The organism is Rhodococcoides kyotonense (assembly GCF_900188125.1).
In the GTDB taxonomy this organism is placed as follows: Bacteria; Actinomycetota; Actinomycetes; order Mycobacteriales; family Mycobacteriaceae; genus Rhodococcoides; species Rhodococcoides kyotonense.
Genome location: NZ_FZOW01000008.1, coordinates 55,151 through 170,493, shown reverse-complemented (window position 1 = coordinate 170,493; position 115,343 = coordinate 55,151). Strand labels below are relative to the sequence as shown.

At 64.8% G+C, this 115,343-nt stretch carries 101 protein-coding genes, 1 tRNA gene and 1 pseudogene (2 of these 103 running past the window's edge); 54 read left to right on the top strand and 49 right to left on the bottom strand.

Annotated elements, in window-relative coordinates; translation table 11 throughout:
* Nucleotides 1–509, top strand: partial view of a glycosyltransferase gene (locus CHB96_RS15180; RefSeq protein ID WP_089247614.1) — the 3' portion only. The gene continues 607 nt to the left of window position 1, outside the view; 509 of the gene's 1,116 nt are visible here — the last part of the coding sequence; the start codon falls outside the window, past its left edge; its stop codon occupies nucleotides 507–509.
* A gap of 17 nt (nucleotides 510–526) precedes the next feature.
* Nucleotides 527–1,159, top strand: coding sequence for a DUF1707 SHOCT-like domain-containing protein (locus tag CHB96_RS15175; RefSeq protein ID WP_089247612.1), 633 nt, complete (start codon nucleotides 527–529; stop codon nucleotides 1,157–1,159).
* Nucleotides 1,160–1,164: 5 nt separating this feature from the next.
* Here CHB96_RS15175 and CHB96_RS15170 read toward each other — a convergent pair whose 3' ends face one another.
* Nucleotides 1,165–2,229: an LLM class flavin-dependent oxidoreductase gene (locus CHB96_RS15170; RefSeq protein ID WP_089247610.1), complete on the bottom strand. Its 1,065-nt coding sequence runs from the start codon at nucleotides 2,227–2,229 to the stop codon at nucleotides 1,165–1,167.
* A 2-nt stretch (nucleotides 2,230–2,231) separates the two neighbouring features.
* On the bottom strand, nucleotides 2,232–3,554 hold the full coding sequence (locus tag CHB96_RS15165; protein ID WP_089247608.1) for an O-acetylhomoserine aminocarboxypropyltransferase/cysteine synthase family protein: 1,323 nt from the start codon (nucleotides 3,552–3,554) through the stop codon (nucleotides 2,232–2,234).
* Nucleotides 3,555–3,748: 194 nt separating this feature from the next.
* On the opposite strand from CHB96_RS15165, the gene CHB96_RS15160 reads away from it, so the two are divergent.
* The 10 genes and pseudogenes from CHB96_RS15160 (at nucleotide 3,749) to CHB96_RS15115 (ending at nucleotide 15,685) form a co-directional block, all read left to right on the top strand.
* Nucleotides 3,749–4,432 (top strand): alpha/beta hydrolase, encoded by a 684-nt coding sequence (locus tag CHB96_RS15160; RefSeq protein ID WP_089247606.1) that lies wholly within the window; start codon nucleotides 3,749–3,751, stop codon nucleotides 4,430–4,432.
* Nucleotides 4,433–4,440: 8 nt separating this feature from the next.
* Complete coding sequence (locus tag CHB96_RS15155; protein ID WP_089247604.1) at nucleotides 4,441–5,805, top strand: aminotransferase class I/II-fold pyridoxal phosphate-dependent enzyme; 1,365 nt, start codon at nucleotides 4,441–4,443, stop codon at nucleotides 5,803–5,805.
* 148 nt (nucleotides 5,806–5,953) lie between these two features.
* Nucleotides 5,954–7,336 (top strand): LLM class flavin-dependent oxidoreductase, encoded by a 1,383-nt coding sequence (locus tag CHB96_RS15150; RefSeq protein ID WP_089247602.1) that lies wholly within the window; start codon nucleotides 5,954–5,956, stop codon nucleotides 7,334–7,336.
* A gap of 31 nt (nucleotides 7,337–7,367) precedes the next feature.
* Nucleotides 7,368–8,891, top strand: coding sequence for an ABC transporter substrate-binding protein (locus CHB96_RS15145; RefSeq protein ID WP_089247600.1), 1,524 nt, complete (start codon nucleotides 7,368–7,370; stop codon nucleotides 8,889–8,891).
* The gene (locus CHB96_RS15140; protein WP_089247598.1) at nucleotides 8,888–9,916 is read left to right on the top strand and encodes an ABC transporter permease; all 1,029 of its coding nucleotides are present in this window, start codon (nucleotides 8,888–8,890) and stop codon (nucleotides 9,914–9,916) included. The genes CHB96_RS15145 and CHB96_RS15140 overlap by 4 nt, the downstream gene beginning before the upstream one ends.
* Before the next feature lie 8 nt (nucleotides 9,917–9,924).
* Nucleotides 9,925–10,785, top strand: a complete 861-nt coding sequence (locus tag CHB96_RS15135; RefSeq protein ID WP_089247596.1) for an ABC transporter permease — start codon at nucleotides 9,925–9,927, stop codon at nucleotides 10,783–10,785.
* Nucleotides 10,775–11,638 carry an ABC transporter ATP-binding protein gene (locus CHB96_RS15130; RefSeq protein WP_089247594.1) on the top strand — a complete coding sequence of 288 codons (864 nt, stop codon included), beginning with the start codon at nucleotides 10,775–10,777 and terminating at the stop codon, nucleotides 11,636–11,638. Before CHB96_RS15135 ends, CHB96_RS15130 begins: the two co-directional genes overlap by 11 nt.
* Complete coding sequence (locus tag CHB96_RS15125) at nucleotides 11,628–12,476, top strand: ABC transporter ATP-binding protein (RefSeq protein WP_089247592.1); 849 nt, start codon at nucleotides 11,628–11,630, stop codon at nucleotides 12,474–12,476. Before CHB96_RS15130 ends, CHB96_RS15125 begins: the two co-directional genes overlap by 11 nt.
* Nucleotides 12,473–13,801 (top strand): annotated as a pseudogene (locus tag CHB96_RS15120) (NtaA/DmoA family FMN-dependent monooxygenase). Before CHB96_RS15125 ends, CHB96_RS15120 begins: the two are co-directional and overlap by 4 nt.
* 45 nt (nucleotides 13,802–13,846) lie before the next feature.
* A complete protein-coding gene (locus tag CHB96_RS15115; protein WP_089247590.1) occupies nucleotides 13,847–15,685 on the top strand; it encodes a DUF2339 domain-containing protein in 1,839 nt (612 codons plus the stop codon).
* A gap of 93 nt (nucleotides 15,686–15,778) precedes the next feature.
* Here CHB96_RS15115 and CHB96_RS15110 read toward each other — a convergent pair whose 3' ends face one another.
* The 4 genes from CHB96_RS15110 to trmB all read right to left on the bottom strand — a co-directional run bounded on the left by CHB96_RS15110 (nucleotide 15,779) and on the right by trmB (nucleotide 22,588).
* Nucleotides 15,779–17,923 (bottom strand): MMPL family transporter, encoded by a 2,145-nt coding sequence (locus CHB96_RS15110; RefSeq protein ID WP_089247588.1) that lies wholly within the window; start codon nucleotides 17,921–17,923, stop codon nucleotides 15,779–15,781.
* 101 nt (nucleotides 17,924–18,024) lie between these two features.
* Nucleotides 18,025–21,129, bottom strand: coding sequence for an MMPL family transporter (locus CHB96_RS15105; protein ID WP_089247586.1), 3,105 nt, complete (start codon nucleotides 21,127–21,129; stop codon nucleotides 18,025–18,027).
* Complete coding sequence (locus CHB96_RS15100; protein WP_089247585.1) at nucleotides 21,129–21,836, bottom strand: NYN domain-containing protein; 708 nt, start codon at nucleotides 21,834–21,836, stop codon at nucleotides 21,129–21,131. Before CHB96_RS15100 ends, CHB96_RS15105 begins: the two co-directional genes overlap by 1 nt.
* Nucleotides 21,833–22,588 (bottom strand): tRNA (guanosine(46)-N7)-methyltransferase TrmB, encoded by a 756-nt coding sequence (gene trmB, locus CHB96_RS15095; protein WP_089247583.1) that lies wholly within the window; start codon nucleotides 22,586–22,588, stop codon nucleotides 21,833–21,835. Before trmB ends, CHB96_RS15100 begins: the two co-directional genes overlap by 4 nt.
* Before the next feature lie 154 nt (nucleotides 22,589–22,742).
* Here trmB and CHB96_RS15090 point away from each other — a divergent pair, with 154 nt between their 5' ends.
* The 4 genes from CHB96_RS15090 to CHB96_RS15075 all read left to right on the top strand — a co-directional run bounded on the left by CHB96_RS15090 (nucleotide 22,743) and on the right by CHB96_RS15075 (nucleotide 27,704).
* Complete coding sequence (locus CHB96_RS15090; protein ID WP_089247581.1) at nucleotides 22,743–23,759, top strand: hypothetical protein; 1,017 nt, start codon at nucleotides 22,743–22,745, stop codon at nucleotides 23,757–23,759.
* On the top strand, nucleotides 23,756–25,237 hold the full coding sequence (locus tag CHB96_RS15085) for a P-loop NTPase family protein (RefSeq protein WP_089247579.1): 1,482 nt from the start codon (nucleotides 23,756–23,758) through the stop codon (nucleotides 25,235–25,237). The genes CHB96_RS15090 and CHB96_RS15085 overlap by 4 nt, the downstream gene beginning before the upstream one ends.
* Before the next feature lie 25 nt (nucleotides 25,238–25,262).
* Nucleotides 25,263–25,547: a DUF6802 family protein gene (locus CHB96_RS15080; protein WP_089247577.1), complete on the top strand. Its 285-nt coding sequence runs from the start codon at nucleotides 25,263–25,265 to the stop codon at nucleotides 25,545–25,547.
* A 324-nt stretch (nucleotides 25,548–25,871) separates the two neighbouring features.
* Nucleotides 25,872–27,704 (top strand): phosphoenolpyruvate carboxykinase (GTP), encoded by a 1,833-nt coding sequence (locus CHB96_RS15075; protein WP_089247575.1) that lies wholly within the window; start codon nucleotides 25,872–25,874, stop codon nucleotides 27,702–27,704.
* Between the two features lie 76 nt (nucleotides 27,705–27,780).
* Here CHB96_RS15075 and CHB96_RS15070 read toward each other — a convergent pair whose 3' ends face one another.
* The 3 genes from CHB96_RS15070 to CHB96_RS15060 form a co-directional block, all read right to left on the bottom strand.
* Nucleotides 27,781–29,229, bottom strand: a complete 1,449-nt coding sequence (locus tag CHB96_RS15070; protein ID WP_089247574.1) for an aldehyde dehydrogenase — start codon at nucleotides 29,227–29,229, stop codon at nucleotides 27,781–27,783.
* Nucleotides 29,230–29,305: 76 nt separating this feature from the next.
* Nucleotides 29,306–30,205, bottom strand: coding sequence for an ROK family protein (locus CHB96_RS15065; RefSeq protein ID WP_089247573.1), 900 nt, complete (start codon nucleotides 30,203–30,205; stop codon nucleotides 29,306–29,308).
* Nucleotides 30,202–31,002 carry a class I SAM-dependent methyltransferase gene (locus CHB96_RS15060; RefSeq protein ID WP_089247572.1) on the bottom strand — a complete coding sequence of 267 codons (801 nt, stop codon included), beginning with the start codon at nucleotides 31,000–31,002 and terminating at the stop codon, nucleotides 30,202–30,204. The genes CHB96_RS15065 and CHB96_RS15060 overlap by 4 nt, the downstream gene beginning before the upstream one ends.
* 107 nt (nucleotides 31,003–31,109) lie before the next feature.
* Here CHB96_RS15060 and CHB96_RS15055 point away from each other — a divergent pair, with 107 nt between their 5' ends.
* The gene (locus tag CHB96_RS15055; RefSeq protein WP_089247571.1) at nucleotides 31,110–32,303 is read left to right on the top strand and encodes a glycosyltransferase family 4 protein; all 1,194 of its coding nucleotides are present in this window, start codon (nucleotides 31,110–31,112) and stop codon (nucleotides 32,301–32,303) included.
* On the opposite strand, the gene CHB96_RS15050 is transcribed toward CHB96_RS15055, so the two are convergent.
* Nucleotides 32,285–33,955 (bottom strand): MmpA family trehalose lipid delivery protein, encoded by a 1,671-nt coding sequence (locus CHB96_RS15050; protein ID WP_089247847.1) that lies wholly within the window; start codon nucleotides 33,953–33,955, stop codon nucleotides 32,285–32,287. The genes CHB96_RS15055 and CHB96_RS15050 overlap by 19 nt on opposite strands.
* A 26-nt stretch (nucleotides 33,956–33,981) precedes the next feature.
* Here CHB96_RS15050 and CHB96_RS15045 point away from each other — a divergent pair, with 26 nt between their 5' ends.
* Entirely contained in the window at nucleotides 33,982–35,175 is a 1,194-nt protein-coding gene (locus CHB96_RS15045) for a polysaccharide biosynthesis protein (protein ID WP_176444303.1), read from the top strand.
* A gap of 37 nt (nucleotides 35,176–35,212) precedes the next feature.
* On the opposite strand, the gene pgfA is transcribed toward CHB96_RS15045, so the two are convergent.
* Nucleotides 35,213–36,346: a cell envelope lipid trafficking protein PgfA gene (gene pgfA / locus CHB96_RS15040; RefSeq protein WP_089247570.1), complete on the bottom strand. Its 1,134-nt coding sequence runs from the start codon at nucleotides 36,344–36,346 to the stop codon at nucleotides 35,213–35,215.
* A gap of 199 nt (nucleotides 36,347–36,545) precedes the next feature.
* Between pgfA and CHB96_RS15035 the strand changes: the two genes are divergently transcribed.
* A complete protein-coding gene (locus tag CHB96_RS15035) occupies nucleotides 36,546–37,679 on the top strand; it encodes an acyltransferase family protein (RefSeq protein WP_176444316.1) in 1,134 nt (377 codons plus the stop codon).
* Here CHB96_RS15035 and CHB96_RS15030 read toward each other — a convergent pair.
* The 3 genes from CHB96_RS15030 to CHB96_RS15020 form a co-directional block, all read right to left on the bottom strand.
* Entirely contained in the window at nucleotides 37,649–41,929 is a 4,281-nt protein-coding gene (locus CHB96_RS15030) for an alpha-(1->3)-arabinofuranosyltransferase (RefSeq protein ID WP_217899955.1), read from the bottom strand. The two genes, CHB96_RS15035 and CHB96_RS15030, sit on opposite strands and share 31 nt — an antisense overlap.
* Complete coding sequence (locus CHB96_RS15025; RefSeq protein WP_084423591.1) at nucleotides 41,910–42,080, bottom strand: DUF2613 domain-containing protein; 171 nt, start codon at nucleotides 42,078–42,080, stop codon at nucleotides 41,910–41,912. Before CHB96_RS15025 ends, CHB96_RS15030 begins: the two co-directional genes overlap by 20 nt.
* 96 nt (nucleotides 42,081–42,176) lie before the next feature.
* Entirely contained in the window at nucleotides 42,177–42,644 is a 468-nt protein-coding gene (locus CHB96_RS15020) for a universal stress protein (protein ID WP_089247568.1), read from the bottom strand.
* A gap of 92 nt (nucleotides 42,645–42,736) precedes the next feature.
* Here CHB96_RS15020 and CHB96_RS15015 point away from each other — a divergent pair, with 92 nt between their 5' ends.
* Nucleotides 42,737–43,906 (top strand): glycoside hydrolase family 3 N-terminal domain-containing protein, encoded by a 1,170-nt coding sequence (locus tag CHB96_RS15015; protein WP_089247566.1) that lies wholly within the window; start codon nucleotides 42,737–42,739, stop codon nucleotides 43,904–43,906.
* 70 nt (nucleotides 43,907–43,976) lie between these two features.
* The gene (locus CHB96_RS15010; RefSeq protein ID WP_089247564.1) at nucleotides 43,977–44,582 is read left to right on the top strand and encodes a TetR/AcrR family transcriptional regulator; all 606 of its coding nucleotides are present in this window, start codon (nucleotides 43,977–43,979) and stop codon (nucleotides 44,580–44,582) included.
* A gap of 283 nt (nucleotides 44,583–44,865) precedes the next feature.
* Here the strand turns inward: CHB96_RS15010 and CHB96_RS15005 are convergent, their stop codons facing one another.
* Together CHB96_RS15005 and CHB96_RS15000 are read right to left on the bottom strand one after the other, a co-directional pair.
* Nucleotides 44,866–45,723, bottom strand: a complete 858-nt coding sequence (locus CHB96_RS15005) for a MaoC/PaaZ C-terminal domain-containing protein (RefSeq protein ID WP_089247562.1) — start codon at nucleotides 45,721–45,723, stop codon at nucleotides 44,866–44,868.
* Nucleotides 45,720–47,066 carry a 3-oxoacyl-ACP reductase gene (locus tag CHB96_RS15000; RefSeq protein WP_089247560.1) on the bottom strand — a complete coding sequence of 449 codons (1,347 nt, stop codon included), beginning with the start codon at nucleotides 47,064–47,066 and terminating at the stop codon, nucleotides 45,720–45,722. The genes CHB96_RS15005 and CHB96_RS15000 overlap by 4 nt, the downstream gene beginning before the upstream one ends.
* A 125-nt stretch (nucleotides 47,067–47,191) precedes the next feature.
* On the opposite strand from CHB96_RS15000, the gene CHB96_RS14995 reads away from it, so the two are divergent.
* Both CHB96_RS14995 and CHB96_RS14990 read left to right on the top strand, forming a co-directional pair.
* Nucleotides 47,192–48,532 (top strand): acetyl-CoA C-acetyltransferase, encoded by a 1,341-nt coding sequence (locus CHB96_RS14995; RefSeq protein ID WP_371829015.1) that lies wholly within the window; start codon nucleotides 47,192–47,194, stop codon nucleotides 48,530–48,532.
* 320 nt (nucleotides 48,533–48,852) lie between these two features.
* On the top strand, nucleotides 48,853–51,027 hold the full coding sequence (locus CHB96_RS14990; RefSeq protein ID WP_089247558.1) for a VanW family protein: 2,175 nt from the start codon (nucleotides 48,853–48,855) through the stop codon (nucleotides 51,025–51,027).
* On the opposite strand, the gene CHB96_RS14985 is transcribed toward CHB96_RS14990, so the two are convergent.
* Nucleotides 51,028–51,789, bottom strand: a complete 762-nt coding sequence (locus tag CHB96_RS14985; protein ID WP_089247556.1) for an SGNH/GDSL hydrolase family protein — start codon at nucleotides 51,787–51,789, stop codon at nucleotides 51,028–51,030. It lies immediately after the preceding gene.
* Nucleotides 51,790–51,960: 171 nt separating this feature from the next.
* Between CHB96_RS14985 and CHB96_RS14980 the strand changes: the two genes are divergently transcribed.
* From CHB96_RS14980 to CHB96_RS14955, 6 genes are all read left to right on the top strand, one after another.
* A complete protein-coding gene (locus CHB96_RS14980; RefSeq protein ID WP_089247554.1) occupies nucleotides 51,961–52,473 on the top strand; it encodes an NADPH-dependent FMN reductase in 513 nt (170 codons plus the stop codon).
* Nucleotides 52,470–52,961: a flavin reductase family protein gene (locus tag CHB96_RS14975; protein WP_089247552.1), complete on the top strand. Its 492-nt coding sequence runs from the start codon at nucleotides 52,470–52,472 to the stop codon at nucleotides 52,959–52,961. Before CHB96_RS14980 ends, CHB96_RS14975 begins: the two co-directional genes overlap by 4 nt.
* Nucleotides 52,962–53,143: 182 nt before the next feature.
* Nucleotides 53,144–53,653, top strand: coding sequence for an NADPH-dependent FMN reductase (locus CHB96_RS14970; RefSeq protein WP_089247550.1), 510 nt, complete (start codon nucleotides 53,144–53,146; stop codon nucleotides 53,651–53,653).
* Nucleotides 53,650–54,147: a flavin reductase family protein gene (locus tag CHB96_RS14965; protein WP_089247548.1), complete on the top strand. Its 498-nt coding sequence runs from the start codon at nucleotides 53,650–53,652 to the stop codon at nucleotides 54,145–54,147. The genes CHB96_RS14970 and CHB96_RS14965 overlap by 4 nt, the downstream gene beginning before the upstream one ends.
* Nucleotides 54,148–55,368, top strand: coding sequence for a GTP cyclohydrolase II (gene ribA, locus CHB96_RS14960; RefSeq protein WP_089247546.1), 1,221 nt, complete (start codon nucleotides 54,148–54,150; stop codon nucleotides 55,366–55,368).
* 202 nt (nucleotides 55,369–55,570) lie between these two features.
* A complete protein-coding gene (locus tag CHB96_RS14955; RefSeq protein ID WP_089247544.1) occupies nucleotides 55,571–56,527 on the top strand; it encodes a hypothetical protein in 957 nt (318 codons plus the stop codon).
* 143 nt (nucleotides 56,528–56,670) lie between these two features.
* On the opposite strand, the gene CHB96_RS14950 is transcribed toward CHB96_RS14955, so the two are convergent.
* From CHB96_RS14950 to CHB96_RS14940, 3 genes are all read right to left on the bottom strand, one after another.
* Nucleotides 56,671–58,506: an acyl-CoA dehydrogenase gene (locus CHB96_RS14950; protein ID WP_089247542.1), complete on the bottom strand. Its 1,836-nt coding sequence runs from the start codon at nucleotides 58,504–58,506 to the stop codon at nucleotides 56,671–56,673.
* Between the two features lie 77 nt (nucleotides 58,507–58,583).
* Nucleotides 58,584–59,207 (bottom strand): class I SAM-dependent methyltransferase, encoded by a 624-nt coding sequence (locus tag CHB96_RS14945; RefSeq protein ID WP_089247540.1) that lies wholly within the window; start codon nucleotides 59,205–59,207, stop codon nucleotides 58,584–58,586.
* A gap of 68 nt (nucleotides 59,208–59,275) precedes the next feature.
* Nucleotides 59,276–60,391: a glycoside hydrolase family 183 protein gene (locus CHB96_RS14940; protein ID WP_371829014.1), complete on the bottom strand. Its 1,116-nt coding sequence runs from the start codon at nucleotides 60,389–60,391 to the stop codon at nucleotides 59,276–59,278.
* 97 nt (nucleotides 60,392–60,488) lie between these two features.
* Here CHB96_RS14940 and CHB96_RS14935 point away from each other — a divergent pair, with 97 nt between their 5' ends.
* A complete protein-coding gene (locus CHB96_RS14935) occupies nucleotides 60,489–60,917 on the top strand; it encodes a MarR family winged helix-turn-helix transcriptional regulator (protein ID WP_245865729.1) in 429 nt (142 codons plus the stop codon).
* Nucleotides 60,918–60,944: 27 nt separating this feature from the next.
* On the opposite strand, the gene CHB96_RS29700 is transcribed toward CHB96_RS14935, so the two are convergent.
* From CHB96_RS29700 to CHB96_RS14905, 7 genes are read right to left on the bottom strand one after another with little or no spacing between them, the layout of a single operon-like run.
* On the bottom strand, nucleotides 60,945–61,103 hold the full coding sequence (locus CHB96_RS29700) for a hypothetical protein (RefSeq protein ID WP_176444302.1): 159 nt from the start codon (nucleotides 61,101–61,103) through the stop codon (nucleotides 60,945–60,947).
* A 45-nt stretch (nucleotides 61,104–61,148) separates the two neighbouring features.
* Nucleotides 61,149–61,490 carry a DUF4180 domain-containing protein gene (locus CHB96_RS14930; protein WP_089247536.1) on the bottom strand — a complete coding sequence of 114 codons (342 nt, stop codon included), beginning with the start codon at nucleotides 61,488–61,490 and terminating at the stop codon, nucleotides 61,149–61,151.
* Nucleotides 61,487–61,900 carry a helix-turn-helix domain-containing protein gene (locus CHB96_RS14925; RefSeq protein ID WP_089247534.1) on the bottom strand — a complete coding sequence of 138 codons (414 nt, stop codon included), beginning with the start codon at nucleotides 61,898–61,900 and terminating at the stop codon, nucleotides 61,487–61,489. Before CHB96_RS14925 ends, CHB96_RS14930 begins: the two co-directional genes overlap by 4 nt.
* A gap of 42 nt (nucleotides 61,901–61,942) precedes the next feature.
* The gene (locus CHB96_RS14920) at nucleotides 61,943–62,593 is read right to left on the bottom strand and encodes a TIGR04282 family arsenosugar biosynthesis glycosyltransferase (protein ID WP_089247532.1); all 651 of its coding nucleotides are present in this window, start codon (nucleotides 62,591–62,593) and stop codon (nucleotides 61,943–61,945) included.
* Nucleotides 62,590–63,255, bottom strand: coding sequence for a glycosyltransferase family 2 protein (locus CHB96_RS14915; protein ID WP_089247530.1), 666 nt, complete (start codon nucleotides 63,253–63,255; stop codon nucleotides 62,590–62,592). The genes CHB96_RS14920 and CHB96_RS14915 overlap by 4 nt, the downstream gene beginning before the upstream one ends.
* Nucleotides 63,224–64,279, bottom strand: coding sequence for an NAD-dependent epimerase/dehydratase family protein (locus CHB96_RS14910; protein ID WP_089247528.1), 1,056 nt, complete (start codon nucleotides 64,277–64,279; stop codon nucleotides 63,224–63,226). Before CHB96_RS14910 ends, CHB96_RS14915 begins: the two co-directional genes overlap by 32 nt.
* Nucleotides 64,276–65,067 carry an S-methyl-5'-thioadenosine phosphorylase gene (locus CHB96_RS14905; RefSeq protein WP_089247835.1) on the bottom strand — a complete coding sequence of 264 codons (792 nt, stop codon included), beginning with the start codon at nucleotides 65,065–65,067 and terminating at the stop codon, nucleotides 64,276–64,278. Before CHB96_RS14905 ends, CHB96_RS14910 begins: the two co-directional genes overlap by 4 nt.
* A 59-nt stretch (nucleotides 65,068–65,126) precedes the next feature.
* Between CHB96_RS14905 and CHB96_RS14900 the strand changes: the two genes are divergently transcribed.
* Nucleotides 65,127–66,452, top strand: a complete 1,326-nt coding sequence (locus CHB96_RS14900; RefSeq protein ID WP_245865724.1) for a hypothetical protein — start codon at nucleotides 65,127–65,129, stop codon at nucleotides 66,450–66,452.
* A gap of 42 nt (nucleotides 66,453–66,494) precedes the next feature.
* Here CHB96_RS14900 and CHB96_RS14895 read toward each other — a convergent pair whose 3' ends face one another.
* Genes CHB96_RS14895 through CHB96_RS14880 form a run of 4 tightly spaced genes read right to left on the bottom strand, consistent with a single transcriptional unit; the run spans nucleotide 66,495 to nucleotide 69,558 of the window.
* On the bottom strand, nucleotides 66,495–67,157 hold the full coding sequence (locus tag CHB96_RS14895) for a class I SAM-dependent DNA methyltransferase (protein ID WP_089247526.1): 663 nt from the start codon (nucleotides 67,155–67,157) through the stop codon (nucleotides 66,495–66,497).
* The gene (locus tag CHB96_RS14890) at nucleotides 67,154–67,630 is read right to left on the bottom strand and encodes a hypothetical protein (RefSeq protein ID WP_089247524.1); all 477 of its coding nucleotides are present in this window, start codon (nucleotides 67,628–67,630) and stop codon (nucleotides 67,154–67,156) included. Before CHB96_RS14890 ends, CHB96_RS14895 begins: the two co-directional genes overlap by 4 nt.
* Complete coding sequence (locus CHB96_RS14885) at nucleotides 67,630–68,874, bottom strand: molybdopterin-dependent oxidoreductase (RefSeq protein ID WP_089247522.1); 1,245 nt, start codon at nucleotides 68,872–68,874, stop codon at nucleotides 67,630–67,632. The genes CHB96_RS14890 and CHB96_RS14885 overlap by 1 nt, the downstream gene beginning before the upstream one ends.
* Entirely contained in the window at nucleotides 68,875–69,558 is a 684-nt protein-coding gene (locus CHB96_RS14880; RefSeq protein ID WP_089247520.1) for a hypothetical protein, read from the bottom strand.
* Between the two features lie 140 nt (nucleotides 69,559–69,698).
* Here CHB96_RS14880 and CHB96_RS14875 point away from each other — a divergent pair, with 140 nt between their 5' ends.
* Complete coding sequence (locus CHB96_RS14875) at nucleotides 69,699–70,523, top strand: sulfurtransferase (protein ID WP_089247518.1); 825 nt, start codon at nucleotides 69,699–69,701, stop codon at nucleotides 70,521–70,523.
* Here CHB96_RS14875 and CHB96_RS14870 read toward each other — a convergent pair.
* Nucleotides 70,520–72,109: a GMC family oxidoreductase gene (locus tag CHB96_RS14870; protein ID WP_089247516.1), complete on the bottom strand. Its 1,590-nt coding sequence runs from the start codon at nucleotides 72,107–72,109 to the stop codon at nucleotides 70,520–70,522. The two genes, CHB96_RS14875 and CHB96_RS14870, sit on opposite strands and share 4 nt — an antisense overlap.
* Before the next feature lie 9 nt (nucleotides 72,110–72,118).
* A complete protein-coding gene (locus tag CHB96_RS14865; protein ID WP_089247514.1) occupies nucleotides 72,119–73,861 on the bottom strand; it encodes an aldehyde dehydrogenase family protein in 1,743 nt (580 codons plus the stop codon).
* A gap of 144 nt (nucleotides 73,862–74,005) precedes the next feature.
* Here CHB96_RS14865 and CHB96_RS14860 point away from each other — a divergent pair, with 144 nt between their 5' ends.
* Nucleotides 74,006–75,172: a PucR family transcriptional regulator gene (locus CHB96_RS14860; protein WP_089247832.1), complete on the top strand. Its 1,167-nt coding sequence runs from the start codon at nucleotides 74,006–74,008 to the stop codon at nucleotides 75,170–75,172.
* Entirely contained in the window at nucleotides 75,169–75,960 is a 792-nt protein-coding gene (gene aac(3) / locus CHB96_RS14855) for an aminoglycoside 3-N-acetyltransferase (RefSeq protein WP_089247512.1), read from the top strand. Before CHB96_RS14860 ends, aac(3) begins: the two co-directional genes overlap by 4 nt.
* Here aac(3) and CHB96_RS14850 read toward each other — a convergent pair.
* From CHB96_RS14850 to CHB96_RS14825, 6 genes are all read right to left on the bottom strand, one after another.
* The gene (locus CHB96_RS14850; RefSeq protein WP_089247510.1) at nucleotides 75,957–76,904 is read right to left on the bottom strand and encodes an esterase/lipase family protein; all 948 of its coding nucleotides are present in this window, start codon (nucleotides 76,902–76,904) and stop codon (nucleotides 75,957–75,959) included. The two genes, aac(3) and CHB96_RS14850, sit on opposite strands and share 4 nt — an antisense overlap.
* Nucleotides 76,905–77,052: 148 nt before the next feature.
* Nucleotides 77,053–77,123, bottom strand: a tRNA-Gly gene (locus CHB96_RS14845).
* A 69-nt stretch (nucleotides 77,124–77,192) separates the two neighbouring features.
* Complete coding sequence (locus tag CHB96_RS14840; protein ID WP_245865721.1) at nucleotides 77,193–78,992, bottom strand: putative bifunctional diguanylate cyclase/phosphodiesterase; 1,800 nt, start codon at nucleotides 78,990–78,992, stop codon at nucleotides 77,193–77,195.
* Between the two features lie 26 nt (nucleotides 78,993–79,018).
* Nucleotides 79,019–80,842, bottom strand: coding sequence for a putative bifunctional diguanylate cyclase/phosphodiesterase (locus tag CHB96_RS14835; RefSeq protein WP_089247828.1), 1,824 nt, complete (start codon nucleotides 80,840–80,842; stop codon nucleotides 79,019–79,021).
* A 97-nt stretch (nucleotides 80,843–80,939) separates the two neighbouring features.
* The gene (locus CHB96_RS14830; protein ID WP_089247508.1) at nucleotides 80,940–83,090 is read right to left on the bottom strand and encodes an Rv1355c family protein; all 2,151 of its coding nucleotides are present in this window, start codon (nucleotides 83,088–83,090) and stop codon (nucleotides 80,940–80,942) included.
* The gene (locus tag CHB96_RS14825) at nucleotides 83,087–83,839 is read right to left on the bottom strand and encodes a hypothetical protein (RefSeq protein WP_141136491.1); all 753 of its coding nucleotides are present in this window, start codon (nucleotides 83,837–83,839) and stop codon (nucleotides 83,087–83,089) included. Before CHB96_RS14825 ends, CHB96_RS14830 begins: the two co-directional genes overlap by 4 nt.
* A 215-nt stretch (nucleotides 83,840–84,054) precedes the next feature.
* On the opposite strand from CHB96_RS14825, the gene dcd reads away from it, so the two are divergent.
* The 14 genes from dcd (at nucleotide 84,055) to CHB96_RS14755 (ending at nucleotide 97,336) form a co-directional block, all read left to right on the top strand.
* Nucleotides 84,055–84,633, top strand: a complete 579-nt coding sequence (gene dcd / locus CHB96_RS14820; protein WP_089247504.1) for a dCTP deaminase — start codon at nucleotides 84,055–84,057, stop codon at nucleotides 84,631–84,633.
* Between the two features lie 109 nt (nucleotides 84,634–84,742).
* Nucleotides 84,743–86,071 carry an Hsp70 family protein gene (locus tag CHB96_RS14815; protein ID WP_089247502.1) on the top strand — a complete coding sequence of 443 codons (1,329 nt, stop codon included), beginning with the start codon at nucleotides 84,743–84,745 and terminating at the stop codon, nucleotides 86,069–86,071.
* 62 nt (nucleotides 86,072–86,133) lie between these two features.
* Complete coding sequence (locus CHB96_RS14810) at nucleotides 86,134–87,582, top strand: CYTH and CHAD domain-containing protein (protein ID WP_089247498.1); 1,449 nt, start codon at nucleotides 86,134–86,136, stop codon at nucleotides 87,580–87,582.
* A gap of 118 nt (nucleotides 87,583–87,700) precedes the next feature.
* The gene (locus CHB96_RS14805; protein WP_245865716.1) at nucleotides 87,701–88,525 is read left to right on the top strand and encodes a hypothetical protein; all 825 of its coding nucleotides are present in this window, start codon (nucleotides 87,701–87,703) and stop codon (nucleotides 88,523–88,525) included.
* 214 nt (nucleotides 88,526–88,739) lie between these two features.
* Nucleotides 88,740–88,982 (top strand): ANTAR domain-containing protein, encoded by a 243-nt coding sequence (locus CHB96_RS14800; RefSeq protein WP_089247494.1) that lies wholly within the window; start codon nucleotides 88,740–88,742, stop codon nucleotides 88,980–88,982.
* Between the two features lie 102 nt (nucleotides 88,983–89,084).
* A complete protein-coding gene (locus CHB96_RS14795; RefSeq protein WP_245865713.1) occupies nucleotides 89,085–89,885 on the top strand; it encodes a class I SAM-dependent methyltransferase in 801 nt (266 codons plus the stop codon).
* A gap of 115 nt (nucleotides 89,886–90,000) precedes the next feature.
* Entirely contained in the window at nucleotides 90,001–90,939 is a 939-nt protein-coding gene (locus tag CHB96_RS14790; protein WP_141136490.1) for an Hsp70 family protein, read from the top strand.
* A gap of 104 nt (nucleotides 90,940–91,043) precedes the next feature.
* Nucleotides 91,044–92,084 (top strand): fused (3R)-hydroxyacyl-ACP dehydratase subunits HadA/HadB, encoded by a 1,041-nt coding sequence (locus tag CHB96_RS14785; protein ID WP_089247490.1) that lies wholly within the window; start codon nucleotides 91,044–91,046, stop codon nucleotides 92,082–92,084.
* A 580-nt stretch (nucleotides 92,085–92,664) separates the two neighbouring features.
* Nucleotides 92,665–93,210, top strand: coding sequence for an alternate-type signal peptide domain-containing protein (locus CHB96_RS14780; protein WP_089247488.1), 546 nt, complete (start codon nucleotides 92,665–92,667; stop codon nucleotides 93,208–93,210).
* A 26-nt stretch (nucleotides 93,211–93,236) separates the two neighbouring features.
* Nucleotides 93,237–93,818 carry a hypothetical protein gene (locus CHB96_RS14775; RefSeq protein ID WP_089247486.1) on the top strand — a complete coding sequence of 194 codons (582 nt, stop codon included), beginning with the start codon at nucleotides 93,237–93,239 and terminating at the stop codon, nucleotides 93,816–93,818.
* Entirely contained in the window at nucleotides 93,815–94,378 is a 564-nt protein-coding gene (locus CHB96_RS14770) for a signal peptidase I (protein ID WP_089247484.1), read from the top strand. The genes CHB96_RS14775 and CHB96_RS14770 overlap by 4 nt, the downstream gene beginning before the upstream one ends.
* A complete protein-coding gene (locus CHB96_RS14765; protein WP_089247482.1) occupies nucleotides 94,375–94,935 on the top strand; it encodes a SipW-dependent-type signal peptide-containing protein in 561 nt (186 codons plus the stop codon). The genes CHB96_RS14770 and CHB96_RS14765 overlap by 4 nt, the downstream gene beginning before the upstream one ends.
* Nucleotides 94,928–96,427 (top strand): signal peptidase I, encoded by a 1,500-nt coding sequence (locus CHB96_RS14760; RefSeq protein WP_176444301.1) that lies wholly within the window; start codon nucleotides 94,928–94,930, stop codon nucleotides 96,425–96,427. The genes CHB96_RS14765 and CHB96_RS14760 overlap by 8 nt, the downstream gene beginning before the upstream one ends.
* 150 nt (nucleotides 96,428–96,577) lie before the next feature.
* Complete coding sequence (locus tag CHB96_RS14755) at nucleotides 96,578–97,336, top strand: TspO/MBR family protein (protein WP_089247478.1); 759 nt, start codon at nucleotides 96,578–96,580, stop codon at nucleotides 97,334–97,336.
* On the opposite strand, the gene CHB96_RS14750 is transcribed toward CHB96_RS14755, so the two are convergent.
* From CHB96_RS14750 to CHB96_RS14705, 10 genes are all read right to left on the bottom strand, one after another.
* Entirely contained in the window at nucleotides 97,296–98,321 is a 1,026-nt protein-coding gene (locus CHB96_RS14750) for an alpha-amylase family protein (protein ID WP_089247476.1), read from the bottom strand. The two genes, CHB96_RS14755 and CHB96_RS14750, sit on opposite strands and share 41 nt — an antisense overlap.
* Before the next feature lie 17 nt (nucleotides 98,322–98,338).
* Nucleotides 98,339–99,448 (bottom strand): glycosyltransferase, encoded by a 1,110-nt coding sequence (locus CHB96_RS14745; protein WP_089247474.1) that lies wholly within the window; start codon nucleotides 99,446–99,448, stop codon nucleotides 98,339–98,341.
* Nucleotides 99,445–100,590 carry a lipopolysaccharide biosynthesis protein gene (locus tag CHB96_RS14740; protein WP_089247826.1) on the bottom strand — a complete coding sequence of 382 codons (1,146 nt, stop codon included), beginning with the start codon at nucleotides 100,588–100,590 and terminating at the stop codon, nucleotides 99,445–99,447. Before CHB96_RS14740 ends, CHB96_RS14745 begins: the two co-directional genes overlap by 4 nt.
* Nucleotides 100,587–101,648 (bottom strand): glycosyltransferase, encoded by a 1,062-nt coding sequence (locus CHB96_RS14735; RefSeq protein WP_089247472.1) that lies wholly within the window; start codon nucleotides 101,646–101,648, stop codon nucleotides 100,587–100,589. Before CHB96_RS14735 ends, CHB96_RS14740 begins: the two co-directional genes overlap by 4 nt.
* A 71-nt stretch (nucleotides 101,649–101,719) precedes the next feature.
* Nucleotides 101,720–102,331: an acyltransferase gene (locus CHB96_RS14730; protein ID WP_089247470.1), complete on the bottom strand. Its 612-nt coding sequence runs from the start codon at nucleotides 102,329–102,331 to the stop codon at nucleotides 101,720–101,722.
* Nucleotides 102,328–103,293, bottom strand: coding sequence for a GDP-mannose 4,6-dehydratase (locus tag CHB96_RS14725; RefSeq protein WP_089247468.1), 966 nt, complete (start codon nucleotides 103,291–103,293; stop codon nucleotides 102,328–102,330). The genes CHB96_RS14730 and CHB96_RS14725 overlap by 4 nt, the downstream gene beginning before the upstream one ends.
* The gene (locus CHB96_RS14720) at nucleotides 103,290–104,285 is read right to left on the bottom strand and encodes a GDP-mannose 4,6-dehydratase (RefSeq protein ID WP_089247466.1); all 996 of its coding nucleotides are present in this window, start codon (nucleotides 104,283–104,285) and stop codon (nucleotides 103,290–103,292) included. The genes CHB96_RS14725 and CHB96_RS14720 overlap by 4 nt, the downstream gene beginning before the upstream one ends.
* The gene (locus tag CHB96_RS14715) at nucleotides 104,282–105,427 is read right to left on the bottom strand and encodes a glycosyltransferase (protein ID WP_245865711.1); all 1,146 of its coding nucleotides are present in this window, start codon (nucleotides 105,425–105,427) and stop codon (nucleotides 104,282–104,284) included. Before CHB96_RS14715 ends, CHB96_RS14720 begins: the two co-directional genes overlap by 4 nt.
* 596 nt (nucleotides 105,428–106,023) lie before the next feature.
* The gene (locus CHB96_RS14710; protein ID WP_089247464.1) at nucleotides 106,024–107,535 is read right to left on the bottom strand and encodes a cellulase family glycosylhydrolase; all 1,512 of its coding nucleotides are present in this window, start codon (nucleotides 107,533–107,535) and stop codon (nucleotides 106,024–106,026) included.
* A 114-nt stretch (nucleotides 107,536–107,649) separates the two neighbouring features.
* Nucleotides 107,650–109,071 carry an O-antigen ligase family protein gene (locus CHB96_RS14705; RefSeq protein WP_245865710.1) on the bottom strand — a complete coding sequence of 474 codons (1,422 nt, stop codon included), beginning with the start codon at nucleotides 109,069–109,071 and terminating at the stop codon, nucleotides 107,650–107,652.
* A 92-nt stretch (nucleotides 109,072–109,163) separates the two neighbouring features.
* Here CHB96_RS14705 and CHB96_RS14700 point away from each other — a divergent pair, with 92 nt between their 5' ends.
* The 6 genes in view from CHB96_RS14700 to CHB96_RS14675 are tightly spaced (at most 10 nt apart) and all read left to right on the top strand, a layout consistent with a single transcriptional unit that may run on beyond the window.
* Complete coding sequence (locus CHB96_RS14700; RefSeq protein ID WP_089247460.1) at nucleotides 109,164–110,561, top strand: tyrosine-protein kinase domain-containing protein; 1,398 nt, start codon at nucleotides 109,164–109,166, stop codon at nucleotides 110,559–110,561.
* A 4-nt stretch (nucleotides 110,562–110,565) separates the two neighbouring features.
* Nucleotides 110,566–111,816: an alpha/beta hydrolase family protein gene (locus tag CHB96_RS14695; RefSeq protein ID WP_089247458.1), complete on the top strand. Its 1,251-nt coding sequence runs from the start codon at nucleotides 110,566–110,568 to the stop codon at nucleotides 111,814–111,816.
* Nucleotides 111,813–112,484 carry a YveK family protein gene (locus CHB96_RS14690; protein WP_089247456.1) on the top strand — a complete coding sequence of 224 codons (672 nt, stop codon included), beginning with the start codon at nucleotides 111,813–111,815 and terminating at the stop codon, nucleotides 112,482–112,484. Before CHB96_RS14695 ends, CHB96_RS14690 begins: the two co-directional genes overlap by 4 nt.
* A complete protein-coding gene (locus CHB96_RS14685; RefSeq protein ID WP_245865707.1) occupies nucleotides 112,481–113,698 on the top strand; it encodes a lipase family protein in 1,218 nt (405 codons plus the stop codon). The genes CHB96_RS14690 and CHB96_RS14685 overlap by 4 nt, the downstream gene beginning before the upstream one ends.
* A 10-nt stretch (nucleotides 113,699–113,708) precedes the next feature.
* The gene (locus CHB96_RS14680) at nucleotides 113,709–114,965 is read left to right on the top strand and encodes an acyltransferase family protein (RefSeq protein ID WP_089247454.1); all 1,257 of its coding nucleotides are present in this window, start codon (nucleotides 113,709–113,711) and stop codon (nucleotides 114,963–114,965) included.
* Nucleotides 114,962–115,343 carry the 5' end (the start) of a cellulase family glycosylhydrolase gene (locus CHB96_RS14675; RefSeq protein ID WP_089247452.1) on the top strand. The gene runs 1,169 nt beyond the window's last position, so 382 of the gene's 1,551 nt are visible here — the first part of the coding sequence; its start codon is at nucleotides 114,962–114,964; its stop codon lies off the right edge, out of view. The genes CHB96_RS14680 and CHB96_RS14675 overlap by 4 nt, the downstream gene beginning before the upstream one ends.

Here is a 115,343-nt window from a genome sequence, read left to right as displayed (position 1 = left end):
ACTGCGGCCGACTGTCTGTCGAGAAGCGGGTGGATCGCAGCATCGATTCCATTGCAGCACTGAGTGACTCGGGCGCGAACGTTCGGCTCGTGATCGCGGGCGACGGGCCCCGTCGGGCAGGGCTCGAGCGTCGGGCACGAGGGCTGCCGATCGACTTTCTCGGATTCGTCGATTCGCGCGTCGAACTTGCCTCGCTGCTTGCCTCGGCCGACGTGGCGCTCGCGCCGGGCCCGCACGAGACGTTCGGGCTCGCCGCCCTCGAATCGCTCGCCGCGGGAACACCCGTCGTCGTGTCTCGGTCGTCGGCGCTAGCGGACATCGTGACGCCGGCATGCGGAGGCCGATTCGACGACACCGCCGATGGGTTCGCGTCGGAACTGGGTCGGGTTCTGGGTCTGCCGTCGATCGCGCGACGTTCGGCCGCGCGCAGCAGGGCGGAACAATTCGGCTGGCCTGCGTCCGTGGACGGCATGCTGGGTGTTCTCGGTCGTGGCTCGTCCCGTGTCTGACCCCTATCCTGGTGGGCATGGAGGCGAGGAATCTACGGGTGTCCGATGCGGAGAAGGAACATGTCGGGCAGCTGCTGCAGAAAGCTGTCGGTCTGGGGATGCTGTCGCTCGGTGAGTTCACCGAACGGATGGACACAGCCCTGGCCGCGAAGACGCGGGGTGAGCTGAACTCCGTCCTCGCCGATCTCCCCGGGATGCAGATCGCGGAAGACCAGCGGCCGCTGCGCACTCCCCAGGTCACGCCGCAGGTGGCCACCTCGCCCAGTACGTGGGACAGCGGCGCCGGGAGCGTCGTGAAAGGAACGATGTCGACGGTCAGCAGGAAAGGACCGTGGCACGTGCCCCCGCGATTGTCGATCGAAAGCAAGATGTCGACGGTGACGCTCGACTTCACACAGGCGATCATGTCGACGCAGGTGGTGGAAATCTCGGTCGACGACTATTGCAGCACCATCTCGCTCGTCGTCCCACAAGAGGCCACCGTCGACCTGAACGGCGTCGAAACCATCGGAGGCAGTGCGAACAACAAGGTGCGCACCGGGCCGCCGATCGGACGGCTGCACGTCATCGTGCGCGGCAAGATCCGGTTCGGTTCGATCACCGCCAAACATCCGATGGGCACGTCTCTCCGTCGGATGTTCGGCGGGTAGATCTCTCAGACTGTCAGGGGAGCTCGCGCCGAAGCCGGTACCAGCGGGAACACCTGCTCGGCGATCCGTGCGAGTTCGTCGTGCGCGGGTGAACTCTGAATGAGCAACAGTGTCAGGCCCGCGTCCTGGTAGGCGGCGATCTTCTCGGCGACCTGTTCTGCGGTGCCGACCAGATCCGGGCGTAAGCCGCGCGTGCCGACCGAGTATTCGCGTCGGGACACCTCGACGTCGAGCTCCGAGTTCTTCACGAACTCCTCGAACGAGGCGTAGCCCGGCGAATTCGGGTCGACGGTCGTGATTCGCTCGAGTTCGGCGCGCGCTTCCTTCTCGGTGTCGCGGACGATGACGAAGCACGACATCCCGAATTCGGCCATGTCCCGCTGGTGAATCCGCTGAGACCGAGTGTTCATGTCGGCGATCTTCGTCCGAACCTCGTCGACGGTCCCGCCGTGCAGAACATACGAATCGGCGAAGGTTGCAATCGATTCCCGGCCGCTCTCGCTTTCGCCTCCGGCGAAGATCGGCGGTATGGCAGCCGGTTTGGGTGACAGGATCGACCCCTCGACGGAGAAATGTTCACCGCTGTAGTCGAACGGTGTCTTCTCCCACAGGCCGCGTAGCACATCGACGAATTCGGTTGCCTGACGGTACCGTTCGTCGTGGCGAGTGAAGGCACCACCGTACTGGCGTGCCTCCTCCTCCCACCATGCAGCGACGACATTGAGCGAGAAGCGGGCCGCACCGTCGACCGTTCCTGCGATGTCGCTGATGGTCGCGGACTCCTTCGCGGTCACCGCGGGCAGGTGAAACCCGGGACGCACCGCAGTCATGACCCGAAGACGTTGTGTGACAGCAAGTATCGCCGACGACAGCGACCACGCTTCGAGGCTCGGTGCAGCGATGCCCTTGCGGTCGTTCAAGTAGAGCTCGGGAACCAACGTGGTGTGGTAGCCGAGACGATCCGCGAGCAGCGACAGCTCCTTGACGTACTCCCACGTTGCAGGCATGGCCTCGTCGTCGACGTTGCGAAGGAAGCCGCCGTAGATGGGTGTCCAGTATCCGAAATCCATTGTCATTCCTCCGTGATGGCGTCGAGGGAGATGCGCAGATCCTCGATGAGGTCGTCGGTGTTCTCGAGGCCGATGGACAACCGAATCGTCGAGTTGCCGAAGCCGGCGAGCTCCAGTTGGTCGTCGGTGAGATGGCTGTGCGTCGTCGTTGCGGGGTGAACGACGAGGGACCGCGCATCGCCGATGTTCGCGACGATCGCGAACAGTCGCAGTGAGTCGACGAACTTGCCGATCCTCGCGAGGTCGTCGACGGCGAGATCGAACGAGAACACCGACCCCGCGCCTCTCGGCAGGTAACGTTTCGCCGCGTCGTGCCACCGGTTGTTCTCCAGCGCTGGATAATTCACCCGGACGACGGCAGGATGCGCATCGAGGAATCTCGCGACGGCCGTAGCCGACGACACCTGCCGGTCCAACCGCAGGTCGAGCGTCTCCAGTCCCTGCAGAAGCTGAAACGAATTGAACGGCGACAGGGCAGGCCCGAGGTCGTGGACCACCTTGGTCTTCGCGTAGACGAGGTAGGCGCTACGGTCGCGGCCGAACGCATCCCACAGCACGATGTCCCCGACCCGGGGATACGGCTCTGTGAACTGAGGCCACCGTGCAGGCTCGGCCCCGAAGTCGAACGTTCCGAGGTCGACGATCACACCACCGAGCGACGTCCCGTGACCGCCGATGAACTTCGTCGCGGAGTACACAGCGATGTCCGCACCGAAATCCCTGGGCTGCAACAGGTACGGCGTCGCAATGGTGTTGTCGACGACGAACGGCACACCGACCTCGTGTGCGATGGTCGCGATCGCTTCGATGTCGAGGACGGACGCGACGGGATTGCCGATACTCTCGGCGAAGAACGCGCGCGTCTCGGGTCGGGCCGCGCGACGCCATGCCTCCAGGTCGTCCTGATCGACAAGCGTCACGTCGATTCCGAAGTCCGCGAACAAGTCGGTCAACAGGTCGACGGTTCCGCCGTACAACTGCCTCGCGGCGACGATGTGCTGCCCGGTCTTGGCCAGTGCGAGCAACGCGACGGCGACCGCGGCCTGTCCCGACGCCGTCGCCAGCGCGGCGACTCCGCCGTCGAGGTCGGCCATGCGTTCTTCGAACACGGCCTGCGTCGGGTTGCCGGTCCGGCTGTACAGATTGCCCTTGCGGCGCAGAGCGAAGATCTCGCGTGCCTGGTCGAAGCTGCCGAAGTCGTAGGCGACCGATTGATAGATCGGCGGGACGGCAGTGTTCTGAGCAACCCCTGGTCGGTACCCGGCACGGACCTGCCTGGTCGCGAAACCCGGAGGCAGGTTCTCAGAGCCCGAAGGCTGGGACATGGGTGTATCGCCCTTTCGTCGATCAGGGGCCGCGAGGTTTGTGCGACGTCGAGAACAAATATGTTCCGAACAAAACACTATGTATCGACCGTTTGCACGACTTTTGTTCTGCCCGATTTTTAGTCTTGTTCGATTCGTTTGTTCGAGACAAAGTGGCGACACAACCTGCGCATACATCTCGAGTAAGGACATCTGTGAGCATCGACTGGCTGGAACCCGAAACGAACGTGCGTGGCTCGGTGGTCGTCGTGACCGGTCGGGGTGAGCACGCGGGGGTCTACGCCCGATTCGCACGTCGAATCGCGTTCGACGGGTACCGCGTCGCCGTCGTCGAGAACCAGCCTGCTGTGACCGATGCCGTCACCAGCGCCGACGCGTCGCTGCCGGTCGTGGTCGTCGGATCCGACAGTGGCGCGCTGACGGCTTTGGCGGTCGCGTCGTCGAACGATGCCGTCACCGCGGCCGTCGCGGCAGGACTTCTTGTCGACACCACGACCACGTGGGACGACGAGCTCGACGTCCGTTCTGCGTGCCCGGTTCACCGCGGCGTCTTGGGCGACGCGGCCAGCCTCGACCGCGGTGTATTGGCGACGGAAGCGCCGACTGCGACCGCCGGCGTGCTCGCCGAAGTTCGCGTCCCCACTCTGGTCGTGCACGGAGCATCCGACGTGGTCAGCTCGGTCGACGCCGTCACCCGACTCGCCGAAGAGCTGCCCGACGCCCGTGTCGTGCTCGTCGACGGCGGACGCCACGACATTCTCAACGACGTCTCCCATCGCTCCGTGGCTGCAGAGATCGTCCAGTTTCTCGAACGACTCCGACTTCCCGGCGCGCCGGACATCATCGTCCGTGCCGCGGGCGCCCTCGCGACGCGGTAGTCGACTTCATGGGAACTCTCTTGGATTCGGATGCGATTGCGCCCGAGTGGCTGTTCGAGCGCATCGCGGGCCGAAGCGGCGATCTCGCCGACGCGATCGCCGACCTGATCAGGTCGGGTGAGTTGTCGCCCGGTGATCGGTTGCCGACGGTCCGTGCGCTTGCCAAGGCCGGTGAGTTCAGCGTCGGATCGATCGTCCACGCGTGGGGCCAACTGCAGGAGCAAGGCTTCGTGCAGACACGTCGCCGCGGCGGCACCGTCGTACTTCCGCCTCGGGACAGCGTGCCCGAGAGGGGAATTCCCGATTGGCGTGGCGTAGACCTGGCGCAGAACGCTCCGGACCTGGCGTTGCAGCCATCGCTGTCGGACGCGTTGATGTCCAGCCTCGGTGCCGAGACATTGAATGTATTCGGTCGCGAGCTGATGACCGAACGGCTGAGGATCGCCGTGGCAGGCGGGTGGCCGTTCGAGCCGCAGGCGTGGGCGACGGCCGGTGGCGGAACCGAAGCCTTGCTGCTCGCGATCGAGGCAGCAGCCCCACCTGGGTCGACGATCGCCGTCGACGAACCCCTCGGACCCGGTGTGCTGGACACGATTCGGGACCTCGGACTGCACGCGATCGGGGTCGACGCGGACTCCGGTGGACCGAAGCCCGACTCGCTCGATCTCGCTTTACGTTCGGGTGCAGTAGCTTTCGTGTTCCAGCCGGGTGCGCCGTTCGCCGTCGACCATGTCGTGTCCGCCGAGAGGACGTCGCAACTGGCTCGGGTACTCGAACGGCACAGGGGCGTATGGGTGATCGAGGACGACTCCATCGGCCCTCTCGAGTCCGAGGAGTTGCCGTCGCTCGGTGTCGTTCTGCCCGATCGTGTCGTGCGAATTCGCAGTTACTGCAAGGCATACGGCATCGACGTCCGCACATCGGTTCTCGGTGGATCGAAGGATCTGATCGAGACCGCGATGAAATTGCGAAGCCACGGAGTCGGCTCGAACAGTCGGATTCTGCAGAACACGCTCGCCTATCTCATCGGCAGCGACGACGCCAAGCGCTCGGTCGATCTCGCGCGAGACCGCTACGCATCCAGGCGCGGAGCGCTCCTCGGTGCACTGCGCGCCCGCGGCATCGAAGCATTCGCAGGGCGGCACAGCCTGGTCGTGTGGGTCGCGGTGACGGACGAGACCGCGGCACTCGTCGCCCTGGCGCGTCAGGGGATCTCCGTCGGCGCGGGCTCACGCTCGTTCGTCGAGCAGTCCGGACGCAACCTGCTGCGGATCTCGGCGACCCAATTGCCCGACGAGACAGAAGGAATCGATCAGTTGGCCGATCTGGTCGCCATCGCCGTGGCCGAATCGGCGAGGGAGTACTTCGACTGACGATGTTTGTTCGAACCACCTCGCGCAACAAAACAATATGTTTCAAACCATCGAGAATTTAACTCTCGGCAGACGATCTTTTGTTCCATACACTTTCCCGCAGCGTGCCGAACAACGACCTTTCGGCATATGACGAAGGAGTACAGCCATGACGAAACGGCAACTGAAATTGGGGGCCGTTCTCACCCCGACCGGTGGCCCCGGTCATCCCTACTCGTGGCTCGACCCCGAGATCCCCGGTGACGCCAGCGTCGACATCGACTGGTACATCCAGTACGCCCGCTTGGCCGAGCAGGCGAAATTCGATCTCGTCTTCATCGTCGACAGCCAGTTCATCACCCCGTCGTCGCCGCCTCACTACCTCAACCGCCTCGAACCGCTGACGTTGTTGTCCGCGTTGGCCGTTGCCACCGATCACATCGGTCTCGTGGGGACGCTCACGACGTCGTTCAACCAGCCGTTCAATGTCGCCCGACGCTTCTCCTCGCTCGACTTGATCAGTCGCGGTCGGGCCGGATGGAACGTCGTCACCAGTGGCGACGCAGGCACAGCGGGTAACTACAGTCTCGACGAGCACTACGACTACGCGACGCGGTACGGGCGTGCGCTCGAGCACGTCGAGGTCGTCAAGGCGCTGTGGGATTCTTACGAGGACGACGCATTTCCGCGCGACAAGGATGCACGTACGTTCCTCGATCCGAGCAAGCTGCACACTCTCGACCATCGCGGTGAGTACTTCTCGGTCGTCGGCCCACTCAACATCGAGCGCTCTCGTCAGGGCCAGCCGGTCATCTTCCAAGCAGGCGACTCAGAGCAGGGCCGCGACCTCGGTGCACGTATCGCCGACGGAATCTTCACGCACGCACCCAATTTCGACGCAGGCGCCGCCTTCTATGCGGACATCAAGGGTCGCGCGGCCGCATACGGTCGTGATCCCGAGGACATCGTCGTCCTGCCCGGTGTGTCGGTCACGGTGGGCGACACCGACGACGACGCACGCGAACTGGAGCTCGCAACGCAGCTGGCGGACAACGACTTCGACAAATCCGTGCAAGAGCTCGGCCGTCCGTTCGGTTGGCACGACTTCACTCGGTACGATCTGGATGCACCGTTCCCCACCTCGGCTCTGCAACACGCCGAGCGAAGCTTCTACACGCAGGCCAAGAAGATCACCGACCTCGCGGTCGACCGCGGCTTCACGCTGCGTCAGACGGTCGAGGCGTTGAACGCGCCGAAGAAGTCCCCGTTCACCGGTAGTGCGGTGACCGTGGCCGACGAACTGCAGCGCTGGTTCGACGGCCGTGCACTCGACGGCATCAACATCCACATCGGCCACCCGGCACAGTTCCAGCGTTTCGTCGACGAGGTTCTGCCGATCCTGCGCGAACGCGGCGTCGTGCGCGAGGACTACGAAGGAAACACGTTGCGCGACAACCTCGGTCTTCCTTTCGTGGAGAACCGCCACACCCGCGCTACCCGCGACGGTATCGCTCCGCCGCCGCTCCCCGGTTCGCTGTCCGCGACCGTCTGACCACCGTCAACATTCTCTCCAGGAGTATCAAGTGAGCAAGTCGGGTCGGCGTCTCGCCGGCGTAGCAGCACTCGGGGTCATCGTGTCCCTTGTCGCAACCGCATGCGGTGGCGCGAGCGGATCCGAAGGGTCCGAGGTCAAGTGGGCGTTCAGCCTGCCCACGTCGTGGGATCCGGTGACCAGCCGCACCGGCAACGACATCAACACCATCAGCCTCGCGTACGCGTCGCTGACCCGCCTCGACGAGAGCGGCGACGTCGAACCGTCGCTCGCCGAGAGCTGGGAGTACGACCCCACCGGAACCGCAGTGACCTTCACGCTGCGCGAGGGCCTGACGTTCTCCGACGGCACCGCGCTCGACGCGGCCGCCGTCAAGGCGTTCTTCGATCGCGGTAAGACGCAGGAGGATTCGTTCCTCAAAGATCAGTTGGCCGACGTCACCGAAGTCACTGCCGACAGCGCCACCGACGTGACTCTGAAGCTGGCGTACCCGGACTACCAGATTCCGTACCTGGTAGCAGGACGCACCGGCGCGATCTCGAGCCCGGCCGCCGCGTCGGACACACAGAAGCTCAGCGTGTGGCCCGTCGGAGCAGGCCCGTTCAAGATCACCGAGTTCGTCGCCGAGGACCATGCGTACTTCGAGAAGAACCCGGACTACTGGGATGCGGCGAACATCAACATCGATCGGTTCGAGTTGACCGTCGCACCTGACCCGGCGACCCTCGTCGCAGGCGTACAGTCCGGCTCGATCGACTTCGCGACATTGCCTGCGCTGCAAGCGAAGGAAGCCGAAGCAGCGGGACTGAACGTGACCGTCGAACCGTCGTTGGCCGCGAACAACGTCTCGATCAACCTGAACAAGGCGCCGTTCGACAACCCCAAGGTGGTCGAAGCATTCCGATACGCCTTCGATCGGCAGGCGTTCGTCGACGTCATCACCGGCGGACTCGGCAGTACGACGAGCCAGCCGTTCCCGGAGGGCTACCTCGCGTTCAACCCCGAGATCGAAGACCTGTGGAGCTACGATCCCGACCGTGCGGTGAGCCTGCTGCAGGAGGCCGGGTACGGGCCGGGACAGTTGTCTATCCAGATCACCGCGATGTCGACGGCAACCGACCGTGCGGAACTCGCACAGGCGCAGCTGAAGAAGATCGGCGTCGAGTCGACCATCTCCGTCGTGCCGCCGGGGTCGTCCACATGGCAGAGCGAGGTCTACCTCGCGAAGAACCCGCAGCTCGCAACGGACGGCACCATCGGGCGCGAGTCGCCGGTGCAGAACCTGCTGGCCACGTACGGGCCCCAGGGCATCATGAACCTCTCCGGACCGCACGCATCACCCGAGTTCACCGCCGCGCTCGAAGAGGTGCGCAGCACGCCGATCGAGGATCCCGAGTACAAGAACCGCCTGTGGAATGCTGTGAAGGTCGGTGTGGAGCAGTCGCCCACCAACTACCTGTTCAGCACCCCGTGGATCATCGTGTCGAACCCTGATCTGCAGAACCTGAACATCCTCCCGTCCCAGGTCCGATGGGAAGGCGTCACGGTCTCATGACGACGACGACGGCGATCGAATCCGCTCGCACCGAGGGAGTACCAGCGCCCTCGGTGTGGGCGGTGCGGCTGCGCGCGGTTCTACGTGTCGTTCTCGGCACCGTACTGATCGTCGTTCCGGTCTTTCTGTTCTCGACGCTCATCACGTTCCTCCTCGGTGCGACAAGCGGATTGAACCCGGCCGCAGGCATCGCCGGGGACGCGGCGACTCCGGAGACCATCGCTCGAATCGACGCCGAGTTCGGTCTCGACAAACCGGTGTGGGCTCAGTACACCGATTGGATGTCCGGAGTCCTGACGGGTGACCTCGGCGTCTCGTGGTTCAACCGAATTCCCGTGTCCGAACTCATCGGTCAGCGTCTGGCGGTCAGCGCATCGATCGCCGGACTGGCTCTCGTGATCGGACTGATCTTCGGCGTCGGCCTCGGTCTGCTGGCTGCGGTGTACCGGGGGAGCTTGTTCGACAGGGCCGTCACGGCTTACACGTCGGTGGTATCGACACTTCCGCCGTTCGTCATCTCGATCGGGTTGATCCTCGTGTTCAGCGTGTGGCTCGGCTGGTTGCCGTCCGCGGGTTACGTTCCGCTGGAGGAAGATCCAGGACGATGGCTGATGCTGGTGATCATGCCCGCCGTCGCGCTGAGCATGGACGTCGTCGCCGACATCGCCCGCCAGCTACGGACGGGCCTGGTCGCCGAACTCGACCAGAACTACATCGTCGGCGCAGTCGTCCGAGGGATCAGTCCGCGAAGAATCCTGTTCGTCCACGCGCTCCGAAACGGTGCTGGCCCGGCACTTGCGATCCTCGGCATGAAGATTCCGACGCTGATCGGCGGCGCGGTCGTCATGGAGACGATGTTCTCGATGCCCGGATTCGGTCGTCTCGCAGCCGATTCGGCGCTCCGCGGAGACGTGCCCATCGTGCAGGGCACTCTCGTCGTCGCCATCGTGTTCGTGTTGGTGTGCAACATCGTCGTCAACATCACCCAGGGCACCCTCCAGCCTGCAGCCAAGCGGAGAGAGTGAAACAAGACATGTTCTCGACACTCGTGCGATACCGATCGGTGCAGCTGGCGTTCGCCGTCTTGGCGATCGTCGTACTCCTCGCCGTCCTCGGACCTGTGCTTGCCCCGTTCGACCCACTCGAACAGGACAGCACCGCGATTCTCCAGGGCCCGAGTTCGGTGCACTGGCTCGGAACCGACAACGTCGGACGAGACGTGTTCAGCCGCGTGCTGGCCGGCTCGACGGTGTCGGTGCTGTCAGCACTGCAGTCCGTCGCGGTGGGCTTCCTGCTCGGCGTGATCCCCGGCTTCTTGTCGGTCTACCTCGGGCGCGGAGTCGAATGGTTCACGCTGCGATTGATGGATGCGTTGATCACCTTGCCGTTCCTCGTGTTCGCCGTGGCGATGACGGCGCTACTGGGTAACGGTCTCGCGCAAGCGATGTTCGCTGTCGGAATCCTCATCGCACCCGCGTTCTACCGCGTCACCCGCGCCGCGGCGATGACCGTCGCAACATCCCAGTACGTCGAAGCGGCGGCGCTGATGGGTGCGACGACACGCTGGATCGTGCTGCGCCATGCCGTCCGCAAGGTAGCGCCCGCCGTCGGCGTCACGTTCGCGACGATGACCGGCGCGAGTCTCGTCATCGTCGCATCGCTCACGTTCCTCGGAATCGGCGTCGTACCACCGAATCCCACGTGGGGTGGTTTGTTGGCGGGTGGGTTGCAGTACCTGTACCAAGCGCCGTGGTCACCCGTCGTTCCAGCGCTGTTGATCGTCGCGACCGTGTGGGCACTCAACGCCATCGCCGACGCGATACGCGACGCCACCGGACGCCCGAGGGCCCGACGCACACCCGAGACGAAGAAGGTCGCCGCCGATGTCCACTGAAACGGTCGAACTGACGAAAAGCGCTGCTAATAAGCGTGTTCCGATCTTGACGGTCAGCGATCTGCACATCGGCCTCGCCGACGGCACCGAGTTGGTGCGCGGCGTCGACTTCGTGCTGAACAAGGGCGGAGCGCTCGGTATCGTCGGCGAGTCCGGCAGCGGAAAGTCGTTGACGTGCAGAGCGATTCTCGGAATTCTGCCCGACGGCCTCGCAGTGTCCTCGGGTTCCATCGACTTCGACGGCACCGAGCTGACCGAGTTGAACAGCAAGCAATGGCGGCCACTGCGCGGAACACGAATTTCTGCGGTCTTCCAGGACCCGTCCGCCTATCTCAACCCGTCGATACGCGTCGGCGAGCAGCTTGCCGAGGCGCTCCGGGCGACCGTCGGGCTCTCGCGCAAGGATGCGAAGAAGCGCGCTGTCGAGCTGTTCGCCAAGATGGGGCTGCGCGATCCCGAATCGGTGTACCGGCAGCACCCGTACGAGCTGTCCGGAGGCATGCTGCAGCGAGTCTTGATCGCGATCGCGGTGTGCGCCGAACCAGAACTACTGATCGCCGACGAGGCCACCACCGCGCTCGATGTCACAGTGCAGGCCGTGGTTCTCGATCTCATCGACGACCTTCGCATCGAGCTCGGACTTGCCTTGGTCTTGGTCTCGCATGATCTGGCCGTCGTCGCGCAGGTGTGCGACGACGTCATCGTCATGCGCGACGGCGGTGTCGTGGAAGCGGGAACGGCCGAGCGGTTGATGAACGAACCTCGGCACGACTACACCCGGCAACTCGTGGACAACCACCGCGACTACGGGTTGGAAGCCGTGCTGGAGAAGGGAAACGCAGGTGTCCGATAACACTCCGCTTCTGCGTCTGAACGATCTGAGTGTCGATCGTGGTGTTCGAGCCAAGCGACGAACCATTCTGCACGGAATCGACCTGGACATCGCCGCCGGTGAGAAGATCGGTCTGATCGGCGAAAGCGGTTCAGGGAAAACCACTCTCGCGCGTACCGTCCTCGGTCTGATCAGCCCGGTGTCGGGGTCGGTCGAATTGAACGGCCGCAGAATCGATTCGCTGAGCAAGAACGAACTACGTGCACATCGCCGGAGCGGTGCAGTGCAGTACGTGTTTCAGGACCCGCTGGCCAGCCTCGACCCCGACATCGAGGTGGGAGACTCCATCGCCGAAGGTCTGATCGTGCGTGGAGGGCTGGACCGCAACGAGATTCGATCGAGGGTCGCCGACGCGGTCGCAAGTGTCGGCCTGGACCGAGACATTGCGTCGAGACTGCCCGCCGAGCTGTCGGGCGGTCAGCGTCAACGCATCGCGATCGCGCGCGCCGTCGTACTCGATCCTTCTCTGTTGCTGCTCGACGAGCCCGTCAGCGCCCTCGACTCGGTGAACCGGATTCAGATCCTGAAGCTGTTGACCGAACTCGGCAGGACTCGGAACATCGCCCAGCTGTTCATCTCTCACGATCTCGGTGCGGTCGCCGCGCTCGTCGACCGGATCGCCGTGCTGTATCAAGGCCGCATCGTCGAGGTGGGTCCGACTGCACGCGTCATCAATTCGCCCGCGCACCCGTACACGGCATTGCTCCTCGGCTCGGCGCCGACACTGTCCGGTGGAACCGTCAGCCGGGAACGTCGCCGCGAATTGCGACTCGCGCTGGCAGGGGAGAGTGCGTCGTGACGGACCGGTCGCTCGTGCTCGGAGCCGTGCTCGTCGGCGTCGGCGACGCGAGTGGCGCGCACCTGTGGCGCCACCCCGATGTCCCGACGACGGCAAGCATCGACATCGGCTGGTACATCGAGCAGGCCAGGGAGGCCGAGGACGCGAAGTTCGACTTCGTCTTCGTCGTCGACAGCCAGTACATCGACCCGGGTTTCCCTCCGCACCATCTCAATCGGCTCGAACCGCTGACCCTGCTGTCGGCTGTTGCCGTCTCTACCGAGCGTATCGGCGTCGTGGCGACCGTCAGTACCACGTACAGCGAGCCATGGGACATTGCCCGACGGTTGGCGTCGCTCGATCTGATCAGCGGTGGCCGGGCCGCGTAGAACATCGTCACCAGTCAGGATCCGGGCACGGCCGGGAATTTCAGTCGAACGGAACATGGGGACTACGCGACGCGGTATCGCCGGGCGCGGGAGAGCGTCGACGTCGTCACCGGTCTGTGGAACTCGTACGAGGACGATGCCTTCACGACCGACAAGACAGCGGAGCAGTTCCTGGACCCGGCGAAGCAACATCGGCTCGATCATGTCGGCGAATTCTTCTCCGTCACAGGGCCGTTGAACGTCCAGCGGTCCAAGCAAGGTCAGCCGGTGCTGATCCAGGCGGGTACGTCCGACGACGGTCGCGACCTCAGTGCTCAGGTCGCCGACGTCGTGTTCAGCTTCGCACGCACGAAAGAGTCTGCAGCGGAACTGAAATCGGACATACTGAGTCGGGCCCAGGGCCGCGACGACCTGCTGTTCGTCCCCGGCCTGAGCGTCGTGATCCGAGATACCGATGACGAGGCCCGTCAGGCGCTGGACGAGATCCACGCGCGTGTACCGATCGAACGGCTCCTGGCCCAGGTGCAGAGGCTGTTCGGTGGCCGCAGCTTCGTCTCCTACGACCTCGATGCTCCGTTCCCTCGGGTGGACCCGTCGACGCCCGAGTCCCTCGCGGGCGCTGCGTCACTGGCGTCCCAGGCCGCCGTACACGGGTGGACGCTGCGTCAGGCACTCCACAGCCTGATCGAGCATTGGGCGACGTTCGTCGGCACGCCCACCACGATCGCCGACGAGATCGAACGCTGGTACCGCAGTGGGGCGGCCGACGGCTTCAACCTGTTCGTGCAGGATCCGGGTGACTGGCGTCGCTTCAGGACCGAGGTGGTGCCGATACTCGTCGAACGTGGGCTTGCGCGCGCGGACTACACGTCGGACACTCTGCGCGGCCACCTCGGCCTGCCGATTCCGGAGAACACGCACACCGCGTCACGAAAACACCTAGTGACAACCGAGTAGGACTACTCAAGCCCGTGGGGCCAGGGTCCTGAAGGGTTTCCTGGTATGACAACTCCGCGTGGTAACGGTGTGGATCCGCAGTTGGTGGCCAGGTTGTCCGGCCAGTTCCTCACTCTGGGCGAGCATCTACGGCAGGTCTCCGGGGATCTGAACGCATTGCATACTCAGCTCGTCGTACAGCCTGCTCAGCAGGTGCCTGCCCGGCCGCAGCCGATGCCTCAGCCGGTGCCCCAGGCCCGGCCGACGCCCCAGCCCCAGCCCGTGCCTCAGCCCCAGTTCCAGCCGCGCCCGTCGCCGTCGGTTGCCGCTTACACGTCGCGACCCACGCCGTCCCCGAAAGAGCCCTGGTGGCAACGTGACGGCGTCATCAGCCGCCTGCTCGCCGTCGCAGGCGCGGGGGTCACGCTGATCGGTGTCGTGATGCTTCTCGTGCTCGCAGCTCAGGCCGGGTGGTTCGGGCCAGAGCTGCGAGTCGGCGCCGGGGCGGTGCTGTCGGTGGGGTTGATCGCCGTCGGAGCGAGGGTATTCGGCCGGCCAGGCGGGCGAGTCGGTGGAATTGCCGTCGCCGCAACCGGTATCGCGGGTCTGTACCTGGATGTCGTTGCCGTGACGTCGATCTACGGCTGGCTGCATCCGGTGCTCGGATTGAGTGTCGCATTCGGAATCGCCGCGGCGGGAGTCGCGTTGGCGGTGTCGTGGCGATCGCAGCCGATGGCAGCATTGATTCTCGTCGGCGTGACGGTGTGTGCCCCGGTCGTCACCGACGGACTTTCGTTGCCGCTCATCGCATTCTTCACGGTGATGCTCCTTGCCGGCTTCCCTGCACAGCTCGGACGGGACTGGCCGATCCTGAATCTCGTGCGGACGGTTCCCGTCGTCGTGGTGCTCCTGATCGGTATCGCACGTGGGGTGACGTGGTCCCTGTCGTGGGAGAACGCGGTGCAGTTGCTCGTCGCCGCTGCGATCGTCTTCGCGTTCGGTCTCGGTAGTTCGGTGGAGTTGTTGCGGCGCAATGTCGCCGACGCGATGGCGTCGGCGATGATCGGTGTCGTCGCGGTGCCGATGCTCGCGGTCGGAGCGCTGTTCGCGCCGTGGACCCACACTCTGGTCGAGGCTGTGGTCGCTCTGATGTGCGTCGTGACGATTGCTCTTGCGCACTGGTTGCCGACCCTGACCAGGCTGGTTCTGGGTACCGTTGGGGCGATAGCACTGTTGCAGGCAGTGCTGGTCCCGACGTCGGCCGACCTGCGACCCGCCGCACTCCTCGTGGTCGCCGCAGGCATGATCGCCGCAGCGTGGCAGATGTCGTCGAAAGCGACGTACTGGTTCGGTGCCGCGTTCGCAGCGCTCGGTGCGCTCGGCTTCCTGGTCGTCGCACCGCCGGATGCGTTGATGGACTCCGACTACGCGGCCGGGGACATCGGTGTCGTCATTGCAGGAGTTCTGTTGACTGCCGCCATGATCGGACTCGTTCTCGTCGCTCGCCATCTGTCGATCGCGAACAACAACCTCGAAGCCTGCTGGGTGCTCGCCGGCATCGTGTCGCTGTATGCGATGACGTCGGCAACCGTCTCGCTCGGAGTCGCGGCGCTCGGAGTCGCGGCGCTCGGTGGCTCCGAGGGATTCGTCGCCGGGCATTGTGCGGCGACGATCGAGTGGATGGCCATCGCCATGGCACTGCTCGCACTCGGTCTTCGAAGCGAGAAGTACGCGCACACTGCACTGTTGGCCGGTCTGTCGCTGACGGCGGCGGCGGTGGCCAAGCTCTTCCTGTTCGATCTGGTCGCGCTCGACGGGCTGTTCCGCGTGAGTGCGTTCATCGTCGTCGGACTGCTCCTGCTGTTCGCCGGGACTCGGTACGCCAAGGTATTCGCGGAACGATGACCCGCCCGTCGTGAGTGAAAATGCGCAGCGTCCTTTGGTCGCTCCGCAGGCTCCGCTCCTGCCCTCTATACATTTTCACTCACGACTCGGGGTCTACAGGAACGTCTCGCCCAGCCCCAGCTTCCGCTGGATCCGCTTCATCCACTGCGGTGCCCACCAGCAGTCGTCACCGAGCAGTTTCATCGTCGCGGGCACGAGGAACATGCGGATCACCGTCGCATCGATGATCAGTGCCGCGATCATGCCGTAGGCGATGTATTTCATCATCACCAGATCCGAGAACGCGAACGAACCGGTGACGACGATGAGAATCAACGCCGCGGCGGTGATGATCCGGCCGGAATGCGCGGTGCCGATACGAATCGAATCGGTTGTACTGGCGCCCTTTTCGTGAGCCTCGACCATGCGAGAGAGCAGGAAGACCTCGTAATCGGTCGACAGGCCGAACACGATCGCGGCGATCAACAACAGAATCATCGCCATGATCGGACCCGGAGTGAAGTTCATGAAACTCGTGCCATGGCCGTCGATGAAGATCCACGTCAGGATGCCCATCGTCGCGCCGAGGCCAAGGGTCGTCATGAGCACCGCCTTGATCGGCAACACCAACGATCCGAACGTCAGGAACATCAGCAGCGTCACTATGCATACGACGAGAATTGCGGTCAACGGAAGCATGTCCACGAGCGCGGTGATCGAATCGCGTTCGATGGCAGGCGTTCCCGTTATCTGGACGGTGGCGCCGTCGGGGATGTCCATGCTGCGGAGGTGATCGATGGCAGGCTGGGAATCGTTGCGATCGACCAGGCCCGCCTTGAAGACGATGATGCCGTCCTTGCTGGCGCCCGTCGCCGAGAACTTCTCCACCAGGCCCGGTGCCTCGTTGGCCTGCTTCGTGATCGCCGCGAGGTCACTGCCCTGCGCGTTCTGGATGACGAGCTTCAGCGGCTCGGTGCGTTGTCCGGGGAACAGCTCGTCGAACTGTTCCTGTGCGACGCGAGTCGGATTGTCGGGTGGCAGGTAGGTCTCGTTGATTCCGCCGAACTCGATGCGACCGACCGGCAACGTCAGAACGACGAGCCCGAGCGTGATCGCGACCGCGACCTTGACGGGCCGACGCATGACCCAGCGAGTCAGCTTGCCCCACATACCGTTTTCGATCTCGTCCGACGACTTGGTCTTGCGCATGAACTTGAAACCGAGTGCGTCGACGCGTCGGCCGAGGATCGCCAGAATGGCCGGCAGCACCGTCACGGCCGTCAGCGCAGCCAAGGCGACCGTCGTGATGGACCCGTACGCAACGGACTTCAAGAAGCCGTGCGGAAACAGGAGCAGTCCGCCGAGACATGCGACGATCATCGTCGCCGAGAACACGACGGTGCGGCCCGCCGTCATGACGGTGCGCCGAACGGCCTCCTTGGTCTCGCGTCCGTCGCCCAGTTCTTCGCGAAACCGAGAGACGATGAACAGGCCGTAGTCGATCGCGAGGCCGAGCCCGACCATCGACACGACCGGCTGAACGAACGTGTTGACCTCGGTGAAATTGGTGAAGAAGCGCACCATGCCGTTGGCGGCGACGACGGTCAGACCGCCCACGATCAGCGGCAACGCGGCCGCCACGACGCCGCCGAACACGAAGAACAGCAGCACCGCCACGGCGGGGATCGCGAGTACTTCCATACGGTGGATGTCCTCGGACATCGTGGACTGCAACGCCCCCGCCACAGCTTGTAGGCCTGCCACCTGCACGTCGACGCCGTCGATGTCGAACGCGTGCTCGACGGCTTGGAAGTTGTCGGTCCGCTCGGTGTCGTCGGCACCGGCGATCGCGATGCTCGCGATCCCGATCTTCTTGTCCTCCGTCGCGAGGGCGGCGGCACGGACGGTGTCCGGCACCGGGAAGTAGGTGCCGTTGATCTTGTCGATCTGCCCGGAGTGGTCGGTGACCAGCGAGCTCAAACTGTCGACGACCGTCGCCGAGAATTCCGGATCGTCGACGGTCTTGCCCTCGGGCGCGGTGTACAGGACGAGCACGTCGCCCTGGGTGTCACGTCCGAACGTCCGGTCCGCGAGTGCGGCGGCCTGTACGGCTTCGGATCCGGGATCGTCGAATCCGCTTTGGCTGAGATGATTTTCGACGCCTATCCCGTACCCGGCCAACGCCAGCAGCCCCGCGATCATCACTCCGATGACCGTGAACCGCAGGCGGTGAACCAGGATCCCCCATGTCGCGAACATTCATCTCCCCCGTGTCGATGGTTGAAAACGCAGTGCAGTCGGGACGCACGAGAACGGCCACTCCGATGATTCGGAGTGGCCGCCTGATCGTCTTGGTGTGTTTACTTCCGCCGCTCCCTCGCGAGCAATTCGCTGACGCTCAACGCCTGTTGGCCGCCGCGATGGCGTCCGCTGTCGGCGTCGGATTCCGGCGTCTCGGGGTTCTCCGAAGAACGGCGTCCGGCGCGCGACGACGGGGCAGGGGAGTCCTCGCTACGACGCGTCGGCGTGGCTGCAGGAGCGTCGGGCTCCGGCGGCTGTGCCCGCCGTGACGGTGCGTTGCGCGTCGAGGCGTCGTACCGCGGTCGCGGGTCTGCAGGCGGACGTTGTGGGGACTCCGGCGCCGAGGCAGAACCCTGTGAGTACCCACGGATCCCGCCGGTACTGCGCGACGGAGTGTCGGCGCCGTTCGTCGCCGTGCCGTTGGTTCCGTTGTAGGTGCCGTTGGTGCCGCTCGAGCCGTTGACACCGTTGTAGGCGCCGTTCGTGGTACCCGAATTGCCGTATCCGTTGCGGGTGGTGCCACCCCGCCCGGTGGAACTGCCTGCACCGACCTGGTCTTCGTCGGAACGGGTGTTCTTCGGCGTCTCGGGTGTGCTCGACTTCTGGCTCGGCGCGCGCAGGTCCGCGAGCCAACTCTCGATCGAGCGCGGATCGGGTGTCGACGCGCGCGCCGGTTCGCTCGCGCGGTTCGGCTGCACGGTCTCGCGAGTCGTCGGCTGCGGCTTGCGCGCGGGCTGACAGTCGTCGGGAACCTGCGGAGCGGCGACGGTCCGCGGCTGTACGGGAGGAGCGGGAGGGGTCGACGCCTCGGCCGGTGCCGTGTGCGGCTTGCCCGTTGCCGATCGACGTTCTTCTTCCTTCGCGGCGTGTGTGGCGCGGATAGGGCCGGACCCGGTGGGCGCGACGACGGGGATCGGTTCGGTTAACGGTTCGTTGGCCCGAGCGACCGGTCGGGCAGCCGGGCGGATCGAACCGCCGACGGGAGCGAGCACCGGGACGTCTTGCGGCAGCAGCTCGTCTTCCAGGATCGTCTCGCCGAGTCCGAGCTTCTGCTGGATGCGCTTCATCCACTGCGGAGCCCACCAGCAGTCGTCGCCGAGCAGTTTCATCGTCGCCGGGACGAGGAACATGCGGATGAGCGTCGCGTCGATGATCAACGCGGCGATCATGCCGTAGGCGATGTACTTCATCATCACCAGATCCGAGAACGCGAAGGCGCCGGTGACGACGATGAGAATCAACGCGGCCGCGGTGATGATCCGGCCGGTGTGGGACGTACCGACGCGAATGGCCTCGCTCGTCGAGGCGCCTCGTTCTCGCGCTTCGACCATGCGAGAGAGCAGGAACACCTCGTAGTCGGTCGAGAGCCCGAACACGATCGCGATGATCAACACCAGGACCGGTGCCATGATCGGCCCTGGTGTGAAGTTCATGAAACTGGCGCCGTTGCCGTCGATGAAGATCCAGGTCAGGATGCCCATCGTGGCGCCAAGGCCGAGGGTCGTCATGAGCACCGCCTTGATCGGCAACACCAACGATCCGAACGTCAGGAACATCAGCAGCGTCACGACCAGAACGACGAGTATCGCCATCAACGGCAGGTTGGCGACGAGCGCAGAGATCGAATCTTGCTCGATGACGGGTGTGCCGGTGATCTGCACCGTCGCCCCGTCGGGAACGTCGATGGCACGGAGGTGATCGATTGCGGGTTTGGAGTCGTTGCGATCGACCAGGCCGGCCTTGAAGACGATGATGCCGTCCTTGCTGGCGCCGGTCGGCGAGAACTTCTCGATCAGGCCCGGTGCTTCGTTCAACTGGCGGGTGATCGTGGCCAGGTTGGCGCCCTGCGCGTTCTGGATGACGGCCTTGATCGGCTCGGTGCGCTGGCCGGGGAACAGCTCGTCGAACTCGTTCTGCGCCTGGCGGGTGACGTTGTCGGGCGGCAGGTATGTCTCGTTGATGCCACCGAACTTGATGTTGCCCACGGGCAGCGTCAGCAGTACGAGGCCGAGCACGATCGGGACGGTGACCTTGAGTGGGTTGCGCATGACCCACCGGGTCAGCTTGCCCCACATGCCGTTCTCGATTTCCTCGGACGACTTGGTCTTGCGCATGAACTTGAAGCCGAGCGCGTCGACGCGGGTGCCGAGGATCGACAGGATCGCGGGCAGGATGGTGACCGCCGTCAAGGCGGCAAGGGCGACCGTCGCAATGGACCCGTATGCCACGGATTTGAGGAAGCCCTGCGGGAACAGGAGCAGTCCGCCGAGGCTGGCCACGATCATCGTCGCCGAGAAGACGACGGTCCTGCCTGCGGTCATGACCGATCGTCGTACCGCCTGCTGCACGGAATAACCGTCGCCGAGTTCCTCGCGGAAACGAGAGACGATGAACAGGCCGTAGTCGATGGCGAGACCGAGCCCGACCAGGGACACGACGGGCGCGACGAAGCTGTTGACCTCGGTGAAGTGGGTGAAGACCTTGACGATGCCGTTGGCGCCGACGACGGTCAGGCCGCCTACGATCAGCGGAAGTGCCGCGGCCACGACGCCACCGAAGATGAAGAACAGCAGCACGGCGACGGCCGGGATGGCCAGCAGTTCCATGCGGTGGATGTCGCCTGCCATCGTGGACTGCAGTGCGCCTGCGACGGCTTGCAGGCCCGTGACCTGGACGTCGACGCCGTCGATGTAGAAGGCGTCCTTGACCTGCTGGAAGTTGTTGGTCAGCTCGGTGTCGTTGTCACCGAGCATCGCGATGCTGGCGATCGCGTGGGTCTTGTCGGCGGTGGCGAGGGCCGCGACGCTGACGACGCCGTCGGCCTTGAAGTACGTTCCGTTGATCTTCTCTATCTGGTCCGGATGTTCGGCGACCAGCGAGTTCAGGCTGTCCGTGACTTTCGCGTCGAACTCCGGGTCGTCGACGGTCTTGCCCTCGGGAGCGGTGTACAGAACGATCACGTCGCCCTGTTTGTCACGCCCGAACGTGTCGTCGGCGAGCTTGGACGCCTGCACCGACTCCGAACCCGGGTCGTCCCAGCCGCTCTGGCTCAGATGGTCGTTCAGATCGAGCCCGTACGCCGCGAAACCCAGAAGGCCGGCCACCATGACCCCGATGACCGTGAACCGCAAGCGGTAGACGAGATCTCCCCATCTGGCGAACACTAAGAAACTCCTTGACGCCCGACGAGCAGGGCGGACAGTGGACGGAACGGCTGCAACCATGCGCCCTCGTCCGGCAGCGAGTCGAGGCTGACCCGGGGAAGCGGCTCACGGAAGACTCCGGGAATGTCCTCCAGATCGAGGAACTCCAGGGTCTCGGAGGTAACCGCCCAGCTGGCGTGCTCGCGGAAGCCGAGCACATAGGCGGGAACACCCGTTGCGGCGATGCTCTCCAACGGCTCGCGAAATGCTTGGCCGTCGGCGGACGCCACCATGACACCGGCAAGCCCGTTGCCGCGACTGCGAAGCTCGATGTGGGCGAGCATGTCGGCGTCGACGTCGCTGTCCTCGTCGACCTTCGGCTTGGCGAACACCGCGAATCCCACGTTACGCAACGCTTCGACCCACGGGCGAACGACGTCGGCGCTGCCGGGCGCGATGTTGGTGAACACCGTGGCCTCGGGTTCGAGTGTCGCCGTGCCGGTTGCGGAGAGCTCGGCGGTGCGCTGCAACAGCCATCGGCCCAGCGCATCGAAGCGGGGACGGTACGCGGCCGTCGGGCGTCCGCCGAGGATGGCGCCGAGGCCCATGTCGAGATTGGGAGCATCCCAGACGAGCAACACGCGCTTGGTGTGTCGAGAATCACCCGTGTCGAGCACGGATGTCGGGTCGAGCGCGGCGTCCGTCACGTCGGTACTGGCGTTCGTCATCTGCTCTTCCCCCATATGAACTCGGTCACCGAACTGCCTGCAAGCTGGGCTTTGCCTTCGAACTTGGTGACCGGACGCTCGTGTGTCATCGGTGATTCCCAGTCGAGAACGGACAAGGCAGGCTCGGCGTTCCCGACTTCGGCGATCCATTCTGCATAGTCGGCGTGATCCGTCGCGACATGCAGAACGCCGCCGGGCTTCAGGCGATCGGCGATCATCGCGAACGTCGGGCCCTGCAGAAGCCTGCGCTTGTGGTGACGCGCCTTGGGCCACGGATCGGGGAAGAAGACGCGTACACCCGTCAGCGACTCGGACGTCAGCATGTTCTCCAGTACGTCCATCGCGTCGCCGCGCAGGAGTCGGATGTTGTCGATCTCGTCGCGCTCGATCTGCTGCAGTGTCTGAGCCAGGCCGGGCCGGTAGACCTCGACGGCCATCAGGTTGACGTGAGGCTCGGCCTTCGCCATCGCCGTCGTGGCCGTCCCGGTGCCCGAGCCGATCTCGAGAATCGCCGGACCGGTCCTGCCGAACCACGCGTCGATGTCGATCTTCTCGTCGCCGACGTCTCGGCCGATCCTCGGCCACAGGGTGTCCCACGTGGCCTGCTGCGCAGCGGTCAGAGCACCACGCCGCGACCTGAAACTGGTCACGCGGGGGTAGAGCCGAGACCCTCTGGCGGCGGTCTGCTCGTCCTCCGGTCGAAGGTTGTGGGTGGTGCTCCGTGGGTCGTTCACGCGTCCATTGTCGCCCATCGGGAGAGTGTGTGACAGGTGGGTCTCGAGTTGTAGTTGAGACTTCTGATAACAGTGCAGGCCAGCGGCTCGCGACACGGAGAATCTGTCGGAACGGTGTGTCAGAATTGCCCGCGAAATCTTCGGTGGGACGGATTTGTTGCGGGGGGTCGCGATGAACGGTGTGGATCGAGGGCGGCTGCGTCGGCTGGCGTCGGAAACGGGAATGCGCGACGCGGACCTGGGGCGCGAGATCGGCATAGCCCTCGACAGATGTTTCGCACGCATTCGCGTGCAGATTTCCGGACGGGTCGGCGTCGGCAAATCGTCGGTGCGTGCGGTTCTGGAGGCTCGGGGTTCCTTCGACGAGGTCGACGTCACCGAGGCCGCGGCCATCGACGTACCTCGTTCTCCTGATCCGATTCTCGACGGTGACGTCGTCGTCCACGTACTCGCTTCGGGCGCGCAGGCTGCCGACGTCGAGGTGTTGAGGTCGGTGCCGACGGCCGTCGCGGTGCTGGCCAAGGCGGACACCGTCGCCGATGTTCCCGGCACCATCGCCCGCCTGACCGCCACCGTCGGAATCGCGGTCCTGCCGCTCATGGGGACCATCGCGCGGAGCGTGTCGGAGGGTGAGCCGTCGTCGTTCGCGGACCTGCGTGTCGCAGCGACCTCGCTGACCGAGGACATGCTGTTGACCCCGGAGCGCTTCGAACTCGCCGCCTCGGATGCGGTCGTCCGTCGACAGCGCCGAGACCTCGTCGAGCGAATAGAACTGGCAGGTGTCCGTACCCTCGTCGCCGCGCTGAGCGCGGATCCCACCGTCGACGACGCGTCGCTTCGGCGCATGTTGGCCGATGTCAGTGGCGTCGAGCATGTCGTGGACGCCGTCGGTCGCAGAGTCGGAGACATCCGCGTCGACCGGGAGGGGCGGTTGCTGCACCGGCTCACCGAGCTGTGCGTGCAGTACCCGTCGTCGAGCGAGGCCGTCGAAGAGTATCTGTCGACCGACGACGCCGTGCTCACGATCATGCGGTCGGCACTCCGCGCGTTGAACGAGGTCCAGGACCCTGGGCCGCCATTGGATGCTGCCGTCGAGTGGCATCGGCGTGCGGAAGCATTCCGCGATCCGGACCACCGCCGTGCCGCTGGTGCGATCTCGCGGGGCTACCTGAGGTTGCGTGCGTCGTGATCGACGTTCCGGGCGACATGAGCAGCGTGGTCCGGCGCTGGTACCCGGAAGGACTCGACATCGTCGCCGACGCTCGGCGAGTGGTGCCCTCTGGGGTCTACGTCACCGGAACCAGCGGCTCGGGCGTCACCGCCGTCGAACGCGAAGTGGGTTGTCGCAGCGCAGTGAGCGAGGACGTGGCATCGGCAGCCGTCGTCGTGTTCGTCGTCGACGCAGCGGCGCCCATCGGACGTCGCGGGCTCGCGGAACTGATGCCGGCACTCGACTCGACCACCGTTGCGGTCGTCGTCAACAAGATCGACGCGCATCGCGAGTGGCGTGACGTGACGCGCTCCATCGCCGCGTCCATCTCGGAGTACGCGCCGCGTGCCGTCGACGTGTCCGTGTGGCCGGTGTCGGCTGCGCTCGCCGAACGAGCGCGCAACGCCGCTGTGCCTCAGGCCCGCGCTGCGCTGTACGAGGAGTCGGGGTTCGCCGCGCTCGACGCCTACCTCGCAGGCGCGTTGGCGGAACCTGCCGGGCTGCTGCGCGCCCGCAAGTACGACGCAGCCGTTCATTCGGCTGCGTCCGGTGCCCGGCGGGCGATCGTCGAGCGCGCACGAGAGATCACCGGAACCGGCTCGACGGTGGGTCTGCGCGCCGAACGCGCCACGTTGGTCGAGCGACGAGATCGCGAACGACACGACCGGACGACGGCGCTGCGCACGAGGCTGCAACTTCTGAGGGCCGAGGTCAATCACGACATCGGCGAGGAGTCACGCGCGTTCGTCACCGCGTCGCGCGAGTCCGTCTCGTCGGCGTCGCGATCGGAACTTCGCCACCTTCCGACACATCTGACCGAGCAGCTGAACGAGGCGGGGAGGCGTGTGGACACACACGTCACCGGCAAGATTCAGTCCATCGCCGACGACCTCGACATGTCCGCTGAATTGCCAACGGAAGCAACAGTATTCGTCGTCGAACCACCTAAACCGCGACGCCGTACCGTCGAGGACAAGATCGTGATCGTCGTCGGTGCATCCGCCGGGGTCGGTCTGGGCCGAATCCTGGTGTCGCCGCTGTCGATGCTGCCCGCGCTCGAGGTCGCCGTCGTTCCGGCGTCGTTGATTCTCGGTGCCCTCACGGCGTGGTGGCTGGTGCGATCGCGTGCGGCGACGGCAGACCGGACGCACCTGCGAACCTGGGCGGCCGACGCGGCGGCGTCGGCGAAGTCGGCGTGGGAGCAGGCAGCTCTGGCTCGGATGCTGGCGGCGGAGTCCGTGTTCGTGCCCGCATCGAACCAGTCGATCGGAACGGCGACGCTGGCGACCGAATCGGAACTGGAACGAGTGGAAACGGATCTGCGGGCCGCTGCCGATCGACGTGCCGCGGTTCTCTCGGCGTGTGACCGCGACTTGGCAGTGCTCGACCGAGGCGTCGAGAAGTTCGATGCCAAGTCGATGGAACCGGCACTGGCTCCGTCGCGTCCTAAGGATTAAGGACACGGAGGGGAGCGCTCGAGTGATGGATATCGACGACGCACTGCTGCTCGACCAGGAACCGCACGAGGATGCCGACCGCTTCGCCCCGGGAATCGAGATGTTCGACGTGGACGGCAACGGCGTCGACGAGACCCGTGTTGTTCACACGGATGCAGGCGTGACGGTTGCTACGGACAGAAACGAGGACGGTGTGATGGATACGTTCACCAGTGTCGCTCGTGACGGCCATTACGAAACTTGGGAAGTTTTTCGCGTCGCTGACGGTACATCGAGATGGGATCGGATCGATTCCGGGGAATTGTTCTGATGAAAAGAACTGATTGTATTTAATGTCCTTACATGGAATACCTGCAGCGTGAAGCCTCTGAACTATTACTTTCCGGTAGCTGAATCGTTCTTGTGACCAATCGGACAACACGTTGATTCCGGAATGGAGACATCCGGCGTTAACCTGGGACCAGGACACCCGGCGCCCGTGTCTTCGGTTTGACGTGGCCAGTATGATGCTGTATACGCAGATCGAGTGATAGGGCAGCTCCCCACCGAGGGGAAAATCAGATCTGCTCCGCCTCTGCCAATGCCCAGCAGTGGATGTAGTGGAACTGATTCCGGCTCACCCCAGGAGAGTTAGATGACCTCAGCGACCATTCCCGGTTTGAACGGCACTGACGCCGCACCTCCCACCCAGCACAAGGAACTTCTTGCGTGGGTTCAGCAGGTTGCAGAACTCACCGAGCCGGATCGCGTGGTCTTTGCTGACGGTTCCGACGAGGAGTGGGAGCGCCTCACCACGCAGTTGGTCGACGCAGGCACCTTCACTCGCCTCAACGACGAGAAGAAGCCCAACTCGTTCCTCGGCAACTCGGATCCGTCGGACGTGGCTCGCGTGGAGTCGCGGACCTACATCTGTTCCAAGCGCGAGATCGACGCAGGCCCTACCAACAACTGGATGGATCCGTCGGAGATGCGCGGTCTCATGACCGACCTCTACCGCGGCAGCATGCGTGGACGCACCATGTACGTCGTCCCGTTCTGCATGGGCCCGCTCGGCGCCGACGACCCCAAGCTCGGTGTCGAGATCACCGACTCGGAGTACGTCGTCGTCTCGATGCGCGTCATGACTCGCATGGGATCGGCCGTGCTCGAGAAGCTCGGCACCGACGGATTCTTCGTGAAGGCTCTGCACTCGCTCGGCGCTCCGCTCGCCGAGGGCCAGGACGATGTGGCGTGGCCGTGCAACGACACCAAGTACATCACTCACTTCCCCGAGGATCGCGAGATCTGGAGCTTCGGTTCCGGCTACGGCGGCAACGCACTGCTCGGCAAGAAGTGCTACTCGCTGCGTATCGCGTCGGCGATGGCCCACGACGAGGGCTGGCTCGCCGAGCACATGCTGATCCTCAAGCTGATCTCGCCCGAGGACAAGGCTTACTACATCGCCGCGGCGTTCCCGTCGGCGTGCGGTAAGACCAACCTCGCGATGATCCAGCCGACCATCCCCGGCTGGCGCGCCGAGACCATCGGCGACGACATCGCATGGATGCGCTTCGGCGAGGACGGCCGTCTGTACGCCGTCAACCCTGAGTTCGGATTCTTCGGCGTCGCACCGGGCACCAACTGGGATTCCAACCCCAACGCGATGAAGACCATCGATCAGGGCAATTCGGTGTTCACCAACGTCGCACTGACCGACGATGGCGACGTGTGGTGGGAGGGCCTCGAAGGCGATCCTCAGCACCTGATCGACTGGAAGGGCAACGAGTGGACGCCTGAATCGGATTCGCTTGCCGCGCACCCGAACTCGCGTTACTGCGTGCCGATGGCTCAGTGCCCGTCGATGGCGACGGAGTGGGACGACCCGCAGGGTGTGCCGATCTCGGCGATCCTGTTCGGTGGACGTCGTAAGACGACCGTTCCTCTCGTCACCGAGGCTCGTGACTGGCAGCACGGCGTGTTCATGGGAGCCACCGTCGGCTCGGAGCAGACCGCAGCGGCCGAGGGCAAGGTCGGCACCATTCGCCGCGACCCGATGGCCATGCTTCCGTTCCTCGGCTACAACGTCGGCGACTACTTCCAGCACTGGATCGACCTCGGCAAGAACGCCGACGACTCCAAGCTTCCGAAGGTCTTCTACGTCAACTGGTTCCGCCGTGGCGACGACAAGCGCTTCCTGTGGCCCGGATTCGGTGAGAACTCTCGCGTCCTGAAGTGGATCGTCGAGCGGATCGAGCACAAGGCCGCAGGCGTCGAGACGCCGATCGGTGTCGTCCCGACGGCAGAGGCGCTCGACATCTCCGGACTCGACACCACGGTCGACGACGTCGCCGAGGCACTTGCGGTGAACGTCGACGAGTGGAAGGCCGAGATCCCGCTGATCGAGGAGTGGTTCGACTTCGTCGGCGAGAAGTTGCCCACCGGCATCAAGGACGAGTTCGACGCGTTGAAGCAGCGTTTGGGCGCCTAGTTTTCCGTTGATCGGGCGAAATCGACTCCCCTATTCGGAATCCGAACCCTCTGGATTCCCAATAGGGGAGTTTTTGTCAGCCCTGAAAGCCCGGCGGCATCAGCACCGACTTGAGTTCGCAGAAGGCGTCGAGACCCTCGGGGCCGTTCTCGCGTCCGATCCCCGAGTTCTTGTAGCCGCCGAACGGTGAACTGGGGTCGAAGGCGTACCAGTTGATCGCGTACGTTCCGGTGCGGATCCGTGCGGCGATGTCGAGGCCGTGATCGACATCCGCGGTCCACACCGATCCCGCGAGTCCGTAGTCCGAATCGTTCGCGATCTTGACGGCCTCGTCCTCGGAGTCGTACGGAATCACCGACAGGACCGGCCCGAAGATCTCCTCGCGCGCGATGGTCATCGAATTGTCGACGTCGGCGAAGATGGTCGGTTCGACGAACCACCCTGTCTCGAGCCCTTGCGGACGGCCGCCTCCGAGAACGATTCTCGCGCCCTCGTCCTTGCCTGCGGCGATATAACCCTCGACGCGTGTGCGCTGCTTCTCCGAGATCAGCGGTCCGAGTTGTGTCGCAGGATCTTTCGGATCTCCCATGATCATCGCGCCGGCGCCGGCGACCATCGCGTCGACGATCTCGTCGTAGCGGGAACGCGGCGCGAGTATGCGGGTCTGCGCCGCGCACCCCTGCCCACTGTTCATCAGTCCGGACAGCAGCAGCATCGGCATCGACGACGCAACGTCCATGTCCTGCAACAGAATTGCTGCAGACTTCCCGCCGAGTTCGAGCGAACATCGCTTCAGTTGCTGGGCTGCGATGGTGCCGATGGTGCGGCCGACCGTCGTGCTGCCGGTGAACGTCACCTTGTCGACGCCGGGATGCGAGACGAGGTACTCGCCGGTGTACGGGCCACCGGGCAGCACCGACAAGACCCCGTCGGGAAGTCCCGCTTCGGCGAAGATGTCCGCGAGCAGATTCACGGCAAGCGGCGCCTCGGGAGCGGGTTTCAGCACGACCGAGCACCCGGACAGCAGGGCGGGCGCGAGTTTGTTGATGGCCAGGAACAGGGGCACGTTCCATGCGATGACGGCCGCGACGACGCCGACGGGTTCGCGCGTCACCTTCGTCTGACCGAAGATGCCGTGCCGGGTCTCCTCCCACGGAAAGGTCTCGGCGTGCGAGGCGTAGTAGTCGAGCACTGCCAGCGACGGGGTCTGCTGCAGCATCCCGACCATGACGCCGGGAGCGCCCATCTCGTCGGTGAGCGTCGAGGACAGTTCGGCGATGCGGGCCTCGATCAGCTTGTGAACATTCGATAGAACCTGTGCTCGTTCCGAGGGGGTCGTGCGCGCCCACGGACCGGATTCGAAGGCTCTACGCGCGGCACCGACGGCAGCGTCGATATCCGCTGGGGCAGCGACGGGAGTGCTCCCGACGCGCTCTTCTGTAGCGGGAGAAAAGACCTCCAGCCTCTCCTCGGTCGACGGTGCAGCCCAGTGGCCGCCGATGAACAGCTTCGCGAAGTCGGTCATGAAACGAGGCTAGAACACGTTACAGAAATTGGGAAGATGCGCGAAGCGCCCGTGCGTGCATAGTTGGTCCAGATTGTTACTTTCCGCGCACGGGCGACGAAGTCGCAAGCACCGCCGCACCCGTCAGAGTCCCGACGCCACCGAGCTGCGCGGGCACGATCTCCAAGCCGTCGAGGAACTTCAGGCGCGCGTGCAGCGCCGCGGACTCCTTGATCGGATCCCACAGCGGCGGGCCTGCCTGCGCGAAACCGCCGCCGATGACGACGAGATTCACGTCCACCAACGCGGCGGCCGACGCGATCGCCTGCCCCAATGCGACGCCCGCACGCTGCAGCGTCGTGATCGCGACGACGTCTCCGTCCTGTGCGGAGCGGGCCAGTTCGGCGCCCGTCGACCCTTCCCATCCCTGCTCCTGTGCCCATCGCACCGCGGATGGCCCACTCGACACCGTTTCCACGCAGCCGAGGCCGCCGCACGTGCAGGGCGTCGTCGAGCCGGGGACGACGATGTGCCCGATGTGGCCTGCATTGCCGCTGCGCCCGTGCACGATCTCGCCGCCGAGTACCAGGCCGCCGCCGATGCCCGTGGACACGACCAGGCTCAACACGTCGTCGACGCCCTGGGCTGCGCCGAACTTGTGCTCACCGAGCGCGGCACACCCGCCGTCCATGGCGACCGTCGTCGACGCGTCGGGAAAGTGCTTTCGAACGGCCTCGCCGAGGCCGAATCCGTCTTTCCATTCCGGGATGTTGATCGGTGCCACGGAACCGGAGATGGTGTTCACCGGGCCTGCACATGCGATGCCGACGCGTTCGATGTCGCTGCCGACGGCGACCGCGTCGAGCAGGTCGGAACATGCCTTCCAGACGTCGGTCTCGGGCGTCGGGACTTCCAGTGCTTCGCCGGGACGCCCATCGTCGCCGACCACCGCCGCGGTCATCTTCGTTCCCCCGATGTCCAATGCCAGCGCTGTCATCTTTCCAACGTAGCGTGTGCCTCCAGGACGACGACGAGATTGCTGGCGAGGAATTCGCGGACGACCGGAACGTGGATGATCCACCACGCCCAGCGGGGGTGGTATCGCGGAAAGGCGGCGAGCAGCGTTCCACTGGAAGTACTACGGGCCCAACGTAATCCGTCGGATGCGCCGATGTCGAACAGGGATTCACCGAACAGGTTCTTCGGCTGCCGACCATGCGTCCGACGGTATCGTTCGGCGGCGTAACGTCCGCCGAAGTAGTGCCACGGCCGAGTCTCGTGACCTCCGAACGGTGAGAACCACAGCGTGTACGACAGGACCATCAGGCCGCCGGGTTTGGTGACGCGCAGCATCTCCTCGGCCATCGTCCACGGCTCGCGTACGTGCTCGGCGACGTTGGAGGAAAAGCAGATGTCGACGCTGTTGTCGCGGAAGGGCAATGCCATGCCGGAGCCACGTACGCTCCCGTGCACGGCCAGGCCGGCGGCGTGCATCTCGGACGGGTCGGGTTCGACGGGGATGTAGCGCGCCTCGCTGTCCTGGAACACCTGGGCGAAGTAGCCGGGACCACCTCCGACGTCGACGACGATGCGGCTACGAAGCTCGTCACCTGTGAGGCCTCGATAGAGGTCACCGATCAGCTCGACGGAGTCGCGCGCGAGAGCGCCGTAGAAGATGTCCGGTGCGCTCTGCTCGTGTCCGAAGTCGTTCAGCAGGCTCACCGACCGCCGCAGAGTCGCCCGTTTCGCGAAGAGGCGGGTGACCTCCGACCGGCGCCTCCTGAAGTACGACACGAGCAGAAAGAGTATGTGAAGCCGACGCGTCGGGCTTCGCGGGGCCGGACGAACCGTTAGGGTGTTTCGAGTTCGTGTTGTTGTGGCCGTGATGGGGGACGGAAGCTGTGCGAGAGGTGCTGCTGCTCTGCTGGCGAGATACCGGCCACCCCCAGGGTGGGGGCAGTGAACGCTATCTCGAGCAGGTCGGCGCAGGTCTGGCGAGGCGCGGCGTCCGAGTGACGCTGCGGACCGCGTCGTACCCCGGCGCTCCCGCCGAAGAAGTGGTCGACGGCATTCGCATCAGTCGCGGTGGTGGCCGCCTCAGCGTGTATCCGCGGGCGCTCGCCGCCATCGTCGCAGGTCGTCTGGGTTTCGGGCCGCTGCGCGGAATTCGGCCCGACGCCGTCGTCGACACTCAGAACGGCATTCCGTTCTTCTCGCGCATTGCTGCCGGAGTGCCGGTGACGCTGCTCGTGCACCACTGCCACCGCGAGCAGTGGCCGGTCGCCGGTCCGTTGATGGCGAAGCTCGGTTGGTGGCTCGAAAGCGCCGTCTCGCCGCGGGTGCATCGCGCGAATCAGTACCTGACGGTGTCGTTGCCGTCGGCCGACGAGTTGGTGGCGCTCGGCGTCGATCGAGATCGCATCGCCGTCGTACGCAACGGGGTCGACGCGGTCCCGGGCGAGATTCCCGAGGACGTCAGGTCGTCTCATCCGTCGTTGTCGGTGCTGTCGAGGTTGGTTCCGCACAAGCAGATCGAGGATGCGCTCGCCGCGGTCGCGACACTGCGTTCGACGATCCCTGACCTGCACCTCGACGTCATCGGCGGTGGCTGGTGGGAGGACAACCTGCGTCAGCGAGTCCGCGAGCTCGGCATCGACTACGCGGTGACGTTCCACGGCCACGTCGACGAGTTGCGCAAGCACGAACTTCTCGGGCAATCGTGGGTGCACGTCATGCCCTCCCGCAAGGAGGGCTGGGGTCTCGCGGTCGTCGAGGCCGCGCAACACGGCGTGCCGACCGTCGGATACCGCAGCTCGAAGGGCCTCACCGACTCGATCATCGACGGTGTGACGGGACTGCTGGTCGGCGCCGACGGCGCGGATCGCGACGTCACGGCGCTGACCGCCGCCGTCGGGGATCTTCTGCGCGACGCGGAGATGCGCGCCGACCTGGGTGAGAAAGCTCGCGTCCGCGCACGCGAATTCTCCTGGGAACAGTGCGCGCACGGCGTCCACAGCGTGCTCGAAGCCTCGGTGGCCGGCGACCACGTCTCCGGGCTGGTGTCGCCGAGCGTGCCTCAGCCCTCGCGCCGGTAGATCGCGACGCCGAACCCGCCGGCAAGCAGCGCGAACCACACGAGGTGCGCGGCGACGACCGCCGCGTTGCCGCCGGACTCGGACGCGTCGAGCGCGTCGGGGATGCGGTAGAGGGCGAGTTCGTCGTCGGAATAGGCGCTGTCGAGTTGGTCGAGCGTGGTCTGCGACTCGCCGAGCTGCCCCGGCGTCGTACGTTCCACCAGAACCCAGCCGACGCCGAGCCGTCGCAGCTCGTCGACGCTCCCGCCTGCGAGGAGAACGGACTCGACGGATTCGGCTCGTGATCCTTCGCCGCGTACGGAACCGCCTGCGACGATCAATTCGCCGGTCTGCAGGACGTCGAGCGGCAGCATGCGGGGAGCCGGATCCAGCACGGGCGCGTCGCCGCTGTACGGGAAGATGCGGAACATGCCTGCGGGAAGCACCGCGACGTCGCCGGTGTCGCCTTCGAGTTTCTCGGCAACGGTGTGCCACGACGACGGGTAGTCGACGGGCCGGATCTGGCCCGCGACGCCCCACACGAGGTCCGGCAGAGCAATCAGCACCGCAAGCATCGCGGCGATGCCCGGTAGCCACGCGTTTCGCAGCCTGGCCGCCGCCCAGGTGACACCGGCTGCCGAGGCCAGTGCGTAGAACGGCATCGCCAACGCGACCCACTTCTGCGCGTCGCGCAGCAATCCGGCGCCGGGGACGTGCGTCGCCGCCCATTCGCCGACGTGCAGGCCGGGGCTCGTGGCCGCGAGCGCGAGACTCACGACGGCGACGACGGCGACTACACCCAGCGCGAGCACGTACGGATGTCGCCGACGACGCCACAGCAGCAGAATCCCGAGGGCGACGACGGCCAGCAGCAACGCGGTTCCGACGACGGCGAACAACGACGTGCGGGACGTCGGGACGGCATCGGCGTTCCAGATGCCGCCGAGTCCGGCGAGGCTGCCGATCGTGCCGAGGCCTGGTTCGGCGCGGGCAGCGAAGGCTGCGACGCCTGCCGGGTCGGTGCTCGTTGTTCCGCCCCCGGACACTGCCGTCGCGACGAGCCACGGCAGCGACGCGGTGATCGCGAGTGCCGACGTGATCAGACCGCGTCGGAGAGTGCCGGACACGGCCAGCGCGACGATCGCCGCGAGAACGGCACCGGTCGGAGTGAGTCCTGCGGCGGCGAGGCAGACGGCCAGCGGAGCCCAACGGCCGGTGCGTCGAAGCGTCAGGGCAGCCGAGACCGTCCACGGCAGTGCTGCATACCCGACCAGCAGAGACCAATGTCCTTGCAGCAGACGCTCGGCGACGTACGGATTCCAGATCGCGACGGTCGAGGCCGTCAGCAGCGCAGGCGTCGGAGCCGTCGGGAGCAGCGCGCGGGACATACGAGCGGCACCCCACCCCGCGAGCCACAACGCCAGCAGCAGAACGACCTTCACGACGACCCCGCCGTCGACGACTGTCGACAGCGTCGCGACGAACGCGTCCTGTGGAACCGCTCGCGCAGCGGCATCGGTCGTGCCCAGTGCCGCGTCTGTCAGGTAGGAGCGAGGGGTGCTGACGGCGTCGCGAAGCAGAAGATAGCCGGGTCCGAGCAGCGGCCCGAGAACCAGAACCGACAGCAGCAGGCTGTAGACCGGCGGCGCCCACCTCGATGTCGACGACGCCATGATCGGCACCCTATACCGTGGGGCGCATGCCGATTCGCGCCGTCTCCGCCTCCGCCGTGGCAGGTATGACGATGGTGACGATCGGATCCATGACGGCGAACGTCGCGTCGTACCTGCTGCATCTGCCTGCGAGCCGGTTGTTGGGTGTCGAGGGGTACGGCGAGTTCGCGAGTCTGCTCGCCGCGCAGTTGGTGCTCGCGGTGCCTGCTCTCGCGTTGCAGTCCGTCATCGCGCGCGAGGTGGTCCACGGCCGGAGCCGACGGTCGCTGCGCGGTCTCGGATATCGCTGTGCGGCAGTCGTCGCGGTGTTGGCCGTTCTGTGTGCCCCGGTCGTCGCCTACGCGCTGGACACCGGGGTGTTGGCGACGACGTCGGCGCTCGTCGTCGCGCCGATGCTCGTCGTGCTCGCCACCGAACAGGGATTGCTGCAGGGGTCGGCGCGGTTCGGCCGGCTGAGCATCGTGTTGGCGTCGGCGGGGTTCGGCAAGGTCGTTCCTGCAGTGGTCGCGCTGGCGTTGGGTGCAGGCCCCGGCGTCGTGTTGGCAGCCAGCGCAGCAGGAACAGGCGCGGTGGCGCTCGCCGCGCGACTGCTCGACGGCGCCTCGGACGACGCCGAAGCCCTGCGCATCGGCGTCGGGACGGTGCTGCAGGCGTCGCAGGTGCAGCTCGCGCTGATCGCGTTGTCGTCGGTGGATCTGATGTTGGCGCGCGGGCAGCTGAGCAGCGAGGACGCGGGTCTCTACGCGCTCGGAGCCGTGGCGACGAAGGCTGCGTTCTGGCTGCCTCAGGCCGTCGGCGTCGTGCTGTATCCGCGGATGGCGAATCCGGTGCAGTCGGGTGCGGCGCTGCGGTCGGCGTTGGCGGTCGTCGCAGGGATCGGCGCGGTGCTGATCCTCGGATCGGTGGTGGCCGCGGGGCTCGTGCCGATCGTCGTCGGTGAGGACTACGCAGCCGTCCAGGGATATCTGTGGATCTTCGCGGTGCAGGGCGCGTGCCTGGCGGTGCTGCAGAGTGCGCTGCTGTGGGCTATCGCCGGGGAGCGAACGACTCTCGCGCTCGTCGCGTGGGTCGGGTTGCTCGTCGAGGTGGTGCTGCTGACGTTCGTCGCGACGACGGTTCTGCAGTTCGTCGTCGTCGCCGCGTCCGTTGCCGCTGTGTGCGCGGTGGTGATGAGCGCGGTTGCGTTGGGCGCTTCGCGCCATGTGCACGAAAATACATAGCCCGCTATGTATTTTCGTGCACATGCGGCGAAGCCGCTTACTCCTTCGAGAGATTCGTCCGAGGAATTTCCTCGGTCCGATCCGTCGTCCAGTCGCGGTTGACGGGTTCGGTCTGCGGTGCGTAGCCGCCGCCGTCGTCGCTGTGCTGCGGTCCGCCGGTGCGTGCAGGCTGACGCGGGCCCTTGCCGCCGCGGAGACCGAGGATGATGCCTGCGATCAGGGCGATGACTCCGAGGACCGCCGCGACGATCGGCAGCGTGCGACCGAACAGCGACAGCTTGTCCTGGCCGTCCTTCGCCTGCTGGATCTGGTACTCGACGGTGTTCTCGTCGAACGTGATCGGTGCGTTCAGCACATCGACCTCGGGCTGTCCTGCCGTGCGCGAGTAGTACTGGTGCACCTGCTCTTCACCCTTGACGACGACGCCGGTCTCCGGCTCGACCCACACCGTGCGGGTGTTCTCGTACCAGCGCGTCATCGTGACGGGTGCTTCGCCGCCATCGACGCCCCATGTGGCGGCGGGCAGCGTCAGCTTGTTGGTCGGAGTGTTGACGACGGTGGACAGGTCCACCGGTCCGACATCCTGCTGGTACTTGTAGACCTTGGTGCCGTTGATCTCGGTCTCTTCGACGAAATCGATGTCCTTCGATGCGCGAGCGTTGATGTCGAAGTACGGGTAGCTCTTCTGCTCCGCGTTGAACGGGAACTTGTACTGCAAGCCGGTGTGCGGAACTTCCTCGGCGGGCTTGTCGCCCTGCACCTGAATGGTTCCGACGGGATTCTCGACGGGCATCGAGCTGACGCGGTCGATGGTGACGCGGTCGACGGTTGCGGTCAGAAGGCCTGTGTCACCCTGCTTGTCGCTGCGGCGCAGAGTCTGTCCGGCCTGCAGCGTCATCTCCTCGGCGTTCGACGGATCCTCGACGGTGACGAAACGCTGCGACACGAGCGGAACGTTCTCGTCCACCTGTGCGCGTCCCGCGGTGAGCGATGCTGCGTTGAGGACGCTGCCGGATCCGGTGGAGACCGTCGTGACCTCGAGGTCGAGGGGCGTCTTCTCGAGACGCGACACCGTGTAGGTCGGGATCAGAATCGCCGCGACCAGTAGGAATGCACCCAGGCCAACGAGAACGAGGGCGATGATTCGGCTCGGCCCTGAGCGCTCCGCCATGTGACAGTCTCCTTAGTCTTATTTCCCGGCGTGCCGCTGCTTCCACCCCCGTCAGGTCGGGGTGGGTCGAGCCCCCGACCTGGAGTGTCCGATTGGTATCGCCACGTCGCTGGTGACAGTAACAGTGATCACGCCGCGCGGGCGCGGGCACGCCCGATCATGGTCAACTTTCACGAACATCGATGCTTGACTGTCGATGATGAATACACAGGCCGTCTCCGTTCCACGTGAAGTCGTCCCGTTGCGCGGGTTCATACCGTCGCTCGAGGGGATGCGTGCGTTCGCGTCGATCGGCATCATCGTCACCCACGTCGCGTTCCAGACAGGGGCCGCGAACTCGGCCGTCATGGGCCGGATCTGGGGCCGATTCGATCTCGCCGTCGCGCTGTTCTTCGCGCTGTCGGGGTTTCTGCTGTGGCGCCCGCATGCGGCGCAGGCGCGCGGGCTCGGTGAGGCGCAACCGATGCTGCGGTACTTCTGGTCGAGGGCGGTGCGCATTCTGCCTGCGTACTGGGTCGTCGTGTCGATCGTGCTGTTGTTCCTGCCGAACACAGGGAGTAGTTGGCGCGTGTGGGCAGCGAATCTGTCGCTCACCCAGGTTTTCGTGCCACTGACGTTGACCGAGGGCATGACTCAGATGTGGAGCCTGTCGGTCGAGGTGGCGTTCTATCTCGCGCTTCCGTTCATTGCGATCCTCATGCTCGGGTTGCGTGGTGACGCGGCGCGATTCCGTCGGCCGGTGCTGTTCGTCGTCGCGGCTGTGAGTTTGTGCTGGGCGTTCGTACCGGTGTCGACGCCCGAAGCCATCCACCACGACAACTGGTTGCCTGGATACTTCGCATGGTTCGCGGCAGGAATGCTGCTCGCGGAGTACTCGACGAGTCCCGAGACGTGGATGCACCGGTTGACGTCCCGTAGATGGCTCGTCGCGGCAATTGCCGTGCTGGCCTTCGCATTGTCGGCGACCCCTCTCGCCGGACCCGAGGGGTTGGTCCGACCCGAGCCGTGGCAGTTCGCGGTGAAAGTGCTGCTGGGGGCCATCCTCGCGTTCGCGTTGTTGGCGCCGCTCGTGCTGGCCGACGGTTCGCGCAGGCACGGAATTCTCGAGCATCCCGTGACCCTTGCATTGGGTCGCTGGTCCTACGGAATCTTCATCTGGCACCTCGTCGTGCTGGCGATGGTGTTCCCCGTGTTCGGGCTGATCCCGTTCTCGGGGCATTTCCTCCTGGTGCTGATCGTGACCGTGAGCCTGTCCATCCCGGTCGCTGCGGCGAGTTACGCGCTCGTCGAGGAACCGATGCGTCAGCGGTTCGGGCCCTCGCGTCGTCGCTGAAGTCCGCTGCACGCGGCGACCGCCAGCGCCGCCATACCGACCAACGCCGTGAACTGCACGAGATAGGAATGCCCGACGTACCCGTCGGCGTCGCGCCACGGGCCCTTCGACAGCAGGCCCATCGACAGGAGCGTGCCGAGCGTGGCTGTGGTGACGAGCGTTCTCGCGGCGGCGTCGGAACCGAATCGACGCCCGATCCACCAGGTTGCCGCTGCGATGACCGCAGTCGTGACGACTCCCGTGACGCCGGCGATGACCGCAGCGGCAGCGAAGGCTCCCATCCATCCGACGGCGGGACTGCGCCACGTCGTCGGGGCAGGGTCACCGGTGGGGCGGCTGCGCCGGAAAGCAAAGAATGCCAATGGAATCAGCAGAAAGAGGCCACCGAAGATCCCGAGCCGGTACCACGTGTCCGACGGGTAGTCGAGCGTCACCGAGGTGGTTCCGGCAGGTACGACCCAGCCCTGCTGCCATCCGTTCACGACGACGCGATTCAGCTCGCTTCCGTCGGGAGTGCTTGCACGCCAACCGATGTTGTTGCTCTCGGGAACGACCAACAACTGATCGCTCGACGTGTCGGACAGCTCGATCTCGCGATGATTCTCTTCCCAAGCGGAAGTCGTCACCTGGCGTGGAGTGTTGGCGAAGGCGGTAGCGGCGGGAATGGGCATGGTGCGCAAGCGCATTCCGTCGACGAAGAACGCCGCTCCCGGATCGACGACGACGTCCTGCGCGCCCTCCGGCAACGGGATCGGGTTCAGAATGTCGTTGGGCACCGGGAATGCACCTTCGCACATCGTCGCTCGAAGCGGTGCACCCGAACGGAACTGGGCTGCGGTCGCGGTCACCGAGGCGCGGACGGTCTGGCCCGCGATCGACACGATCGGTCCGACGTCGCAGCCGACGGTGATCTCACGGTTCTCGTCCAGCGGTGTGCCGACTTCCTGCCCGCCGGACAGGACCGTGACGCCCGCGAGGCCGGGCGGTTGCGGAACGATGAAGCCCAGTGAATTCCTGTCGAGCACGTCGTCCCAGTCCACGATCGACAGAACGATGCGGTCGGTCACGTGCGGTTCCAGGTCGACGGTCGTCGCACCGTCGGGGTCGACGTCCCGAACCTGCGGTCCGGCACCGAGATTCACGGCCACACGCGTCGGATGCGTCGGCAGGGTGCCGACGCTCGGAGTCACCGTGAGTCCGTCGACGAGCGTCGGTTCTGGGAGGTCGATCGTCAGCGTCGGTTGAGTTCCCGCCCGCTTCTCGACGCTCTTCTGCGGTGCAGTCCACGACGTACGGTCGTCCCCGTCGGTCGCTGCGAATGCGGATCCGTGCAGATCGCCCACGTCCGACGCGCCGCTCGCTGCGGGCCGACCGGGTTGCGACAGAAGCGATTCCAGTTCCGGGCTCTGGCGAGTGCGCAGTGTCAGTTCGGGTAGCACCGCGGTTCCCGACGGCACCGACAACGTGCGCGAGAATCTGCCGAGTTCTTCGGGTTGCTGCGACAGGCCGCTGCTGCATCGGATGCGGTCGGTGGTGTCCAGGCATCCGGGACGGCCGGGGAACTCCTGGCCGAGATCCCAGTCCTTGACGCGCGCTCCGGCAGTCACTGCGGGCAGCACAGCTCGATGCACGATCGAAACCTGTTGCGGTGCATCACCGGAGTAGTCCTCGACCGACAGCTCGCTGATGCCGAACTGGCTGCCCCGTGTGTTGTCGACCGTGGATTTGGCGGTGATGCGAAGCCACGACGTCGACCCGCCCGGCAGTGACACCGTGATCGGGTCACCCGGTCGGTCGATGCGGGCGGCGGTGCTGCCGTTCTCGGTGGTGACCTCGACCCATTTGACGGGGTCTCCGATGGTGCCGGGACTCGTACGCAGATGAAGAAGACCGCCGCGCAGAGGCTCGTCGAAATCGAGCTGAAGCCATTGTCCTACAGCGCTTTCGATACCGTTGGACACCCATGCGGTCGCGAGATCCCCGTCGACGACGGCTGCGACTCCGCTTCCGGGCTTGGTGCCACCGATCTGTGTCGAGTCCGACGCGGAGCTCGATGCGGTGATCGTCGCGCCTTCCCATTCCGCGTCGACCGTCTCGGCGCCGTCGACCGGGTAGTCGGGCACCTCGTTGAGTGACCGTCTCGGCTCGTCGGCCGAACGTAACGCGGAACTGTGGTCGTCGACCTGCCCGAAATCGGTCTCGCGGTTCATCGGAGTATCCGTCACGGTGACCGCGTCGACGTCCATGCCTGCGGCCGCTGCGTCGGAGGCAATGATGACGGGGCCGGCCGGCATCGGGTCCGGTACGCCGGAGTTTCGCTGAGTATTCAAGCGCTGCAACGACTCCGGGCCGCCCTGGACGAACGGGACCTTGTCCAGATCCACGGTGTAGGGGCCGGACACGCTCGCCGACGACTCGACCTCGTAGATCTCGACGGCGGGATACGGCGGTCGTAGATCACCGTCGACCGTCACCCCGTCGACCGTTCCGGGCGCGATCTCGTCACCGAACTCGGCCACCCGCGTCAACCCAGGGGAGCCGTCGAGCGCCGCGTGCACCTGCACGGGGCGGGTGGAGCGCGACGTCTCGGGTTCGAGATCGTTGCGTACGACGACGTAGCGAATTCCCTGGCCGCGCAACGTATCCGCGAGGCCGGCCGACGGCGAACCGTCGGCGATGAGGCGCTGCACCGAGTCGAGCGCGCGGATCGCGCCCGGGGGAGTCAACGGCACCGAATCACGCACGGCCCATGGCGTCGTCGCAAGTGCTTGAAGCGGTTCGTCGCGTGTGAGGCCCCACGTCTGCAATGCGAACGGCGCACCGGGGACGACGAGGGCGCGGTCGGCGTCGGAGCCGTCGGGACTGCTTCCCGACGCGTTCTCGGTGAGCCAGTTCGCGGCGTCGTGCCAGTACTGCGGGATGGATTCGTACGCGCCGCGAGGTGCGAGCTTTCCGGTCCAGGCGAGCGACGTCGAGAATGTCAGCGCGACGAGGACGAGTCCTGCGACGGCGACCATCTTGTCACGTTCGGGGTGCGCGATCGCCTTGGTCCATGCGCGGAACGGAGTCGATCCAGGAAGGGGGACACGGGCGAGGAGGTGAGCGAGTCCGAGTACCAACGGGATTCGAACGACGGGCTCGAGTTTGTGGACGTTGCGCAGCGGTGCGCCCGCGGTGTCGAGGAACAGTCGGACCGAGTCGGCGATCGGCGAGCCGAGGTCGCCGACGTATCCCGCGGTGAGACCGAGGATTCCGACGAACAGCATGACGGTCAGTCGTCCACGGGCTGGCATCGACCGCATCGCGAGACCGGCGACTCCCGCCGCGGCCACGACGCCCGTCGCGACGACCGCTGCAGGCTGCGTGACGAGTACCGCGCCCGCGACGCGTTCGGGGGAGACGAACGGTGTCCAACTACTCGTTCCCCGAAGGATTTCCGCGAGCGAGGCCCACTGCGTCGTCGTACCCGAGGATTCGATGTAGTCGAGGAACGGTGGGCTGACGCTCCCGAGGAGTAGAAGCGGCACGATCCACCAGAGCGTCGCGAGCACGAGGAAACCGGCCCACCATCCGCTGAACTTCAGCCAGCGTCGGTCCGGTCGGTGGCACAGCACCCAGACGACGCCGACGAGGCATGCCGCCGCCGTCGCAACGGCATTGACGGCACCCATCAGCGCGACGGCGACAGCGGATTGGGCTGCCAACCGGCGCAGTGGCGGACTTTCGGAACGAAACGCCCATACGATCGGAATCAGCACCCACGGCGCGAGCATCATCGGCATCGTTTCCGACGAGATCGATGCCAGTGTCGTGACGACTCGCGGCGACAGAACGAACGCGAATGCTGCGATGATGCGCGAACTTCGGCTGCCGATGCCGAGTGCTTCGGCGAGACGGACGATGCCCCAGAATCCCGCGATCAGCAGGAGTGCCCACCAGATTCGCTGAGTCACCCACGGCGGAATCGACAGGACGTCACCGAGCGCGAAGAACGCCCCGTGCGGAAAGAAGTAGCCGTAGGCCTGATTCTGTACCTGCCCGAGCGGCGCCTGAGAGGTCCATTGATGCGATGCGCGCGCGAGGAATCCGAGTGGATTCTGCGTCAGATCGTATTTGGTGTCCGCGACGGTGAAGCCGGGAACCTGGACAAAAGTGAGAAGGAAAGCCAGGGTGGAGACGCCGAGCAGCCACCTACGACCGAGTGGTTCGGAAGAGATCGAAGCAGGAGCGTCAGCGGCTGCCGTACTCAACCTGGTTCAGCAGCGAAGAGTCGGCGTTGCCGGAGCGATCGATGTCGGGACGAGTGTTGTCCGACGCGGCCGCGGTCACACCGAACACGACGCCGGCACCCAGTACCGCGCCGACAACCGCAGCAACCACTCCCGGGACAGCGAACTTCATCTCGGTTCTCCACTTTCGTCGACAAGCGCCTGGGGCAACGATCGCGCGCGGATCACGGTATCACCCGAGCGCCCGGTCGCCGGGGTGCACGCGCCGTTACTTACCAGGAGGGACGATGAGAACCGGTCGATGGCTGTGGCGCAGCACATGGTCTGCGACCGAACTCTGGAGCAGAGAACGAAGACCCGTCGTGCCACGGGTGCCGGTGACGATGATGTCGACGTCGAGATCGTCGGCCTTCTCGACGATGGCGCTCCAGATGGCCGTCGTACATTCGGCGCAGTTGCCCTCGACTTCGAGGCCTGCCTGTTCCGCGAGGAGGACACCTTCGTTGTTGGTCACCTTGGCGTCGGTGAGAGCGACGTCCTCGGCTTGGTCGTCGGGAACCCACTCGGGTTGCATGACGCCCGACAGCCCCGACATGCGGGCTGCTTGACGCACCATCGGCTCCCACGCCGTGACGACGATCGCGCGTCGGGTGGTCAGAAATCGGCCGGCGTACTCGATGGCTCGCTTGGCGTTGTCGGAGCCGTCGTAGGCGATGAGGATCAGATCTGCAGGCATCGAACGTCCCTTCTGATGTCGCGTTTGTCCAAGGTTAACCCGTTCGGATGGGGGATCGCGGGAGTACGGTCGCCTGGACTACGGTCGGTGTCATGATGACCTTCCGATCGCCCGTGCCCGTCCTTGCAATGGTGCTCGGGGTCGGTTTCATCGCCGGATGCGGCAGCGACAGCAGTCCCGAAGCAGCCCCCGTCGCGACGTCGTCGGCAACAGCTCCCACGACCGAATCGACGACGCCCGTGCCGCCGCCCGCCCCGGTCGACGCGTGCGCGACGTTCGTCGGATCCCTCACCGAGAGGCAGCGTCTGGCCCAGTTGTTGACGGTCGGCGTCACCGGAACAGCGGATGCCGTCGACATCATGTCGACCGAGCAGGTCGGCGGCATCTTCATCGGCAGCTGGACCGATTCGTCGACGCTCGCCTACGGGCAGGTCCCACAGATCAACGATGCGGCGGCGGTGCCACCGATGGTGACGATCGACGAAGAAGGCGGGCGTGTCTCACGCGTCGAGGACTTGTTGGGTGCGGATCCGTCGGCACGCGAGACGGCTCGCACGATGACTCCCGACGAGACGTATCAGATGGCCCTGGAACGTGGTCTGGGTCTGAAAGAGCTCGGGATCACCGTCGACTACGCACCGGTCGTCGACGTCAGCGGCCAGCCGGACGACTCCGTCATCGGCGATCGGTCCTACTCGGAGGATCCGCAGCAGGTCATCGCGTACGCGGGCGCGTACGCGGCGGGTCTGCGACAGGCCGGAATTCAGCCCGTCATCAAGCACTTTCCCGGTCATGGCTCGGGTTCGGGCGACTCGCACACCGGCGCGGTGACGACGCCTCCACTCGAACAGCTGCGGCAGTCCGATCTGCTGCCGTACCAGGCGTTGTCGGACACGGGCGTCGGAATCATGGTCGGACACCTCGACGTTCCCGGCCTGACCGAGCCCGGTGTTCCGGCGAGCATCAGTCCTGCGGCGATGACGTTGCTGCGGGAAGGCGTTGGATACGGCGCAGCGCCGTTCACCGGGCCGATTTTCACCGACGACCTCAGCGGCATGGCCGCGATCACGGACCGACTCGGAATCGTCGCCGCAGTCGAGGCCGCGCTGGTGGCGGGCGCCGACGTCGCACTCTGGCTGACGACGGACGACGTGCCGGCCGTGCTCGACAACCTCGAAGAGGCAGTGGCGACGGGCCGTCTGCCTGCGGCGCAGGTCGACGAGTCGGCTGCCACCGTCGCCCGCTTCAAAGGTGCCTGCTAAATTGCCGTAGTGACGCAGGCCTCCTTACTGAGGAGTAAGGTTATGTGTTCGACGTTTGTTGGGAGGACACATGGCTGGCGGCACCAAGCGATTGCCCCGCGCCGTCCGTGAGCAGCAGATGCTCGACGCGGCGGTCGATGTGTTCTCCGACAACGGTTTCCACGAGACATCGATGGATGCGATCGCCAAGAAGGCATCCATATCGAAGCCGATGCTGTACCTGTACTACGGGTCCAAGGACGAACTGTTCGCCGCGTGCATCAACCGTGAAGGCGTCAAGTTCGTCGAAGCACTGACCCCCGCCGCCGACCCGACGCTCACCCCGCGCGAGCAGCTACGACGCGCACTCCTCGGGTTCCTCGGGTTCGTCGGCGAACACCGCAAGTCCTGGATGGTGCTGTACCGGCAGGCAATCGGGCAGTCGGCATTCGCGTCGCAAGTTCAGAGCAGCAGGGACCGGCTCATCGAACTGACCGCCGGGTTGCTCGAAATGAGCACCAAGGACCCCGAGCCCGGCCAGAACTTCGCGCTGATGGCCGTCGCTCTCGTCGGAGCGGGTGAGGCCGTCGCCGACCGCGTCGCCGGTGGAGAGATCGAGGTCGACGCAGCAGCAGACTTGCTCGAGAACCTCGCCTGGCGTGGTCTGGCGGGTAAGAAGACCGCGCACACGGGATAGGGCAGTCGGGGGTCGGCCGGCCCCGGGGTGACCGAATGTCACCCTCGCTCACTCTGAGTGACTGAATGACGCCCTCGCTCCGGATCCGCCCCGGGGTGACCGAATGTCACCCTCGCTCACTCTGAGTGACCGAATGGCGCCCTCGCTCCGGATCGACCCCCGCCCCGAGGTGACCGAATGTCACCCTCGCTCACTCTGAGTGACTGAATGGCGCCTTCGCTCCGGATCCGCCCCCGCCCCAGGGTGACCGAATGTCACATTCGCTCACCCCGGAGCCACCGTCCTACCTCAAAGTCGCTGTGAGGTACGGATACCCCTTCTTCGGGTGCTTCAGGGACAGGTCCCACCCGGACTCGATGGATTCGGCGTACACGTTGACCGTCGCAGGCAGCACGATCGGCTTCCCGAACCGCACGCTGTAGGTCACGGCGGTCGGCACTCGACCTTCGATGGTCTGCAGAACTGCTGCGGCACTCCACATTCCGTGCGCAATGGTGCGCGGGAACCCGAATGCCTTGGCGCCCAAGGTCGACACGTGGATCGGGTTGCGGTCACCGGAGATCGCCGCGTACTTGCTGATCGTTCGTTGATCCACGCGTAGGGTTCGCGTCGGTGGCGGCGGTACCTCGTCGGCGGGCGGGGCTTCCCGTGGTCCGCCCGAGAGGGACGTCTTCTGCAGGCTCAGGAAGCTGGACGTCTGCTTCCACACGAGTTCGCGCCCGACGCTGATCTCGCTGATCACGTCGATCAGCAGTCCCTTGCGGTGCTCGCGGAGGTTCTCGGCGTGCACGCGGATGTCCAGTGGCTCGGACGACGAGATGCCGCGGAACTGCTCGATGACGTTCTCCGCGTGGACCGATCCGATGGCCGCGAACGGAAATTCCTTGGACACCATCAGTTTCATGACCGTCGGGAAGACCAGAGTGAACGGATACGTCACCGGAAGGGTATCGCCGAAGCGAAGTCCCGTCGCCCGGCAGTATCCGGCGAGGTTGTCCGGGTCGACGCGAAGTCCGCGCAACTCATAGACCGTCGACGGCGCCGTCGACGACTTCGAACCAAGAAATGGCAACGCGCCCAACGCCGCTGACGCATAGATCTCCGACGTCTTGGGCTGCTCTTCGAGCTCGACGACGCTCATGCGCCGAGGAGGCTCTGGCCGCAGACGCGAACGATCTGTCCGGTGACGGCATTGGATGCGGGAGAAGCGAAGTACGACACCAATTCTGCGACGTCGACGGTCTGGCCACCCTGCAGTAGCGAGCTCATACGTCGACCCGCTTCACGCGTGGCGAACGGAATCGCCGCTGTCATGGCGGTTTCGATGAATCCGGGGGCGACGGCGTTGATGGTGATGTTCTTCTGCGCCAAGACCGGAGCGGACGCGTGCACCAGGCCGATGACGCCGGCCTTCGACGTGCCGTAGTTGGTCTGACCGCGGTTGCCTGCGATGCCTGCGATGGACGAGACGTCGACGACGCGGCCGCCTTCCTTCAATGCGCCCGAGGCAACCAGCTGCTCGGTGATGCGTTGCGGTGCAAGAAGGTTGACACCGATGACGGAGTTCCAGCGGCTCTCGTCCATGTTGGCGAGAGTCTTGTCGCGGGTGATGCCGGCGTTGTGGACGATGATGTCGGCGCCGCCGTGACGCTCCAGCAGATGCTTGGACAGTACCTCGCCGGCGTCGTCTGCGGTGACGTCCAGGGCGAGCGACGTGCCGCCGACCTTGTTGGCGGTCTCCGAAAGCGCTTCTCCCGCAGCAGGAATATCGGCGGCGACGACGGTTGCGCCGTCGCGAGCGAGCACCTCGGCGATCGTCGCACCGATGCCGCGGGCAGCGCCGGTGACGACGGCTACCTTCCCGGCGAGTGGCTTGTCCCACGATGCGGGTGCCTCGGAGTCGGCGTCACCGACGGCGATGACCTGGCCGTCGACGAACGCGGACTTGGCAGACAACAGGAAACGCAATGTGGATTCGAGGCCCGACAGGCCCGTCGAGGCCTTCGGTGAGATGTAGACGAGCTGTGCCGTCGCTCCGCGCTTGACCTCTTTGCCGACGCTGCGGGTGAATCCTTCGAGCGCTCGTTGGGCTACATGCTCGTCGACGCCGGCCGTTTCCTCGGGCGTCGTACCGATGACGACGACGCGCGCCGACGGTGCGAGATTGCGGATGACCGGCTGGAAGAACTGGAACAGTTGCTCGAGTTCGGAGACGTTCCCGATGCCGGTGGCGTCGAACACGAGGGCGCCGTACTTCTCGTCGTGTGCCTGTGCCTGCGGGTAGTCGGACAGCAGGATGCGCAGCGGTTCGACGAGGCGACCGTTGCCGCCGATCAACACGGGGCCCGCGAGCGGCGGTTCGCCTGCCTTGTAGCGGCGCAGCTTCTCTGGCTGCGGCAACCCCGCCTGCTTGGCGATGAATGCTCCCGGCGCGGACGCCAGGAACGAAGAGTAAAGGTCTGGGGCTCCCTTGGTGGCTGCCACTGTCCTACCTTTCAATTGGCGCCTCCGGCGCCCCGTGCGTGCGTAGTTGGTGCCTGGACCGACTACGAACGCACAGGCGCGAAGCGCACGACCGGGTGTCGACAACCAACTTACTCGTCAGTAAGATGAAACTCCACCAGGGCCATTCCACGATGTTTGGAGACGCAGTGACAAGCAAGCAGCTACGACCGGTCGCAATCGTCGGTGGAAACCGCATCCCCTTCGCGCGCTCGGACAAGAAGTACGCACAGGCTTCGAACCAGGATATGCTCACCGCCACCATCGATGGGCTCGTCAGCCGATTCGGCCTGCAAGGTGAGCGTCTCGGACTCGTCGTCGCGGGCGCGGTTCTCAAACACAGTCGCGATTTCAACCTCACTCGCGAATCCGTCCTCGGCAGTGCGCTGAGCCCGTACACCCCCGCCTACGATCTGCAGCAGGCCTGCGGAACGGGCCTGCAGTCGGTCGTCGCGGTCGGCGATGCCATCGCGTCGGGACGAATCGACGCCGGTATCGGCGGTGGCGTGGACACCACATCCGACGCTCCGATCGGCGTCAACGACGAACTCCGCGAGTTCCTTCTCTCTCTCAACCGCGCCAAGTCGACGACCGATCGCATCAAGCTGCTCGGCAACGTGCGCCCGTCGATGCTCGGTATCGAAATTCCCCGCAACGGTGAACCCCGCACCGGATTGTCCATGGGCGAGCACGCCGCGATCACGGCGAAGGAGTTCGGTGTTCGCCGCGAGGATCAGGACGAATTGGCTGCCGCGAGCCACAAGAATATGGCCGCTGCCTACGACCGTGGTTTCTTCGACGATCTTGTGACGCCGTTCCTCGGACTCACGCGCGACGACAACCTGCGTCCGGGATCCACCGTCGAGAAACTGGCGACGCTGAAGCCTGTGTTCGGTAACAAGCTCGGCGACGCCACCATGACGGCAGGTAACTCGACGCCCCTCACCGACGGTGCGTCGGCTGCGTTGTTGTCCACCGACGAGTGGGCGTCCGAGCGCAACTTGCCGGTCCTTGCGCACCTCGTCGATTCGGAGACCGCTGCCGTCGACTACATCCACGGCAACAGTTCGTTCAAGGACGGCCTGCTGATGGCGCCGACGTACGCCATTCCGCGTCTGCTCGCGCGGAACGGATTGACGCTGCAGGACTTCGACTACTACGAGATCCACGAGGCGTTCGCGTCCGTCGTGCTGGCGACGTTGCAGGCATTCGAGAGTGACGAGTACTGCAAGGAGCGCCTCGGCCTCGACGCGGCACTCGGATCGATCGACCGCAGCAAGCTGAACGTCAACGGATCGTCGCTCGCTGCCGGGCACCCGTTCGCCGCGACCGGCGGACGCATCGTCGCATCGCTCGCCAAGATGCTCGCCGAGAAGGGGTCGGGCCGCGGCTTGATCTCCATCTGTGCAGCGGGCGGCCAGGGCGTCACCGCAATCATCGAGCGCTGATCCAGCGCTCGACACCAGGGGGCCGACGGTCGGCAGATTCGTCACACGAGGGGTTTATGGATCTGCCGGCCGTGCAGCATTGTCGCTCGCGGAAGTGATTGCTCATTCAAACGAATGAAATAGGGAGACATTCCAACGTCGGTTGTAACGCATCACAAAGGGTCGCGATACTGAGAGTGGCTCCGCACTGCTGCCCGACCCCCGACCCGGCAGCGGTGCGGAGCCACCTTCGTATCTCCGCCCGGATGTGGCAGACGTCCATTGCGTAAGCTCGTGGAAAGTGTCGAGGGGATTTCTGGGGGTTCGGGAGGGCCGAGAACGTGAGCGTCGGTGGAGACGGCAAAGACAAGCATGACCAAGAGCCGGATCACGTCGATGCCGACGAGAGTGCTGCTGCAGCCGAGAGTTCGGTGCCGGACGTCGCCCCTTACGACGCACCGACCGAGGTCATCCGAGCAATCGATCCCAACGCGCCTGCCCCTGGCGAGCAGGTAGCGCAGCAGCCCGCAGTATCCGAGCCCGCAGTATCCGAGCCCGAGGCCGACGCACCGCCCACCGAGGCGTTCGCAGCCGAAGAGCAGCCCGCACCGGAACAGCAGCCCGCACCGGAAGAGCACCCCGCACCCGAGGTCCCCTCGGCGCCGACGGTCGCCCAACCCGCGGTTGCCGCTCCCGAGAGCGGCGAGCCTGCTTCCCGCACCGACGTGTCCAACAGAGCCAAGATCGCAGTCGTGGCCGGTGCCGCGATCGCCATCCTCGGTGTGTTCTACACCGCCGACATGTTGTCGTCGAGCGGCTCGGTGCCCCGCGGTGTCACCGTCGCGGGCATCTCGATCGGCGGATTGAGCCACGACGACGCCGAAGCACGCCTGCAGTCCGAACTCGGGCCTCGCGTCGAGCAGCCGGTGCGTGTGGCCGCAGGGGACCAGGAGCTCGAATTGGTGCCTGCCGCAGCAGGTCTCGACGTCGATTGGACGGCGACGCTCGATCAGGCCGGGGCTCAGCCGATCAATCCGTTCACTCGGTTGACGTCGCTGTTCGCCGATCGAGAGATCGGGGTGCAGTCGTCCGTCGACGAGCCCGCACTCGACGCAGCCGTGGAATCGCTTCGGGCGCAGACGGATCGGCAGCCGTCCGAAGGTGACGTCGTCTTCGAGGGCACCACACCCGTTGCGGTCACTCCTGCTCCCGGCCAGACGATGAACGTCGCCGACGCGCGGGATGTGATCGAGCAGAACTGGGCATTCGGATCTGTCGAGTTGCCGGTCGACACCGTAGATGTGACCGTGCACCAGGACGAGGTCGACCGCGTCCTCCGAGACGTCGCGACACCGGCCGTCTCCGCTCCGGTCGTCTTCACCGGCCGTGACGGTGCAAATGCCGTTCTGGCGCCCGACGCGATCGCCGGTCTCGTGTCCTTCGAGCCGGACGGCAACGGTGCTCTCGCGGAAATGTACGACGCGGGCGCAGCCACTCGAATTCTGGCGCCTCAACTCGCGTCGACGGAAACACAGCCGAAGGATGCGTCGTTCGCGCTCGGTGGCGGTGCGCCGACGGTGGTGCCCGGTGTCGTCGGCGAGCTGGTGCAGTGGCCGAAGACGTTGGAGCAGTTGCCGACTCTGCTGTCCTCGACCGATTCGCGCACGACGGAAGCGGTGTACGAGCAGGCTCAGCCGGCCCTGACCACCGAAGGTGCGCAGGCGCTGGGGATCAACGAGGTCGTCGGCGAATACACGACGGGTGGCTTCGAGTACGCGTCGGGCGTCAACATCCGCCTGACGGCCGACATCGTCAACGGTGCGCTGGTCAAGCCGGGAGAAACGTTCTCGCTCAACGACTACACCGGCCCGCGTGGGTCGGCGCAGGGATTCGTCGAGTCGGGAATCATCGACAACGGTCGTCCCGATCGTGCAGTCGGCGGCGGAATCAGCCAATTCGCGACGACGCTGTACAACGCGTCGTACTTCGGCGGAATGGAAGACGCCGGGCACACCGAGCACAGTTACTACATCAGCCGGTACCCGGAGGCACGTGAAGCGACGGTCTTCGAAGGCGCGATCGACCTGAAGTTCACCAATCCTGCGAAGACAGGCGTGCTGATCGAGTCCTTCGGTACGAGTTCCAATGTGACGGTTCGCCTTTGGGGAACCAAGACGGTCGACGTCGAGTCCATCACCGGCTCGCGAACCAATCCGACGAGTCCCAACACCATCACCCTGCCTGCAGGCGATGCGTGCGTTCCGTCCAGTGGCGGACCGGGATTCACGGCCAGTGACACCCGCGTGATCACCGACATCGCGTCGGGCAACGAAGTGTCGCGCAACACGCGGACGGTCAAGTACGACCCCATCCCGATCGTGCGATGCCAGTCGCCCGAACCAGAGCCTGAGCCCGAGGCGCCTGCTGGCGAAACGCCCCCGGGGGAGACGCCCGCCAACCAGCCCACTCCGGCGGCGCCGCCTGCAGCTACTCCTCCGGCGGACGACGGGGAGTAGTCAGAAGCTGTGCAGCGCGGAGTGTTTGGCGGCTACTCCGTCACCCGACGACGTGCCGCGCAGTCGACGTGACACCCACGGGGCTGCAAAGGATTTGACCCACTCGGCGTTCTCGCGCCGCCGTGCCGACGCGTCCACCGGTGGCAGTGGGTCGAGCGGTGTCAGGTCGATGGCATGCGCGACTCCGAGAAAGTCGAGCACCTCCGTCGCCATTCGCGTGTGCCCGCGCGTCGACATGTGCAGTCGATCCCAGTCCCACATTCTGCTGTCGTCGTATCCCTCGAAACGCCAGTAGTCGATCAGTTCGACGCCACGGCGGTCCGCGACTGCCCGCAGGAGTTCGTTGTAGATCGCGGTGCGGCCACGGAGTGCGCGGAACACGGGTGACCAGCCTGCGTCGTACGCGGTGAATGCGACGACACGCGCGCCGGTTGCTGTCAGATCCGCGAGGGCCGCGTCGTACCGGGTGATGATGGCGTCGATGTCGACCTTCGGCCGCATGAGGTCGTTTCCGCCTGCGTAGATGGTGACTAGATCAGGGGCGGCTTCGACGGCTATGCCCACTTGGTCCTCGATCACCTGATCGAGCAGCTTTCCGCGGACGGCGAGGTTGGCGTAACGGAAGTCCGGGTTCCCGACGGCGAGCTGCTCGGCGACTCTATCGGCCCAACCCTTGACGCCGTTGGGGCTGGTGGGGTCGGCGTCACCGACTCCTTCGGTGAACGAATCCCCGAGCGCGATGTAGCTGTCGATCCTCGACACGTAGATCCTCCGTAGTCTTGCTAAAGATTTCTCCAATCTACGACGCCCTGCGTATGCCGTTCATTCCCGGGGTAGGTCGCGGAAATAATCAGGCTGATTCTGATTATGGACACGTGGGTACTCGACGGGTTGGCTGTGTAGTACACGTGTTTTCCGAACGAAAGTAGGCGCATGACAGTCACGGTGGTGGCAGGCAACCCCAAGCCTGGTTCTCGAACTCTCGAGGCGGCGGGGCTGCTCGCGTCGGAGCTGACGGGTGGTCGGGCCGACCACCAGGTCGACGTCATCACACTGGGATCGGGCCTGCTCGGGTGGGGTGACGACGCGGTGAAGGCGGCCGTCGAGACCGTCGCATCGAGTGACATCGTGGTCTTCGCGAGTCCGACGTTCAAAGCGACGTACACCGGTGTTCTGAAGTTGTTCCTCGACCAGTTCGCGACCGACGAGGGGCTGCGTGACGTCGTCGCAGTGCCCCTGATGTTGGGCGCCGGTCCTGCACACGCGCTGGCGCCGGATCTGCTGCTCAAGCCCGTTCTCGTGGAGCTCGGCGCCATCACCCCTGCTCCTGGCTTGTACCTGATAGACACCAGTTTCACGACGGACACTCGTATCGTGGACTATGCACGGCGATGGGGACCCACCATCACAGCCGCAGCAGACGCGCGAAAGGGAGCTTCGGCATGACGCTCACACACACCGACCTCGACCAGGCGACGCTTCGCCAGGCTTACGCCCAGTTCCCGAGCGGTGTAGTCGCCGTTGCCGCCGAGATCGACGGCGTTCCGGTCGGGCTGGCGGCGAGCAGTTTCGTCGCCGTGTCCATCGAACCTCCGCTCGTCGCCGTCTGCATCCAGAACACGTCGTCGACGTGGCCCAAGCTCGAAGGCGTCCGCAACATTGGCGTCAGTGTGTTGGGTGAAGCGCACAACGATGCCGCTCGGACGCTCGCAGCCAAGACCGGCGACCGATTCGCCGGCCTGAATCTGCAGACCACGGATCAGGGCGCCGTATTCATCGAAGGCGCCACGGCCTGGCTGGATACCACCATCGACCAGCAGGTGCCTGCCGGTGACCATGTCATCGTGCTCCTGCGGATCCACTCTCTCGAGGTCCAGAGCGAGATCGATCCGATCATCTTCCACGGCAGCAAGTTCCGCCGCCTGGAGTCGTAGCCCCCGCTCCCACGCAAATGTGAGCGGCGTTCAGAAGTGCTTTGCGTGCGTCGCCGCTGCTCTTGTGCGTGTCGATGCACGAACTCGCGGCGCAATACTCCCGCCACATTCGGGTTGCATGTCCGACATGGATGCGGTGTTGAGTAACAGTCACGGCACTACGACGTGGCTGGAGGCCCGAAGTGAAACTGACAGTGGTTGCAGGCAATCCGAAACCCGGATCCCGGACGCTCGACGCCGCGCGCCTGGTGGCCGAGAGCCTCACCGGCCGCGAGGTCGACGAGACCGTCGACGTCATTGCACTCGGTGCAGGCCTGCTGGGATGGGGCGACGCGGCGGTGGCGGCGGCCGTGGAGACGGTTCGCACGTCCGATCTCGTCGTGTTCGCCAGCCCGACCTTCAAAGCCACGTACACCGGCGTCCTGAAACTCTTTCTCGACCAGTTCGCCGGAGGTGACGGACTGAAGGACGTCGTCGTGGTCCCGTTGATGCTCGGTGCCGGGCCCGCGCACGCGATGGCTCCCGACATCTTCCTCAAGCACACGCTCGTGGAGCTAGGGGCCGTGACACCCGCACCCGGGTTGTATCTGATCGACTCGACGTACACGTCGGACACTCGCATCGCTGATTACGTTGCCCGATGGGGCAGCGTCTTGACCTCTACCGCAACCTCGAGAACGGATATCTCATGACACTCGCCACCACCGAACTCGACTCGGGAGCCCTGCGCGCGGCATTCGGACAGTTCCCCAGCGGCGTCGTCGCGCTCTGTGCCGAAATCGACGGCGTTCCAGTAGGAATGGCGGCAAGCAGCTTCGTCGCGGTGTCGATGGACCCGCCCCTCGTCGCGTTCTGCGTCCAGAACACCTCGACGACGTGGCCGAAATTCGTTGCGGCAGAACGCATAGGAATCAGCGTCCTCGGCGAGGCCCACGATGTCGCCGCGCGTACGCTCGCCGCCAAGACCGGCAACCGATTCGAGGGACTCGACGTGACGACGACCGACGACGGTGCCGTCTTCATCGGCGGAGCCAGTATGTGGCTGGATGCGACGGTCACCGAAGAGGTTCCGGCCGGCGATCATGCCATAGTCTTGATGCGCATCAACGAGCTGGAGATCAAGGACGTCGCGCCGATCGTGTTCCACGGCAGCAAGTTCCGGCGACTCGCCGTGGAGGTGGGGTAAATGATGGAAGCCGCGTTCGACGCGTTGCGACAGGGCAAGCCGGTCCTGGTCACCGACGATGCACGACGCGAGAACGAGGGTGACGTCGTTCTCGCGGCGGATCGAGTGACGCCGGAATGGACCGCGTGGACCATCCGCAACACCTCGGGTCTGCTGTGCGCGCCGATGACCGCAGCGCGTGCGGACGCGTTGGATCTGCCGCCGATGGTCGCCGACAATCAGGATCCGAAGAAGACCGCGTACACCGTGACGGTCGACGCAGCGGTCGGAGTGACGACGGGAATCAGTGCCGCCGATCGTGCTCGTACCTTGCGAGTCCTGGCCGATCCGGGTTCTGTCGCAGCGGATTTGATCCGTCCGGGGCACGTCATCCCGTTGCGTGCTCGACCAGGCGGGGTGCTGGAGCGTGCCGGTCACACCGAGGCAGCCGTCGACTTGTGCAGTCTTGCGGGTGTTCCCGCGGTCGGAGTCATAGCAGAACTCGTCGCCGACGACGGATCCATGATGACGTTCCCTGATATCGAATCGCTGGGTCGACGGATGCAGCTTCCGGTTCTCACCATCGAGCAGCTCGCGAATTACCGCTTGGCGCAGGGAATATCGACTGTTCCGCCGGTGTCCAGAGTCGATCGAGTTGCCGAAACGGTACTGACGACGTCGCACGGTGAGTTTCGCGCCTACGGATACGCGGATCGAGAAACCGGAGCGGAACACATCGCTCTGGTGAAGGGCGACCTCGCCGGCGCTCCGATCGTACGGGTGCACTCCGAATGCCTTACCGGGGAATCGTTCTCGTCGGAACGGTGCGAGTGCGGTCCGCAATTGGATTCAGCGCTCGCACGTGTCGCACGCGAAGGTGGAGTCGTCGTCTACCTGCGCGGACACGAGGGTCGTGGCATCGGGCTGCTCAAGAAGCTCGCCGCATACCGGTTGCAGGACCAGGGTTTCGACACGATGCAGGCGAACCTCGAACTCGACGAGCCCGCCGACGGCCGCGAATACGGCGGTGCTGCAGCGATACTCGAAGATCTCGGCGTGACGACGGTCCGCCTGCTCACCAACAACCCAGACAAGGTGCAGGGTTTGCGCGACAACGGAATCGGGGTCACCGCTCGGGTGCCCCTGATCGTCGGAGCCGCGCCCGCGAACGTCCGCTATCTGGAGACCAAGCGTGACCGGATGGGGCACCTCCTCCCCGGTCAGCTCGAGCGGAGCGTGTAGACCGGTGGCAGATGCTCACCATGTAGTCAGGTGCACGTCAGTTGGCTAGCGAATCGGCGTGCGACTGGCGAAATGGTGAGCACCTGAGCTGAGTAGCCCCGGAACTGCACGCCCGTGCCACTATTCGTCCACAGGCGCAGAGTTATCCACAATTGGCTCCCGAGAGGCCGAGTCGGCCTGACCGATAGTGCAGTCTCGGACCATGGAACTGGACCCGACCCGAATCCTTCGTCGTCGTGATGCGTTGGCGATGGGTATGGCCGACCACGAGATTCGAGCGCTGCACACGAGTGGCGGCTGGATGTCCGTGCACAATGGCAGCTTCATCGGTTCGAGCTATGCGGACTCGCTCGACGACACGTCCAGGCACCGGCTCCTCATCGATGCTGTGGTGCCCACGCTGTCGGACAGTGCAGTCGTGAGCCACGAGTCGGCTGCGGTGCTTCATGGATTGCCGCTGTACGAAGTCGAATTGTCGAAGGTGCACGTGACCCGCAATCGGCGCGGTGGGGGTCGTACCACTGCGGGCGTGGTGACGCACTGTTCTGCTCTCGACGACTTCGTCGTGGTCGACGGTGTCAAAGTCACGACGCTTGCACGCACACTCGTCGACATCGCCCGGACCACGACGCTGGATACGGCGGTGGTGCTCGGTGACGTTGCACTGAGGCAGGGGGCGTCGAGTCTCGAAGTCGCTGAGGAACTCGAGCGCGCACGTCGATGGCGGGGGATCGCAGCTGCTCGGCGGATCGCCGACTTCCTGGATGCGCGCAGCGAGAGCGTCGCTGAGTCGCTGAGCCGAATTCGGCTGCATCGACACGGTTTCGGCGACGTGGAGTTACAGGTCGAGATTCGTGATTCGAAGGGAAAGTTCCTCGGCCGAGGCGATTTCGGTGTAACACCCGAGGTGGTGGGCGAATGCGACGGCAAAGCCAAATACGTGAAGTACCTTCGGCCTGGCGAGGAACCCGGTGACGTCGCGTTCAAGGAGAAACGGCGCGAGGATTGGATCCGAGACACCGGGCTGCAGTTCGTCAGTTGGACGTGGGACGAGATCTTCCGGTTCGAGGTCGTGGTCGACCGTCTCCGCCGAGCAATGACGAGAGCAGAGCGATCTCCGAAGCCCACGGCGATCATTCGGCCTGCACGACGGCTATAGATGCTCACCATGTAGTCAGGTGCACGTCTGTTGGCTAGCGAATCGGCGTGCGCCTGACGAAATGGTGAGCACCTGAGCTGAGCAACCCCTCGAACACCAACGGCCGCACCCAGGAAGGGTGCGGCCGCTGACGAGCGAGAAGATCAGAACGCTGCTTCGTCGAGCTCCATGACGTCGAGGTCGAGGTTGGTGAGGATGTTGCGGGTGGCCGTGAGGTTCGGGAGCACGTTCTTGGCGAAGAACGACGCGACGCCGACCTTGCCTTCGTAGAACGACTTGTCCGCACCCTCGGCGCCGGCGTCGAGCGCCTTGATGGCGATCTCGGACTGGCGCAGCAGGAGCCATCCGATGAGCAGGTCACCGAACGCCATCAGGAAGCGAACGGATGCGAGTCCGACCTTGTACAGCTCGGTCGGCTGTTCCTGAGCGCCCATGAGCTGCTGGGTCATCGACGTGACGATGGCCTGCACGTCCTCGAGGGCGGTGCTGAGCAGTGCGCGCTCTGCCTTCAGACGACCGTTGCCTGCCTCGCTGTCGATGAACGACTTGATCTGTCCTGCAACGTGAGCGAGCGCGACGCCACGGTCACGGGCGATCTTGCGGAAGAAGAAGTCCTGCGCCTGGATGGCTGTGGTGCCCTCGTACAGCGAGTCGATCTTGGAGTCGCGGATGTACTGCTCGATGGGGTAGTCCTGCAGGAAGCCGGACCCACCGAGAGTTTGCAGGGATTCGGCGAGCTGACTGTATGCGATTTCCGAACCGACACCCTTGACGATCGGGAGCAACAGATCGTTGACGCGGAAGGCGAGGTCCTCGTCGGCGTCGGACACCTGCTTGGCGGTGATCGGGTGCTGGTGAGCTGCCGTGTAGAGGTACACCGCGCGCAGGCCTTCGGCGTACGCCTTCTGGGTGATGAGGCTGCGACGCACGTCCGGGTGGTGCGTGATGGTGACACGCGGCGCGGCCTTGTCCGTCATCTGCGTCAGATCGGCGCCCTGGACACGCTCCTTGGCGTAGCCGAGCGCGTTGAGGTAGCCGGTGGACAGCGTCGCAATTGCCTTGGTGCCGACCATCATTCGAGCGTGCTCGATGACGTCGAACATCTGCGCGATGCCCTTGTGTACCTCGCCGACGAGCCATCCCTGCGCGGGAATGCCGTGTCCGCCGAACGTGAGTTCACAGGTGGCCGACGCCTTGAGGCCCATCTTGTGCTCGACGCCGGTGACGAAGACGCCGTTGCGCTCGCCCATTTCCCCCTTCTCGAAGTCGAAGTGGGTGTTGGGAACGAAGAAGAGGCTCAGGCCCTTGGTGCCGGGTCCTGCACCTTCGGGACGAGCGAGTACGAGGTGGAAGATGTTCTCGAACAGGTCGTCGGACACTGCCGAGGTGATGAAGCGCTTGACTCCCTCGATGTGCCAGGAGCCGTCTTCCTGCTTGATGGCCTTGGTGCGACCTGCGCCGACGTCGGATCCGGCGTCGGGCTCGGTGAGCACCATCGTGGCGCCCCACTGGCGCTCTGCGATGACCTTTGCCCATTCCTTCTGCTCGTCGGTTCCGTTGTGGAACAGGACGTTGGCGAAGGAGGGTCCGGCGGAGTACATGAAGGCTGCAGGCTGGGAGCCGAGGAGCATCTCGTTGATGGCCCAGCCGAGGTTGCGAGGTGCAGCGATGCCGCCGATTTCCTCGTCGAGGCCGACGCGCCACCATTCACCGTCGTAGAGCGCCTTGAACGACTTCTTGAAGGAGTCGGGCAGCTTCAGGGTGTGGGTTTCGGGGTCGAAAACGGGCGGGTTGCGGTCCGCTTCGGCGAACGACTCGGCCAGGGGGCCCTCGGACAGGCGTACTACCTCGCGAAGCATGTCGCGGGCTGCCTCGCCGTCGAGGTCGCCGAACTTGTCACCCGAGAGGGACTCGTCGAGCCCGAACAGCTCGAAGAGGTTGAACTCGAGATCCCGAAGGTTGCTCTTGTAATGGCCCATTGCGTCGCTCTCCAGTCGGTGGTGCGGTCTCGTGAGTACCGCCCAAGTTAGCTACTCGTCGGTAACATAACGGCATATTACCCCCGTTCATTCCCGCTGCCAAGACCGGACTTACCGGCGAGTAGCAAAGCATCGATGGCGGTACCACTGTCTGTTGTTCGGAGCCTCTTCTCGCAGAGGTGAACGGCGGCTCGATCCCCGACATCGAACGCCAATTCCTCTGCTGTATAGAGTAGTTCGGGATTCTGGGGTCCGCCCACCCCGTGTGAGATGTTGTCGGAATGATGCCCCAGAATCATGAGGATTCCGTCAGGTTTCAGGGCGTCGAGAGCGTTGCGTATTGCTTTCGCACGTTGCTCGTGGGGCAGGTGTAAATAGAGCATGAGAACCAAGTCATATGTCGGTTCCGCTGCGATGGTCGTCACATCGGCATGAACCCACGTGAGGCGCTCCCGGACCGATTTCGGGGACCGCGACGCGATCGCGTGGCCCTTCTGCAGCCCGACGGCCGAGAAATCGACGGCGCTGACCTCCCAGCCGCGAGTCGCGAGCCACAGTGCATTCCGCCCCTCGCCCGACGCGAGGTCGAGCGCGCGGCCCCTGGGGAGCGACGTCGCGACCTCGACGAGCGTCTGGTTCGGCGGCGCGCCGTAGATCAGGTCCCGGCTCGAATACTTTCGGTCCCAGTCTGCGGCGTCCATGCCACGAGCCTATCGACGCATGGGCGAACTCCCGCGTGTGCGCGGCCGCGCGGCCGAAAATATCTGTGCTACAGCGTAGTTCGCAACAACAGTACGTTGTAGTTCTGATGCACAGTGGCCAGGAAGTACAGATCCCGGCCCGACGACCAGGGGTGGATGTACGGCGCGTAGGCGCTCGACAGTTGGCGGGTGTCGACGAGAACCTCGGGCGCACTCCAGGGGCCGACCGGCGAAGGCGCTCGACGCATCACGATCGAGTTGAAGTTATCCGTGGTGAGCATCAGGTACTGGCCGAGGTACTCGTTGTACGCGACGGACAGTTCTCCGACGTTGTCGACGATCGGCGCGGCCGCTGCCGGGTCGTTCTTCTTCCATTCGTGGCCGTTCCAGTACTCGTACTCACCGAGGTTCAGGATGTCCTTCTCGGGCACGCGCGCGACGTGGCCGAGGTTGCCTCGTCCCGGCGGTGTTCCGTACTCGTAGACGAAGCCGCCGTCCTTCAAGAATGCGTTCTGTTGGAAGTTGCGGTTGCCGCCCTCGCACGTGCGTTGGGTTTCCGGGACGACGGCCCAGTTCTCACCGTTGTCGCCGGACACCGCAAGCCCGGAGTAGTTGGTTTCCCACCTCCCGGGCTCGCCCCAGTTCTTGACCGACATCAGGCTCATGAACTGGTTCGGTCCGATCGCGACGCCGGCCGTCGGGATCCTGCTGATCTCGACGAACGGGATCTTGGGACTCGGAATCAACTCCTTGGACTGCCCGAGAGGGTCGCGGACGATGCTGTCGAAGTTCATGCCGTCGGCCAGATTGCCGTCTCGGCTGCGGACGAGCGAGTTGCTACGCCAGGACCAGATGCTGCCCTGCAGCAGGTTCGGGAGTCCGAGTCCGGCAGTGTCACCGAACGCCGTCAGGATCTCGCCGTTGCCGTTGTCCCACATGATGCCGAGGTCGGTACCGAGCATGTTGAAGTTCTGAGTCTCGTTGGTACTGGCCAGGCCGGTGGCCTGCGCGACAGCGACGGTTCGACCGGTGAGAGACGGGAGTCCGAACACGCCGTTGAGCCCTGGAATGGGGTTCACGGCATTCGGATTCGCAACAGCTGGTCCGGCGACGACCAACGACATCACGAGCGCTGTGGTTCCCACAGTGAAGAAGCGTTTCACCAAGCCCCCCGGCTTAGACATTGTTTTGACTGAGCGCCCGGTAGTTTAGCCCACGAAATTGTCGGAAACAGGGAATCGGTTTTCCAGTAGTGATGTTTTGCCGCGCTAACCTGTTCTTGTGAGCATCGATCCGCATCTCGCCAGGGATCTGTCGGTGATGGCCATGCGCCTCAATCGGCAGCTCAGGTTGCGTCACGCGAGCGACCGCCTACCCGTCGCGCATCTGTCGATTCTGACGACGCTGTTTCGGGAAGGGCCGACGACGACGGGGGAGCTCGCTGTCCGTGAGCGCATCAAGCCGCCGTCGATCTCACGGTCGTCGCACACGCTGGTCGAGATGGGGTTGATCGAGCGGGTGCCGCACCCGACGGACGGTCGGCAGGTGCTCCTGACACTCACCGACGAGGGACGCCGTGTCGCGATGGAAGACGTGGCGGCACGCGAACAGGTACTCGCAGCGCAGGTGGCGAAATTGACCGACGATCAGCGCGTCACACTCGCGCGCTCGGTGGACATCCTGACGGAGATCGTGGAGCGGGCTGACTAGCCTCATCCCGCCTCGCGTGAGTGAGCGTCAGTCGTGGTGGACGGCGTCGTCGATCTCTGCGGTGTTCCAGTCCAGGGTGGATCCGAGTTCTTCGTTGTCGGCCCGTCTGGCGACACGACCGAGTACGACGGCGACAATCAATGCCAACGCCATCCAAATCGCTACGCCGATCAGTAACCCGACCACATGACGTTTGTAGCACCCGGTGCTGAGAAAAGCTGGTGAAACCAGCTAGCGGATTGTTGCGATGCGGTCTTGTAAAGATCTCCGATCTGCAACGAACCAGATGTGGCGGCCTCGATTGGACTCGGCGACGAATGCGCGCAATGGCTCGCTGACCTGCGTGTAGTCGTCGATCTCACCCACGATGGCGAGCCGAATTCGATAGTTCGCAAATTTCTGTACGAATTCGCCCATCAGTCGGGTGCTGAGGTCGAAGAATTCCGGACGGAATCGTTCGACCGGAATTGCGATCATTGTTGCTTCAACTCCGAATGCGTCGCCGAGAACGTCCACTGCGTCGGACTCGGAGCCCAGAAGTGGCCCATCGCTGTCGAGGTACATGGTGGTCATCGGCTTCCCTCCACGAATGCGTCGACGATGCGAAGGACTTCGGCGGTGTCGAGAGGTTCTCCGATGACGACGATCTTGAAGCTCGATGCGGTGGCGTCGTACGCGGTGTCGATGCGCAGCCGCGTACCTGAGTTTCCGCGCCCCATCGCGGCGGCTTGCAGGGACGTGGCCAGCCGCGATGCGGTCTCCCGGCCGATGGCGTCGACGGTGACGATGCTGGTGACGTCGACGTGCGCCCGCTCGGCCTGCGGATCGCCCGTCAGAGCCGCGAGGCCTGCGGGGGTGATGCGGTATTGCTTCCCGATCCGCACCGCAGGGAGCCTGCCGTCCTGGATGTAGCTACGGACGGTGCGCACGTGCAGGCCGAGCAGTTCCGCTACTTGCTCGGCAGTGTAGAAATCGTTCCCCATAATTCCTTATGGTGCCCCTCGTGAGTGAAAATGTGTAGTCCTCTATACATTTTCACTCACATGAGCGAAGCGGCTCCCCGGCCGACACACAGCCGCGACGGCCGCGACATCGGACGCATGATCGACGTCCCGCAGCGTCTCGAGCAGCACCACCTCCGCCGACCGCGCGCACAGCGCCGCGAGTGTGGCGGCGCCGGTGTCGGGTGTGGACATCGGCACCGTCAGCAGCGCCGACGCCAACGAGGGATCAGGAATGCCCAGCGCCCACCAGCCGCCGTCCTCGGCCATGCCCAGCACCGATCGCTCGCCCGTCAGCAACGACGCCGACGCATTCAGCAGCTCCGGCGTCACCTGCGGCGTATCCATCCCGATCTGGAACACCGGATGCCCGACGGCCGCCGCATCGACGTGCGCATGCACCAGACGCTCGGCGAACCCGTCGCCGCGCTGGCGAACAACGGTGTACGACGCCAATCTCGCAGCAATCTCGTCCCGACGCGCGGCCAGGCCGAGATCGCCTGTCATCGCGACGATGCAGTGCGCGAAGTCGGCCGAGGCAACCGCGTCGAGAGTGTCGAGGAGCGCTGCGGCCGCGATGTCCGCGGCTGCGTCGTCGCCGACGGTGGCAGCGAGTCGCGTCTTCGCGAGCCCGGGCACGGGAGCCTTGGCGACGACGAGCGCAGTGACCTTCATGTCGAGAGCACCTTCCAGAAATCCCGCACCGCGACGACGGTGCCCTTGACGGAACCGGACACCTTCGACGTCCCGGCGGTACGCGGGCTGTACGTGACATCGCGTTCGACGACGCGCCATCCGGCCTTCGACGCGAGCACGAGTAGCTGCAACGGATATCCGGAACGACGGTCGGTGACGTTCAGGTCGAGCAGTGCTTGTCTGCGCACCGCGCGGATCGCTCCCAGATCGTGCACCGGGAGTTTGTACTTGGTTCGAAGCCTCAGTGACAGAACGGCATTGCCGAGTCGTGCATGCAACGGCGAATTCCCGGATCTCCGACGCCCCACCGCGAGGTCGGCACCGGCCAAGGCGTCGACGAGCATCGGCAGTTCCCGAGGGTCCATCGATCCGTCGCCGTCGAGGACGCATACGATATCGGTCTCGGCCGCAAGGACTCCCGCATGAACGGCAGAGCCGTAACCCGGCACTGTTTCTCGAACGACCGTCGCGCCGTGAGCCTCGGCAACGGATGCTGTGTCGTCCGTCGAATTGTTGTCCACGACGATGACCCTGTAGCCGTCGGGCATCAGGGCAAGAACACCAGGCAGAGAACCTGATTCGTTCATGCACGGGATGATCACGGTGACGTCAGACACGCGGTGCCCCTGTACCTTCCGCATCGCGCAGTGGGGCAGTCGCGAATTCGCGAAGCCCGTCGAGTGGCGAGACACTGGCCTCGAATCCGATCAGTTCGCGCGCGAGCTCCGGGCTGGCGACAATGTGCCGCACGTCGCCGGACCGGTACTGCCCGGTCACCTCCGGTGCAGGGCCTCCGCAGGCGTCGGCCAAAGCGCTCGCGACCTCGCCGATCGTGATCGGCGAACCCGAGGACACATTCAACGCAGCGAAGCCCGGCAGCGCGGCCGATACGGACAGCACGTTCGCCGCGGCTATATCGCCGACGTGGACGAAATCCCGTGCCTGCCTGCCGTCTTCGTACACCTGCGGCGCGCGCCCGGCTTCCAGTGACGACCGGAACATCGCTGCCACACCGGAATACGGGGTGTTCCGCGGCATATGCGGCCCGTAGACGTTGTGGTAGCGCAGCGCGGTGACCGAACCACCCGTCGCGAGGGACCACGCCAACGCGTAATTCTCCTGTGCGAGTTTGCTTGCCGCATAGGTGCTTCGCGGCTGCAACGGTGAATCCTCGCCGACGAGAGTCCAATCCAGAACCTCGCCGGTGTCGGGATCGGTGTTGTCGAAGCGGCCTGCGTCGAGATCCGATCGCGACCGCGGACCGGGAACGACGACCCGGCCGTCCTGGGTGCGATAGCGGCCTTCGCCGTACACCACCATCGACGACGCCAGCACCAGCCGCGAGCAGCCGGCGTCGGCCATCGCAGCAAGGAGAACTGCTGTGCCGAAGTCGTTGTGGCTGGCATAGGCAGGGGCGTCGGACGCATTCACGCCCGCGCCGACGACCGCAGCCTGGTGGCAGACGACGTCGACACCCTTCAGTGACGAGGCCACAGCGTCGGCATCTCGAACGTCGAGAACATCGATGCCGTCGACTCCGGCCGAAGATCCGTGCGCCGACGACAGAAACGCATCCGTGGCGACGACGTCGTACTCGGTCTTCAGGGCCTCGAGGATGTGTCCGCCGATGAAACCGGCTGCGCCGGTGAGGAGTACGCGGGTCATGGTAGCTCGATCGGAAGGTCGGCGCCGTCGTGGATGCGGCACGACGAACAAGGGCCGCTCGGCGCCGCTCCGATGGCGTCGCGTACGAGCTTCTTCAGCGGTTCGATGTTGCGCGCGAACTCGGCGAACACGTCGACCGCTCGAACGCCCTGTCCCGCTTCGATTCCCGCGTCGAGGTCGGTGACCAATGCGATAGGGGTGTAGCACAGTTCGAGCTCGCGAGCGAGCACGGCTTCGGGGTGGCCCGTCATGTTGACGAGCGTCCATCCCTGCCGCGCGTACCACTGGCTTTCCGCACGCGTGGAGAACCGGGGGCCTTCGACGACGACCATCGTGCCGCCGTCGACGACACCGTCCTGCAACGCAGCACCACGAAGCTCCGAGCAGTAGGGATCGGCGAATTCGACGTGCACACCGCCCTGATCGAAGTACGTCTGCACGCGTCCCGACGTCCGGTCGACCAGTTGATCGGGAACGACGAACGTCCCGGGCCCGTACTCGACGACGAGACTGCCGACTGCACACGGTGCGAACACCCGCTGCACGCCGAGCATCCGCAGCGCCCACATGTTCGCGCGATACGGAAGCGTGTGTGGGGAGTACTCGTGGGCCGTTCCGTGCCGGGGCAGGAACGCGACGCTACGGCCGCCGACATCGCCGACGGTGATCGGCCCGCTCGTCGACCCGTACGGGGTATCGAGCACGACGGATTCGGCGTCGTCCGAGAAGAACGAGTAGAAACCGCTGCCACCGATGACGGCGATCTCCGGGCGGTGACTGGTTGTCATGGTTCCCTCTTCCATCCTCTTCTATGCTGAGCGCAACGATGCATTCGCACAAACGTTAGGTGAACGCTATCCGGTACTGGAGAGAATCCGTCGCGGCTGTCCTTGCTGCCCTGCTCGTCGCCGTGGCGTTCGTCGTCCCGTACCTGGGAAACGAGCTGATCACCCCGATCATCAACAGGACGCCGCAGCAGGTCCGTGATTTTGCCGACGCGGCACCGCTTTTCGGGTTCCGCGAGATCCACTTCGGGTGGGGTACACCGTTCGCGATCCTGATCGGCCTCGCGTCGGTTCTGTGGGGGCCGGACATTGCGCGACGGTTGCCGTGGCGCAAGCTGCTGCTGACGACGTGGGCCGCGTCGGGCGCGTGGACCTTCTCGCTCGCGATGATCGACGGGTGGCGTCGCGGATTCGTGGATCGTCTCGCGTCGACCGACGAGTATCTGCACGAGGTCCCCGGTATCACCGACATCCCGGAGACGTTGCGCGGCTTCTCCGATCGCATACTCGACTACCAAGCCGACTCGTGGACGACGCACGTCTCCGGTCATCCGCCGGGCGCGCTGCTGTCCTTCGTGTGGCTCGACAGGCTCGGTCTGAGCGGCGGCGCCTGGGCGGCAGCGCTGTGCGTGCTCGTCGGAACCAGCGCGGCCGTCGCGGTCATGGTGACCCTGAAGGCGCTCGGTGACGAGACGATGGCGCGTCGGGCAGCGCCTTTCGTGGCGATCGCACCCGCCGCGATCTGGCTCGCTGTGTCCGCGGACGCGTTCTATGCGGGCGTCGTCGCGTGGGGCATTGCGCTGCTTGCGATCTCGACGAGGCAGTATCGCTGGCCCGCGTCCGTCGCGGCCGGTCTGTTGCTCGGGTTCGGGATCTACCTCAACTACGGGCTCGTGTTGATGGGCCTGCCTGCGATCGCGGTCTTGATCGCTGCACGCACCGCGTGGCCGTTGATCGGCGCTGTTGCAGGCGCTCTCGTCGTCGTGGCGATCTTCACCGCGTACGGATTCTGGTGGTTCGACGGCTACGAGCTGGTCCAGGAACGCTACTACCAGGGCATCGCGACGGATCGGCCGTTCGCGTACTGGGGCTGGGCCAATTTCGCGGCGTTGTTCTGCGCACTCGGGCTCGCCGTACCTGCCGCGTTCCCGCGCATCTTCACCCGGCTGCAACCGGTGAATCTGCTTGTCCTGGCAGGGCTGGCAGCAGTCGTCATGGCGGATCTGAGTCAGCTCAGCAAGGCCGAGACCGAACGCATCTGGCTGCCGTTCGCGATGTGGATGCTGATCGCGCCCGCGGTACTTCCTGCCCGGACGCACAAGTTCTGGCTGGCGTTGCAGGTCGTGGCGGCGTTGCTGATCAATCACCTGTTGTTCACGAATTGGTAGTGCGCTTCGCGCCCGTGCGCGCATGGTTGGGCCAGGCACACACTATCCACTCACGGGTGCGGAGCGCATGCGCGCAAAATACCGACCGTGAAAAGACGCGATATCGACGACGCGTAAGCCCGCCGTGCGTGCCAGATCGACCGTCGCGTCCGCGCTGACGCTCGCCCACGCGAACCAGTCGCCGACCATCGTGTCGGTCTCCCAGCGCACGGTTCGATGCGTCACGCCCTCGCGGCCGGGCGCGTCGACCTCGGCGATGATGACGCCGTCGGGTCGGATCAGTTCGGCAGCTCGACGCAGAAGCCGCACTGGGTCTCCGCCGATGCCGATGTTGCCGTCGGCGAGGAGAACGCACGCCCATTCGCCGACGTCGGGCAACGGCTCGAACAGATCTCGCAGCACCGCGCGACCACCTCGTCCGACGGTCAGGTCGACGGCTTCACGAGAGGTGTCGACGCCAAGAGCCGAGATGCCGCGTCGTGCAAGCCTTTCGGTGAGACGCCCTGGGCCGCAACCGAGGTCGAGAGTGGGCCCGCTGCACTGCGCGATCATTCCGTTGTCCGCGACGCGGTCCTCGATGCTCGACGCCTCCCCACCCATCCAGCGGGCGATGGGGAGCGGTTCACGAGTGCCGTCGGAATGCCCCATCCAACAGGGGAGGCCGGAGGAGACCCGGCGAAACAGCTCGTCGGCTGTCACGGTCATGTCGATCTCCTGGTGGTTGCGAAACGGAGTGCGTAGGCGAGTGCGCTGACGCCGAACAAGCATGCCGTCAGTACGAGCCAACGGCCGAGGAACGGTTCCTGGGTGAGACCTGTTGCCGTGACGTAGGTTTCCGCGCCCTGCTCGATGATTCCGGGCAGGAACAGGACGAACGTCAGGGCGCTGCCAATCAAGGGGATTCGGATGTAGTTGAGCGGTGATACCCGCCACCGAACCCTCCTGGTGCGCACGGAGATCAAGGATCGATCCACGAGTGAGTACAGCGGAAACAGCACGAGATCGTGGACGATGACAGCCCCTGCGAACCAGACTGCGATCGACTGCCACCAGACGTCCTGATTCCAGAACGTCCGTATGCCTGCCACCCACACCACATATCCCATGAGCGCGAACGCCAAACCCATCACGAGCAGGTGTAATGGGTGAGCACCGTAGAAACGGACGAATCGCTTCATCAGCTCGTCCTGAACTCGATCGTCGCAACCCACTTGGTGTTGTGCACACCGGGCATCGCCGGGACGATGATGCGGGCTGGATAGCCGTGGTCGGGCGACAGGTCGGCGCCGTTGACCTGCAGCGCCAGCAACGAATCCGAATGCAGCACCTGGTTGGACTGCAGTATCGCCTGCCGGAACGGCCCGTTCTGCTCCAGGGAGGTGACCTGCGCGGACGTCGGCTCGGGCACACCGGCGACCGCAGCCAGATCACGAAGGCGCACACCGGTCCAGGTCTGCACCGTCGACCAGCCTTCGACGCAGGCGATCGGGAGGTCCGCGGTGTGCTGTTCCATCCGCAGGAGGGCATCCCGGGTGAACGACACGGGCGATGCACCTCCTGTCAGTTCGAGAGTCCAGTCGGCGCCGGTCACGTCGTCGGTGATCTGTGCGGCGGACGCGGTTCGGTTGATCTGGAAGTCGTTGGGGCCGTCGCCGTAGGACCGGCCACGGGGTAGGAGAACTGCTGCGTTGCGCAGGAATCCGCCTGTCGTCTGGCCGACGGTCAGGAGCGCGATGAAGGCTGCTCCACCGCCCACGAGCGCGAGGGCACCCCGTCGACTGATGGTCTGCTCCGACGGGTTCTCGGCGATGAGGTCGGAATCGCCTTGCTCTTGACCGTCCTGCAGGGCCTGCATCAGCGAACGGCCGCGCAAGGTGCGAATCATCAACGGCACCTTGAGAACTGCGTGACTGACGAAGCCGGCGATGAACACCCATGCACCCCAGTAGTGGGCGGTGTAGAAGCTGAAGCCGAAGATGTAGTCGTACTGGATGTTCAGAACGCCGGTGACGATCTCGAACAGAATGCCGCCGACCAATGCGATCAGCGAAAGGCGTTCGAGCGCTTGGGCAATCGAGCGCACGGGAGGCGTCGTGAAGAGTTTCGGGATGACCGACCATAGCTTGGCCAGCACGATCGGAACGAGGATCAGTCCGAGCCCGACGTGGAGACCCTGTGTGAGGCGATAGAGCCAGGCCGGGTCGGTCGGCCAATCGAACTGGGGTAAACGTAGCCATCCGACGTCACCGGGGATCGCCTGGCCGAATTGCGGGCCGTACGCCATGTAGGACAGCAGTCCGGTGACGATGACGATCGGAAGCCCGACGAGCAGAACCGCTCCGAGGACCGAGGTGAACCACGGTCCGCGGAGCGGGCTGCGAAACCGTGCGCGCCGTGAGTTGCGCACGGTGTCGGTGTTCATCTACGCAGTGGCGATGGTGATGGTGGCAACGCCCACCAGCAGGCCGGGTGCGACTGCGTCGGTCTTGAACGTGTCGTTCAGCAGGCCGGCAGCGGTCTCGGAGATCTTGACCTGGGTGCCCTGCAGGATCGCGGTGTTGTCGGGGCCGGTGGCCAGCGGGTTCAGCGTGCGGCCGTCGAGGTCGAAGATGACTGCATCTTCTGCAGCGACGGAGCCGTTGACCGTGACGGTACCCGCCAGAAGCGACGTGCCCGGATCGATGTCGAAGTCGGTCAGCTCGACGACGGTGTCACCTGCGGTGAGGGACAGTCCGCTGCCGTCGTGCATGATCTCACCCTGGACGTAGGGGTCGACGGTGCCCGGCTCCCAGTACTTGACGTCTCCGCCGGTGATCGGGAATGCGATGGAACCGTCTGCGAGAGTTGCGGTTCCGATGGTTCCCGGTGTGAGGCCGAGGGTCGTCAACGCTCCGAGGAATCCGGGATCGAGTGCGACGGCGGTGCTGACGCCACCCGAGAGGTCGTCGACCTCGGCCACGGGGGCGGGGGTTGCCTCGGTGGTTTCGGCTGCTGCCGACGTGGAGCTGGTGCTGCTCGACGAGTCGTCGCTGGAACAAGCGGCGAGAGGAACGAGTGTCATCGCTCCGATTGCGGTGGCGGCCATGACTTTACGAATCGTAAGCATCTTTTTCTCCCTTGTTGGCTCGCGTTTGCTCGAGCGTTGTAGGTGATTCGCCGCTACGTCGAAGTCGGATGGGTCGAGACTGGAAGACCAGGCCCACCAATCGTTACGCTCACCTCCGAACATCAACCACAAGGAGTCGTATGAGCCCTATCCGCACGGTCGAAGACGTCAAGTCCGCACTCGGAAGTCTCGTGCCGCCCGTGGTGCTCGACGTGCGCTGGGCTCTGGGCGATACCGAAGGCCGTCAGCACTACCTCGATGCCCACATTCCCGGTGCGGTGTTCGTCGACCTCGACACCGAACTCGCCGAGCACGGTGCACCCGAACTCGGGAGGCACCCGTTGCCGTCGATCGACGCTCTGCAGGCCGCGGCGCGACGATGGGGCGTCACCGTCGGGGTTCCCGTCGTCGTCTACGACAACACGGGCAACACGGCTGCAGCTCGTGCATGGTGGCTGCTGAAGTGGGCAGGGGTGGAGCACGTCACCATGCTCGACGGGGGCCTGAAGGCGTGGATCGAGGCCGGCAACGACACCGCGTCCGGCGAAGAAACGGCGCGGACGGAAGGTGACATCGAACTCGGCGAAGGCCACCTTCCGATTCTGACAGCTGACGACGCGTCCGCGCTGGCGATTTCGGGAACATTGCTCGACGCCCGAGCGGCCGAACGCTACACGGGTGAGACCGAGCCCATCGACCCCCGCGCCGGGCACATCCCCGGGGCGGTCAGTGCGCCGACGTCGGCCAATCTGGACGCCGACGGCCGATTCCTCCCCGCCGAGCAGTTGCGTGCACGATTCGCCGGTGTGAGCGACGAGGTCGGCGTCTACTGCGGATCGGGCGTTACCGCCGCTCACCAGATCGCGGCGCTGGCGATCGCGGGTATCGACGCGGCGCTGTACCCGGGCTCGTGGTCGCAGTGGTCCAACGACCCATCGCGCCCGGTCGCCACCGGGCCCAGCTAGCGGGCGCTCAGAATCAGGTCGGCCGCCTTCTCCCCGATCAGCACGCTGGGCGCGTGAGTGTGTCCGCGGATGATCGTGGGCATGATCGACGCGTCCGCGACCCGCAGCTTGTCGACGCCGCGTACCCGCAGGTCGGGGGTGACAACGCTCGACGCGTCGCTGCCCATCCGGCAGGTGCTGACCGGGTGATAGAGGGTGTGCGCGTTCTGCTCGAGCGCTTCGGTGAGCAGGTGCTCGGCGTCGACGTCGGGTCCGAGGGAGGGTCGGACGATGTCGCCGAGCAGTCCTTTCAGCGCTGGCTGTGACGCGATGTCCACGCACACGCGCAATCCTTCGATCATGGCGCGTCGATCGACTCCGTCGGGATCGCTGAGGTATCGCGGTTCGATGATCGGCTTGGCGAAGGGGTCCGCGGAGCGCAGCGTGATCTCACCGCGACTCTCGGGCTTGAGCAGCACCGATCCGATGACGGCTGCGTGCGCGTCGGGTGCGATGAGTCCTTCGTCGAAGAACGGCGCAGGCGCGTAGATCACCTCGACGTCGGGGTACGGGACGGTGTCGCGGCTCTTGATGAATCCGTACGCCTCGGCGACGTTGGAGGTGAGCATGCCGCGTCGTCGGGTGAGGTAGTTGATCAACTCGGGAATCTTCTCGGCGAAGAACAAGGAATCCTTCTCGACACTCCAGCCGACCAGGGCGGCCAGATGGTCCGTCAGGTTCTTGCCGACGTGCGGGGAGTGATGCCGCACCTCGATGCCGTGTGCGTCGAGCTGCGTCTTGTCTCCGATGCCGGACAGCATCAGCAGCTGCGGTGAATTGACGGCGCCACCGGCGAGAACCACCTCGCGAGCGGCGCGGACGATGCTCGTCTTCCCGCCCGAGACGTATTCGACCCCAACGGCAGCCGAGCCCTCGAACACCACGCGGACTGCCTGCGCGTCGGTCAGAACGGTGAGGTTGGCACGTTTTCGTATCGGCTTCAGATACGCGTCGGCCGTGCTCCAGCGCGCTCCGCGCTTCTGCGTGACCATGGTCTGTGAAAAGCCTTCCGGCTCCGGCCTGTTCGCGGCCTCGACGGGGTAGCCCGCCTCTCGGACGGCATCGAGGAACGACGACGTCAGCGCGCGAGGGCTGCGTTGGTTCGACACGACAAGCGGGCCCGAGCGTCCGGCGTCGAGAGCGGTTGCATTCTCGATGCTCTCGATCTTCCTGAAGTAGGGAACGACGTTCTCGAACGACCACGACGAGTCGGCGAGCGACGACCACTCGTCGTAATCGGCCGCGAAGCCGCGCACCCACATCATCGCGTTCATCGACGACGACCCACCGAGCATCTTGCCACGTGGCCAGAAGATGCTGCGGCCCTTCAGTTCGGGCTGAGGTTCCGAGTCGTAGTTCCAATCCACCTCGCTCCGAAACAGTTTCGAGAACGCCGCGGGGATGTGTGCGAACTTGTTCTTGTCCTCGGGCCCTGCTTCGAGGAGTACGACGCTGTTGCGCGGGTCGGCGCTGAGTCGGTTCGCGAGAACGGCGCCAGACGAACCGGCCCCTACGACGACGTAGTCTGCGATCGATGGGTTGGTCATCGTATTCCCCTATCCTCGCAGTGCCGACGCGAAGATCGCGGGAAGCTTTGCCCACGAAGGCTTTCCGGCGAATCCGGTCAACAGCCTGCCCGTCGTGGCCGCGGTGGTGTTGGTGACGAACCACGGCGGTTTGGGCGACAGCGACCATTCGCCGTTGACGATCGACCGCGGCGCAGGGCGGAACGGCCCGCGTACGACGGTGCGTTCGGCGCCGTCGATCAACAATGCGTTGTGCACGATGCCGATTCCGCTCTGGACGTCGTCGATGGTGTGTCCGGGGAAGGCGCCCCATGTCGCTGCGGCGCTGAGGAATCCGAGACCGGTCCACGCGTTGACGGCGATCGTTCCGTAGCGAAGCTCGGCGAGAAGGGATTCGAACTTGTCTCCCAGTTCGGCGATCGTCGACGGGTGCGCGATGATGTTGACGCCGAGTGTTCCGACGAAGTCGTCGTTGGCGGTCTCGACGGCGCGTTCGGCGAATGTCGTACCTGTGCACGGCAGTTCGATCACCCCGAGAACGGGAGCGAAGTACTCGGTGGTCAGCAGTGCGGTTTCGTCACCGGGGTCGATGTCCCCGATCAGCACGCGGCCACCGGACAGTTGTTCGGACCGCGGATAGCTGGTCCGCGCTCCGGACACGCGGGAGTCGCTACCGGGGTAGTACGCGCGACGCACCGGTGCCTTGTCGAAGGCGTTTCTCAGTGCGGCGAGGAACTCGTCGCGCTGCGGCCACGATGACGAGATCACGACGACTTGTGCCGCGACACAGTTGTAGCCACTGTTGTGGAGTCGTTGTGTGGCAATGTGTTCCGCTTGGAACTCGATGTCCGAGGGGCTCCACTTTCCGGGCAGCACGATCGTCGGGGACACCCCGCCGAGTTCGCTGGTCATCGGCTTGGTCAGGATCGGGTCGTTCGACGCCTTGCGTTCGGCGCCGGTCTCGCCGGGTCCGAAGACGATGGCGTCGTGTGTGATGGAGCTACCTGTCATGTGTACGTGGTCGACCGACGGGTGGTGGACGAGATACGTGCCGACTTCCGGTCCGCCGGTGAGGATTCGGACTGCGCCGACGTCGATCAGTGGTTCCAGGACCGTGGTCAGTACCGGCAGCATCGGATCGGTGATGGGGTTGAGCTTCAACGCGACGACGCGATTGTGTGCGAACAGCTCGTACAGTGTGTCCAGCGGCGCGATCGACGTGATGTTGCCTGCGCCGAGAACGACACCGATGCCGTTCGTGGAACTCCGGTCGAGCTGAGCCAATCCTGCATTCCGTGTCGCGGCGGTGGCGTCGACACCTGGGTTCAGCCAGACGTCGGCTCGAAAGCCGCTGAGCAGCAACGAATCGTAGATGCTCATCGGCAGGACCTGTACCGTCGTGCGATTCCCCGGCGCCGAACCGAAGGTCGCGGACGCGAGTGGACTGGTGCCCGAATCGAGCGCGGTGAGTGTGTGGACCAGTGTGGCCGCAGCACTGGCGAACGCGTACGGACCCGACATCCACTCCTCGCCCACGAGCGGCGACGACGCGTCGAGCCCCTTGATCGTCGACGCCGCCGTGACCCACTCCCGGCCGTGCGCGACGGTGAGATCACGAACGCGCTCCAGCAGACGACCTCGGTCCGACAGGGACAACGATGCCCACGTCTTCTCGCCCTCGCCGAGATCGGACAGCGCGGCGTCGACGGCATGATGAGACTCGGCCTCCGCGCTCTGGGCGACGTGCAGGTGAGGTGCAGATCGATCGGTCATTCAGGCAGCTCCCGTCGTAGATCCTCGAACTGTGATTGTCATCTCGCACGCCGTCCGACGCCATGGGCGGACGCTCTCGACTTGTTGTGCCGTCGCACAACGACGCTGTGGCGTGGCTAACAGTCGGTGAACTACCATCGGATCATGACGACCGCACCAGCCGTTGCAGGCTCGTTCGAACTCGCCGCACCTCTGATGGGCGAGGTCGAGGCCCTCACCGACGAGCTGGTCCGCCGCATCCTGGACGCCGAACACGGGTACGTCGAGTCCACGTCGTTGACTCGGGAGCAGCTTCGCGAAGCATGTCTGGCGAACGTGACGGCATTGATCTCCAATCTCGCGGGCGCGCATCCGATCGATCTGGAGTCCGCCCGTGCGGCCGGTCGGTTGAAGGCCGAGCAGGGCGTCCCGCTGGCTGCGCTGCTGCACGCGTTTCGATTGGGCGGACGCCTCATCTGGGAAAAGCTCATGCAACGGTCCGAGGCGGATCACCCGCGAGCTCTGCTCGAGATGGCGGCGCAGGTGTGGGCGCTGGTCGACGTCTATTCGGACGCGGCGTCGGAAGCCTATCGGCTCAGCACGGATGCGCGGGCCGAGCAGGACGCAGATGTACGACGACGCCTCGCGCGTGCCGTCTTCGCAGGCCATGGTTCCAATCCGGCAGCGGTGACCGACGCGCTACGCGCGTTCCGGATTCCCGATCGTGGAAGTTTCGTCGTCGTCTCTGCCGAGGCGCAGTGCTCAGGCATCTCGACTCCCGGTGTCGATGCCATCTGGGACAGCGAGGTCGACGGCGTGCTCGGCCTGCTGTTCGCGCATTCCGACGTCGCGCTCGATGCCGTCATCGGGGCCATCCCCGCGGGTAGCGGCACCATCGGCGTCAGTGCGATGTTCTGGTCGCAGTCGGATACTCCTGCCGCCGTCGAGCAGGCTCGGTTGGCCCGTGCGTGCGCACGCGTGGAACAGACGGCGTCGACGCGTTTCGATGCGGTTCCGATCCCGCTGCTGCTGGCGGCCAATCCCGATTCCGGACGCGTCGCAGCGCGGCAGATACTCGGCAAACTCCTCGATCTGCCCGACGCGGAGAGGTCGAGCCTGCTCGCGACGTTGGAGGCGTGGTTCCAGTCGAAGGGGTCGACGACCGACGCCGCCGAGCGGCTGCACTATCACCGCAACACGGTCCTGTATCGACTGCGACGAATCGGGGAGCTGACGGGTCGGGACTTCCTCGATCCGATCCACGCGTCGGAATTGTTCATCGGTCTCCGCGCCTACCAACTGTGCATGGACGGTGTGGTTCAGTCGGCATGACACACACGCACGAGAGTCTGGCCGCCGATGCCGCAAAGCTGGGGTTGGTCGCGGGCGACGTGGTCATGGTGCACGCCGCGTTCGGGCGAGTCGGTCCGGTCGTCGGTGGCCCGGATGTGCTGGTGGACGCGTTAGTCGACGTCGTGGGACCGTCGGGAACGCTTGTGTCGTATCAGGATTGGGAACTCGGCGTCGACGTCTGGAACGCCGACGGCAGTGTCGTCGACGAACTGCGGGCGCACGTTCCGCCGTACGATCCCGCGACGTCGCGGCCGGCGCGAGATCACGGAATACTTGCGTCGACCATTCGAACCCGCCCAGGTGTACGCACCAGTCGAAATCCTGGAGCAGCCATGTCGGCGTTGGGGTTTCGAGCCGACGAACTGACACGCGAGCACCCGATGGACGACGGCTACGGCGTCGGGACACCGTTGGCGAGACTGGTCGACGCAGGGGGCCGTGTGTTGATGATCGGGGCTCCGCTCGACACGATGACGCTCCTGCATCATGCCGAGGCGCTCGCCGACATACCCGGCAAGCGTCGGGTGAAGCTCGAGTATCCGCTGCTGGGCGAAAACGGTGGCACGGTGTGGCAGTGGGTGAGCGAGTTCGACACGTCGAGACCCGTCGTCGACGGTCTGCCCGACGACTATTTCGCGACGGTCGTCGAGGACTTCCTCGGCACGGGCGCCGGCCGTCGCGGAAGGATCGGCGACGCGGACAGTGTGCTCGTCGACGCGCGGGCCGTCACCGAGTTCGCCGTCGACTGGCTCGAAAGCCGCTTCTAGTTGCTCGCGATGATGACGTCCAGGATTCCGGCGCCGAGTGGAACCGGACCGCAGTAGGGGACGATGCCCGCGTCCGGATCGAGTGCGGCGAGCGCCAGTCCGAGGGCCGTCGGATCGTAGGTGATCGTGAAGTGTGCGACGTTGTTCTCCGGGCAGACATCCTGCACCACAACGTTGTTCACGTTCGGATCGTGGAACAGTGCGTTGGTGTAGGGCTGGATGGTTTCGTCGACTCGTGTCGCGATGGATGTGTACTGCACGCCGGGGACGGTGTCACCGTGTGCGTTCAGCTGGGTCAGGAACTCCGACCCTTGCAGTAGCTGAACGAGCGCGGGCCCGAATTCGCTCGATACGAGCGTCGTGCCGCCCGGAACCGATTGCACCGCAGGGGAGAAGCCGTATGCAGTGCCGCCGTACGTCGGAGACGCGATGCCGATCCATTTGTCCACGACGGCCGCACCGCCCAGTTCGTTCGTGTAGTACCTGGACACCGCAGCGCCCTGGGAGTATCCGACGATGTCGACCTTCTCCGCGCCCGTCGATGCGCGTACCTGCTCGGTGAATTCGCTCAGTTCCTCGGCGCTGCCGCGAATGTCGCTGTAGCCGTAGGTGGTTCCGTCCGGCGACAGTCCATAGTTCAGTGCATACGCACAGTAGCCCTGAGCCTGCAGGACCGGTCCGAATCCAGCCCAGTCCGCGTACGCAGTGGCGTCCGTGCCGTGCACGAGGACGACCGGATTCGGATGCTCCGGTGAAGGTACGCAGTCGAAGTCGTTGACACCGGGCGGTGTTGCACCCGGGTGCTGTTCCGAATAGCGGATCGCGTCGGCATGATTCGACTGCGGAGGTCCGGGAATGGTCGGCACCACCGGTGCGGCCGAGGCGACACCCGCACCCAGCGCGATCGATGCCGCGCAGATGGCCAACGTCAGTCGGTGGTTCACACTGTCCCTCGAGCATTCTCCCCCGGTTCGCTCTTACGATAGGCCGGTCTTCGGGAGTTGTCTCAACGAGACGCGGGATGTATCAGGATTGTTCACAAACGGATGCGACGGTAACGCAGCTGTGAACCCTGCGGGTCCACGTGCAGAGAGCCGGTGACGGGAATCGAACCCGCCTCTCAACCTTGGGAAGGTCGCGTTCTACCAATGAACTACACCGGCGTCGAGGGCCGAAAGGCCCGTGAGGAAACACTCTAGCAGCACTCCCGATGTCGGCCGTCGTCCGTTCGATCAGAGGTCGATGGTCCCGCCCCGCAGCAGTTCCAGCGCATCGGGCGCCGGGACCGGCCGGGAGATCAGGTACCCCTGCGCGCGTCGGCAGCCGAGGCCGAGGAGTACGTCGATGGCGTCGCGTGTTTCGACTCCCTCGGCGATGACGTCGAGACCGAACGACGCAGCCAACCCGACGATCGACGCGATGATTGCGAGATCGTCTCGGTCAGCGGTCCCGAGGTTGGTCACGAACGTGCGGTCGATCTTCAGGGCGTCGACCGGTAGTTCCTTCAGATGCGACAGCGAGCTGTAGCCGGTACCGAAGTCGTCGATCGCGACGTGGACCCCGTGTCGTCGCAGCCCGAGGAGGGTGCGTCTGGTTCGGTCGAGATCCTTGACGACCGCCACCTCGGTGATCTCGAGGCACAGCGACGCCGCGTCGATCCGATAGCGACGCAACATCGCCGCGACGGTGCGCACGAAGTCGGTCGACACCAGTTGCGCGGGTGAGACGTTGACCCTCATCGAGATATCGAGCCCCGGCACCGCTTCCTGCCACTCGGCCAAGGTTCGGCACGCGTGCTCGAGTACCCAGCGACCGAGCTGCGGGGCCAGGTTGGTCGCTTCCGCGACAGGAATGAACGCGGTCGGCGGTAACAGCCCTCGAATCGGGTGCTGCCAGCGAACGAGAGCTTCGACGGCCGTGATTGCTCCGGTCATCAGATCGAGTTCCGGTTGGAAGTACAGCACGAGTGCGTCGTTCTCGATGGCACTGCGCAGGTGTATCTCGACGTCGCTTCGCAGTTCGCTCTGACGTTGGACCGCCTCGGTGAACTGCGCAATGTTGTTGTCGCTGTCGCCTTTTGCGATGAGCGCTGCCTGGTCGGCGCCTCGAAGAGCGTCCTCGGCGGAGATCCGACCCGGATGCGCGACGGAGATGCCGATGCTCGCACGGCGGACGGAATCCATACCTGGGGTGCTCACCGAACCGGTCGCGTCGAGGATCGCCTTGGCAGCGAGTGTCGCCATGTGAGAGTTGGCCGGACCCCGAAGTACGACGACGAACTCGTCGCCGCCCAACCTGGCGACGACGGCGTCGGATCCGATTTCCGCACGCAGGATGTCGGCGATGGCGAGAATGTACTCGTCACCGGCGAGGTGTCCGAGGAAGTCGTTCAGTGCTTTCAGTCGATCGAGGTCGAGCGCGAGTATCGCGACCGGGCCCGTGGAACGGTCGTCGAGTCGCTCGCGCAGGTAGCCCAGTAGTGCTCGGCGGTTGAACAGTCCGGTCAACTCGTCGTGCGATGCGGCGTACCGGAAGCGGTTCTCGGCTTCCACCCTGGTGTGTACCTGCGTCATCAGGGCAGCGATGGCGCGCAGCGCGTTCAGTTCGTCGTCGAACCATTCGCGTGCGGACAGTGTTCCGAATCCGAGTACTCCGACCGTGATTCCGTTGTCCACCATCGGGACCGCGACGAGAGTGTCCGCAACGAACCCCGACGCGGACTCGACGAGCTTGCGGTAGTCGTCGATGCCGTCCCCGGCGCGGATGACCCGAACGTCGAACTGCTCCTCGGTCGACGCGAACACCGGTTCGGCGTCGTCGAAGCGCACGACCTGCAGCGGATCGGGTTCGGCGACGTCGGAGCGAGGTGGCCACTCTGCGATCAGCACACTCGATCGTGCGTCGATGTCGGTGTGGCGTAGAAAGGCGATGTCGAGTTCGAAGCTGTTGACAAGATCGCGCAGGACCGCCTGATAGGTCGCCTGGGCAGTCACCGCGTCGGCGCCCATGAGTTCGGTCGCGACGTCGGTCACTACGACATCGAGACTTCGGCGTCGGTTCAGCTTCCTCTCCTGTCGCGAGAACCCCCGATTCCCGACGTCGACTCTACCGCTGTGGCCAGCATGTTTCGCATGTCGTCCTCGGGGACGGGTCTCGAGAACAGGAAACCCTGTGCGCGGGTGCACCCGACGGACAACAGCTCGGCCTGCGCGGCTACGGTTTCGACGCCTTCGGCGATGAGGTCGAGGCCGAATGCCTTGGCAAGCGAAGCGATCGACCGGACGATCGCCTGATCGCTCGCGTCGGAATCGAGATGTTCGACGAATTCACGGTCGATCTTCAGAGCGTCGACGGGAAGGATCTTGAGGTGCGCCAGCGAGCTGAAGCCGGTTCCGAAGTCGTCGATCGCGATGCTGACACCGAGTTCGCGGAGCATCGTCAGGACTTTCGCCGTCTGGCCGGTGTCCTGGACTACGGCGTTCTCGGTGATCTCCAGGCACAGGTGCGTCGGCGGCACACCACCGGTGAGCAGGGCGCGGGAGACGATGTCGACGAATTCGGTCGCCAGCAGCTGTGCGGGAGAGACGTTGACGCGCAGCACGATATCGAGCGTCGGCAGATCGCGCGACCATTCGCTGTAGGTACGCAGCGCATCCTGCAGAACCCAGCGGCCGAGTTCCGTTGCGAGATCGGAGGACTCCGCGATATCGATGAAATCCGCCGGGGGAAGCAGACCGCGCGTGGGGTGTTGCCATCGAACGAGCGCCTCCACGGCGGTGATTCGCCCGGTCTCGAGGTCGACTTCCGGTTGGTAATGAAGGACCAGGTCGCCGCCTTGGATTGCCGCATGCAGGTGCAGCTCGACGTCGTTGCGCAGTGCGTTCCGTGCGCGGATCGTCGAATCGAACAGCGCGACGCTGTTTCCGCCCGTCCGTTTGGCGACCAGTGCAGCCTGATCGGCGTTCGCGATCACCTCGTGGACGCTGTCGACGCCCGGATATGCCGTCGTCACACCGATACTGGCGGTTCGGTTGATCGCGTCGCCGGCGATGATGACCTTGGTGGAGCCGACGGCATCGAGCACGCGGCACGCGACGTCGTACGGCGACATGGTCTTTCCATCGATGGCCGACGGCTGAAGCACGACGACGAATTCGTCGCCGCCCCACCGAGCAATGGTCGCGTCGGTGTCGAGGACACCGCGCAACGTGTCGGCGAGTGCACAGAGATACGCGTCGCCCGCGGTGTGTCCGTAGAAGTCGTTGAGCGCCTTGAGCCGATCGAGGTCGAGGAACAGCACTGCCACGGGGCCGCCGGTGGATCCGGCGTCGAGTCGGCGTTCGAGATCCTCGGTGACTCCTCGACGATTGGACAACCCGGTCAGGGCGTCGTGCTCGGCGGCCATGCGGAGTGATTCCTCGGCCTGAATTCGTGCATGTACTTGCGTGAACATCGACGCGATCGCGACGAGTGCGTTGGTCTCCTGCTCGGACCAATCGCGGTCGCCGCTCTTGATCAGACCGACCCATCCGATCGACCTGCCCTGCACGAGTGGAACGACGGCCATGGACGTGACCGAGTACCCGGACGCGGCCTTTACTCGTCGTCGATATTCCTCTTGTTCGGGGCGCGGCCGAAACACCCTGGGATGCAAGAGGTGCTCGCATGTTGCGAAGACAGGGTCGGCGTCGGCGAAGAAGACGACGCCGAGCGGGTCCGGGTCGGGCGCGTCCGGCCGTGCGGGCCACTCGGCAACCATGACGGTTGCGCGATTGGCGTAATCGGTGTGGCGCAGATATCCGGCGTCGACGCCGAAGTATTCGACGAGCGTACGCAGAACCCGCGTGTACGCCGTCATCACCGACGCTGCATCGACGCCCATGAGCTCCGATGCAACGTCGGTGACAAGGGCATCGAGACTACGGATGTTTTTCACGGTTCCCCCCGAGGGTCTCGATGCTCTTGCCGTGCGGTGAAGCTCAGTTCAGCGTTATGGCGCCCGACTCTACCTGCTGTGACGAGACATCTGTCCGACTTCGTCGGCGGCTCTTGACTGCCTCGGCATCGGTGTGTGACAGACGGAGAACCAATGTAATGCTCTCTCCCGGTTCGACACCCGCAACCGCATCGAATCGCTGTTTGAGTTCGGTCAGCGCGCGTGCGTAGTGCGATGACAGCTCGTCGAACTCCGCGGGCTTGTGTGCGTAGATGAACACCGGCGACGCGGGATGGACTGCGAGACCGTGCTCCTCGGCGGTGATCCACACGTTCTGAGTGCCCGATCCGCCGCGCACGAAGTCGGCAGGCGAGTCACCCGAGACGATGGTGACGGCCAACCCCGAGCTCGACATGATGCGGTCGTAGCTGTCCTCGCCCAGCGCGACGCCCGCATCCCAATCACGAAGCAGCGCCATGACATCCGAGCGACGCGACACGTCGAGCTTGACGAGATCGGTCGGATCCAGTGCGAGCGCGTGCACGTCGATTCCGGTGTTCGGGTCGGCCTGCCCCGGCCACCTCAACTCCGAAATCATCTCGGAGTGCAACGAGTTCGTCAGGTACCGAATACGGTCCGATTCGGCGATGATCTCGGCGACCTGTTCGATCGCGGCACGGTCGGTGATCAGCGACAACCGAGTGCCCTCGGACTCCGCAGCAGCCGACAGCGCCGAAGCTGTGGTGTCGTCGACTGTGCTCGGCGACCCGAGATTGCGGTTGGTGACGCGTGCCAGAACCCGCGGATACCTGCTCGCGAGTGCGGGATCGGCACCGTCACCGAGCATGAGCGTGACCTCGGCTGTCTCGCCGACGGTGTCGACCTTGGTCTCGCCGAGCACACCGCGGTCGGCTGCGGCGACCCGAGCATTGAACAGTGCGGCACCGAGCGCCACGTGACTTCCGCGGTACGCGACGTCGAGGCCCGACGTGCGCTCGCGGTCGACGGACAGTCCGACCGAGACGTCGTCGACGGTGATGTGCCACGGCTGCACGTTGCCGCCCGACGGTGCCCTGGTGGCCGCGTCGGCGATGGCCCGTAGCGCGTCGACCTCGGCGGGTGTGTCGTCTTCCGACGTAGCGATCGGGACGACGCCACCGATGTGTATCTCGCCGGTCGGTGGGACCAGGCCGTCGAGATGCTCGTCGATATGGATGCGCACGCGGCCCGACTCGAGTTTCTGTCCGAGGCCGAAGCGTCGCACGGCACCGGCGACCGACGCGCCGCCGAGCGTCACTTCGCTGCCGAGTTGCGGCCAGGTGGTCGTCGTGCGGTCGACCTCGATCATCGATGCGGCCATGCGGGCGGACAGGTCGTCGGCGCCGAGGAGAGCGAGCACGTACGGAACCTTGTCGTGCGTCGACAGGCCGCGCAGAGTGCTTGACTGAATGTCTCCCAGCAGGCCGTGGAACAGCGCACGATTCGGTTCGAGATCGAACCGTTCGACGTCGAGAAGGCCACGATCGCTGGTCTCCATGATGACGGGGACACCATGTGCACGAGCGTGTTCCCGGACGAGGAGCTTGACGTCGAGGGAGTCGCATTCCTCGATGACGAGGTCGAGACCGTCGACGAAGCTGTCGGCGGATTCGGCCGTGACACCGCGTTCGTCGATCTCGATCGGGAGATACGGATCGAGTTCCGCGATGCGGCGTGCGGCGACGATGGGTTTCGTGACGCCCAGGTCCAACAGCGTCGCGGGGATGCGGTTGAGGTTGGACAGTTCGATCTCGTCGAAGTCCGCGAGTCGTAGTGTGCCGCACACCCCGTCGAGTGCCAGTGCGTACGCGATGGCATGCCCGACACTGAGCCCGACGATGCCGATCTTCAGCGTCGACAGTCGATCCTGTTCCTCGGCAGTGATCTTGTTGCGGTTTCGGTCGAGTCGCAGCCGTCGGAAGCCGACGGGACCCAGAGTCGCGACGACGGTTCGACGCCACGGGTAGTGCACCCATCGCATCGGCTCGTCGAGAATGTCCTGGGGCGGCGGTGGAGTCAGGCGCGCGAGCCCGTCACGCTGTTCGGCGAGCCTGTCGAGAAACTCGATGGTCGGATCGTGTCGTAGTCGTGCCAGCTCGGCACGGTCGTCGGCGTCGTTCTCGTCGAGGACGATCGCGGTGAAGTGTGCGGTCATGATGCAGCAGCCTCCGTGGAGATGGTGCGGCCCAGCAGAGCGTCGACCGCATAGGAAATGTGGGACAGAATCTCGGCACCGGCCGTCAGGTGAATCGTGCGTTGATCCCACCAGAGGACACGAGTCTTGTATCGGTCGTCGGGATAGGGCACGGCGTCGATGTGGGCCGCCATCACGGCTCCCGAGTCGAGATAGGGGCCCACAGCGTGATCAGCGCTCGTCGCCAGAGTGAATCGGCATCCGAGAACGGCCGCCGCCAACGACGCACCGATCGCACCGAGGTATCCCGACGATCCACGGCGAGGTCCTCCGACCGACGACCACACCGTCTTCATCTCGACGACGCCGTGCGGAAGACGATCGGCCACCATCGCGCGCAATGCCGCGCGGCCGGTCGGTGCCGAATCCCATTCCAGATCCGCATGCGTCTGGTGTGGATACGAATAGGGTCCCTGGACACGCAGACCTCCACACAGTTCCCCCGTGCTGTCCAGTTTTGCGAAGAACAGCGAAGTCGACGACCCGTCCGCTATCCGTTCGTACTCCAGTGCTTTCTCGACGCCGAAATGCGAATAGCTCTCTCGGGCGCCTTCGACGAAGTCTCGCCACAGATCCGGACGTCTACTCGGAGTCGTGGCCAGGACCGTGCACTGCAATTGCGGATCGAAATAGCTCGATTCGGAAGGAACGAGAACGGGATTGCGCATTCGTTCTCTTACTCCCCGATCGAGCACGAAGGTCGAATTCATCGTCATCCTTCTGTGATAGCCCTGTTATGAGGCTCGAATTGGTGGACATTGCTCATTATCGGGGCAAATCGACCGGACGTGAGCAATGCAAAGATTCTGCGGAACTCGATCTTCGTTTCGGACTCCGGTGAATGTGATCGGTACCCACCGGTAACCAGTCGGCCGCAGGTGGGACGGCCTGCTGCAACGCGAGGGCGGCACGTTAGCCTTCCACTGTGCTGCTTTCCGACCGCGATATCCGTGCCGAAGTGTCCACCGGCAACCTCGGCATCGAGCCGTTCGACGCATCGATGGTTCAACCGTCGAGCGTGGATGTGCGTCTCGACAAGTTGTTCCGGGTGTTCAACAACACTCGATATACCCACATCGACCCGTCGAAACGGCAGGACGAGCTGACGAGTCTCGTCGAGCCTGCGGAAGGCGAGCCGTTCGTGTTGCATCCGGGGGAGTTCGTTCTCGGGTCGACGCTCGAGCTGACGACACTGCCCGACTATCTGGCGGGCCGGTTGGAGGGCAAGAGCTCCCTCGGTCGCCTCGGCCTGTTGACGCACTCGACGGCCGGATTCATCGATCCCGGGTTCAGCGGTCACATCACGTTGGAGTTGTCCAACGTCGCGAACCTCCCGATCACGTTGTGGCCGGGAATGAAGATCGGGCAGCTGTGCCTGTTCCGGTTGTCCAGTCCTGCCGAGCACCCGTACGGCAGCGCGTCGGTCGGCTCGAAGTATCAGGGCCAACGTGGCCCGACGCCGTCGAAGGCGTACCTGAACTTCGTGCAGTCTCCGGTCGACTGAATCACCCCCCGTTCCGGTTACGGCCGTCGAAACCTGCTTTTCGCTGGTTTTTCCGGTAGCCTCGCTCACTACCGTGTGGGTCGGGGCTTACTCGGAGTGAGGTTGTTCGATGACCGCCGTATTCGGCGCATCCCTCGGCGTGAGCGGCATTCACGGGTTGTCGGTGGATCTGGCGGATACTTCGTCGACGAGCACCGAATCGTTCGTTGCAATGCCGCCCGCGTCGCAGAATCACTGGCATGCCGTCACGTCCGCAGTGCGGGACATGGCAGGCACGTCGACGACCCCTGTTCTCGCGCTCCGCGACAAGCAGCCCACCGAGGCGTACGGCGTCGAATACGTGGACGGGCTCGCACTCGTCTCCGATCTCGGCGCCCAGATCGGCGCACTGCAGGAATCCAGCCTGCTGTCCGGAGAGAAGACGGTCGCACTGTTCGACGCAGGGGCGGGCGGAGTCACCGTGTCCATCGTCGACGTCGGCTCCGGGGTCGTGCAGGCCTCTCGCCGCAGCACGGTGTTCTCCGGTGACGGCTGCGACGCGGCCCTGACCCGATACCTTCTGGACCGGTACGGCCACGGCAGGCAACTCGCGCCCGACGCGCAGGAATTCTTCGTCGAGATGGTCTGCGCGGGCAAGGAGCGGCTGTCGCGATTCACCGAGGTGGAATTCGACGGCCCGTTCCCCGGCGGCCCGGTCACGGTGTATCGCACCGATCTCGACGACCTCGTCCGCAACGACGTGTACGACGCCGTCACACTCGCCGAGTCCATGATCGCAGCCGGCCCGCGCGTCGACGCTCTGTTCGCGGTCGGTGGGGCAGCCAACATGCAGATCGTCCGGCAATCGCTGTTCGACGCGGTGTCGGTGCCCGTGTTCGTGCCCGTCGAACCTCAGTTGCTCGCGGCCCGAGGGGCAGTGGGGATGGCGCGTGGGTTCGCGGCCGGGCGTGCGCCCGCACGGTCGGCGGCACCTCCCCGGCACAGCGACTCGTCGTCGAGACATACGCGCCGTTTGAAGCGCTCTCGCTATCTGGCCGGAGTGCTCGCCGTCCTGGTGGCCGGGGGAGTGGCTGCGGCGGCCGTGATCTCCTCGACGAAGGACGAGCAGGTCACCGTCGTCGATCGAAAGCAGCCCGCTCCGTCGACGCCTTCCGATCCGCCCGTCGCGATCCTGCCGGCGGCCGCCCCGCCGGAGCCCGAATCGGCAACGACGACAACCACTTCGGACGACACGACCCAGCAGTCGACCTCGCCGCCGGTGCCGACGACGACCGCGACGACCACCACGACCGAATCGACGACGACCCGAGCGCCGCGAGCGACCACGACGACCGTCCCGCCGACGACCGTGACCACCACGACGGATGCGCCACGCACGTCCCGTGAGACGACGCGGCAGAGTCCTACCTCGACGACCTCGTCGACGACCACGCGCTGATTCCCCCCCGGCCCTGTTCGGATGATCGCTTACTGTTCACCCGATTCGGGCACACTGGACTCATGGCTTCGATACAGACCGAACGCGAGGACAAGTTCGACGCGGATGTGGACTTCGTTCTCCCCTCCTTGACCGAGCTCGCCCCGAAGGGCGGTTCGATCGACGTCGCAGAAGTGCAGCTGGTCAGTAGTTACTACGACACTGCCGATCTGGATCTGCTCCGCCGCGGCATCACCATTCGGCGTCGACGCGGAGACGCGGACACCGGCTGGCACGCGAAGGTCCCGGCGGACAAGGCTCGCACGGAGATTCGTCTGCCCCTGGGTGTCGGTGAGGATTCGGTGGTGCCGGAGGAACTGGCGAGCCTGCTCGTCGGGGCGGCACTGGGCAAGCCACTGACGCCCGTCGCGACGCTGACGTCGTTGCGGCGAGTGCACGTCGTGCTCGATGGCGGCGGGGTGGTTCTGGCCGAGGTCGCCGACGATTCCGTCACCGCCGACGTCGCCGGTGCGCCGGGGCATGTGTGGCGTGAACTCGAAGTGGAGCTCGGGCCGGGTGGTTCGGAGAAGACCCTCGAGAAGGCGGCGAAGGTGTTGAAATCCGCGGGAGCCAAGCGGTCGGCGCACCCGTCGAAGTTGCACCGCGCGTTGGTGACCCAGCCCGCGGCGCCGTCGTCGAAGCCGATCGGTGTCGTCGCCGGATACCTCGACGAGCAGGCGCAGGCCATCTTCGCCGGAGATGTCTACCTGCGGCGCGGACTTGATCCCATTCACTCCACCCGCGTCGCGATCCGGCGTTACCGCAGCACCATCCGAGTGTTCGCGGACCTGTTCGACGACGACGAAGCCGAACGGTTCGACAACGAATTGTCCTGGTATGCAGGACTTCTCGGTGAGGTGCGAGATCGTCAGGTGCAGCGCGCTCGGTTCTCCGATGCGGTACACGCGTTGCCGGAAGAACTGGTCCTCGGGCCCGTCGCGTCGCGCATCGAGAACGATCTGCTGGCGGAGCAGATCCGCCACCGCGCCGTCGTGACCACCGAACTCGACGGCGACCGGTACCGCGACCTACTGGCCACGCTCACGGCGTGGTCGCAGAAGCTGCCCCTCGTCGACGGCGCCGACGACGCGTCCGAGAAGACGCTGATTAAGTTGGGACGTAAGGCAGCCAAGAAGGTCGCCAAGCGCGTCGACAAAGCCATCGAACTGGGCGACGACGACGCGCTCCACAAAGCCCGCAAGGCCGCCAAGCGAGCCAGGTACGCAGCCGAGTTGCTGCAGCCGGTCGTCGGGAAGAAGGAAGCCAAGGCCGACATCAAGAAGTTCAAGCACGTTCAGGAGGTGCTCGGCGAGCACCAGGACTCGGTCGTCGCGGCGCAGACGCTTCGCGATCTCGGCCGCGTCGCCGGTGTCACGCCTGGTGAGAACGGGTTCACGTTCGGTCTGCTCTATGCCCGCGAAATTCAGGCAGCGGAGGCGGCACGCGCCGAAGTGTCGGATTTGTCCCTCTGACTTCCGCGTGAACCGGGCACGGCGGTAGCCTGACGCACGACAAACCGACCGTCCGGCTGCGGTCGGTGTTTCGAGCGTAGGGGGGCGGGACTTCGTGCGGATTGCACTCGGCGTACACGTGAGCACCTACGAAGTGACCGCGTCGCTCGTCGACACGACCATGCCGGAGCTGGGACCTGTCGCCTCGAGAACGGTGCACGTCGCGGCCGCGCCGGGTGGGATCGCAGGCGCGGTGTCGACTGCACTCGGATTCATGCGCGTCCAGGCGGTACAGAACGATCTGACGGTCGCCGGTGCAGCCGTCGTCTGCGAGAACTCGCTGCAGCGCGAGATCGTCGCCGACGCGTTGGCGGACACCGAGCCGGAGCCGGTGCTCGTCGTCGATATCTTCGATTCGCACCTGATCGACGCCTACCCGCCCGACGTCGCAGCCGCGTTGCTCGTCGGCCAGGTCGACATCGTGGCTCCGCAGCGTGCAGCACTGCCCAAGCCTGAACGACGCGGCATCTGGCCCGTTGCGGCCGTTGCCGCACTCGTGTTGGCGGCGCTCGGCGCGGTCACGGCGTGGGCAATGACGTCGTCGCCTGCCGGGGATCGAACCGTGCCCGTCGAGGTGGTTCATCCGACGCAGGTCGTTCCGTCGACGGCCATCCCCGTCGAGGTCGCGATCCCGACGCCTGCTCCAGAGGCAACCGCCCCGCCGACGACCGAGGCGCCGCTCCCGCTTCCGCCTGCCCCGGAGACGGTCGACGTGATCGTGCCCGAGCCTGCCGTCGTCGTACCGACGCAGACGCAGCAACCTCGGCCGACCACGTCGGTGCCGACGACGACTCGGACGACGCAGCCTCCCGAGACGGGTACGACGACCGTGCCGAGCACCTCGGTGGCGTCGACGACGGCGGAGACTTCGACGACCAGTCCGGATGAGACCGAGACGTCTTGATGCGGCTTCACACGGGTGGCATGGCCGCACGTCTCCGTCACAATTCGGCGATGTGAACCACGTGTGAATTAATCCGTGGCAGGCGCATTTTCATCGAATTCCGGTGGCTGGATGTGATTCGACGCGGTTACGATCGATGTCACGACGACGTAGGCGTCACTCGAAAGTGCTTCAGCTGAAAATAGATTCGCACCCATGAATTGTAGGTAATCCGATGGACGATTCGCGTACCAACATCGACCTCGCAGTCGGAGTCCTCATTGCGTTGCGTGGCTGTTCTCCTGAGCAGGCTTTCGAGGAATTGGTTGCGCACAGCCATGAATTCAACGTGAGCCTGCTGCAGTCGTCGCGCTCGCTCGTCGCCGAGGCTCGAAAGCAATGCGGCGCCAACGATGCCGTGTGGGGTGAAGTTCTCGCCGATCGTAAACCGTCCGGCGGCATCGAGAACGTAGCCTGAAACAGCCGATTCGTCTGTGCGGCATGGCATCAGCATGCAGAGTGTAGCTACACCTCTTCAACCGATGTAGGGTAACCTAAGTCGGTGGTCGAAGGAGGGGTGGTGAAGCGTGCAGCGCTGAGTGGGGTGTCCGAAACGTCGCTGTGGACTCTGCGTAATCGAGCGATCGAGGCGAAACGCCCCGATTCGGTTCTGGAGGATCCGCTTGCCATCGAGCTGTACGACGAAATCGACTGCGACTGGGGCAAATTCGGTAAGCTGTCGCAGTCGCATCCTTTGCGAGCGCTCGCATTCGATCACGCGGTCTGGCAATACCTCGCGACCCACCGGAATGCGACGGTCGTCGCGCTGGGCGAAGGGTTGCAGACAAGTTACTGGCGGCTGGGTCGGCGAAACGTTCGCTGGCTGTCCGTCGATCTCGAACCCGTGCTTCGTCTTCGCGAACAGCTTCTGCCGCACGAGGATTCGGTCGTCGGGATTGCGGCGTCGGCGCTCGATCGCCGATGGATGGACCAGGTCGATCCGCGGAACGGCGTCGTCATCACCGCCGAAGGGCTGCTCATGTACTTCGATCGCGAGGATGCGCTGGCGCTCATCGCCGACTGTGCCCGACGCTTCCCCGGCGGTCAGTTGATCTTCGATTCCATCCCGGGGTGGTTCAGCAGGAAGACCCTGAACGGTCTGAAGATCTCCGACCGCTACACGGTGCCGCCGATGCCGTTCGGACTGTCGTACGCGCAGGCGGCCGATCTGGTGCGCACCATCGACGGGGTCGGATCCGTAGACGACATCATGCTCCCGCCTGGCCGTGGCTCGTGGAAATCGTCGATCCTGCGACAGGTTGCGTCGGTGCCGAAGGTGCGCGACTTCCGTCCCGTTCTGACCAGGTTGCGGTTCGCCTAGCTTCCCCGCGAGAACAAACTGGAAGTTCGGAAAAAGGGCCATTCAGCCTACCGATCGCCTGGTTCGGCGTTAGTATCTGCTGGTCGGATATGTGTAACCCGGAGTCGAGGTAACCATGAGAACGGTGCTGGGTGTGTCGGTGGGTACTGCGACAGCACGAGCAACCGCACTCGATGTCGCCGACGACTCCGTGGTGTCCGCCAGCGTCGCGCGCTCGTTCGAGCCGGCGGACCACGTCACCGCCGCGCTCGAACTCCTCGACTCGATGGCGCATGCTCAGCACGTCGAGGGCGAGGACATCGTGCTCGCAGTTCCGGACGACCCGGCGTCGCGCATGCGCACCTCGGCGTATTCGATGCACCGTTCCGAGCGCTGCATGGTCGTGTCCGAGCTCGGCGCCCAGCTCCGCTTCCTCCGCGGAACTGGCCAGCTCGACGGTCTTCGCACGGTTGCGATCTGCGATATCGGCGCGTCGGGGACCACGGTGTCGATCGTGGATCCGTCGTCGGGACAGGTTTTCGGGTCGGCGCGCACGCTCACGTTCAGCGGGGCGGTGTGTGACGACGCCGTCCGCGAATATCTGCTGAACACCTACGGCGCCGACGAGTTGGTGTCCACTGCGACGCTGGACAGCCTGACCACTGCCGTCCGTTATGCGCGGGAACAGCTGTCGAGTCTGCGTGTCGCCGAGGTGTCGGGTCCGTTCGTCGGAGGCCCGGTTCGGTTGTGGCGCAACTCGTTCGACGACATCATCGACAGATCCGTTCGATCGATCGAGGATTGGACGGCCAGCATCATCGTCGACGCGCCCAGCGCGGTCAACGCCCTCGCCCTCGTCGGCGGATGCGCGCACATCCCGACGCTTCGGCGAGTGTTCCGTCGGGATCTCAAATTGCCCGTTCTCGCCCCGTCGCTGCCGGAATCGCTCACCGCGCACGGGTCTGCGTTGCTCGCCGCCGACGCCGTACGCGACCGAACGCAGAAGCCGTTCGCTGCCGTCACCACCATCGCGCCGATGGAGTTCGGTGCGATGCCGAGCCACCGAACGGCGTGACGCTGTGGCTCGATACCACTGCCGACGGCCGGGTTCTATGACGTTCCACAAGCTCACTGCCCTCGTGTGGAACCCCTCGTCGAGAGACCGGTAGGTTTTTCGGAATGAGCGACAACGAGGCAGTCGATCCATCCGAGCACGTGCGCGCAATGGTGGGCCAGCACTATCGCACCGAGGACTACTACGAGGTCGGACGCGAGAAGGTCCGCGAATATGCGCGGGCGGTTCAGGACTTCAACCCGGTTCACTGGGACGCCGACGCCGCGAAAGCGATCGGCCACACAGGTCTGGTCGCGCCGCTGACGTTCATCTCCCTGGTCGGCACACTCGCGCAGCGACGGTTGCTCGAGAAGATCGCGGTCGGCTTCGACCTCAGTCAAATGCTGCAGACGGATCAGGTTCTGGAGTTCCATCAGCCGATCCTGGCGGGCGATCAGCTGTACTGCGACGTCTCGCTCGACTCCTACAAAGAAGTCATGGGCAAGGACATGATGGTCACCAAGAACATCGTGTCCAACCAGCGCAACGAACTCGTTCAGACCACGTACACGACGCTGCTCATCGGACGCGAGGGTGACGTCGACACCGGCATCATCGCCGCCGCCGAAAACCTGGTCATGCACGGCGCGACCACATCGGCCGCTCGCGCCAGCGCCTCCGGACACGAGGATCAGCAGGTCGAGCACCCGCCGCTCGACACCGTCGACCATTCTTCTTCTCCTGCGGTGAAGTTCGACGACGTCGCTGTCGGGGACACCTTGCCCGGCCGCACCGTCCGCCTCACACGCGGCGACCTGGTCAACTACGCCGGTGTCGCGGGCGACGCGAACCCCATTCACTGGAGTGAGCAGTTCGCCAAGCTCATCGACCTCGACGACGTCCTCGCCCACGGAATGCTGACGATGGGCCTCGGCGGCGGATATGTCACGTCGTGGATCGGTGACCCGGGTGCGGTCAAGGACTACACCGTGCGCTTCACTGCACCGATTCCAGTCGGCCCACACAAGGCCGCGGAAATCGAGTTCAGCGGAAAGATCAAGTCGCTCGACGCCGACAGCCGCACGGCCGTCGTGTCCCTGGGCGCGACCTTCCAGGGCAAGCGCATCTTCGGACACCGAGCCACCGCGACGGTTCAGCTCGGCTGACGTCGGATTCGGTTCGCTGCTTGTTTCATCGCTTGAATGGTCCATTCATGTTGCCAGACAACATGAATGGACCATTCAAGCGATCATTTTGCGCCACTTCCAGCCTCCGAACCTACGGAGTGCGCGGCCGCATGACGGCCGATCGGGTTTACACCAAGGATCTTGACTCCAAGTTTGCTGCCCGCCACGGCCGGTAAAGAAACTTGAAGTTCTTTTGCCAGGCAAAAGAAAACTGATATCGAAGAATTGACCGGACCCGGTTGTCCGGAAGCTTGAATTCCTCCACTTCGGAGAACCATCGTTCTTTCCGTATTCGATTGTGTTGCAACAGTTATCGACATCGTGCCCATCGGCGCGACGGGTGTCGTACCGTGGGGTCACGGCTTGGCGTACACCTGTGAAGGCTCGTTACAGGCACGGTGCAGGCGTAACGAAGTACTGCGGGGTTGCGACAAGTTGCCTGAGTTACCGAGCAGTCGAGACCCAGGCGCTCGTGTTGACCGGCCCCCGTCCACCGCGGACGGCACGGCACCCCTCATGCCCGCGACCCGGGCACCTTTCGCGATGGAGATACAAGGCTATGAACAAGGCAACCAAGGGCGCAATCGCTGCAGCAGCCGCAGGCGTACTTCTGTTGGGTGGCGCGGGTTCCTACGCCCTGTGGAGCGACAGTCAGACCGCTCCCGGTGGAACCGTCACCGCCGGTGAGCTGCGGCTTGTCCCCGTCAACACCGGTCAGTGGACCGAGGTGTCCACCACGGGAAGCGTTGCCCCCGGCCCCATCGCGGACATCTCCGCGTTCAAGATGGTCCCCGGCGACGTCCTCGAGTACGACGCGAGCTACACCGTCGCGGCGTCCGGCAACAACCTCACGGCGACCATTTCGGCCAGCCAGGACTCGATCGCGCGCACCAACATCTCCGCCACCGACACTCCGGTCACCGTGACGTCGAAGATCGGTACGACCGACATCGCGAACAACGCCGTCACCAGTGCGGACAACGGCAAGACCGTCGCAGTCAAGGTTCGTCTCGAGTTCCTCTCCACCACAACCGGACTCAACGGCCAGAACGGTTCGGTGGGTTTGACCAACTTCAAGATCGACTTGACTCAAACTCGTTCTTGATTCTGGTGAATTGAAGTTTGCCTGCCATGAGCATGAAGTGGCTGTGGTGCGCAGTCGCAGCGGCGGCGGTGGCTGCAGTGGCCTTCGGGTCCGTGCAGTCCACCGGCGCCCTGTGGCGTGCCCAGACCACCGCGCCCGGCGGAACCGTTGCCGCAGGTACCTTCTCGCTCACTGCGCGTAGCGGGGCGGATGCGAAATCGTCGAGTTATGTGTTCGCGAACCTGAAATCGTCGACGCCTCTGCTGCAGAATCAGTTCGTCCAGAAACCCTTGGTGCTGGAGAACTCCGGCACGACGCCGATGACGGTCCAGGTGTCGTCCATCGCAGTGCAGTTGCAATCCGGTGCTGCGGTGACGGTGCATCTCGACGGCACGGTCGTCGCGTCGCAGGCGGCGTGTACCGATACCGGCACTCCCACAGGAACTTCGGCGTTCTCCGTCGACGTGACCACGGGTACGCCCGCTGCCTTGTCGGGGGCAGCCACGCGGCTCGAACCGGGAGCCACGCAGATCCTCTGTGTTCGTTCGACATTGAAGACGGTCCCTGCCGTCCAGTCGACGTACACACACGTCTTCTCTTTCCTAGCGAAGCAGGCACCGAGAGCATGAACGCGCATACGGCACCCGTCGAGGACGACGAATCGACCGGCTTCGGCTGGTGGTTCTCGCGTATCGTCTCGATGGTCGTTCTGCTGTTCGTCGTCGCGGTTCTCCTTGCGGCCGTGATCGTTCCGAAGGTTGCCGGTGCGATGCCGTACACCGTGTTGACGTCGTCGATGGAACCGACGTACCCGCCTGGAACGTTGATCATCACCAAACCCATCGACGACGCGGAACTCGCCATCGGTCAGGCTGTGACGTACCAGATCGAATCGGGTAAGCCCGACGTCATCACGCACCGGATCATCGCGTCGTCGATCGAGGCGGACGGCACCACCGTCTACACCACGCAGGGCGACAACAACCCTGTTGCCGACGAGAAGCCGGTGCAGCCTGTCCAGATCAGAGGTGCTGTCTGGTACAGCATTCCGTATCTCGGATACGTGAACAATTGGCTCACCGGTGATCGGAGGACCGTCGTCGTCGGAGGCATTGCGGGGGCGCTGGTGTTGTATGCGCTGTATCAGTTCGTCGGCGCGGGTATCGATCGATCGCGTCGTCGATCATGAAGCGTCTGTGGGCCTTCGTCAGCAGCACTCGGGTTCGTGCGCTGCTGTCGTTGGGCATGGTTCTGGGGCTCGGAGCGGTCGGGACGCTGGCCGCATGGTCTCAGACTGCGACTGCGACGTCCGGTGTGTTCACGACCGGACTGTTCAACGTGAAACTGAGCGGTAGCGAGGCCAATCCCACTCCGCTGTCGCTGATCAACGGAACGAACGTCTATCCGGGAGACAGTGTTTCGGCGATCGTCACCGTGCAGAACGCCGGTAACCTCCCGCTCTATTACACGATGTTCGCGAAGGGTGCGGGCACCTTCACGTCGGGCCTGACGATGTCCGTGTACACGGGCGGCACGTCGACCGGAACGGCGTGTACGGGTGGTACCGCGATCGCCACCGCGGTCGCTCTCACCACCGCCGACGCAGCGATAGGCGTCAGGACCGGACCGCTCGCGGCCACCGGAAGCAACGCACTGTGCGTCGTCGTCACGTTGTCCTCGACGGCACCGAATACCGTTCAGGGACAGACGGGTACCGCATTGTTGAGGTTCGATGCAGATGCGTAAGAGGCTGCAGGAGACCGCTCTCACCGTCGGCGCGATCCTGGGGACGCTCTGCCTTCTGGGCGGAATCGCCGCTATCGCTTTCGGGATCACACCTCTCGTGTTCACGTCGGGGTCGATGGAACCGAGCATTCCCACCGGATCCGTCGCGATGTCGCGCACCGTTCCGGCGACCGACGTTCACGTCGGCGACGTCGTCAGTGTGCACAGCGCTGACGGCTCACGGATCACGCACCGCGTCGACGAGATCGGCACTGTCACTGGTAATTCCGTCGTACTGAATCTCAAAGGCGACGCGAATGCTGCGGTCGATTCGGAGCAGTACGTCGTCGTCGACGCCGATCGTGTGCTGTTCTCCGTGCCCTACCTCGGCTACGTCGTCGCGTGGCTGAGTACACCGTTCGCGTGGATCACGGGCGGCGTGCTGGCGTCGGTTCTGCTGTGGGTCGCGTTCGCGCCCGATGTACGACGCCTGTCTCAGCCGTCCGGTCGGCACGCGGCCGCCGCGTCCGTCGCAGCCGTGGTCGTCGTCTCTTCGATTGTCGGCGTCGGCTTCTCGCGGTCGACCGCCACGGAGGCCGCGCCGCTGGACGTGGCGACGGCACAGGCGTCGATCACACCCGTCGTACTGGGGCGGCCTGCGTCGTTCACCTGTGCCAACGCAGCCGGTTCGGCCGTGGATCTCAGCTGGCCGAACGTCACCCGTGCAACGGGGTACCGATTGGTGTTCACACCTCCCCTCGGGGCCAACCCGACGACCATCGACGTCACACCCTCGGCAACAGCAACGACGACCTACCGTCCTGCTGCCGGACTGACGAATCTGCTGAACCTCGGCGACATACGGGTCACCCTCCAGACCGTGTACAACAACTTCATTTCCAGCCAGTCCGTGACGCAGACGATCGTGGCACTGACGTCGTTGGCATACGCGTGCAAGACAGCCGGCACGGTCACTCCAGCTGCCGCGGCACCGCGGTCGGCCAGGATCGCGGAGGCCCCGGCCTCCACGTCGACGACCGAAGCACCAGCTCCCAGCACGGCCGCGACGTCCTCGCCTGCAGAGACCGCAACGACCACCACGACCACGGTTCCGGAGACTTCGGCGGCACCGACCACGACGACGTCGGCACCCGAGGCGCAGACTGCGGAACCCCTCGTGCCCGACACCACTACGCCGGCGGTCACCACGCCACCCCCGCCACCCGCGAGCGCGTTCATTGCAGAGGGCAGTTCGACGTCCTCCGGCGGATACACCGCGGGCGTCGACGGCGGGTCGCTCGTCATCACCGACACGATCGGCCGAGTAGTTTACGAAGGCCCCGCGTCATCGAGCGATCGCTACGGTTCGGGGGCTGTCTGGTCGTCCGACGGCAGCCTGTACGTGCTGTCCGACGCGTCCCCGGTTCAGATTTCTCCGGCCGAGGACGGTACGTTCGCGGCGGTCGTGATCTCGCCGGCGGCCTTGCCGTCGGACATATCTGCCCTGCTCTGACCACCGCTTGAATCGCACATTCATACGATCCGATGGTTTGAGCGGACCATTCAAGCCATCTGCCGGTTTGCGATCACCCCACCTCGGGAATCCGACTGCAGACGTCGGGGACGCTGGATCCGCCACGTCTCGGCAGAAGTGAGGCTGGACATGACACGGCAGGTCGGAGTCCTCGTCAGCGCGGTCGTTGCGGTGATCGGGTCCTTCATCGGTTCGGGAGCGTGGGTGGGCACGCCGATCGCGGAGGCAGCGAATGGCGCGCTCAGTGCGTCATCGACGCTGGTTGCGCCGTCGGGGCCCGCTTTTTCGATCTGGACCGTCATCTACATCGGGTTCGCCGCGTACGCGATTCATCAGTTCTTCGCCGGGCCGAGGCAGGAACCGCTACGCGTGCCGATCGCGGTGTCGATGCTGCTGAACGCGGTGTGGATTCTGACGATTCAAGCGGGCCTGCTGTGGCTGAGCGTCCTCGTGATCGCCGCATTGCTGGCAACCCTCGTTCGGATCTTCGTTCTCACGCAGGCAACGCCACCCGAGAATCGCCTCGACGCGGTGATCACCGACGGCACGATGGGCCTGTACCTCGGCTGGGTGTGCGTCGCAACGATCGCCAACGTGACCGCGTGGCTCGTCGACCTGGGCATCACCGGGGGTGCGACGGTGTGGGCCGTCGGCGCGGTGGTCGTCGCCGCGATCGTCGGTGTCTGGTTGGCCGTCTACTCGGGCGGCGCGGCCGCTCCCGCAATCGGGATCGTGTGGGGCCTGATGTGGATCGCACAGGGTCGACTTGCCGGCGAGCTGAGCAGCGCGCCGGTCGGGTGGACCGCAGCCGCCGCAGCCCTGGTCGTCGGCGTCTACACAGCTGTCGTCAGGAGCCCTGCACCACAGCGAACGATGGTTTCCGGCTGAAGTCGCTCCGCAGCAGACCGTAGTTCTGCTCGGAGTCGAACGCGTCGGTGCCCGAGTCGCGCAGCGAGTGCACGAAAACCGGTCCGACATAAGGAAGTTGCGACGCCTTGGCCAGGCTGCTGCCGATGATCGCGGCTTGCGCGTCCTCGCTGACGGACATGGGGCCGTTGCCGGTCGGCGCGCCGAGCTCGGTGATCCATATCTTCTTGCCACCGTCGCCGTTGGCCGTCATGGTGCCGTACGCCTGGTCGACCTGTGTCCACTGGCCGTTGGGATCGTTCTCGACGGTGAACGGAAAAGTGTAGGGGTGCAACGCAACTGCATCCATGAAGCCCGCAGCTCCGGCCGCGTACATCTGCTGAAGGAACGTCACCGGTGCGACGGTCCAGCCGCCGGTGTCGATGGTGGTGGCGAGTCCGGCGCTGATCACGGTGGCGCCCGGGTCACCTGCATGGATCGACGGGTACGCCGCGCGCAAAAGTCCCACGTAGCGCGACGCGTCGACGGGCGCGAAGAACGAGGGGATGTTCGGCTCGTTCCAGACTTCGTAGGTGTCGACGCGATCGCCGAGATGTGTTGCGGCAGCGCCCGCGAACGCACCGTAGGTACCTGCATCGGCCGGTACAGCACCCGGCAGGAAGCTGGGAATGCCTCCCTGCGCCCACGCGGGCGTGCCGGCGAGTACCGCCAGAACCGAATAGCCCTGCGCACGAGCCGCATTCACGACGCGATCGGTGTTGCTCCAGTCGAACACGCCCGGTGCCGTCTCGATCGCCGCCCAGTTGACGACGACGCGAACCCACGACGCTCCTACCTCGCGGCCTGCGACGAGCTCGTTGTTCAGGGTGGCGTCGTCGAGCAGCACGAACGGCGCGCCGCTGCTGAAACCCAGTCCCGACGGCGGGGCAGCCTGCGCGGCGGGCGCCGTGAGGCCCAGTGCAAGGGCCGCAGCGGCGACGACGGTAGCAACTCGGTGTTTCAGCATGGCGGTGATCCTAAGCGTTATCGGAGTGGTGCGCCGATCAGCGATGCGACGGTGGTGTGCGGAATGCGGTCTTCCCAACGGGCGGTGTTGAGTTCGTAGATGCGTTGTCCGGCTTTGACGGCGGCACTACGGTCGAGCAGATAGCGACGGCATTCGGCGACGAACTGCTCCGGGTCGTCGAACGTGGGGAGCTCGAAGACGGGTCCGAGCGATCCGACGGCCGCCGAGGTCCCGACGACCGGAAGCCCCTTGCTCGCGGCGTCGAGTATCTTGACGCGCACACCGCCGCCGGTTGCGACGGGTGCGATCAGAGCGCGGCAGGTGCCGAGGAATTCCTGCAGGTCGTCGACGAAGCCGAGGTCACGGACGCCGGGCGGGTAGACGGGATCGGGTGCACCCGTTGCCTTTGCGCCGATGATGCACAGCTCTGCGTCGTCGATTCCCTCGGAGATCCGGGGCCAGTACTCGAGCGCGATCTTGAAGGCTTCCTGGTTCGGCGGCCAGTCGCGTGTGCCCATGAAGACGAGTCGATTCGCGGTCTGTGTGAGGTCCAGTTTCGGCGTCGGCTCGAGTGTCAGGTCGATCCACCGTGCGTCGTGAACGCCTTCGCTGCGGTACATCTCTGCCTCGTCGGCGTCGTAGGTACCCACGGCGTCGGCTGCACGCGCGACGCGGATCTCGTCACGCAGAATTCTGGGCGCCTCGATCCGGCCCGTGAGTCCCCGCGTCACCTTCCAGACCTGTGACTCGGTGTTGACGGTGTTGATGACGAACGGTGACCCGAACTTCGCCGAGCGGATGAACGGTTCGGCCATGTAACTGTGTTCGGCCACATAGACATCCGACTCGGAGGCTTCGATTGCGGCGACGAATGCGTCGACGTCGTATCGGCCGTGGACGATGCTGCGCGTCGGCCGGAGCGATTTGAGCAGCAGCTTGGCGTCGACTCCGGGCTTGAGTACGCGGGTGACGTCGGGATCCGGTGACGGCGCTTGCTCTTTCGACAGGCACAGCGACCGAACCTCGAACGCTTCCCGCGCGAGCTGCATCATCAAGCGAGACAACGCGATATCGCCGCCGTGCTCGGTGATCGGATCCTTCGACAGTAGGAACGTCGCACGCCTCACGAGGCCACCTCTTCCTTGGCGGGTTCACGGTAGAGCGCTCGCGTGAACCACACGAGCAGAACGGCATCGGTGACGACCGATGCGATCGCGGCACCGACGGCGCCGAACGGGAACAGGCACAGGATCAACACCATCTTGAGCGGTGCGAGCACTGCTGCGGCGAGGACGCGGGTGCGGTCCCGGTGTTGCAGATACAGAACGGTCGTGAAGACGTAGTTCATCACGCGCATGACGACGAAGAACGACATCACGACGAGCGCGCCCGCAACTTCCGACGGTGCCGGAGTGAAGAACAGTACGAGACCCGCGATCAGCAGCAAAGAGCCTGCTGCGCAGCCGAGTACGACGGTGTGCTTCAGTGCGGGCCCGGCCGTGACGCGGCCGTCGGCGAGTCGTAGCTTCTCGTGGAACGTGTGCCCGAACGACTGTCCGATGAACGCAACAGCCCATGCGGTGACCGAGGCGACGGAGTAGTACCCGGCGATCGTGCTGTCGGTGAGATAGCCGAGCAACAACACGTCGCCTTGGATGTAGACGGCGTTGGCGAGGTTCTCCGAGAACAGCATCGAGATCTCACGCCACGATCCGGGAATGCGCGGTCGGGCGACGCGACTCTCGGCAAGCGCGGCTATCGCGATGACGAAATACGGAGCGACGTAGAGCAGACTCGCGATCAGCAAGGTCGGCTCCGCGACGGCGAAGAGATAGGCCGTCGCCAGTGCGATGCTCGACGCCTGACGCACCGTGTCCATCCGCTGCGTGACGTCGGGGTGCCCGTCGCGGAGAGCCTTGGATTTGTATGCGTTGAAGGCCATTTCGCCACCGGCGACCACCAACGCGAACCACGCCACGTAGTTCACCTGAATCAGGCACAGCCCGACGACGATCAGCCCGACACCGATCAGCGCGCGAGTGGTGCGCTCACCGAGATAGTCGGCTTCGTCGACGCGGATGGACCGAACGCCGAACGGATGATCCAGTGGTGCAGCGACTATCGCGGCGAGAGCGAAGGCCATGGCGTAGTGGCCGTAGTCGGCGATGCCGAGTTGAGCGATCAGCGCGACGGTCCAGAGCAAACCGATCCCTCGGCCGCCGTAGGTCCAGAGCGCGGCGATGCCTGCCTTGATCAGGTTGGCGTTCACTTGCGCCACTCCGCCAGGAAATCTTCGACGACGAGTTCCGGGGTGTTGGCCTGCCGCAGAGCCTCGACCTCACGCCTGAGCGTGCCGAGGGCTTCTGTATCGGTGACGAGGTTCGCTGCCGAGTCGGCGACGTCGTCGATACTGCCGTCGACAACTACTGCGCCACCGTCGGATTCGGCGAGCGCGCCGTACTTCATGCAGACGATGGGTGTCTGATAGGCGATCGCTCGCGTGACGACCGACGACGCAGGGAACGCGTCGCCGTAGATCGTGCGCCTGCCGTACGGGACGACGAGCGCGCGGATGGAGGAGAAGAAGGCATCCTCGTCCGCGTCGTTGACCTCGCCGACGATGTCCACGCCGTCGACGGCAGGCAACTGCTCGGTGCCGCGGCCGGCGACGCGAATTCCGATCTCGCGCGGAAGGCGGTCGCGCAGGCTTTGGATCTGTTCGAACCCTTTGCCGCGGTACACCAGACCGAACAGGCCGACGGCGAGCGGTCGTTCCTCTGCGGGTGTCAGATCGGGGCGCTCGGGCACGAAGATCGTGCTGGCTTTCGCCGTCGCGCGGGGGTACTGGGAGGCAAGCGAATCGGCGCCGGCCTTCGTCAGTGCGAAGAACGTGCGATCGGCTGCGACGTGTCGTTCCAGCCGGCGCCACAACCCGCGCAGGGGATAGTGCAGACCGTGATTGAGCAGCTTCTGCCCGGCGAGGAACTTGGTCCGCGCAGGCCACCAGACGAGCCCGGGCGGGTCGTGCACCGTCGCCGTCACCGTCGGGTCTCCGGCGAGCTTGCGCGTCGCCCAGAACGGAACAACCGAGCCACCGCTGAGCTCGCAGTGCACGATGGTGCGGTCCGGATCCTCGACGAGCTGTTCGATCGCCGTGCGGTGGGCGAGGATGTCGCGTACCGAGTCGTTCCCCGGCCCGTCGTGGCGGTACTCGACGACCTCGCCGAAGTGCGGGCGCACAGCGGCCGCGAAGTCGTCGGCATAGTCGCCGACGCCGCCCACGCCGGAGCGTGGGGCAACGTAGACGAGGCGGTAGTCGCTCAGCATCAGCGGGTGGGGCTCCTTCGGAGCATGTGCACGAAAATACATAGCGGGCTATGTATTTTCATGCACATGGGTCAGTAGAACAGCGGACGATACTTCGGGCGATACTGCAATGCATTCGGGTCACGAGTGCCGCGGACCTGGGCGGGAACACCCGCGACCACCTCGAGCTCACCGACGTCCTTGCGCACCATGGAGCACCCACCCACCACGGCACCTCGGCCGATGGTCACACCGCTGAGTACCGTGCTGCGGCTGGCGATCCAGACGTAATCGCCGATGACGCACGGCTCGAGGATCGGCTTGAACGTCGGATCGTTGTGGTCGTGGTAACCACCGATGATGTGGGTGTCGCTGGCGATGACGACGTTGTCGCCGATGGTGATTCCGCCGCGCGCGTCGAACATGCATCGGAATCCGATGGAGCAGGCTTCACCGATGACGAGGTTCTCGATGTCGAGGATCGTCGTGCCGCGGAAGATCGAGGTGTCCTTGCCGATCTTCGCGCCGAACGCACGCAGGAAGTTCTGACGTATCGAATGCGATGGGATGTAGGTGACCACCATGTTGAATCCCAGTGTGCCAATTCGGTTTCGGATCTTGCGGGCCAACGAGATGTCCTGCATCTTGTAGTCCGAGACGTGGTGAATCTCCGCGCCCGTCGTCGGCTCTTCCAGCGCTGTCATGCTGCCATCTCCTCGGTCATGTCGAAGTCGACCATCGCGGTGACGATCTCCTCGAAGTTCTTGGTGGGCGTCCACCCCAGCACGTCGCGTGCCTTGGACGCGTCGCCGATCATTCTCGCGGAATCGGCGGGCCGCAGCATCTCGGGATCGGCGTCGACGTAACTGCGCCAGTCGTCGATGCCGACGGCATGCATCGCGGCCGCCACGAAATCGGCGACGCTGTGTGCTTGCCCCGTTGCGACTACGAAGTCGTCTCCCTTGCCGTGCAACGCCATCGCGATCATCGCTGCGACGTAGTCCGGTGCCCAGCCCCAATCACGTTGGGCGGACATGCTGCCGAGTTCGAGCTTGTTCCGTGTTCCGCGAGCGATCGCGGCTGCAGCCTTGGTGATCTTGCGGGTCACGAAGGTGTCCGGGCGACGCGGCGATTCGTGGTTGAACAGGATCGCGTTTGTCGCCTCCAGCCCGCGGGCTCGATAGACCTGGACCATGTTGTGACTCAATGCCTTCGACGCGCCGTAAGGCGACGTCGGAGCGATGCGCGAGTCCTCGTTCTTCGCCGCGTCCGTGGAGCCGGCGAAGATCTCTGCACTGGATGCGTTGATCACCATGACGCGCTTGCCCGACGCCTCCTGGTGCGTGTGACAGGCGTCGAGCAGCGATGTCGCAGACACTCCGTTGACGCGTGTGGTGAGCACCGGGTCGTTCCACGACCTCCATACCGACGAGATACCGGCGAGGTGGAAGACGTAGTCCGGGTCCGTTGCAGTGACGACATCCGCAGCGACCCCGGGCTCTCCGAGGTCGGCGTGGTGCATCGTGACGTGGTCGACCACATCCGAGGAACCGGGTCGGGCTACTCCGTGAACGGTCCAACCGAGCTCGACGAGTGCCTCGGACAGGTAGCTACCGTCCTGCCCGGCGACCCCCGTGACGAGGGCCGTCGGCCGCTTCTCGGTCACGCTATCTTGACCGTGTCGGCCGACTGCTCCGCAAGGTCGTTCTGCACCATCATCGAAACGAGCTCGGGGAAGGTGACTTTCGGCTTCCAGCCGAGAACGGACTGTGCCTTGGACGAGTCACCGACGAGCAGGTCCACCTCTGCAGGCCGGAAGAAGCGCGGGTCGATCTTGACGTACTCGGCCCAGTCGGTGATGTCGACGGCCGCGAACGCGTGGTCGAGGAGCTCACGGATGGAGTGGGTCTCGCCGGTGGAGATGACGTAGTCGTCGGCCTGCTCCTGCTGCAGCATGAGGTGCATGGCCTCGACGTAGTCACCGGCGAATCCCCAGTCACGCTTGGCGTCGAGGTTGCCAAGAGCGATCTCGCTCTGCAGTCCGAGCGCGATGCGTGCGACGGAACGCGTGACCTTACGAGTCACGAATTCGATTCCACGACGCGGGGATTCGTGGTTGAACAGGATTCCGGAGCTGGCATGCATGTCGTACGACTCGCGGTAGTTGATCGTCATGTAATGGCCGTAGACCTTGGCGACACCGTACGGCGAGCGCGGCCACAGCAGTGTTTCCTCGCGCTGCGGGACTTCCTGGACCTTGCCGAACATTTCGGAGCTCGATGCCTGGTAGAAGCGAACCTGCTTGCCCGCGACGTCCTGGTACAGACGCGTCGACTCGAGCATGTTCAGCACGCCGCCGCCGGTGACGTCGGTGGTGAGGCGAGCGTTCTCCCATGAGTACGCGACGAACGAGACCGCGCCGAGGTTGTAGACCTCGTCTGGGTCGGCGACGGCGAAGGCGCGCATCAGACTGGAGAGGTCGAGCAGGTCGCCCGTAAGTACCTCGACCTGGGGGAGAACGCGGTCGAGCATCGCGGCCTTCGGATTGTTCTGTCCGCGAAGCAATCCGAAAACCTTGTAGCCCTTGCTCAGAAGCAGTTCGGCAAGGTAGAGACCGTCTTGACCGGTGATTCCCGTGATCAATGCCCTCTTGGTCATCGCGACAGCTTCCTCTCGATTGTTTCTTCGTGAATTTCTGTGACTGCCGCAATCAGTTCTGCTGCGAAGCGTTCCTCACTGAACTGCTCCACGTGAGCCTGAATCTTCAACGGCTCCCATGTTGTTCGTTCGAGCTTCTCGACCGCCTCCCGAATGGCTTCGGGTGTGGGTTGGTCGAAATAGACACCCGTGACGCCTTCTTCGACGGTGTCGAGGAATCCGCCCCACCGAAGCACCGCGCTCGGTTTCCCGTGATAGCCGGCCTCGATGGGGGTCAATCCGTAGTCTTCATAGCTCGCGGCGACGACGGCGTTACACCGCGTGTAGAGCCAGGTCATTTCGCCTGCGCTGAGGTCGCTCAGCATGAGTACGTTGTCCGACTTGACTTTTCGCAGGCGGTCGGCTTCGGGGCCACGCCCGACGACGACGAGCTTGCGATCGGAACCGGCGAAGGCCGCCATGATCTTGTCGACGTTCTTGTAGGGCAGCAGGCGTGAAATGCACAGGTGGAACGGATCCCCGGCGAGCCATGCCTCGGCGTCGGCGATCGGTTCGGGTGGTGCGTTCTCGACGGTGAAGGGCGCAGGAAGCAGTGTGGACGCGATGCCGTAGGCGTCGGTGATGCGCTTCTGGACGACCGTCGAGATGGCCAGGTAGCGATCCGCGGATTCCGCTGCACGACGGTCCCACTGCCGCAACGGCCAGGAGAGTGCTTTCAGTGCAACACGTTTCAGTGTGCTGCTCGATTCACCGAGGTACATCTCCGACTCGTACAACCATCGGGCGGGTGAATAGCAGTAGACGAGTTTGCGGCCCGACGTGCGGAATCCGTGCGACCACCCGCTGGTACTGGTGAGTACGACGTCGGCGTCGATCGCGATGGAACTCGACGCGAAGGGGAGAAGGGGTAGTGCGAGACGATGATTCTTGCGCAGGAACCCGATTCGGTTCAGCCGCGAGGTGCGGACGTCGACGCCCGCGAAATCGGGGAACGTCGTCGACGGCTCGAAGAGGGTTGTGTAGACGGGACTGTCGGGAAATGCACGTGTCATCGCGAGCACGACTTTCTCCGCACCACCGCGTTGCGTCAGGTAGTCGTGGGCGATCGCGACGCGCACGGGTCGGGTCATTTCCTGCGTCATGCGGCGACCTGCGTCGGATATGTTGCCTTCATCCCTCAACCAATCGTGTCGAACCGTGCACAAAGAGAGCTATGACGTGTGGTCCCGACTCCAGAAGCATTCTTTTCGCTACGACATTGTGCGATTGCTGTAGAGCTCACGTGCGTCCCCCGACCGGGACGAAAACTACAGACATAGCGCTGCCCCGCTGTGTCATTCGTTCACAGTAGATAAGTATCCGCTGAGAGACGGAATTGGTAGCACTAAGTGAGGTGGTTCACAGTGCCAATTCGGTGCAACGAGAGTATGGATACTCGGTATTCCTCGGGATTTAACACGGCGGAAATGATTTCTCCGAGGGACCGGGTTCTCGAGGGTTTCCCGGCCTGAAATTCAGACGCCGACAAAGACACCGACCGGTACGAATGTGACGTGTCGGTGAAAAGCGAAATTCGGACGCTTCGAGACTGAATGAATATCGAGAAAGACGCTTCAAACCTGCCGATTGCTAGTTTATTCGGAAATCGGTTTGTTTTCGCAACCTGCGCAGACGCACATGCATTTGCGCGGGTCGGGGCCTTCCCCTCCACACAGATGCGTGGAGGGGAGGGACGCGACTACCTCTGCGCCCGAGCCCCCGCGGCAGGGGTCCAGGTGATCGAGCCGTACTGGAAGGTCACGCGCACGCCACCGCCGTCGACAGGGGTTTCGTCGCTGGTCGCAGGCCCGAGCGTCGGATCCCAGGCGGAGATGATGCCGCCGCCGACGAGACGCGTACCGCCGATGTCCGTCGAGAACACGCGCAGGCCGTACGGGCTGTCGAAGTCCTGGTAACCGTTGGCGAAACCGGTGGTCGGCAACAGTCCGGTGCGCCGGACCGCTTCCGCGACCACGTTCGGCGACGCGATGAACCCCGCAGGCGTCTGGAACACCGTCGCGTATTCGCGGATCTGCGCCCACGTGTCGCGGATCGGGAACACCGGGCTGAGTGGCGCGCCGAGCCCGCTCGGCACCATCTGGAAGCGGTCGTACTCGGCCGAGCGCGGAACGTTGTTCATCAGCTGCGACATGACGCCCCACAGCGCAGGTTTGCCGCTCCAATCGGACCGCAGGAGACCGAAGGTCATCTCCGTGTCGGCGCTCCCGGTCTGCTGGTCACGCAGCTGGTAGAGGTAGATCGGCCCGGCGTACGGCAACTCTTGCCACTTGGTGATGAAGTGCGTGATCATGTCGCTCTGCTGCTCTTCCGACGTGACCGCGGTCGGGACGCCGTACTCGGTGGCCCAGATCTTCTTGTTGCCGTCACCGTTGGCGACCATGGCCGCGCGGATGTCCATGACCTGGCGGGCAGGAGAGTCGTCGACGTAGACGCCGTCGGCGAACTTCAGCGAGTACTGGTACGGGTGGAACGACAACGCGTCGAACTTGCCCCCTGCGCCCGCGGCGTACATCTGCTGCATGAACGAGACGGGGTTCTGCACTCCTGCCATGTCGACGACCGAACCCAACACGCCGCCGACGACCGTGGCCCCTGCGTCGGCGCTCTTGATGGCCGGATAGGCGGATTTCAGCAGGTCGGTGTACCCGGCAGCGTCGGGAGACGGTCCGTAGAACATCGCGCCGTTGGGCTCGTTCCAGATCTCGTATGCCTCGATCTTGCCCTTGTACCGGGCGGCGACCTTTCCGGCGAACTGACCGAACAGCGCAGGCGATGCAGGCCGCGTGTTGATCGGCTGGCCGGGAGGCGACGTCGCCCAGGCCGGCGTGTACGCGATGATGCCGAGCATCGAGATTCCGCGCGCACTCACGGCATTCACGACGCGGTCGACGGCCGTCCAGACGAGCTGGTTCTGCACGGGTTCGACGCTGGCCCACGGGATGGACACACGCAGCGACTTGATTCCTGCCGCGTCGAGAATCGACAACGTGGTGTTGAGTTCGGCGTCGCTTGACCACAGCAGAGCGCCGCTGTCGGACACACCGACGGTGGTGGGTAGAACGTCGGCCTCTGCCTGAGCGAGGGTGTGTTCGGTCGGCGCTATGTACGACGCGGCCCCGAGGGTCACCCCGGCGGTGATCACGGCTACCGACAGTGCGGACACCACCGAACGAAGTCGAATACGGCTCATCTGCTTTTCTCTCCGAGAAGGGGCTCATTTCCTGAGCCCGACAAGAAATAATTGCAGGACGAACCGAAGTGTTACAAGCCGAAAGTAAATAGTTCGACAGTATCGAACTGCTGGTCAGGCAGTGTTCGACGGTACCGGTCTCGGTGCAGTCAATGGCCCCCGACTTCGGTCGTCGGGCACGTTATCGGTCGCTTTTTCCCACGCCACGACGAGGAATACGATGAGCACGGAAAAGGCCATCGTGGTCGCCGGAATGGTGACGACGGGAAAATCCAACTGCAGCGCGACGACGGAGAATCCGATGAATCCGCCGCCGATGAATCCGTGCTCCCAGTTCTTGGATCGTAGGCACCGGTACCCGATGATCGCGCCGACGACGATGACTGCGACGAAGGCAAGGCCCGCGAGAATTCCGCCGCGGTACACCGACAGCAGCGGGGCGTTGGCCACGTAGTTGACCTCGAATGCGGAGCCCGGATCCTTGAATTCCGTGCGGCCCCAGCCGAGCCCGAACAGCCAGTGTCCGGCCATGTGACCGGGGAAGTCGACGAGGGCATCGCCTCGTGCGCTCGAGCCTGCGTCACCGCTTCCGAACGACGACAGCACACGGCTTCGCACGGTCGGGATGGACAGCGCCGCGACGAACGCGGCGAAGAATCCGCCGATGATGACGGCGCGATCACGCGTGCGCATGGTCTGGAACAGCAGCATGAGGACGACGCCGAACACCACCGAGAACAACGCCGCCCGCGACAGCGTCAGCACGATGGCCCCGAACAGCAACGCCGACAATGCCCATCGTGTCCTACCGCGAATCAGCAGGACACACAGCATCAGTGCGACGAACAGGCCGATGCCCGCTGCGTTGGGGTCGATATAGGTCCCGGCCAGGCGAACCGTCGTCGTACCGCCTGTGTAGACGCGCCGTGCACTGTCCTCTTCGGTGCCGTAGCCGAACGGTGAGAGGTAACCGATGAGCTTGCCTGACGGGTCCCCGGCGAGGATGACGACGGCAAAGGCCGCGGCGAGCGACGCTGCATAGACGTAGATGCGTCCGAACAGCTCGAGTTCTCGGCGAGGCAATCGAAGCAAGGAGACCACTACGAGGGTGGAAACAAGCCACTTACCGAATTCGGTGTAATCGACTGTCGCACTGCCGGTTGCGACGACCGACAGAGCGGACGTGACGATCAGGGTGATGACAGCCATCTCACCGTATGTGACGCGACTCACTCCTGTGCGGTGGATCACCGAAGCGAGAACGACGCTGAATCCGAGAGTGAACACCAGCGGTGCGTGCACGCCCGGCAGATAGCCGAACGGCAAAGCGCCCAACGAAAAAGCAAGAGTACGAGTCAGATACGTCGGATGTCGCAGCCCGATGTAAGCTCCCACCGCGAGTCCGACGAGGGCGAAAGCACCCAATTTTGCTGGTGTTCCACCGAAGATCATCAAGAATGTAACGAAAAACGGGACGACGACGATCAGAGCCGCGTCAACACGTTTCGAGATGTTCATGGGCACTGATGTTGTCACGCTTTCATCCGCTCGCAACATGTATGTACTGCTGAATTGTCGTCGGCACTTTATTCTTTCTGGCGAACCGGGCTATCGAAGAGGAGCATTTCGTGGAGATTCGAGAGTATGGGCGGATTCTCCGTGCGGGATGGTGGATCGTCGCTCTCGTGACGGTACTCGGAATCGTCGGTGGGTTCGTCTACTCGATGGTCTCGCCGGATCGGTATCAGGCGTGTGCCCGTCTGTTCGTCACGACGGAAGGCGGTAGCTCGGTAGGCGAGGCCTATCAGAACAACCTCTTCTCTCAGGAGCGCGTGAACTCGTACGCCGGGTTGGCCACGAGCACCCAGGTCGCTCAGCGTGCGGTCGATCAGTTGCAGCAGCCCATGACGGCGAACGAGTTGCGCGACAGGCTCACTGCAACGCCCATCGAGAAGACCGTGTTGCTCGATCTGTGCGCCACCGATTCCGATCCCGAGGTCGCCCGGGCACTGACCAATGCCGTCGCGGGGCAGTTGACTCAGGTCGTCCAAGAACTCGAGACGTCGCAGCGCGGTGGCAGCCCGGCCGCAGGCGCGACGATCGTCGATCAGGCCGATGTCCCGTCGAGCCCGATGGGTACCGGCCTGCTCTCCCTTCTCGTGCTCGGAGGTGTCGCGGGCTTGCTCGTCGGTGTGTTGGCGGCACTCGCTCGCGGACTGATGGATCGATCCGTGCGCGATCGCTCTCGTGCAGAGGACATCTCGGGGCGCGCCGTGTTGGGCGGGATTCCCTTCGACGCGGAGCGGCCGTCGACCCCTGTCTCGACGTTCGCCCGTATGGGTGAGCCACTTCGGGCGCTGCGCACCAACATTCGGTTCCTCGGAGCAGGGTCCCCGCCCCGCGTCATCACCGTGACGAGCGGCAGTGCGGGAGAGGGGCGCACGTCCACCGCCATCGACCTCGCGGCGGTTCTGGCCGAGGCCGGACACAAGGTACTGCTCGTCGGCGGCGACATGCGCACGCCCGAGCTCGCCGAGCGTCTCGGTATCGCGCAGACTCGCGGACTCAGTACCGTCCTGTCCGGGGAGCACCGTGCCGACGACGCGATCCATCGCGACGTCATCAACGGTGTCTCGGTTCTGCCCGCCGGCCCGGTACCGCCCAATCCGAGCGAACTGCTCGGGTCGGACCGCGCGCAGGTCCTCCTCGAATCCCTGCGCGGCGACTACCGATACGTCGTCATCGACACGCCCCCGCTGCTCGACGTCACGGACGGTGCCATTCTCACCGCCCTCGCCGACGGCGCACTGGTTCTGGCGCGCATCGGTCGCACGACGCGCGAGCAGCTACGACGAACGATCAAGGTTCTGGGTGGAGTCGGCGGCACGGTGCTCGGCGTGGTGACCACGTTCGAGCCGACGCGTCGACGCGGTGCATCGCACGCGAAAATCGTTGCTGCACCGGTGAAGCCGCAGGCCGCCGACGTCACCTGGGAGGCGCCTGCTTCCTCGTCCAGCAGGAGCTAGACGCATGGTGCGGTCCACGAGACCGGTCCGTGTCGCGGCAGGACTGTGTGCCGCTGCTCTGCTTCTGGCGGGCTGTGCGGGCGACAACCGAGTGGTCCTGTCACCCGACGTCGCCACAGCGCCCGTCACCGCAACGACGCAGCCACCCGAGCCGCTCCCACCGCCGAACATGGCGGACACGGGTCCGGGCTCGCTCCTGGCGGCGGATCCGATCGTCGATATCGCCGCCGACATCACCGAATTGGGCGCGACTGCAACACGTGTCGTGTATCGCTCGACGTCGGGAATCGACGGGCGGTCCACGAACGTCTCAGGAGTCGTCGTACTGCCCGGAGGCACTGCGCCCGAGGGCGGTTGGCCGATCATCTCCTTCGGTCACGGTACGACGGGTGTGCTGAACAACTGCGGGCCGTCGGAGTACGCGAACCTGCTCGGCAGCGCACCGATCGTCGCAGCATTGGTGCTGAACGGCTACGCGGTGACGATGTCGGACTACCAGGGGTTGGGCCTCGACGGCGACTATCACCCGTATCTGGACTCGAAGACGCTCGGCTACAACATGATCGACGCCGTGCGTGCGGCACGCAACTTGGTTCCGACGCTGAGCGACAGGTGGGCTGCCTACGGTGTGTCGCTGGGCGGCATGGCGGCGTGGTCTGCCAGCGACCGCAACGGCGAGTACGGCGGAGGCCTGAATCTCGTCGGCACCGCTGCCATCGTGCCCGTCTCGGACATGGCCGGTCTCGCCGACGCAGCTGCCGCAGGCACGTTGACACGGGCGCAGTACCCCCTCCTCATGTACGCCTTGCGGGGGCTGTCCATCACGCATCCGGAGATGAATCTCGACGACTACCGATCCGGGCTGGCGCGGGAGCGGTGGGACGACTTCATGCAGTGCGTCCCGCCGGGCTCCGATCTCGTGCCGGAGTTGGTCGTTCGGCTGCAGCCCGCGGATCTGCGACCGGCGAGCGTCGAAGCGACGGACCGCTTGCGTGGGTGGCTCGCTGGAATGGCTGTACCGCAACAGAAGTCGACGTCACCGTTGCTGGTCATGTACGGCTCGGAAGACGACCTGATCCTCCAGCCGTGGACGGAGAAGGCTCTGGAGAGGGCCTGCGCGTCGGGCGACGTCGTCGAATACGAGCTGCATCGCGGTGAAGGGCACGGGAACCTCGACAGCACGCGGTCGCTTCCGTGGGTCAAGGCGCGGTTCGCCGGTCAGAGCGTCGTCGACACCTGTGAGCTGAATCGATGATCGCGCCCGTCGGAGTGCCACGGCTGAAGGACTACGGGCGGATGATCCGTGACTCCTGGGCGTTGATCCTTGCCGCGACGGTGTTGTGTCTCGCGGGATCGTGGCTCGCGACGTCGCTTGTGTCGCCGACGTATACGGCACACTCGCGCGTGTTCTTGACGGCGCAGGGCCCCTCGACATCGCGTGCCGCACTCGACGGCAATCGCAGTTCACTGTTGCGCGTCGAAAGTTACGTGCAGCTCGCGACGAGCGAGCAGGTGCTACGACGCGTCAGCGTGGAGTTGGGTCTCGGCCTCGAGCCGGCGGACTTGAAGCAGGACCTCGTCGTACTCCCGAAACCAGGCTCCGCGCTGATCGAGATCTCGGCAACCGCCGACACGGGCGAGGATGCTCGTGACATCGCGAACTCGGTGGCCACCAACCTGATTCAGCTCGTCTCCGAGGTCGACCTCGGTGCCGACGGCCCGGTATCCGAGGTGACGCTCGTCGACGCGGCGTCGGTGCCTGCGGCCGAGAAGACGTTGATGGGCAACGTGATCGTCGGTGGCGGAACGGGGTTCGTCATCAGCTGCGTGCTCGTCGTGGCATCCGGGTTGCGCCGAGACTCCATCGACTACCGCGACCAGATCGAAGACATCACGGACGAGGACGGGGGAACCAGACGGTGAAGCATCTACGACGCGTCGGCGGGGCGTGCGCGGTATCGATGGCTCTCGTGTTCGCCGGGTGTTCCAGCGACAGTGAGACACCGGCCGACGCAGCTGCGTTCGGCGCAACGTTGACGGCCGACTACACCGACTCGGGACCTGGTTCACTGGTCAGCGCCGAGGAGCTGTTGACCGTCGACCGCCGCCTCAGCACCATTTCGTCGACGGCTGCGCGCGTCGTCTATCGCTCCACCTCGGGCGTGGACGGCCGGCCCACGGAGGTGTCGGGCACGATCTTCGCACCGAAAGGTGAAGCACCCGACGGTGGTTGGCCGGTCATCGCGTACGGCCACGGCACCACGGGTGTACAGCCGGACTGTGCACCGTCCACCGACCCCGAGTTGCTGGGGAGTTCGCCGATCGTGACCGCGCTCGTGCGGTCCGGGTACGTCGTGGCGGTGTCCGACTATCAGGGTCTCGGTCTCGACTCCACCTATCATCCGTATCTCGACGCGACAACGGCTGCGAACAATTTGATCGACTCGGTGCGTGCTGCCCAGAAGTTGGTTCCGGACAGCTCGGATCGCTGGGCATCGTTCGGTGGCTCGCAGGGTGGCCAAGCGGCATGGGCCGCAAACGAACTCGCGTCGTCGTACGGTGAAGGTCTCGACCTCGTCGGGTCGGTCAGCCTCGTACCGGCAGCCGACATCACCGGTCTCGCCCAGGCAGCAGCCGACGGGACCCTGACAGCCGATCAGAAACCGCTGTTGCAGTGGGTGCTCGTCGGTCTGGCGCAGTCGCACCCGGAGATCGACCTGGACGACTACCGCCGCGGCATCGTCGAGGAACGATGGGACGAATTGTCCGCGTGCGGTGGGCCTCTCGCAGCGGACCGTACCTCGTTGGCGGCGCAGATCGACGACGACGATCTGCGGCCGGCGACGCCGGAGGCCACCAGGGCCCTCGAAGGGTACCTGCGCGAGATGAGCCTGCCGCGCGCTGCCGCATCGGCACCGATGCTGGTGATCTACGGAGGTCAGGACTCGCTGATCTCCCAGCCGTGGACGGACAATGCCATCGGCGCGGCGTGTGCTTCCGGAGACACTCTTCAATCTCTCCTGCAGCCCGCTGCAGGTCACGCAGACATCGACGGAGCTGCTGCGTTCCCGTGGATCACCGAGCGCTTCTCGGGCGTCCCGGCCCTCAGTTCGTGCCCCGCACCGCCACAACCCTAAGGCGAGAGAAATGACTGCTACCCCCGACAGGACAGCCGCAGCGGCCACCGAACCCGCACCGACCGACAAGCGACCCGCGCGGATCCTCGGTCTGGACGGACCACGCGGAGTCGCCTGCCTGATGGTCCTCGCCGTGCACGTCGGTGGCCACAACAGCCCACAGACGGTCGCGACGTTCAAGCTGGGTCTGCTCGGGCAAGGCCTTGTCTTCTTCTTCGCACTGTCCGGGTTCCTGATCTTCCTGCCGATGGTACGCAGGCTGTTCGCGGGAAAACCGATGCCGGACACCAAGAGTTACGCCGTCCACCGCGTCCTTCGTGTCTTCCCGGCGTACATCGTCATCTTCCTGCTGTGCAGCTTCGTGCTCCGAGCCGTGTTCACCGAGAACACCGCCGTCGCCGAACGACACTTCACCGACGCCGGACTCGGCATGCTGACCGATCCGCTTGCGCTGCTGGCGAATCTGACGCTCGTGCACTCGTACATCCCGCAGTACCTGCAGACCGGTATCAACCCGTCGTGGTCGCTGTCGCTCGAGTTCGCGTTCTACATCGCGTTGCCGTTGCTCGCCGCCATCTCCTTCTCCCTACGGAAGCGCACGAACATCGGTGCTCCCGTTCTTGCGATGATCCCTGTCGCGGTGATGTTCCTCATCGGCCTCACCGGCAAGCTGTACACGCAGAGCCGCGCCGAGGCGTCGGGCATCACGGATCCGCTGTTGCTCGAGTGGGGTCCCAACGAGATCGCGGTCCTGAGCCGCAGCTTCTGGTCGCTCGCCGACAACTTCACGTACGGCATGCTCGTCGCCGTCGTGTTCGTGGCCATCGAACGCGGAATCATGAAGGGCCGGTTCGTCACTCGCATGCGGTGGTGGGCAGGATTGGCGATGATTCCGGTCGCGGCCATCTCGCTGAAGTTGATCGACGACAATTCCCGGTGGCAGAGCACGTTCGTCGCGATCGGGTCGGCGTTGCTGATCCTGTTCATCATCGTGCCGTTGGCTCGCGGTGAGAAGTCGAAGTTCGCCGAACGCGCCGATTGGGCGCCTCTCAGCTACATCGGCACCATCTCGCTCAGCGTGTACCTGTGGCACTTCCCGATTCTCATCATGGTCGGACGCTTCGGCTGGATGGCGGGTGACAGTCCGGCAGGCATGCTGTGGAACTTCGTCGTGGTCACCGTTGTCAGCATCGTGTTCGGCACGCTCACGTACCGTCTCGTGGAGAAGCCGGCGCTGATGTTGGCTCGTAGGTACAAGTCCAAGTGAGACGACTGCTCCTCGCGGCGGCGGTGTGCACTCTGGTTGCAGGCTGTACCGCAGCGCCGGTTCAGCAGAACGACGCGCTCGTCCTCGACGGGCCGAGCATCCCCGATCCGGATCCTGCGTCGCTCACGCCGATTCCGTTGAAGCCCATCGGTTTCACCGGAGGTGCGCCGTTGTTGTGGGCGAGCGAGGACGAACTCGACCGCAGTCTCGACGCGGTGGCGGCATCCGGGTCGTCGCGGTTGCGCCTCGACATGGCGTGGCCGTTGTTGGAACCGCAACGGGGACTGCAGGTCTGGGAGCCGACGGACCGCGTCGTCGATGCCGCGTTGGAGCGAGGAATCGAGGTGCTCGCGATCCTCGACTACACCCCCGAATGGG

What these genes read in the sequence shown, in the direction of transcription:
- CHB96_RS15110 (WP_089247588.1), bottom strand. Translation starts at nt 17,923, where the DNA reads ATGTTCGCGACATGGGGGATCCTGGTTCACCGCCTGCGGTTCACGGTC.
- CHB96_RS15005 (WP_089247562.1), bottom strand. Translation starts at nt 45,723, where the DNA reads ATGAGCGTCGTCGAGCTCGAAGAGCAGCCCAAGACGTCGGAGATCTAT.
- CHB96_RS14770 (WP_089247484.1), top strand. Translation starts at nt 93,815, where the DNA reads ATGAACGCGCATACGGCACCCGTCGAGGACGACGAATCGACCGGCTTC.
- CHB96_RS14860 (WP_089247832.1), top strand. Translation starts at nt 74,006, where the DNA reads ATGACGACCGCACCAGCCGTTGCAGGCTCGTTCGAACTCGCCGCACCT.
- CHB96_RS15020 (WP_089247568.1), bottom strand. Translation starts at nt 42,644, where the DNA reads ATGCCTGCAGATCTGATCCTCATCGCCTACGACGGCTCCGACAACGCC.
- CHB96_RS15100 (WP_089247585.1), bottom strand. Translation starts at nt 21,836, where the DNA reads ATGACGAACGCCAGTACCGACGTGACGGACGCCGCGCTCGACCCGACA.
- CHB96_RS14920 (WP_089247532.1), bottom strand. Translation starts at nt 62,593, where the DNA reads ATGAAGGTCACTGCGCTCGTCGTCGCCAAGGCTCCCGTGCCCGGGCTC.
- CHB96_RS14790 (WP_141136490.1), top strand. Translation starts at nt 90,001, where the DNA reads ATGAGAACGGTGCTGGGTGTGTCGGTGGGTACTGCGACAGCACGAGCA.
- CHB96_RS14690 (WP_089247456.1), top strand. Translation starts at nt 111,813, where the DNA reads ATGATCGCGCCCGTCGGAGTGCCACGGCTGAAGGACTACGGGCGGATG.
- CHB96_RS14980 (WP_089247554.1), top strand. Translation starts at nt 51,961, where the DNA reads ATGACAGTCACGGTGGTGGCAGGCAACCCCAAGCCTGGTTCTCGAACT.
- CHB96_RS14780 (WP_089247488.1), top strand. Translation starts at nt 92,665, where the DNA reads ATGAACAAGGCAACCAAGGGCGCAATCGCTGCAGCAGCCGCAGGCGTA.
- CHB96_RS15115 (WP_089247590.1), top strand. Translation starts at nt 13,847, where the DNA reads ATGACAACTCCGCGTGGTAACGGTGTGGATCCGCAGTTGGTGGCCAGG.
- trmB (WP_089247583.1), bottom strand. Translation starts at nt 22,588, where the DNA reads ATGGGCGACAATGGACGCGTGAACGACCCACGGAGCACCACCCACAAC.
- CHB96_RS14755 (WP_089247478.1), top strand. Translation starts at nt 96,578, where the DNA reads ATGACACGGCAGGTCGGAGTCCTCGTCAGCGCGGTCGTTGCGGTGATC.
- CHB96_RS15015 (WP_089247566.1), top strand. Translation starts at nt 42,737, where the DNA reads ATGATGACCTTCCGATCGCCCGTGCCCGTCCTTGCAATGGTGCTCGGG.
- CHB96_RS14830 (WP_089247508.1), bottom strand. Translation starts at nt 83,090, where the DNA reads ATGACCGCACACTTCACCGCGATCGTCCTCGACGAGAACGACGCCGAC.
- CHB96_RS15070 (WP_089247574.1), bottom strand. Translation starts at nt 29,229, where the DNA reads ATGACCGACTTCGCGAAGCTGTTCATCGGCGGCCACTGGGCTGCACCG.
- CHB96_RS14800 (WP_089247494.1), top strand. Translation starts at nt 88,740, where the DNA reads ATGGACGATTCGCGTACCAACATCGACCTCGCAGTCGGAGTCCTCATT.
- CHB96_RS14760 (WP_176444301.1), top strand. Translation starts at nt 94,928, where the DNA reads ATGCGTAAGAGGCTGCAGGAGACCGCTCTCACCGTCGGCGCGATCCTG.
- CHB96_RS14940 (WP_371829014.1), bottom strand. Translation starts at nt 60,391, where the DNA reads ATGTCTAAGCCGGGGGGCTTGGTGAAACGCTTCTTCACTGTGGGAACC.
- CHB96_RS14895 (WP_089247526.1), bottom strand. Translation starts at nt 67,157, where the DNA reads ATGACCGTGACAGCCGACGAGCTGTTTCGCCGGGTCTCCTCCGGCCTC.
- CHB96_RS15170 (WP_089247610.1), bottom strand. Translation starts at nt 2,229, where the DNA reads ATGGATTTCGGATACTGGACACCCATCTACGGCGGCTTCCTTCGCAAC.
- CHB96_RS15010 (WP_089247564.1), top strand. Translation starts at nt 43,977, where the DNA reads ATGGCTGGCGGCACCAAGCGATTGCCCCGCGCCGTCCGTGAGCAGCAG.
- CHB96_RS15065 (WP_089247573.1), bottom strand. Translation starts at nt 30,205, where the DNA reads ATGACAGCGCTGGCATTGGACATCGGGGGAACGAAGATGACCGCGGCG.
- CHB96_RS14915 (WP_089247530.1), bottom strand. Translation starts at nt 63,255, where the DNA reads ATGCGGAAGGTACAGGGGCACCGCGTGTCTGACGTCACCGTGATCATC.
- CHB96_RS15155 (WP_089247604.1), top strand. Translation starts at nt 4,441, where the DNA reads ATGGGAACTCTCTTGGATTCGGATGCGATTGCGCCCGAGTGGCTGTTC.
- CHB96_RS15140 (WP_089247598.1), top strand. Translation starts at nt 8,888, where the DNA reads ATGACGACGACGACGGCGATCGAATCCGCTCGCACCGAGGGAGTACCA.
- CHB96_RS15130 (WP_089247594.1), top strand. Translation starts at nt 10,775, where the DNA reads ATGTCCACTGAAACGGTCGAACTGACGAAAAGCGCTGCTAATAAGCGT.
- CHB96_RS14825 (WP_141136491.1), bottom strand. Translation starts at nt 83,839, where the DNA reads ATGAATTCGACCTTCGTGCTCGATCGGGGAGTAAGAGAACGAATGCGC.
- pgfA (WP_089247570.1), bottom strand. Translation starts at nt 36,346, where the DNA reads ATGGCGGAGCGCTCAGGGCCGAGCCGAATCATCGCCCTCGTTCTCGTT.
- CHB96_RS14890 (WP_089247524.1), bottom strand. Translation starts at nt 67,630, where the DNA reads ATGAAGCGATTCGTCCGTTTCTACGGTGCTCACCCATTACACCTGCTC.
- CHB96_RS14835 (WP_089247828.1), bottom strand. Translation starts at nt 80,842, where the DNA reads ATGGGCGTCGATGCAGCGTCGGTGATGACGGCGTACACGCGGGTTCTG.
- CHB96_RS14710 (WP_089247464.1), bottom strand. Translation starts at nt 107,535, where the DNA reads ATGAGCCGTATTCGACTTCGTTCGGTGGTGTCCGCACTGTCGGTAGCC.
- CHB96_RS15150 (WP_089247602.1), top strand. Translation starts at nt 5,954, where the DNA reads ATGACGAAACGGCAACTGAAATTGGGGGCCGTTCTCACCCCGACCGGT.
- CHB96_RS15025 (WP_084423591.1), bottom strand. Translation starts at nt 42,080, where the DNA reads ATGAAGTTCGCTGTCCCGGGAGTGGTTGCTGCGGTTGTCGGCGCGGTA.
- ribA (WP_089247546.1), top strand. Translation starts at nt 54,148, where the DNA reads ATGATGGAAGCCGCGTTCGACGCGTTGCGACAGGGCAAGCCGGTCCTG.
- CHB96_RS14875 (WP_089247518.1), top strand. Translation starts at nt 69,699, where the DNA reads ATGAGCCCTATCCGCACGGTCGAAGACGTCAAGTCCGCACTCGGAAGT.
- CHB96_RS14865 (WP_089247514.1), bottom strand. Translation starts at nt 73,861, where the DNA reads ATGACCGATCGATCTGCACCTCACCTGCACGTCGCCCAGAGCGCGGAG.
- CHB96_RS15165 (WP_089247608.1), bottom strand. Translation starts at nt 3,554, where the DNA reads ATGTCCCAGCCTTCGGGCTCTGAGAACCTGCCTCCGGGTTTCGCGACC.
- CHB96_RS14925 (WP_089247534.1), bottom strand. Translation starts at nt 61,900, where the DNA reads ATGGGGAACGATTTCTACACTGCCGAGCAAGTAGCGGAACTGCTCGGC.
- CHB96_RS14995 (WP_371829015.1), top strand. Translation starts at nt 47,192, where the DNA reads ATGAAACTCCACCAGGGCCATTCCACGATGTTTGGAGACGCAGTGACA.
- CHB96_RS14950 (WP_089247542.1), bottom strand. Translation starts at nt 58,506, where the DNA reads ATGGGCCATTACAAGAGCAACCTTCGGGATCTCGAGTTCAACCTCTTC.
- CHB96_RS14810 (WP_089247498.1), top strand. Translation starts at nt 86,134, where the DNA reads ATGGCTTCGATACAGACCGAACGCGAGGACAAGTTCGACGCGGATGTG.
- CHB96_RS15080 (WP_089247577.1), top strand. Translation starts at nt 25,263, where the DNA reads ATGGATATCGACGACGCACTGCTGCTCGACCAGGAACCGCACGAGGAT.
- CHB96_RS14975 (WP_089247552.1), top strand. Translation starts at nt 52,470, where the DNA reads ATGACGCTCACACACACCGACCTCGACCAGGCGACGCTTCGCCAGGCT.
- CHB96_RS14930 (WP_089247536.1), bottom strand. Translation starts at nt 61,490, where the DNA reads ATGACCACCATGTACCTCGACAGCGATGGGCCACTTCTGGGCTCCGAG.
- CHB96_RS14945 (WP_089247540.1), bottom strand. Translation starts at nt 59,207, where the DNA reads ATGGACGCCGCAGACTGGGACCGAAAGTATTCGAGCCGGGACCTGATC.
- CHB96_RS15035 (WP_176444316.1), top strand. Translation starts at nt 36,546, where the DNA reads ATGAATACACAGGCCGTCTCCGTTCCACGTGAAGTCGTCCCGTTGCGC.
- CHB96_RS14880 (WP_089247520.1), bottom strand. Translation starts at nt 69,558, where the DNA reads ATGCTTACGATTCGTAAAGTCATGGCCGCCACCGCAATCGGAGCGATG.
- CHB96_RS15050 (WP_089247847.1), bottom strand. Translation starts at nt 33,955, where the DNA reads ATGGCGTCGTCGACATCGAGGTGGGCGCCGCCGGTCTACAGCCTGCTG.
- CHB96_RS14730 (WP_089247470.1), bottom strand. Translation starts at nt 102,331, where the DNA reads ATGACAGCGCTGGAAGAGCCGACGACGGGCGCGGAGATTCACCACGTC.
- CHB96_RS14720 (WP_089247466.1), bottom strand. Translation starts at nt 104,285, where the DNA reads ATGACCAAGAGGGCATTGATCACGGGAATCACCGGTCAAGACGGTCTC.
- CHB96_RS14955 (WP_089247544.1), top strand. Translation starts at nt 55,571, where the DNA reads ATGGAACTGGACCCGACCCGAATCCTTCGTCGTCGTGATGCGTTGGCG.
- CHB96_RS15045 (WP_176444303.1), top strand. Translation starts at nt 33,982, where the DNA reads ATGCCGATTCGCGCCGTCTCCGCCTCCGCCGTGGCAGGTATGACGATG.
- CHB96_RS14680 (WP_089247454.1), top strand. Translation starts at nt 113,709, where the DNA reads ATGACTGCTACCCCCGACAGGACAGCCGCAGCGGCCACCGAACCCGCA.
- CHB96_RS14765 (WP_089247482.1), top strand. Translation starts at nt 94,375, where the DNA reads ATGAAGCGTCTGTGGGCCTTCGTCAGCAGCACTCGGGTTCGTGCGCTG.
- CHB96_RS14715 (WP_245865711.1), bottom strand. Translation starts at nt 105,427, where the DNA reads ATGACGCAGGAAATGACCCGACCCGTGCGCGTCGCGATCGCCCACGAC.
- CHB96_RS14885 (WP_089247522.1), bottom strand. Translation starts at nt 68,874, where the DNA reads ATGAACACCGACACCGTGCGCAACTCACGGCGCGCACGGTTTCGCAGC.
- CHB96_RS14735 (WP_089247472.1), bottom strand. Translation starts at nt 101,648, where the DNA reads ATGCTGAGCGACTACCGCCTCGTCTACGTTGCCCCACGCTCCGGCGTG.
- CHB96_RS14750 (WP_089247476.1), bottom strand. Translation starts at nt 98,321, where the DNA reads ATGCTGAAACACCGAGTTGCTACCGTCGTCGCCGCTGCGGCCCTTGCA.
- CHB96_RS14775 (WP_089247486.1), top strand. Translation starts at nt 93,237, where the DNA reads ATGAGCATGAAGTGGCTGTGGTGCGCAGTCGCAGCGGCGGCGGTGGCT.
- CHB96_RS14695 (WP_089247458.1), top strand. Translation starts at nt 110,566, where the DNA reads ATGGTGCGGTCCACGAGACCGGTCCGTGTCGCGGCAGGACTGTGTGCC.
- CHB96_RS14815 (WP_089247502.1), top strand. Translation starts at nt 84,743, where the DNA reads ATGACCGCCGTATTCGGCGCATCCCTCGGCGTGAGCGGCATTCACGGG.
- CHB96_RS15135 (WP_089247596.1), top strand. Translation starts at nt 9,925, where the DNA reads ATGTTCTCGACACTCGTGCGATACCGATCGGTGCAGCTGGCGTTCGCC.
- CHB96_RS14965 (WP_089247548.1), top strand. Translation starts at nt 53,650, where the DNA reads ATGACACTCGCCACCACCGAACTCGACTCGGGAGCCCTGCGCGCGGCA.
- CHB96_RS14870 (WP_089247516.1), bottom strand. Translation starts at nt 72,109, where the DNA reads ATGACCAACCCATCGATCGCAGACTACGTCGTCGTAGGGGCCGGTTCG.
- CHB96_RS14910 (WP_089247528.1), bottom strand. Translation starts at nt 64,279, where the DNA reads ATGACCCGCGTACTCCTCACCGGCGCAGCCGGTTTCATCGGCGGACAC.
- CHB96_RS14785 (WP_089247490.1), top strand. Translation starts at nt 91,044, where the DNA reads ATGAGCGACAACGAGGCAGTCGATCCATCCGAGCACGTGCGCGCAATG.
- CHB96_RS14905 (WP_089247835.1), bottom strand. Translation starts at nt 65,067, where the DNA reads ATGACAACCAGTCACCGCCCGGAGATCGCCGTCATCGGTGGCAGCGGT.
- CHB96_RS15175 (WP_089247612.1), top strand. Translation starts at nt 527, where the DNA reads ATGGAGGCGAGGAATCTACGGGTGTCCGATGCGGAGAAGGAACATGTC.
- CHB96_RS15090 (WP_089247581.1), top strand. Translation starts at nt 22,743, where the DNA reads ATGAACGGTGTGGATCGAGGGCGGCTGCGTCGGCTGGCGTCGGAAACG.
- CHB96_RS15075 (WP_089247575.1), top strand. Translation starts at nt 25,872, where the DNA reads ATGACCTCAGCGACCATTCCCGGTTTGAACGGCACTGACGCCGCACCT.